The sequence below is a fragment of the Tepidimonas alkaliphilus genome (assembly GCF_007556595.1).
GTDB lineage: Bacteria > Pseudomonadota > Gammaproteobacteria > Burkholderiales > Burkholderiaceae_C > Tepidimonas > Tepidimonas alkaliphila.
In genome coordinates this window covers 1-109,762 of sequence record NZ_VJNB01000007.1, presented here as the reverse complement: position 1 = coordinate 109,762, position 109,762 = coordinate 1, and the positions used below count along the sequence as shown (strand labels likewise).

Here is a 109,762-nt window from a genome sequence, read left to right as displayed (position 1 = left end):
GTCAACGCCTCGATCGCCAACCAGGTGCTGGGCGTCAACCTCAACAACGCCCTGTTCGACCGCCAGGCTTACGTGGGCCTCATCACACCGGCGGGCGCCGTGCTGGCCGGACGCATGTACACCCCTGACTATGAGGTGTCGGCAGAGTTCGACGCCATGCAGACGCAGTCGCCACTGGCCGCCGGGCAGCTGGCCGCCATTCCGGCCGGCTTTGACATCCGCTACAGCAACGCGCTGCAGTATCGCGTTCAAACCGGCGGCGTCACCGCCGCGTTGATGTATGGCTTTGGCGAAACGGGCAGTTCTACCTCCAACCTGCGCTTTGCCGGCCTGATGGGCATCTATAAAGGCGATGGCTACGCGGTTGGACTGGGCTACAACACCCGCAACAACGAGCTGGGGCAAAAATCCCTGACCACCACCACCGTGGGCGGCTGGGTCAACGCGGGCCCCGGCAAGCTCAGCGCCGTGTATTCGCGCCACCGCGACGACCACCCAAGCAACCTGTCGTCGATCGCCGCCACACTGATCGCAGGCGGCGTGCCAGCGCCAGCGGCCACGCTGGTGCAAAACGCTTACGTGAACGCGCTGAAGCAGCGTTTCGACTTGTTCAACATCGGCTACCGGATCACCACCGGCCCGCACACCGTGACGGTGGCGTTCACGAACCGCAACGAAAAAACCAGCTACGACGCCGACGCCCGCTCCTATGGGCTGGCTTACACCTACGCGCTGTCGAAGCGCACCGACCTCAACGCCGTGCTGGCGCGTTTTGACAACCGCAAAAATGGGCAGGCCGCGCCCGGGGGCAACGGTTACCTGGGCGGCGTCACCCGGCAGGCAGGGGCCGACAGCACCGCGCTGGGCTTGAGCCTGCGGCACCGCTTCTGAGTCAACCCCCAAGCTCATTCGATCCCGCGCAGCCGCGCACCACGCGGCTGTTTTGGCTTGTGCGGCCTATAACCCGGCCTGGCACGGGAAGGAACATCGACGGCGTTGCGGCACCGCAACAAAAATGTCACCCAAACATGCTAGGCCGGGCAATCAGGCGTAAACTGCAATCTGTGCAGTTGACGCACTCCTCAGTCCCTCAAGGAGCACTCTGATGAAAAAATCGCTGATCGCGCTGGCGGTGGCTGGCGCCTGCAGCGCCGCCATGGCGCAATCGTCCGTGCAACTGTATGGTGTGGCCGACCTTTGGTTCGGTCAGATCACCGTCAAAGAAAACGGCGTTAAAGTTTATCCGGCCAGCCAAACCGGCCTGTTCGATGGCGGCTTCAGCAACAGCCGCTTCGGCTTTAAAGGCTCGGAAGACTTGGGCGGCGGCTTGAAAGCCAACTTCCAGCTGGAGCAAGGCTTTAACCTCGACGACGGCAAGCAAGCGCAAGCCGGCAAGATGTTCAGCCGCCAGGCTTGGGTGGGTCTGTCGGGCGGCTTCGGTGAAGTGCAGCTGGGCAAAGCCTACAGCGCGTTCGACGACGTGAGCGGGCTGGCGGCTTCGGTGTTCGACTCCGATCTGGCGCCGATCAACAACATCTTCGCCTCGACCTTCTTCTCCGACTCGTTCAACAACACGGTCAAATACATCACGCCGGCCATCGGCGGCTTCAGCGGCGCGGTCAGCTACAGCTTCGGCGAGGACAAGACCGCCACTACCAAGGCCAGCAAGCTGTGGTCGTTGAGCGGCAAATATGAGGAGGGTCCGTTGGCCGTTGGCTTGGGTTACGCCAAGAACGACACCGCCGGCGGCGACACGACGGCGACCCGTCTGGCCGGCTCCTATGACCTGGGCGCGGTGAAGTTGTTGGCGTCGTATGGCCAGCTCAAGGACAAGGCGCCCGGCACCACCAGCAAAACCAACGAATGGGAGCTGGGTGTGAACGTGCCGCTGGCCTCCAACCTGGCGCTGTCGGCTGGCTACGGCCGCACCACGCTGAAAGAAGACGGCATCAAAGTTGGCAAGGCCAACAGTTTTGGCGCGGCGCTGGCCTACAGCCTGTCGAAGCGCACCACGGTGTATGCTGGCGTGAACGCCACCAAGGCGGAAGATGTGCCGGTGACCGACAAGGTGAAGACCAACATCTACGCGGTGGGCCTGAAGCACACCTTCTGATTGCGGCGCTGAGCCGCTTCCCTCCAAGGGTTTGACAACATGCTTGCCGCCAACGCGGATGCGTTGGCGGCTTTTTGTTGATGCATCCGGTTGGAGCAGGCACAGTGAGACGGCGAAGCTTGTTGCTGGCGTTGAGCGCGGCGGCAGCCGATGGCCTTATCGGACTGCGGCAGACCGCTCACGCGGAGCAGACGCCGCACCTGCCCCCTGGGGTTGAGACGGCGCTGCAGCGCGCGCGTCTGCCGGCCACGGCGCTGGCGGCGGTGGTGGCCGACGCCGTGCCGGGCGGGGCGCTGCGGCTGGCGCACCGGGCGGAGGCGGAAACCAACCCGGCCTCGGTGATGAAGCTCGTCACCACCGCCGCGGCGCTGGACCTGCTGGGGCCGGCGTGGACCTGGCGCACGCGCATCTACACGACCGGCGCGCTGGAGCCGGGCGGCACGCTGCGCGGCGACCTGATCGTGCGCGGCGGCGGCGACCCCCGGCTGGTGGCGGAGCGGCTGTGGCTGTTGCTGCGGCGCGTGCGGGGGCTGGGCATCCGGCACGTGGCCGGCGACTTGGTGCTGGATCGCACCGCGTTTGCGCTGCCGCCGCACGATCCGGCCGCCTTCGACAGCGAGCCGCTGCGGCCCTACAACGTCGGGCCGGATGCGCTGCTGATCAATTTCGGCGCGCAGGTGCTGACGTTCACGCCAGATCCGGCGGCAGGCGTGGCGCGGGTGCAAGTGGAGCCGCCGCTGGCGGACGTGGCCTTCCCGGAGGCGGTGCCGCTGGCAGAAGGGCCGTGCGAGGACTGGCGCGCCGCGCTGCGCGCGGACTGGACGGATGCGCGCCAGCCGCGGCTCGCAGGGCGCTACCCCGCGGCGTGCGGGGAGCGCGCCTGGCCGCTGGCGTACCCGGAACCGACGGCCTTCGCCGGCCGGGCCATCGCCGGCACCTGGGCCGCGGTGGGCGGCACGCTAGGTGGCCGGGTGCGCGACGGCGCCACGCCAGCCAAGGCGCGGCTGCGGCTGACGTGGCCGTCGCCGCCGCTGGCGGAGGTGGTGCGCGACGTCAACAAGCTGAGCCAGAACGCCATGGCGCAGCACGTGCTGCTGGCGCTGGCGTGGGCCGGGCGCGACCCGGACGAGGCGCCGGCGACGTGGGAGGCAGCGCGCGCCGCGCTGCAGAGCTGGTGGCGGCAGCGGCTGGGGCCGGACGCGCCGGCGCCGCGCGTGGTCAACGGCGCGGGATTGAGCCGCGACGAGCGCGTCACGGCCGGAGCGCTGGCGCGGCTGCTGCAGTGGACGTGGTCGCAGCCGTGGGGGCCGGACTTCGCGGCGACGCTGCCGCGGCTGGGGGTGGACGGGACGCTGGCGCGCTGGGCCGATCGTGGCGTGGCCGCACACCTCAAAACCGGCAGCCTGGCGGATGTGCAAGCGTTGGCCGGCTACGTGCACCGACCGGACGGCACGCGGCGGGTGGTGGTGGCGGTGATCAACCACCCGCAAGCCCAGCAGGGGCGCGACGCGCTGCGCGCGTTGGTGACGTGGGCGGCGCAGGCGCCTTAGCGGATCGCCAGGATCTTCGTCGCAGCCTCAACGCTCGGGCGAACCCACCGTCAGCTCCACCTCGCCCACGCCGTCGATGCGGCCATGCAGCCGGTCGCCCGGCGCCACCGGGCCGACGCCTTCCGGCGTACCGGTGTAGATGACGTCGCCCGGCTGCAGATGGTAGAACTGCGACAGATCGGCGATCAGCTCCGGCACGCTCCAGATCAGGTCCGCAAGATCCGCGCGCTGACGCAGCGCGCCGTTGACCTCCAGCGTGATGGCGCCGCGATTCAGCGCCACGCCCGGCATCGGCGTCACCTCGCCGCACACCGCGCAGCCTTCGACGTCCTTGCCGAGGCACCACGGGTGGCCCTTGTCGCGCAGGCGCAGCTGCACGTCGCGCCGCGTCATGTCCAGCCCCGCGGCGTAGCCGTGGACGAGCTCGTGCGCGCGCTCCAGCGGCACCTGAAAGCCGCCGCGCCCCAGCACGACGACCAGCTCCATCTCGTGGTGGAAGTCGGCGGTGCCGGGCGGGTACGGCAGCGTGGCGCCGCCGGGCAGCAGGTGCACCGGTGACTTGGTGAAGTAGAACGGCCGCGCGCTGGCCTTGTCGACGGTGACGCCCATCTCGCGCGCATGGGCGTGGTAGTTGCGGCCGACGAAGAACAGCCGGTGCACCGGCAGGCGCACGGTGCTGCCGCGTTGGGGCAGCGAGGCGGGTTCGGGCGGGGTCCAGAGGTAGGTGGTCATGGAAGGTAGGATAGCAGGGAGTGAAGGAAGCTCCGGCAGGGACGCGGCGTCAGGCCGAGCCGTCGGCCAGGGCGTCGAGCTCGGGCCGTGCGGGGTCGGGGCGCACCTCATACAGCCCGAGCTTGCGGTGCAGCGGGCCCTCGTCGACGACGAACAGGAACGCCGGCTCGCGGGCCGAGCGGTTGCGCAGCACGGCCGGCGTGTAGCCGGGCACGACGCAGGTGTCGGCTTCCTCCAGCTCGAACGCCGCGGCGGCGAAGGCGGCGCCGGCGGGCGGCTCCACCTGCACGGTGGCGCCGCCCTCGATGACGTGCAGCACCTGCGCCGGCGAGCGCGCCGGCAGCGCCAGCGTCTGCCCCGGGCGCAGCATCAGCGCGTGAAAGCCGAGGATGGCCTGCGCGTCCGCGCCGGTGACCGGGTTGACGTAGGTGACCTGAGGCACCTGCAGCGCGGGCTGGTCGGCCGCGAGGCTGCGCAGCGCGGCGCGCACCTCCTGCCACGGGTAGCGCAGCAGCGGGTGGCGCGCGGCACGCCCACGCGGGGGGGTAAACAGCGGCTGCGGCGCCACGCCGGCGCGCACGTGCGCGCGCTCGCCGTGGTGGGGTTGGGTGGCCTGGCGCGCGCCGGCCTCGTGGTAGCTGGCCTCCAGCGCCACCACCAGCGGCAGGTCCAGCACGTCCAGCCACACCACCGGCTCGGTGCCGTCGTGGCCGTGCTCGTGCCACAGGCCGGTGGGCGTCAGGATCAGGTCGCCGCGCTGCATCGGGCAGCGCTCGCCGTCCACCGCGGTCCAGGCGCCCTCGCCGCGCACCACCATGCGCACCGCGTTGGGGGTGTGGCGGTGGCTCGGCGCCCATTCGCCCGGCAGCAGCAGCTGCATGCCAAGGTAGATCGCCGGGCTGGCCTGCAGCGCCTGCGGCCCGTGGCCGGGGTTGGCCAGCACCAGCACGCGGCGCTCGGCCTTCTCGATCGGCGTCAGGTCGCCGGTACGGCGCAGCAGCGGCTCGAGGTCGCGCCAGGCCCAGTGCGCGGGCCGGGTGCGCTGCGCCGGCCGCTGCGGCGGCAGCAGCGCGCGCAGGCTGGGCCACAGCGGCACCAGGTGGCGCGCCTGCAGCGCGGCCCGGTAGTCGGCGGGCAGTTCGTCCAGGGTTCCAAGGGTGTCCATGACGGAAGGCTCCTCGTGCGGGGGTGGGAGGTGGGTGGCGGCGGATGCCGGATGCACGGTGGGCGGGCAAGCGGTCAGGCGGAGCTGGCGAGGCAGCGCTCCACGGTCCAGCCGTACAGCCACTCCAGCGCGTCGTAGAAGCGCTCGGGGCTGCGGCCCTTCCAGAGCTCGTTGCGCACCAGCCGCTCCACGCCCTTGGCGTGGTAGAGGCGCCCCATCTCGCGGCTGGACAGCACGATGCGCGCGGTGCGCGCCACGCGCGAGCGCTGGTAGAGATCCAGCGCGCGGCCCCAGTCGCCGCCGTGCACGCGCAGCGCCTCGCCCAGCGTGACGGCGTCCTCCAGCGCCATGCAGGCGCCCTGCGCCATGTACTGCGTGGTGGGGTGGGCGGCGTCGCCCAGCAGCGTGACGCGGCCGAAGCTCCACTGCGCAATCGGCTCGCGGTCGGCGGTGGCCCAGCGCTTCCAGCTCTTGGGCAGGTCGATGAGCTGGCGCGGCCGCGGGTGGATGTCCTGGAAGTAGCTCTGCACCTCCTCGCGGCTGCCCTCGGTGACGCCCCACTCCTCGGGCTGGCGGCTGTGGAAGGTGACCACCACGTTGTACTGCGCGCCGCCGCGCAGCGGGTAGTGCACCAGGTGGCAGTTCGGGCCGGCCCACAGGCTGGCGGCGTTCCACTTGAGATCGTCCGGAAATTCGTGCGCGTCGACCACGGCGCGGTAGACGACGTGGCCGGTGACGCGCGCCGGATCGCCGACGTACTGCGCCCGCACCACCGAGCGCACGCCATCGGCGCCGATGAGCGCCTGGCCGCGCCAGCGCTGGCCGCTCTGGTCCTCCACCGTCACGCCGTCATCGTCCTGCTCCACGCACACGATGCGGGTGCCGGTGTGAAAGCGCACGCGCTCGCTGGCCTGCGCCCCCTCCAGCAGCGAGGTGTGCACGTCGACGCGGTGGATCACAGCGTAAGGGTTGCCGAAGCGGGCGCGGAACGCCGCGCCGGTGGGCACGCGCCCCACCAGCGCGGCGTCCAACGCGTCGTGCATCACCAGCTCGTCGATGTAAACAGCGCGGCGGCGCGCGGCCTCGCCGACGCCCAGCGCGTCCAGCGCCGCAAAGGCGTTGGGGCCGAGCTGGATGCCGGCGCCGATCTCGCCGATCTGCGCGGCCTGCTCGAACACCCGCACCTCGTAACCCTGGCGGGCCAGCGCCAGCGCGGCGGCCAAGCCGCCGATGCCGCCGCCGACCACCAGCACCGGCAGGGAAGTCGCGTATCGGTTCATGGGGGGCGCCTCCGGGGAAGGGCCGCGGCCGCGGGAACGGCGAGCGGGCATTTGATCAGCATACTAACGATCAGTGTAGCAACCTTGCCACGCCTGCCCATCCGGGTTTACCAGGAGTCGGTGGCGGCGACGCCGCGCTGCCGGGACAATCGCGCCATGGCCGCCGAAGCGCCGCACATCGACCTCAACGCCCAACCGGGCCACGCCATCCGCCGCCTGCACCAGATCGCGGTGGGCATCTTCCTGCAGGAGACCGCCGCGCACGGCATCACGCCGGTGCAGTACGCGGCGCTGCAGGCGGTGCACAACGAGCCGGGGCTGGACCAGCGCTCGCTGGCCGGACGCATCGCGCAGGACACCTCCACCACCGCCGGCGTGGTGGAGCGGCTGCAGGCGCGCGGCTGGCTGCGGCGCGAGCCGGACCCGGCCGACCGGCGCGTGCGGCGGCTGACGCTGACGGAGGCCGGCCGCGCGCTGCTGGCGCAGGTGGTGCCGGACATGCAGCGCGCGCAGGCGCGCATCCTGGCGCCACTGGATGCGGCGGAGCAGGTGCAGTTCATGGCCCTGCTGCAGCGGCTGGTGCAGCACAACAACGCGCACAGCCGCGCCCCGGCCGAGCCGCGCCGCCGCGGCGGTGCCGCCGCGCGGGTGCGACAATCGCGCCCATGAGCAACGCCGACGTCACCGAGCTGATGACCACCCTGGGCCGGCAGGCCCGCGCCGCCGCGCGCGAGATGGCGCGCGCCAGCACCGCGGCCCGCAACGCTGCCCTGCGCGCGCTGGCCGCGACCCTGCGCGCGCAGACCGACGCGCTGCTGCAGGCCAACGCGCTGGACGTGGCGCGCGCGCGCGAGGCGGGCCTGAACGACCCGATGGTGGACCGCCTGACGCTGACGCCGAAGGTGATCGAGACCTGCGCGCAGGGCTGCGAGCAGCTAGCCGCCATGCCCGACCTCATCGGCGAGATCATCGGCCTGCAGCAGCAGCCCAGCGGCATCCGCGTCGGCCAGATGCGCGTGCCGATCGGCGTCTTCGGCATGATCTACGAGAGCCGCCCCAACGTCACCATCGAGGCCGCGAGCCTCTCCATCAAGAGCGCCAACGCCTGCATCCTGCGCGGCGGCTCGGAGGCGCTGGAGAGCAACCGGGCGCTGGCGGCGCTGGTGCAGCAGGCGCTGCAGCAGGCCGGCCTGCCACGGGAGGCGGTGCAGCTCGTGCCGACCACCGACCGCGAGGCGGTGGGCCGCCTGATCGCGATGCCCGAGTACGTGGACGTCATCATCCCGCGCGGCGGCAAGGGCCTCATCGAGCGCATCAGCCGCGAGGCCAAGGTGCCGGTCATCAAGCACCTGGACGGCAACTGCCACACCTACGTGGACGACCCGTGCGATCTGGACATGGCGGTGCGCGTCACCGACAACGCCAAGACGCAGAAATACAGCCCCTGCAACGCCACCGAGAGCCTGCTGGTGGCGCGCGGGGTGGCGGCGGCCTTCCTGCCGCGCATCGGCGCGGTGTTCGCCGCCAAGGGGGTGGAGATGCGCTGCTGCCCCGAGGCCAAGGCGATTCTGAAGGACGTGCCGGGCGCGGTGCTGAAGGACGCCAGCGAGCAGGACTGGTTCGAGGAGTACCTGGCGCCGATCATCAGCGTCAAGGTGGTGGCCGGGCTGGACGAGGCGATCGACTGGATCAATCGCTACGGCAGCCACCACACCGACGCGATCCTCACCACCGACCACCGGCACGCGCAGCGCTTCTTGCGCGAAGTGGACTCCAGCAGCGTGATGGTCAACGCCAGCACGCGCTTCGCCGACGGTTTCGAGTACGGGCTGGGCGCCGAGATCGGCATCTCTACCGACAAGTTCCACGCCCGCGGCCCGGTCGGCGTGGCGGGGCTGACCTCGCTGAAGTACGTGGTGCTGGGCGAGGGCGAGGTGCGCGGCTAGCGTGGCAGCCGCCGCGAGCCTGTCACCTTCAAGCCCCTCAACGCCTCAAGGTCATTGCAAATCACTATCATTTGAATAAACTTTGGCGTTGTGTAGAGCAGGGCTGCAGCACTATGATCGTTTGCGTCTGCCATCGGGTTAGCGACCGCGAGTTTCAAGCGTTCGCCCGCCAAGGCCGGACGTTTGAGGCCTTGCAGCTCGAACGCGGGGTGGCCACCGGCTGCGGACGCTGCGAGCCCTGTGCCCGGGCCCTGTGGCAAACCCTCACCGACGCCCGGAACGGGCCGTCAGCCCCTTTGACAGTTTGCCCTGCGGACGCCGCAGCCTGCCTCGACGTCGCGCCGCTGTCCGCGTAGGCTCCCGCGGCTTTGCGGGGGGCTTGGGCCGCTGCGGCCCTGCCAGCGCAGCGCCTCTGCTATCATCAAAACGGCTGCAATCCATTTCGATTCCAAGCAGAGGCACTCATCATGCAAGGCACCCCGGAAGTCATGGCGGCGCTGCAAGCGCAACTGAAAAATGAGCTGACCGCCATCAACCAGTATTTTGTGCACTACCGCATGCTCGACCACTGGGGCTTGAAGCGGCTGGCCAAAAAAGAATACAGCGAATCGATCGGCGAAATGAAGCATGCCGACCGACTGATGGAGCGCATCTTCATGCTGGACGGCCTGCCCAATCTGCAAGATCTCGGCAAGCTCCACATTGGCGAAAACGTTCCCGAAATTCTGCAAGCCGACCTAACCTTGGAGCGCCAGGCGCAAAAAACGATCAAAGACGGCATCGCAACCTGCGAAAACGCGCGCGACTATGTCTCGCGCGACCTGCTCTTGCACATTCTGGAAGACACCGAAGAGCACATCGACTTTCTTGAAACCCAACTGGAGCTGATCGACAAGGTTGGCTTGCAAAATTACCTGCAGAGCTTGATGGACGAGCCGTCCTGAATGCCGGGTTGGGTGGCGCGATGGCCAAATATCGCGTGGTGGTGGGCCTTTCCGGCGGCGTGGACTCTGCGGTCAGCGCCTGGTTGCTCAAGCAGCAAGGCCACGAGGTGGTCGGCCTGTTCATGAAAAATTGGGAGGATGACGACGACAGCGAACATTGCACCAGCCGTCAGGACTGGCTGGACGCGGCCAGCGTGGCTGACGTCATCGGCATCGACATCGAACACGTCAATTTTGCTGCCGAATACAAAGACCGCGTGTTTGCGGAATTTCTACGCGAATACGAAGCCGGCCGCACCCCCAACCCTGACATCCTCTGCAACGCCGAAATTAAATTCAAGGCGTTTTTGGATCATGCCATGCGCCTGGGCGCGGAAAAAATCGCCACCGGGCACTATGCCCGGTTGCGCGCAGTTGACGCTTTACGAGGCCAACCGCTGCCCGAAGACAAAGCCCGGCAACTCCCAGCCGAGGCCGTGAGGTATCAGCTGCTCAAAGGCGTCGATCCGCTCAAAGACCAGAGCTATTTTCTCTATCGCCTCAACCAGGCGCAACTGGCGCGCGCCTGCTTTCCGGTTGGACACTTGCACAAAAGCGAGGTGCGCCGCCTGGCGGCTGAAATCGGCTTGCCCAATGCATGCAAGAAAGACTCCACCGGCATTTGCTTTATCGGCGAGCGACCGTTTCGCGCCTTTTTGCAACGCTACTTACACGGCCAACCTGGGCCGATCGTGGACGACCAAGGGCGCGAAATCGGACGCCATGTCGGCTTGAGCTTTTACACCCTAGGGCAGCGCCAAGGTCTAGGCATTGGCGGGGTGCGGGGCCATGATGGCGGCGCGCCCGGACGCCACGCTCCTTGGTTTGTTGCGCGCAAGGACCGCTCGCGCAACCTGCTGTGGGCGGTGCAGGGGCACGATCACCCCTGGCTGTGGTCGCGCTGGCTGCACAGCGAGCAAGCGCATTGGATCGCTGGAGCGCCGCCTGCCACAGGTCGTTACCAGGCCAAAACCCGTTACCGCCAAACCGAGGCCGCGTGCACGCTGACGTTTTCGCCCGAAGGCGCCAACAGCGAGCGCTTCAACCTGGCATTCGAGCAACCCCAATGGGCGGTCACGCCGGGCCAAAGCGCGGTGCTCTACGACGGCGAGGTGTGCCTGGGCGGCGGCGTCATCGTCAGCGCGGAAGCGACCGAGCGCCCGCTGCCGCCGTGGCCCGCAGCTGCCGCTGCACTTCGTCAAACGCGGCGAGCACGCCGGGCTCGGGTTGGCGATCAAGCCAGCTGACGATCAGGATGGCCAACGTGGCCAATGCAAAGCCTGGCACTATCTCGTAAAGGCCCCACCAGCCGCCTTGCTTCCAGACGACGACGGTAACCGCCCCCGCGACCATGCCAGCCAGCGCGCCGCGGGCCGTCATGCGGCGCCAGCGCAGCGACAGCAGCACCACCGGGCCAAACGCGGCGCCAAAGCCTGCCCACGCGTAACTGACCATGCCCAGCACGCGGCTGTTGGGGTCCGCGGCCAGCGCGATGGCCACCAGGGTCACCCCCAGCACGGTGGCGCGGCCAAACCATACCAGCTCCCGGTCGGACGCCGGGCGGCGCAGCAGGGGCTTGTAAAGATCCTGGGTCAAGGCGCTGGAGCACACCAACAGCTGGGCCGACAGCGTGCTCATGATGGCCGCCAGCACCGCCGCCAGCAGCATGCCCGCCAGCCACGGCGAAAACAACACCAGCGCCAGCTCGATGAACACCCGCTCCGGATTGGCCGCCACATCCGCGGCTAGGTCGGGATGAGCGCTGAAATAAGCCCGACCAAAGAAGCCGACCGCCACCGCCCCTGCCAGGCACAGCACCATCCACGTCATGCCGATGCGCCGCGCGCGGCCCATGGCCGACGCCGATTCCGCGGCCATGAAGCGCACCAAGATATGCGGCTGCCCAAAGTAACCCAGCCCCCAAGCGAGCAATGAGACGATGGCGATCGCATCCAGCTTGCCCAGAACATTCCAATGCTCAGGGTGGGTTTGCGCCACGGCAGCGACGCTCGCGGCAGGCCCGCCCAACGCCTCCATCACGATCACCGGCGCCAGCACCAGCGCGCCAAACATCAACGACGCTTGGATGGTGTCGGTCCAGCTCACCGCCAAAAAACCGCCAATCAGCACATAGGCCATGGTGCACAGCGCGCCGACCCACAGTGCCGTGGCATACGGCAGCCCAAACATGCTCTCAAACAATCGGGCGGCGGCCACCACCCCCGAAGCGGCATAAAGGGTAAAAAACAACAAAATCACGACCGCCGCAACCGAACGCAAGCCCGCGCCTTGACGCCCAAAGCGCTGCGCGAAATAGTCTGGCAGCGTCAGCGCGTTGCCCGCATGTTCTGAATACAAGCGCAAACGCGCTGCCACCCAGCGCCAGTTCAGATACGCGCCCGCCACCAGGCCCACAGCGATCCACGCCTCTGACAGGCCCGACAAGAAAATCGCGCCGGGCAACCCCATCAGCAGCCAGCCGCTCATGTCGGAAGCGCCCGCGGCCAGCGCGGTCACCCAGGCACCAAGTCGGCGTCCGCCCAGAATGTAGTCCGATAAGCTGCGCGTGGCGCGCCACCCCAGCCAGCCAACCAACAGCATGCCGCCCAGATACAGGCCAAACATGATCACGATCGGCGCTTCCACCCTCATCATCGTTGCGTGTCCTTTCGGGGAACCCCTGAATTCGGCTTGCGGCGCGCAAACAGCGCCCGCCAACGAGCGCGACGGATCGTAACGAGAACAAAACTGCTCGCCGCCTCCCTCCTAGGGTTATCCCGTATCCGCAACGCTTCTTTGCAAGGGGCATTCAAAAAACTAATGCGGCGCCTGTTCGATGAAACAGGCGCCGCATCAAACGCGGCCAAGGGCACAACGGTCAGCGGGGCCGGGCCGCTTCAGCTCCAGGCGCGCCGACCGCGGCTGTTACAAGCCAGCCACCGCCGCCACGCCGGTGGCCGGAAAGTCGGTGAACACGCCATCCACGCCCAGGCGCATGTAATACTGCATTTCGGCCTTCGGATCGCTAAAGCCATAGCCGCTGGCATCGTTGCGAAACGTCCAGGTGTGCACAAACAACCCTTGCGCATGCGCGGCCTCGATCACGCCCGTGCTGCCGACCACGCGACGGTCGTTGATGGTCACCTTGCCATCGCCGTTGCGGTCCACGCCATCCTGCACCGTGCGCACCAAATACGGCTTCCAAGGGCCGACGCCATCGGCGTAGGTTTTGATCAACGCCAGCCCCTCGGGCTTGAGCAGATCGGCAAAGGTGCGGGGGTCGCCTTTGACGACAAAGTCATACGGCTTGTGGTAAGGCGGAGCCAGCTTGATGCTGCCATCATCGTTGACGTCGTCCGCATCGATGAGCTGCACCAGCTTCATTTGCGTCTTGGTGCGCAGGTATTGCAGGTTGCCGACCTCAAACGACTGGATAAAGACCGGCGCCGATTGGCTGTTGCCGTAAGCAGCGTGCAGCACCGCCAACAATTTGTCTTCAAAGACATTGGCGCCAAAACCCGCCTCGCGCGCGTGGAACGTGGAGTGCTTCAACTCCGGGTAAACGCAAATGGTGCGACCGCGCCGCGCGCTTTCTTGCTTGGCCAGCGCCACCACCTCTTCGATGGTGGGGATGCTGTAGAGCCCGTTGAACTGCTGCGGGCGATTGGCCCGCGGCTGCTTGGCCCGCAGCGTCTTGATTTCGGCCAACGTGAAGTCGCTGGCGAAATAGGCCGTGATCAACTCGCCATCCACATTCATCGTGCGCTTGCGCGATGCGGGAAACTTCTCAGCCACATCGGTGGTGTCATCCAACATCGGCTCGTGACGGGCGATCAAATAGCCGTCTTTGGTCATCACCAAATCGGGCTCGATGCACTGCGCGCCTTGCTCAATGGCCCGCAGGTAGCTCTCCAACGTGTGTTCAGGCAATTCGCCCGACGCGCCGCGGTGCCCGATGACGATCGGCGGCATGCCGTCCAACGTGCGATACAGCGGTCCGTCGTCGCCTCCACATGCCGCCAACCCCCCTGCAGCCGCCAACGACAGCGCCATCCAGCGCAGACTTTTCTTGATGCTGTGCATCGATCCCTCCGTCATGATTCGTTGATTTGAGGCTCGCAAGCCCGTCAATGCTTGCAGGCTCTGAACGGTAACGAACCCGCATGACGCTGCAGTGACAGCCGCCCCAGGGGCGCTCTAACCGGTGGATCCGTGCGCGTGCGCCGCGCAGGCCGGCACAACGGGCACAGGGGTATCGCACGCCCGTGGCGAAGCGCTGCGTTGCACCTGCAGCGTCGTGTGATCGATGCCGAAGCGCTCGCGCAGCGCCGCGGCGGTGGCGTGCAAAAACGCATCGTCGCCTCCCCCATGGGGCATGATCAGGTGGGCGGTCAACGCCACCTCGCGCGCGCCCATGGCCCAGATGTGCAAATCCTGCACAGCCTGCACGCCCGGCTGGGCGGCCAAAAAGCTGCGCACCTGCGCCGCATCGACGTGCGCGGGCACGCCGTCGAAAAGCAAATGCAGCGATTCGGTCAACAGGCCCCAGGTTCCCGCCACGATGACCACGGCGATCACCAAGCTGACGGCGGGATCCACCCATGTCCACCCCTGCCACCACGTCAACGCGCCGGCCACGACCACCCCAGCGGAGACGAGCGCGTCTGCGGCCATGTGCCAGAACGCGCCGCGGTGGTTGAGGTCATGATGGCGGCTGCGCCAGAACAGCAGCGCGGTGCCGCCATTGATGAGGATGCCCAGCGCCGCCACCGCCATCACGGCCCCACCGGGCACAGGCTGCGGCGAGCCCAAGCGCTGCACCGCTTCCCAGGCCAACCAAGCCATCGCCGCAAGGAGCAGCAAGGCGTTGACCAAGGCCGCCACCACGCCAGCGCGCTTCCAACCATAAGTGTGGCGCGGGCTGGGCCGACGACGCGCGATCAGCGCTGCGGCCCAAGCCAGCAGCAGGCCAGCCAGGTCGCTGAGGTTGTGCCCGGCGTCGGCCAGCAGCGCCAGCGAGCCGACGTGCCAGCCCCAGCCTGCCTCCAGCGCCACAAAGCCGAGGTTCAGCCCAATGCCCCACGCAAAGGCCCGGTTGCCTTCAGCGTGCCCGTGGTGGTGGTGGTGCGGGTGCGCATGCATAGGCTTGATCCTAATCGGGTCGGGTCGCCGGCAGCGAGGCTGCGCCGCCTGCCCCCGCCGACGACAGGGACGCCGGCAGCGCCGACTCGCCCTCGGCTTCCTCGAGCAGCGCAGGTCGCAGCGCCTTGCTGGGCTGCACCCCCAGCTCACGCAGTTGCTCCGCTTGACGGATGAGGTTGCCCCGCCCAGTGGCCAGCTTGCCGCGCGCCGCATCGAAGGACGAGCGCGCTTGCTCCAGCCGCTCGCCGATCTTGAGAAAGTCCTCCACGAAGCTGCTGAGCTTGTCGTAAAACTCCGCCCCGCGGCGGGCAATTTCTTGGGCGTTGCGGCTTTGCGCCTCCTGCCGCCACAGATGCGCCACGGTGCGCAGCACAAACAGCAGGGTGGAGGGGCCCACCAGCAGCACGTTGCGCTCCCACGCCTCTTGCAGCAGCCCTGGCTCGTGGGCAAGCGCCAGCGTCAGCGCCGGCTCGATCGGCACAAACGCCAGCACAAAATCCAGTCCGGCCGCGCCGTGCAGCGCCTGATAGCGCTTGTCGGCCAGGGTGCGCAGGTGCGCGCGCAGCGCCGCCAGGTGCGCCTGCATGGCCTGGCGGCGCGACGCTTCGTCGTCGGCGGCGGTGTAGCGCTCATACGCGCGCAGCGACACCTTGGCATCCACCACCAAGCGGCGACCCTGTGGCAGCAAAATCACCACATCCGGCACCACGCGACGCCCATCCTCGGGGTGGGCCTGGGCGTCTTGGGTCAGGTATTCGGCGCCGCGGCGCAGGCCGCTCATCTCCAGCACACGCTCCAAGATGAGTTCACCCCAGTGACCCTGCGCCTTGACCGAGCCACGCAACGCCTGGGTCAGGTGGTGGGCCTCGTCGCTTAAGCGGCGATTGAGCTCCATGAGTTGTTGCACCTGCGCGCGCAGCGCCACGCGCTCTTTGTTTTCGTCTTGGTAGGCATGGCGCACTTGCTGCTCAAACTGCGCCAGCCGCTCGCGCAGCGGCTCCAACAGCGTCTGCAGCTGGGTCTGGCTGTGCTCGTCAAAGCGGCGCGCGCGCTCGTCCAGGATGTCCTGCGCCAGGTTGCGAAACTGCTCAGTCAGGTGCGCGCGGGCGTCCTGCAGCAGCTTAAGCTGCTCTTCGAACGCGGCGCTTTGCTCCTGCAGCCGGGCTTGCAGCGCGGCTTGCTGCGCCTGCAGCCGACGCAGCTCCTCCTGCGCGCGCGCCAGCTCCTGCTCCAGCGTCGGCACGCGCGCGGCGCGCTCTTGCAGCCGTGCGCCCTCGTCGCTGGCGCGATCCAGCGCCTCGCGGTGGCGCTCGGCGGCGGCGGCGGCTTCTTGCCAGCGCTGGCGCAGCTCGGCGGCCTGCGCCTCGGCGGCGCGCAGCCGCTCACCAAGCCGCGCCAGCTCCACCTCCGCCGCGGCGCGCGCCGCCTGCGTGGCGGCCTCGACCTCTCGCCGCGGCGCGCCGCGCGCCAGCGCCCAGGCCAACGCGGCGCCGAGCAGCACGCCCGCCAGCGCCGCAAGCCACGCTGTCATGACCCCATCGTTCATGGCGCCCCCACCAGGCTATGGCCCTAAGCCAAGGCGATGGCGGCGCGCATCGCCTGCGCTCCGTCAAAAAGGGATGTCGTCGTCCATGTCCTCAAAGCCGCTGGCCGCCGGAGCGGGGGTGGCGGCGGCGCGCGGCGCCGAGGCCGGACGGGCCGGGGCAGCGGCGCGCGGCACGGGGGCGGCGCCTTCTTCCAGCGGGGCGCTCGCACCGTCGCGGCTGCCGAGCAGCTGCAGCTCGGTGGCGATGATGTCCACCGTGTTGCGCTCGACGCCGTCCTGCCCGGTGTATTTGCCGTATTTCAGCCGGCCCTCGACGTAAACCGGACGTCCCTTGCGCAGGTATTCCCCGGCGATTTCGGCCAGCCGATCGTAGAAGGTGACGCGGTGCCATTGGGTGTCTTCAACCAGCTCGCCGGTGTTGCGATCCTTGCGCCGGCTGGAGGTGGCGATGCTGACGCTGGCCACCGGCTGGCCGGAGGGGAGGTAGCGGATCTCGGGGTCGCGGCCGCAGTTGCCGATCAGAATGACTTTGTTGACGGAAGCCATGGGAAGGAGTGCCTTTGCTGCCAGAGCGGGTTGCGGAATGTGTGACGACGATTGTGCACCACGCCGCCGCTGGCCGGCGCTCGCCCGGATAAGGGAAGCGCCACCGCGCCTGGGCGAGCCTTAGGCCGCCGGGGCCGCGCGCCCGCGGTGCCAGCGGCCGTCGCCGCGCGTCACCACGTCGTCATCCGGCAGCAGCGCATCGGGCGCCAACGCCGGCAGGGCCGCCACCCGCTCATAGAGCGGCGCAAAGTCAATCTCGGCCAGGCGCAGCAGATCCTCCAGCCGCTCGAACACGAAGTAGGTCTGCTGGAAATCGTCGATGCGGTAGCGCGTGCGCATGACGCGCTCGAGGCAGAAACCCACCCGGTTGGGGCTCGGCGACTCGAGGCAGAACACGCTTTCGGCCGCCGAGGAGACGATGCCGGCGCCCAGGATGCGCAACGCCCCGCCCTCGCGCACGAGGCCGAACTCGACGGTGTACCAGTAGACGCGGGCCAGCATGTCCAGCGCGCCCAGCCGCTGCGCGCGCAGGCCGCCGTGTCCGTAGGCCTGGATGAAGTCCGCCATGACCGGGTGCATCAGCATCGGCACATGGCCAAAGACGTCGTGAAAGACATCGGGCTCTTGCAGATAGTCCAACTGGTCGGCGCGCCGGATGAACCGCCCGGCCGGAAAACGCCGGTGGGCCAGGTGGTCGAAGAACACCTCCTCGGGCACCAGCCCCGGCACGGCCACCACCTGCCAGCCGGTGTGGCGCATCAGCACTTCGGACAAGCGCTCGAAGTCCGGGATGCGATCCGGCTCGATCGGCAGGCGGCGCAGCCCTTCGAGGAAGGCGGCGCAGGCGCGCCCTGGCAGCAGGGCCGCCTGGCGCCGGTACAGCTTCGCCCAAGTGGCGTGCTCCTCGGGCGTGTAGGACGCCCAGTCCTGCGGGATGGTCCAGTCCGGGCTGGCCGGGCGGCCGGCCTCGCCGGCGGCCCAGCCGTGCAGCGTGACGGCCTCGGCGGTCATGATGCAGGTCTCCTCGCTGCGCCCGTGCCGCGACGGGCGGGTGGACGGACGGCGGCGCGGCTCAGGCGGGCCGTCCGCCCAGCGCGGCGGCCGCGGCGTCGATGAAGCGCGCCAGCGCCAGGTCCCGCTCGGTGAGGCCACCGGCGTCGTGGGTGGTGAGCACGATTTCGACGCGGTTGAAGACGTTGCGCCACTCCGGGTGGTGGTCGGCCCGTTCGGCCTGCAGCGCCACGCGCGTCATGAAGGCAAACGCCGCGTTAAAGTCCGCAAAGCGCAGCGCGCGGCGGATGGCGTGGCGGGCCGGGTCGAACGTCCAGGCCGGCAGGGCGGCCAGCGCCTCCTGCAGCGCGGCGCCGTCGAGCTTCGGGGTCGGCATCGTGGGTTCTCCTGGCGGGGGGCGGGGAGGCGCCGGCGCTTCAGGCCGGCTGCGGCTGCGCCGCCGCAACTTTCAGCGTGCCGCGGCGGATCTGGTCGCGCTCCAGGCTTTCGAACAGGGCCTTGAAGTTGCCTTCGCCGAAGCCCTCGTCGTTCTTGCGCTGGATGAACTCGAAGAACACCGGCCCGAGCAGCGGCTGGCTGAAGATCTGCAGCAGCAGGCGCTTCTCACCCCCCGCGGTGGAGCCGTCGAGCAGGATGCCGCGCGCCTGCAGCTCGGCCACCGGCTCGCCATGGCCGGGCAGGCGCTCCTCCAGCATCGCGTAGTAGATGTCGTTGGGCGCGCTCATCAGCGGCACGCCGGCCATCTGCAGCGCGTCCACGCTGGCCAGCAGGTCGTCGGTCCGCAGCGCGATGTGCTGGATGCCCTCGCCGTTGAACTGCAGCAGGAATTCCTCGATCTGGCCGCCGCTGCCGCCCTCCTCGTTCAGCGGAATGCGGATCAGGCCGTCGGGGGCGGTCATCGCACGGCTCTTCAGGCCCGTGTACTCGCCCTGGATGTCGAAGTAGCGGATCTCGCGGAAGTTGAACAGGCGCTGGTACCACTGCGCCCAGTAGGCCATGCGGCCCCGATAGACGTTGTGCGTGAGGTGGTCGATGAGCTTGAAGCCGTGGCCGACCGGGTGGCGGCGCGCCGGATCCTCGTAGCCCGGCAGGAACTCGAAATCGATGTCGTAGATACTCTTGCCGTCCTCGTAGCGGTCGATCAGGTACAGCGGCGCGCCGCCGATGCCCTTGATCGCCGGCAGGCGCAGCTCCATCGGGCCGGCGGGGATGTCGATCGGCTGCGCGCCCAGCTCCAGCGCCCGATAGTAAGCCTTGTGCGCATCACGGACGCGAAACGCCAGCCCGCAGGCGCTGGGGCCGTGCTCCTGCGCGAAGTAGTAGGCCAAGCTGCGCGGCTCGCGGTTGACGATGAAGTTGATGTCGCCTTGGCGCCACAGGTCCACGTCTTTGGAGCGGTGGCGCGCGATGCGGGTAAAGCCCAGCTTTTCGAACAGCGGCTCCAGCACGCCGGGGGTGGGCGCGGCGAACTCGACGAACTCGAATCCGCACAGCCCCATCGGGTTGTCGAACAGGTCGGCCATGGCAGCGGCTCCTCGTGATCGCGATTGAACCCCTGCAGCGTATGCCCGCGGCGGCGCAATGGGCTTGCGTCGAAGGCGCGGACTTTCCCGTATTCATGCAATGATCTTGCGCGTTCAACCCCGAGGAGGCCCGCATGACCCCGCCCGAACCCTTGGATGCGGTGGATCGCCGCATATTGGCGCGGCTGCAGGAAGACGGCCGCATCAGCAACCAGGCGCTGGCCGAGGCGGTGCACCTGTCGCCGGCGCAGTGCAACCGGCGCCACCGCCGGCTGGAGGAGCGCGGCCTGATCCGCCGCTACGAGGCGCGGCTGGACGCCCAACGGCTGGGGCTGGGCGTGACGGCCTTCGTGCACGTGACGATGGAGCGCGGCCACATCCGCGAGGTCGAGCGCTTCCGCGCCCAGGTGCGCGCGATGCGCCAGGTGCAGGAGTGCTGGGCCGTCACCGGCGACTTCGACTACGTGCTGAAGGTGGTGGCGCGCGACCTCAAGGGGCTGTCGGACTTCCTGCTCGGCACGCTGGCGCAGCTGCCCGGCGTCAACGGGGTGCGCTCCAGCGTCTGCCTGGACGAGGTCAAGTGCACCAGCGCGCTGCCGCTGGACGGCTAGCCGCGCCCCACAAACGGCATCTGGGTGGCCATGACGGTGGCAAACAGCACGTTGGCTTGCAGCGGCAGCCGCGCCATCGTCATGAAGGTCTGCACCACGGCGTCCATGTCCATGCGCGGCTCCGGACGCACGCTGCCGTCGGCCTGCAGCACGCCGGCGGCCATGCGCTCGGTCATGTCGCTGGCCACGTTGCCGATGTCGAGCTGGCCGACCGCGATGTCGAACGCGCGGCCGTCCAGCGCCGCGGCCTTGGTCAGGCCGGTGATGGCGTGCTTGGTGGCGGTGTAGGCGATCGAGCCAGGCCGCGGCGCGTGCGCCGAGATCGAGCCGTTGTTGATGATGCGCCCGCCGCGCGGCTGCTGGGATTTCATCAGCGCAAACGCCGCGCGCAGGCAGTAAAACGCGCCGTGGAGGTTGGTCTGCACCGAGCGGTGCCAGTCTTCCAGCGCCACGTCCTCCGGCGCCGCCGTCGGCGTAAAAATGCCGGCGTTGTTGAACAGCAGGTCGAGCCGGCCGTGGGTGGCGCGGATGGCGTCGAACAGGCGCTGCACGTCCTGCGGGTCGCCGACGTCGGCGACGAACGCATGGGCGCGCGCCGCGGCGGGCTGGCCAGCCAGGCGCGCCGTCTCCTGCAACGCCGGCATGCGTCGCCCGGCCAGCCAAACAGTCCACCCTTCAGCCAGCAACGCCTGAGCGCAAGCCCGTCCAATGCCGCTGCCGGCGCCGGTGACCAGGGCGATGCGAGGTAGGAAATCGCGACCAGGAGCCATGCCTGCGATTGTGACGCCATCCGCGACCGCATCTCAGTCCCTGCTCTCGCGCCGCGCCTGGCCCACCCCGCCTACAATGGCCCCATGCTGCGCTACGCCACGATCCCGGTGACGGCGTTTGCCCAAAACTGCTCGCTCGTCTGGTGCGATGCCACCCTTGAAGCCGCCGTGATCGACCCGGGCGGCGACTTGGATGCCGTGCTGAGCCAAGTTGAGCGCCTAGGGCTTGCCCTGCGCCAGATTTGGCTGACCCACGCGCACATCGACCACGCCGGCGGCGCTGGCGAGCTGGCCAAGCGGCTGAACCTGCCGATCGTCGGCCCGCATCGCGGCGACCAGTTCTGGATCGACGGCCTGCCGCAGCAGAGCCGCCTGTTTGGCTTTCCGCCAGCCCAACCCTTCATGCCAACGCGCTGGCTGGAGGATGGCGACGAAGTCGCCGTAGGGCAGGAGCGGCTGCACGTGCGCCACTGCCCGGGCCACACGCCGGGCCACGTGGTGTTCCATGCGCCGCAGATCCGGCGCGCCTTCGTCGGCGACGTGCTGTTCGCCGGCAGCATCGGCCGCACCGACTTCCCCGGCGGCAACCACCAGCAGCTGATCGACAGCATCACGCAGCGCCTGTGGCCGATGGGCGACGACACCGTCTTCATCCCCGGCCACGGGCCGGAGAGCACCTTCGGCGAGGAGCGCCGCCACAACCCGTTCGTCGGCGGCACCTGATCAGCGCGCGATCCCCAGGAACAGCGCCAGGCAGCGCTCCACCTGCAGCATCGTGTCGGCTTCCAGCCGACCGAACGCCGGCCCGAGCTTGTCGCGCGGCAACGTCATCACCTTGTCGACCATGACCTGCGAGGTCTTGCGCAGGCCGTTGGCCGGCGACGGCTCGACGGTGATGCGCAGCAGCGGCTGCCTCCACCAGCGTGCCGGTGACGAGCAGCACGCAGACGCTCGGGTGGGTGTCGAACAGGTCGGACTGGATGACGAGCGCCGGGCGCGGCTTGCCGAAGTCGCCCGACAGCACCACCGTCACCAGATCGCCGCGGTGCGCCATCGCGCTCGCCCTGGGTCAGTTGATCCAGTCGTCCGCCCGGGCCAGGGCCTCGTCCATCCAGCGCGCCAGCTCCGCATCGCGCGCGTCGGCCTGCGCCACGCGCACGCTCTGCTACCGGCACATCTCGGCAAAGCCGGGCTGGCGCGTATCCGGCACCCAGAACTGCACCAGACGCAGGCCGCTGCGGCGCTTGCGCTCGCGGGCACGGGCAACACGGATGGCGGCGGAGGTGGACACGGGGCAGACTCCTCGTTGCACCATGTTGCAGCATAGCACCGGCCGCGGCCGTGGCGCAACGAGCCGCCGCTACCCCGCGCGGCGCGCCTGCTCGAAAAGCCCCTCCACCTTAGGGATGTTGGCCTCCAGCTCGCGGATGCGACTGGGGCCGCTCGGGTGGGTGGAGAGGAATTCCAGCCCCCGGCTGCCCGCCACGCGCATCATCTTTTGCCACAGCGACACGCTGGCGCGCGGATCGTAGGCGGCGCGCGCGGCCAGCTCCAACCCAACCAGGTCGGCCTCGGTCTCGTCTTCGCGGCTGAATTTGAGCGTCAGCAGCTGCGTGCCCAGGTCGGCCGCCAGCCGGCCGAGGTCGCCCAGCCCGAGCAGCTGCGCGCCGAGCGACAGGCCGAGGCCGGTGGCCTGCGTCTTGGCGATGCGCGAACGCGCGTGCTCGCGCAGCGCGTGCGCCATCTCGTGGCCCATGACCATCGCCGCCTCGTCGTCGCTCAAGCGCAACTCGTCGAGGATGCCGGTGAAGAAGGCGATCTTGCCGCCCGGCATGCAGAAGGCGTTGATCTGCTTGCTGCCGATCAGGTTGACCTCCCAGCGCCACTGGCGCGCGCGCTCGTTCCACGGCAGCGTATGCGGCACCAGCCGCTGGGCGATCGCGCGCAGCCGGCGCAGCTGCGGATGGTCGTCCGGCGCCAGCGCCCCTTGGGCCCGCGCTTGCGCCAGCACCTGCGCATACTGTTGCGCCGCCGCCGCCTCCAGCTGGGCGGCTGGCACCAAGCGCCGCAACGAAGAGGGCGGCCCCACCTCCACCTGCGCCGCCGCCGGCGACAGCGTCCACGCGGCGGCGGCCGCGCCGCTGGCGCGCAAAAACCCGCGCCGGCTGGCCCAAGGCCCCTTGAGCATGCACATCCAGCACATGCGCGCATGATAGGCACAATTGCCAACCGCGTGCGTGACGAAGCGTTGCGCCGCGCAACCGTCCGTCACCGCCCGATGCTCGCCCTCGACGACCCCGCCCCCCGCCCCGCCGCCGCGCGCGAGCCATGGTGGCGCCTGCTGCGCGACGCGCGCGTGCTGGTGATGCTGGCGCTGGGCTTTGCCGCCGGGCTGCCGCTGCTGCTGATCTTCTCGTCGCTGTCGCTGTGGCTCGGCGAGGCCGGCGTCGAGCGGCGCGCGGTGACGTTCTTCAGCTGGGCGGCGCTGGCCTACTCGTTCAAGTTCGTTTGGGCGCCGCTGGTGGACCGGCTGCCGCTGCCGGGGCTGACCGCGCGGCTGGGGCGGCGGCGCGGCTGGCTGCTGCTGGCGCAGCTGGGCGTCATCGGCGCCATCCTCGGCATGGCCGCCACCGATCCGGCCGCCGGCAGCGCGGCGCTGGTGCGCATGGCGGCGTTCGCGGTGCTGCTGGGGTTCGCCTCGGCCACGCAGGACATCGTCATCGATGCCTACCGCATCGAGCTGGCGCCGCCCGAGCGGCAGGGGCTGTTGGCGGCGGCCTACGTGGCCGGCTACCGGCTCGGCATGGTGGTCAGCGGCGCCGGCGTGCTGTTCCTGGCCGCGGCGTGGGGCTCGGCCAAGGGCGCCTACGCCTATGAGGCGTGGGCTGCGGCCTACGCGGCGGCGGCGGCGGCGATGCTGCTGGGCGTGCTGACGACGCTGCTGGCCCCGGAGCCGCCGGTGAGCGCCGCGGCCGGCGCCGCGCCAGCCGGCGGCCACGCGCGGCTGCTGGCGGTGTTCCTGCTGGCAGTGGCGGCGTTCGTGGCGGTGTTCTGGGGCGTCGGCGCGGGGTACACGCGGCTTGGCTGGAGCGGCCTGTCGGCCCTGCCGGCGCTGCTGCTGGAGGCGCTGCGCCTCAGCGCGGCGCTGGCGGCGGCGTTCGGCGTCGGCGCGCTGCTGGTGCGCGCGGGGCTCGCAAGCCGCGCGGCGGCGCGCGAGACGTGGGTCGAGCCGGTGCGCGCGTTCTTCGCGCGCCACGGCGTGCGCGACGCCGCGCTGCTGCTGGCGCTGATCGGCACCTACCGCATCGCCGACATCGTGCTCGGCGTGATCTCCAACGTCTTCTACCAAGACCTGGGCTTTGCCAAGCCGGACATCGCCGCCGCGGTCAAGACCTTCGGCGTCGTCGTCAGCATCGCCGGCGGCTTCGTCGGCGGGGTGCTGGCCACGCGGCTGGGCGTGCTGCGCGCGCTGGGCTGGGGAGCGCTGCTGGCGGCGCTGACCAACCTCGGTTTCGTCGCGCTGGCACTGGCCGGGCCGGTGCGCTGGGGGCTGTACGCGGTGGTGGCGGCGGACAACCTGGCGGCGGGGTTGGCCAGCGCGGCCTTCGTCGCGTTTCTCTCCAGCCTGACGCAGGTGCGCTTCACCGCCGCGCAATATGCGATCTTCAGCTCGCTGATGACGCTGCTGCCCAAGGCGCTGGGCGGCTACGCCGGCGCGCTGGTGGATGCGTTGGGCTACCCAGGCTTCTTTGTGCTGACGACACTGCTGGGCCTGCCGGCGCTGGCGCTGGTGGCGTGGGTGGGGCGGCGCTGGGGCCGATCAGGCGAACACCCGTAACTCCCCCAAACAGGGGATAGGCAGCCGACCGCGTTAAGCCGACAATCGGCATCGAGCGCTGTCACACGCTACCCGCCCCTCGGCTTCCGCGCCAGCGGAATCGAGGGGGGCTCTGGCAAGCCATGGCGACAGGCTCGATCCCAACGACGTCCTGATGGATTCGGCCACCCAGGCTTCCCTGCGGTGGTCTTTTTTTGGCGTTGGCCCTGGGCCCGCCCTACGCTTAGGGCCGACACGGCCAAGGCGAGGCCCAAGGCCATCAAGATGCAGGCGCCGCCTCGCCCCGCGGCAACGGGCGCGGGCGTCCCTGGTCGTCGATGGCCACGTAGGTCAGCGTGGCCTCGGTGACCTTGACGCATTCGTAGTGAGCCCGCTGGCGCTCGGCCCACACTTCCACTTGCACCGTCACCGATGTGTTGCCCACGCGCTCGATGTGGGCGTAAAAGCTCAGCAAATCGCCGACCTTGACCGGCTGCTTGAACACAAACTGGTTGACCGCCACCGTGGCAAAGCGCCCGCCAAACTGGCGCACCGGCAGCACCGAGCCGGCCAGATCGACTTGCGCCATGACCCAACCGCCAAAAATATCGCCGTTGGCGTTGACATCGGCGGGCATCGGGATGACGCGCAGCACCAGGGCGCGATCCTGCGGCAGCGCGCCCGTCGGGGCGGGCGGTAGCATTGAGGACTTCGTTTCCATTCGCGTGATTGTCGTCGATGAGGCGTGAACGAACGATGCCGTGGCCGGCAGCCGCAGCGCCCGCCTCTGCCGCGCCGGATCGGGGCGAGGATGCGCGCACGCTGCGCCGGCTGCTGCCGTACCTGTGGCGCTGGCGTGGCCGGGTGGCGCTGGCGCTGGCGCTGATGGTGGCGGCCAAGCTGGCCACCGTGGGCGTGCCGCTGCTGCTCAAGGCCCTGGTCGATGCGCTGACGCCGCTGCTGGGCCTCGGCACGCAGGGCACGGCGCTGGTGCTGGCGCCGGCCGCGCTGGTGGTGGCCTACGGGCTGTTGCGCTGGTGCAGCGCGCTGCTGGCCGAGCTGCGCGAGCTGGTGATGCTGCGTGCCACCGAGGGCGCCACGCGGGCGCTGGCGCTGCGCGTGTTCGAGCATCTGCACGGGCTGGGGCTGCGCTTTCACCTGGAGCGCCAGACCGGGGGGCTGACGCGCGACCTGGAGCGCGGCACGCGCGCGCTGCAGTCGCTGGTGTCGTATGCGCTCTACAGCGTGGCGCCGACGCTGATCGAGGTGGCGCTGGTGCTGGCGCTGCTGGCGTGGCGCTTCGACCTCGGCTACGCCGCCATCACCGCCGCGGCGCTGGGGCTGTATGTGCTGTTCACGGTGCGCATGACGCAGTGGCGCACGGTAATCCGGCGCCAGATGAACGAGCTGGAGTCGGCCAGCAGCGCGCGCGCGGTCGATGCCTTGCTGAACTACGAGACCGTCAAATACTTCAACAACGAGGCGTGGGAGGCGCGCCGCTACGACGACAGCCTGCAGCGGCTGGCGCGCGCCCGCGCGCGCACGCAACTGTCGCTGTCGCTGCTCAACGCCGGCCAGCAGCTCATCATCGCCGCGGCGCTGGTGGCGCTGCTGTGGCGCGCCACGCACGGCGTGCTGCGCGGCGAGCTGACGCTGGGCGACCTGGTGATGATCAACGCCTTCCTCATCCAGCTCTACCTGCCGCTGAACTTCCTGGGGGTGCTGTACCGCGAGATCCGCCAGAGCCTGACCGACCTCGGGCGCCTGTTCGCGCTGCTGGATCGCGCGCCGGAGGTCACCGACGCGCCGGATGCCCGACCGCTGCAACTGCGCCACGCACCCGAGGTGCGCTTCGAGGACGTGCGCTTCGGCTACGAGCCGGCGCGCCCGATTCTGCACGGGGTCGATCTGGTGATTCCGCCGGGGCGCACGGTGGCGGTGGTGGGGGCGTCGGGGGCCGGCAAATCCACGCTGGCGCGGCTGCTGTTTCGTTTCTACGACGTCGACGGCGGCCGCATCACGGTCGATGGCCACGACATCCGCACGCTGACGCAGGACAGCCTGCGCCGCGCCATCGGCATCGTGCCGCAGGACACCGTGCTGTTCAACGACACCCTCGAGGTCAACATCCGCTACGGGCGGCCCGACGCCAGCTTCGACGAGGTGCGCGAGGCGGCGCGCGCCGCGCACATCCTGGACTTCATCGAAAGCCTGCCGCAGGGCTGGCAGACGGTGGTCGGCGAGCGGGGGCTCAAGCTCTCCGGCGGCGAAAAGCAGCGCGTCGCGATCGCCCGCACGCTGCTGAAGAACCCGCCGATCCTGGTGCTGGACGAGGCCACCTCGGCGCTGGATTCGGCCAGCGAGCGCGCCATCCAGGCCGAGCTGCGGCGCCTGAGCGAGCGGCGCACGACGCTGGTGATCGCGCACCGGCTCTCCACCGTGGTGGAGGCGCACGAGATCGTCGTGCTCGACGGCGGGCGCGTGGTGGAGCGCGGCACGCACGCCGAGCTGCTGGCGCGCGGCGGCGCCTACGCGCGGCTGTGGGCGCTGCAGCACCGCGCGCACAACGGCGCCTGAGGCCGCCGGACGACCCCGACGGAGCACGGCATGGAAACCAAGTGGCTGGAGGACTTCGTGGCACTGGCCCAGACCGGCAGCTTCAGCCGCGCGGCGCAGCTGCGCCACGTGACGCAGCCGGCGTTCTCGCGCCGCATCCAGGCGCTGGAGGCCTGGGCCGGCGTCGATCTGGTGGATCGCAGCTCGTACCCGACGCGGCTGACCGAGGCCGGCCGCACGCTGCACGCGCAGGCGTTGGAAATGCTGCAGCAGCTGCACACCACGCGCGCGCTGCTGCGCCAGCACCGCAGCGCGGCCCACGACACGGTGGAACTGGCGGTGCCGCATACGTTGGCGTTTACGTTCGTGCCGATGTGGCTGTCGCAGCTGCGCGCCCGCCTGGGCAAAATCAAGACGCGGCTGGTGGCGCTCAATGTGCACGACGCCGTGTTGCGCTTCGCCGAAGGCGGCTGCGACCTGCTGCTGGCTTATCGCCACCCCAGCCAACCCTTGGAACTGGATGCCGAACGCGTCGAAATGCTGCCGCTGGGCCGCGAGGTGGTGGCGCCGTTTTGCCGCCCCGGCCCGGACGGCCAACCGCAGATGCGCCTGCCCGGCTCGGCGCGCGCGCCGGTGCCTTACCTGGCTTATGCGCCAGGGGCGTATCTGGCGCGGGTGGTGGAGTGGCTGCTGCGCCAGGCGCGGCAACCGGCGCACCTGGAGCGGGTGTATGAAACCGACATGGCCGAAAGCCTCAAGGCCATGGCCATCGAAGGTCACGGCGTGGCGTTTTTGCCGATCAGCGCCGTGCAGCCCGCCTTGGCCGATGGCCGGCTGGTGGCCGCCGGCTCAGCGCCGCTGTGGCACGCCGAGCTGGACATTCACCTCTACCGCGCGCGCCACCGTCCCCTCAAACCCGCGGCGCAGCAGCTGTGGGAGAGCGTGGCGCGCGGCGCAGGCCCGCTGGCGCCACCTAACGTTACCGATGCGGCCTCGGCAACCGCAGCCGGTAGTAAGATCGGCCCACTTCCTTAACCTCCGAGAAAGGATCGCAGCATGAAAACGTCTGTGCTGGCGCTGGCCCTGGCGGCTTTGGCGGCCACCGCTGCCCAAGCCGACACCCTGGCCAAGATCAAGTCCACCGGCTCGGTCACCATGGGGGTGCGCGAATCGTCGGGCGTGCTGTCCTACACGCTGGGCGATGGCAAATACACCGGCTACCATGTGGAAATCTGCCAGCGGGTGCTGGCCGACATCCAAAAGCAGCTCGGCCTGGCCAAGCTGGACATCAAATACCAGCCAGTGACCTCGCAGAACCGCATCCCGCTGGTGCAAAACGGCACGGTCGATATCGAGTGCGGCTCCACCACCAACAACCAGGCGCGCCAGCGTGACGTGGCTTTTGCCGTCACCACCTTCATCGAAGAGGTGCGCATCGCGGTCAAGGCCAACTCGGGCATCAACTCGATCAAGGACTTGAACGGCAAGACGGTGGCCACCACCACCGGCACCACCTCGGTGCAGACGCTGCGCCGCCACGAGCGCGCCGGCGGCGTGGACTTCAAGGAGGTGTTCGGCAAGGATCACGCCGACAGCTTCCTGCTGCTGGAGTCGGGCCGCGCCGACGCCTTCGTGATGGACGGCTCGCTGCTGGCCGGGCTGATCGCGCGCTCCAAGAACCCGGCCGACTTCAAGATCGTTGGCGAGGTGCTCAGCGTCGAGCCGATCGCCATCATGTTCCGCAAGGACGACCCGGCGTTCAAGAAGGCGGTGGACGACTCCATCATCGCGATGATGAAGTCCGGGGAACTCGCCAAGATCTACGATAAGTGGTTCATGCAGCCGACCCCGCCCAACGGCGTGCGCATGAACATGCCGATGAGCGAGGCGCTCAAGGCCGCCATCGCCAACCCGAACGACCGCCCGATGGAGGCGTACCAGGCCAAGTGACGGCCTGAGACGCCGCCGCGACGCACGACCCCGGGCGCCTTCAGCGGCGCGCCGGGGGTTGTTTTTTGGCTTCGCCGGAGTTGATCATGCAATGGGACTGGCAAGTCTTCTGTGAGGACACCCTCACGCGCGAGGTGCAGCCGCGCTGCTTCGGCCAGGGCGGCGACATCACGTACCTGGAGTGGATGCTGTCGGCGTGGGGCTGGACGGTATCGGTGTCGGTGTTGGCGCTGCTGCTGGCGCTGCTGGTCGGCAGCGCCGTCGGCACGCTGCGCACGCTGCCCACAAGCCCGTGGCTCGTGCGGCTGGGCAACGCGTGGGTGGAGCTGTTCCGCAACATTCCGCTGCTGGTGCAGATCTTCCTCTGGTACCACGTGATCCCGGCGCTGGTGCCGCCGCTCAAAGGCGTCTCAGGGTTCGTGCTGGTGGTGGTGGCGCTGGGCCTGTTCACCTCGGCGCGCATTGCCGAGCAGGTCAAGAGCGGCATCCTGTCGCTGCCGCGCGGGCAGCGCCACGCGGCGCTGGCGCTGGGCTTGACGCAGGCGCAGGCGTATCGCTACGTGCTGCTGCCAATGGCGTTTCGCATCATCATCCCGCCGCTGACCAGCGAGGCAATGAACGTGTTCAAAAACTCGTCAGTGGCGTTTGCGGTGTCGGTGGCGGAGCTGACGATGTTCGCCATGCAGGCGCAGGAGGAGACCGCGCGCGGCATCGAGATCTATCTCGCGGTCACCGCGCTGTACGTGGTGTCGGCGTTCGCGATCAACCGGCTGATGGCCTTCATCGAGCGGCGCGTGCGCGTGCCGGGCTTCATCGCCGCCGGCGGCGCGGGGGGGCACTGACCATGCTGGCCAACCTCGACTGGTCGTTCTACCGCTGGGACGTCATCGGCCCGTTTGTCTGGAAGGGGCTGCAGTTCAGCGTGATGCTGACGGTGGTGGCCACGCTCGGCGGCATCGCGCTGGGCACGCTGCTGGCGCTGATGCGCCTGTCGGGCCGGCCGTGGCTGGCGCTGCCGGCCACCGTCTATGTCAACGGCATGCGCAGCATCCCGCTGGTGATGGTGATCCTGTGGTTCTTCCTGCTGGTGCCGTTGATCATCGGCCGGCCGATCGGCGCGGAGCTGTCGGCGGTGATCACCTTCATCGCGTTCGAGGCCGCCTACTTCAGCGAGATCGTGCGCGCCGGCATCCAGTCGATCCCGCGCGGGCAGGTTTACGCCGGCCAGGCGCTGGGCCTGACCTATGGGCAGAACATGCGCTTCGTCATCCTGCCGCAGGCGTTTCGCAACATGCTGCCGGTGTTCCTGACGCAGACCATCATCTTGTTCCAGGACACCTCGCTGGTCTATGCGATTGGCGCCTATGACCTGCTGAAGGGCTTCGAGATCGCCGGCAAGAACCATGGCCGCCCGATCGAGGCGTACCTGGCCGCCGCGGTGGTCTATTTCGTCATCTGCTACACGCTGTCGGCGCTGGTCAAGCGCCTGCACGCGCGCATCGCCATCATCCGTTGAACCCCCATCCGGGGCCACGCGCGGCCCGGCGCCCCGCCCCAGGCCGCACGCCGCCCCACCGCACACCGAAGGAGTCGTCATGGAACGACCGATGATCGAACTGAAGAACGTGTCGAAGTGGTACGGCGCCGTGCAGGTGCTCCACGACTGCTCCACCGCGATCCGCAAGGGCGAGGTGGTGGTGGTTTGCGGGCCGTCGGGCTCCGGCAAATCGACGCTGATCAAGACCATCAACGCGCTGGAGCCGATCCAGAAGGGCGAGATCTGGGTCAACGGCCAGCCGGTGCACGACCCCAAGACCAACCTGCCCAGGCTGCGCAGCCAGGTCGGCATGGTGTTCCAGCACTTCGAGCTGTTTCCGCACCTGACGGTGACCGAAAACCTCACGCTCGCCCAGGTCAAGGTGCTGGGCCGCAACCCGGAGGACGCCAAGAAGCACGGCCTGAAGTATCTGGAGCGCGTCGGCCTGATCGCGCACAAGGACAAGTATCCGGGGCAGCTCTCCGGCGGTCAGCAGCAGCGCGTGGCGATCGCGCGCGCGCTGTCGATGGATCCGATCGTGATGCTGTTCGACGAGCCGACCTCGGCGCTGGACCCGGAGATGGTCGGCGAGGTGCTGGACGTGATGATCGGCCTGGCGCAGGAAGGCATGACGATGATGGTGGTCACGCACGAGATGGGCTTTGCGCGCAAGGTCAGCGACCGCGTCATCTTCATGGACGTCGGCGGCAAGATCCTGGAGGACTGCCCGAAGGAGGCGTTCTTCGGCAACCCCGAGGCGCGCCAGCCGCGCACCAAGGACTTCCTCAACAAGATCCTGTCGCACTGACCGGGCGCGCAGGCGGGCCGCGGCCAGTGGCGCGCCGGGGCTGCTCGCCACCGCTCGCGCAAACGGCGCGTCCCCGGCCCGCCGGGAGCGGGCCGGGAGCGGTGACGCACGGCCCCGATAAAACCCAAAGGGCTCCCCGTAGGGAGCCCTTTGCACATCGGCGCTCGAGGCGGCGCGTGGCGCCGCCCGAAGACCCGTCACATCGCCGCCGGCACCGGCGCGTTCATGGCGCGCTTCTCCAGCGTCCACTGGTGCAGCGAGCCGTCGTAGTTGCGCGCCTGCTGGTTGCCGAGGATCTCGTAGGCGATGAACCACGGCAGCGAGGAGTCGTTGCCGCTGTTGCAGTAGGTGATCAGCGGCTTGGACGGATCGACGCCAAGGGACTGAAACACCGCGCGGTAGGTCTCGGGCTTGAGCAGCCGGATCGCGCCGCCGCGGGTGACAAACAGCGTCTCCAGCGGCACGTTGCGCGCGCCCGGAATGTGGCCGTAGGCATAGACGTAATCACGCTTGAAGACGCCCAAGTACATCGATGTGGCGCGGGTGTCCACAAGCTGCACGTCCTTCTTCTCCATCGCCGCGGCCACGTCCGGCGAGTCGGCCACGAGGCTGGCGAAGCGGTCGGCGGTGGCCTTCCAGGTGGTGGTCAGCGGCGCCGGGGCGTCCTTGCTCCACGGGCGGCCCTCCAGCAGCCAGGCCACCATGCCGCCGTCCAGCAGCGCCACCGGCGTGTCGGCGTAGGCCTTGAACAGGATGTGCAGCCGCGCCGCGTCGTTGAAGTCGGAGATCTTCTGCCCCTCCGGCACCAGCACGATCGGCTTGTCGGCCAGCACCCCCACCGCCTGCACCACCTTCTCGAAGGTGGCGCGGTCCGGCATCATGTAGCTGACCTTGTTGCCGGCGATCTCGCGCTGGGTGCGCAGCTCCTTGGCCAGGAACAGGCGCGAGCCGGGGATGTGGCCGCCGAACTCGTCCAGCACCTTCTTGCCGTCCTTGGTGGTCTCGAACTCCGGCTCGCGCGTGAAGCTCTTGGCGTCGTTGCGGATCTCGATCACCTGGACCTTGTCGAGGTTGTCGGCCAGCCACTGCGTGCTGACCACCGGGCCGGGCAGCACGCCCTGGGCCCAGGCGCTGGCGGCCAGCGCGGCCGCGCCCAGCGCCACTGCGATGCGTCGAAGGGTTTTCATCGTCGTCTCTCCTTGGGGGCAAACAATCGGTCAGGCCAGGCCCAGCCGCCGCAGGCGCGGCGCCAGCGCCGCATCCGTGGTGCTGAGCACCTCGAGCGCGCGGTCTTCCCACACCTGCTCCGCCGGTCGCCGCCGCAGGTGAGGTTCCAGCGCCGCGTCGCGCGCGCGCAGCAGCGCGGCGAGCTCGTCGGCGAACAGCTGCACCATCGCGGTCAGCCAGCGCGCCAGCGGCGCCAGCCGCCCGCCGCGTGCGGCCACGCGAAACGCCGGCAGGCGCGCGATCAGCTCCGCCGCCGGTGCCCAGCGCCCCGCCGTGACCCAGCGGTTGGTGGTGAACCAGCGCAGCGGCTGGCCGCGCGCATCCAAGGCCAGCGCCGCCACGTGCACGTGCGCACCGGGCTCGGGCCCGTCCCAGAACAGGTGGAAGTGGCCGTGTTCCGGTGGGGCGTCCGAGCCCCAGCGCTGCGCGCCGCCATGCGCGTGGTAGTAGAAGCGCGTGCCGTGCGCCGCATCGACGACGTCGCGCGCCGGGTAGTGGCGCAGCTCCTCGAAGCGGCGCGCGCCGGCCAGCGCCGCCTGCGCCAGCGACACGCCGCGCTGCGCGTAGGTGAGCGGCACGCGCAACGCCACCTCGGCCCAGCCAGACAGGTCGGCCAATTCGGTCGCGGAAGTGGCGGCGGGGCACATGGGGCGTTCAGCGTGCCGGCGCGCGCTCGGGCACAGCGGCCGAGGGCGCAGCCGGACAGGCGATCAGCGCTTCGGCGCGCACGGGTTGGCCGGGGCGCAGGGGTTGTCGCCCTCGGTGCGCTTTTTCTTTTTCTTCTTGTCGGCGCCGGGGGCGCACGGGTTACCCGGCGCGCACGGATTGCCGGCGGCGCTGGCGGCCGGCTTGCCGTCGGCCTTGGGCGCCTGCTGCGCCATCGCGGCCGGGGCCACGAGGCTGGAGGCGACCAGCAGCGCGGTCAGGGTTTGGGTCAGGGGTTGCTTGCGGGTCTTCATGGTCTTGCGGTTGTCGGTGACGTCAAACGTGGGGGTGGGAGCGCCGGGCCGCGCAGAGGGAGCGGGCGGCCGCGGCGCAGGGGAAAGGGGAACAGACGAATTCAGCCGGCCTGGCGCACCTGCGTGGCGGTGCCGCAGCCCTGCGCGCCGCAGCCGCAGCCGGCCTCGCCGAGCACGGCCTCCTGCGCGTCGATCGGGCCGCCGTGGCGCTGCTCGAACCAGCGGCCCAGGTAATACACGCCGACCAGGGCCGCGGCCATCGCGCCGATGATCCACCACGGCGAGATGCCCCATGCGTCGTGCAGCGTGTCGCCCGATTCGACCTCGGCCATGGCCATCAGCGTCTCGATCGTGGGGCCATATAAACCAGCAAAAGCGAACGTGCCGACGATCAGCCCGACGAAGAACACCAGCGCGTCCAGCCGGCCCGAGGCCACCCCGACCACCGAGGTGCCGGGGCAGTAGCCGCCGATCGCAAAGCCGGCGCCGACCAGCACGCCGCCGATGGCCGACGCCATCATCAACGAGGTCGGCACGAACACCGCGTCCAGATCCAGCACGCCGGCCATGCCGAGCAGCTGCAGCCCGACGGCGGCCACCACGATGGCGGTGAACATCACCTTCAGCACCGACCAGTCGCGCAGCGTGAACTGGCCAGTCAGCTTGCACGGGCTGCCGAAGCCGGCGTTTTCCAGAATGAAGCCGAACGCCACGCCAACCAGCAGCGCCGACCAGACGGTTTCCTGCAGCGGGAACATGGCTTCAGACCCCCTTGACGAGACGGCTGACGATCAGCCCAGTGACGAAGAACGCGCCGAGGAAGACGAACGCCGCGATCGACAGCGTGGCCGCGCCGGACAGGCCCAGCCCGCTGGTGCAGCCGGCCGCGATGCGTGCGCCGAAGCCGGCCAGCAGCCCGCCGATCAGCGCGGCGGCGATGCGCTTGCCGGTGCCGACGCGCGTGGCGCCGTCCAGCTGCACGCGCAGCCGCCCGGCGAGGAACGCCGCCAGCAGCGCGCCGGCGAACACGCCGATCACCTGCCAGGTGATCCAGCCGTCCAGGATGTCGGGCCGCGCCATCGCGCCGAGGTAGGCGTTGGCCTGGATGGCCTCGGGCGCGGCCTGCAGGCCGAGCCAGGCGCTCAGCCGCGTGGTGAAGCCGGTGGCGCCCAGCCCGTGCCCGGTCAGCACGAAGGTGGCCAGCAGCGTGACGCCCAGCGCCACGCCCGCCAGCCACGGGTTCCAAAACGGTTTGGGTGCGGTCATGATGGATGTCCTGATGAATCTCAATGAACCCTACCGTGCACAGTATAGACAGTGGCAGCAGCCTGCGCAATGGGCCAAGCTAGCCCCCCCGGGCTTGGACGGCCCGCGGCGGACGCAGCGCCCTTTAGACGCACTCGACCGTGCCGCCGTAGTGCGCCAGCGTGGCGTCGTGCGTCAGCAGGCGCATCGGCTCCACCCGTGCCTGCGCCACCAGCAGGCGGTCGAACGGGTCGGCATGCAGCGGCGGCAGGTCGGCCACCGCGACGGCGTGCTCCGGCGACACCGGCAGGAAGCGGTAGCCGGCCGCCTCGAAGTAGCGCAGCGCCTCGACGCCGGAGACCGGCATGTCGCCGCGCGCCAGCGCGTGCTTGATCGTGATCTCCCACAGCGTCGCGGCGCTGATCCAGATGGTGGCGCGCGGCGACTCGATCAGCTCGCGCGCCCGGGCCGACAGGCGCGGGCTGTCGGTGAGGGCCCACAGCGCCACGTGGGTGTCGAGCAGCAGGTTCACGCCCCGCCCCCGAGGAACAGGCGCGCGACCTCGTCGTTGTGCGCGTCGATGTCGTCCGGCACGGCAAAGCGCCCCTTGGCCACGCCGATGCGCCGCCCCGCCGGCGCCGCCTCCAGCGGCACCAGCCGCGCCGCCGGACGGCCATTGCGCGCGATGACGATCTCGCGCTCGCGCCCTTCTTCCAGCGCTTGCACCAGGCGCGACAGCGAGGACTTGGCCTGCAGCATGTTGACGGCGGTCATGCGGGACTCCTTGGTCACGGCATTGGTCTTGATTTGGCTTAGTCTGGTCTGGTTAGATCGATTTGTCAACCCAGTCCTCCTCCGGCTGGCGGCCCCGGGCGCCGCCGCTCAAGGCGCCTCTGTGAGGCGGATCCCGCTCTGCGACAATCCGGCCCGATGAGCCACGCTGCCGACACCCTGACCCTGATCCGTCCCGACGACTGGCACGTGCACCTGCGCGACGGCGCGGCCCTGGCCACCACGGTGCCGCACACGGCAGCGCAGTTCGCGCGCGCGATCGTCATGCCCAACCTCAAGCCGCCGGTGACCACCGCGGCGCAGGCGGCGGCCTACCGCGAGCGCATCCTGGCGGCACGCCCCCCGGGCGTAGCGTTTGAGCCGCTGATGACGCTGTACCTGACCGACCACCTGCCGCCGCAAGAGATCGAGCGCGCGCGCGAGGCCGGCGTGGTGGCGGTCAAGCTCTACCCGGCGGGCGCCACCACCCACAGCGATGCGGGCGTCACCGACATCCGCCGCACCTACCGGACGCTGGAGGCGATGCAGCGTGCGGGGCTGTTGCTGTTGATCCATGGGGAGGTTACCGACAGCGAGATCGACATCTTCGACCGCGAGGCGGTGTTCATCGAGCGGGTGCTGGATCCGCTGCGGCGCGACTTCCCGGGCCTGAAGATGGTGCTGGAGCACATCACCACCAAAGAGGCGGCGCAATATGTCGCCGAGGCCGGGCCGAACCTCGCGGCGACGATCACCGCGCACCACCTGCTCTACAACCGCAACGCGCTGCTGGCGGGCGGTATCCGGCCGCACCACTACTGCCTGCCGGTGCTCAAGCGCGAGGCGCACCGCCAGGCGCTGGTGGCGGCGGCCACCAGCGGCCATCCGCGCTTCTTCCTCGGCACCGACAGCGCGCCGCACGCGGCGCAGCTGAAGGAACACGCCTGCGGCTGCGCCGGCTGCTACACCGCGCCGGCGGCGCTGGAGCTGTATGCCGAAGCGTTCGAAGCCGCCGGCGCGCTGGATCGGCTGGAGGGCTTCGCCAGCCTGCACGGGCCGGACTTCTACGGCCTGCCGCGCAACACCGAGCGCGTGACGCTCAAACGCGAGGCGTGGACGGTGCCCGAGCGCTACCGCTTTGGCGACGCGGAAGTCAAGCCGCTGCGCGCCGGCGAGACGCTGCGCTGGCGGCTGCAGCCCGCTGCCGCGACCTGAGGCGGGCGTGCGCATGGCGCCGCCGCACCGGGTACGATGCAGGCCATGTCAGCCCGCCACGCAGCCGGGTTAGCACGGAAACAGCCATGCGGATTCTGACCTGGAACGTGCAATGGTTTCGCGGCCTGGATGGCCGCGTGGACGTGGACCGCGTGCTGCGCCATGCGCTGGACTGGGGCGAACAGCCGCACGTCATCGGCCTGCAGGAGGTGGCGCAGCACTACCCCGGGCTGGAGGGCGCAGGCGAAGCCGACCAGGTCGAGCAGGTGCGCGCGGCGCTGCCCGGCTACGAAGTGTTCTTTGCCGCCGCGATCGACGAATGGCGCCCTGGCCGCCCGACCCGGCAGCGCTTCGGCAACCTGATCGCCACGCGGCTGCCGGTGCTGCGCGTGCAGCCGCTGGCGCTGCCGTACCCGGCCGATCCGGCGGCGCCATCGATGCCGCGCGTGCTGGCGGCGCTCACCGTGCAGGCGCCGTGGGGGGCGCTGCGCGTCGGCGCCACGCACCTGGCCTACTACAGCGCGGCGCAGCGGCTGGCGCAAGCGCGCGCGCTTGTGGCCTGGCAGCGCGAGGCCGCGGCGGTGGCCGCGCAGCCGCCGGCGGTGGGCGAGGAGCCGCCCGACACGCCGTTCCAGCCGCGCCCGCACGCCGCCGAGGCGGTGCTGATGGGCGACTTCAACGCCCCGCCGCACGATGCCGCCTACCGCGAGCTGACCGCCGCCGCGGGCGGCGCGCCGGCTTTCCTCGACGCCTGGACGCTGGCGCACCCCGGCACGCCGCAGCCGCCGACGTTTCGCGTGCACGAGTCGGGCGCGCAGCCGGTCACCTGCGACTATCTGTTTGTCACCCCGGGGCTGGCCGCGCGCGTGCGGCGGGTGTCACTCGATTCTGCTACGCTGCTGTCCGATCATCAGCCTTTGCTGATGGAACTTGACGACGCGATCGGGGTCTGAACGGGCCGGCAGCGGCGAAGCGCAGGCTCTCTTGCCCCTTGAGGCTGCCTTGGCTCGCCCCCCACGTCTGGATCGTCGCACGATCGCTTTCTGACCGACTCGCGGAGCACCCATGAAACGCATTCTGTTGCTGGTTCTGACCAACCTCGCCGTGATGGCGGTGTTGTTGATCACCACCCGCATCCTGGGCGTCGATCGCTTCCTGACCGCCAACGGACTGGATACGGTGGCGCTGGCGGCGTTTTCGCTGATCATCGGCTTTGGCGGCGCGTTCATCTCGCTGCTGATGAGCAAGCCGATGGCCAAGTGGAGCACCGGCATGGTCATCATCGACCAGCCGCGCACCCCCGACGAAGCCTGGCTGCTGGCCACCGTGCGCAAGCTGGCCGACAAGGCCGGCATCGGCATGCCCGAAGTTGGCATCTACGAGGGCGAGCCCAACGCGTTTGCCACCGGCGCGTTCAAAAACGACGCGCTGGTGGGCGTCTCCACGGGCCTGTTGGCGAACATGACGCGCGAGGAGGTGGAGGCGGTGCTGGCGCACGAGGTGGCGCATATCGCCAACGGCGACATGGTGACAATGACCCTGATTCAGGGGGTCATGAACACCTTCGTCGTCTTCTTGAGCCGCGTGATCGGCTATGTCGTGGACAGCTTCCTGCGCCGCGGCGACAGCGAACAGTCCGGCCCTGGCATCGGCTACCTGGTCACCAGCATCGTAATGGAGGTGATCCTGGGTTTCCTGGCCGCCATCATCGTGGCCTGGTTCAGCCGCCAGCGCGAGTTCCGCGCCGACGCGGGCGCGGCCATGCTGATGGGGCGCAAGCAGCCGATGATCAACGCGCTGGCGCGCCTGGGCGGGCTGGAGCCGGGCGCGCTGCCGCAGGGCATGCAGGCGCTGGGCATCACCGGCAGCCTGGGCAAGCTGTTCGCCACCCACCCGCCGATCGAGGAGCGCATCGCTGCGCTGCAGGCGCTGTGACCGCGGGCTGACGGCGTCCGCGTCAGCCGTAAGCCAGCGCCAGGCGCGCGGCGCGGTCGGGCGGCGGGGTTGGCGAGGCCCGCCGGAATGGTTACACTGGCACCACCATGCGCGTCGTGCTCGACACCTCGGTGCTGGTGGCCGCCGCCCGCTCCCGCCGTGGAGCCAGCCACCGGATCGTGGCCGCGCTGCCGCACCCAAGGTTTCAGATCGCGCTGTCGGTGGCGCTGTACACCGAATGGCAGGCGGTGCTGACGCGGCCCGAGCACCGGCCGTCGGGCCTCGGCGTGGAGGATGTGCTGGATTACCTGCGTTATCTGGCGTCGATCGCCCACCTGCAGGACGTGCACTACCTCTGGCACCCTTTCCTGCGCGATCCCGACGACGACATGGTGCTCGAGTGCGCGGCGGCCTCCGGCAGCCGCTACCTCATCACCCACAACGTCGCGGATTTCCGCGGCGCTGAGACGCTGGGCGCGCAGGCCGTCACGCCCGCGTGGTTCTGGACCGAAGGGCTGGGAGCCGAACCATGACCGCCTTGACCGTGCGCCTTCCGACCTCGCTGCATCAGCGCATCCGCGAACTGGCCGCCCGCGACGGCATTTCCGTCAACCAGTTCATCGCCAGCGCCGCCGCCGAAAAGCTGGCCAGCGTGCTGACCGTGGACTACCTGCGCCGGGAGGCATCCGGCGCCACGCGCACGGCGTTCGAGCGCTACCTGCAGGCGGTGCCGGACGCCGAGCCTGCGTTGGACACCGACCGGTTGCCCGCACCCACCGCAGGCAGCGACCCTCAGCCGTAAGCCAGCGCCAGGCGCGCGGCGCGGTCGGGCGGCGGCGGCTCGGCGCCGAGCAGGTGGCAGCCCAGCGCCTCGGCCACGCGCGTGCCGTCGATGGCCGCCGACAGGATGCCGCCGGCGTAGCCGGCGCCTTCGCCGGCGGGGTAAAGGCCGGCCAGTTGCGGGTGCTGGCAGTCCGGCCCGCGCGGGATGCGCAGCGGCGAGGAGGTGCGCGTCTCCACCCCGGTCAGCACCGCATCCGGCAGGTCGAAGCCGCGCAGCTGGCGTGCCAGCTGCGGGATGGCCTCGCGCATCGCCCGCACCGCCCACGGCGGCAGCACCGCGGCGAGGTCGACCGGTTTGACGCCGGGCTTGTACGACGGCACGACGTCGCCGAGCGCGCTGCCGGCCCGGCCGGCCAGGAAGTCGGCGACGCGCTGCGCCGGGGCGTCGTAATCGCGCCCGCCGGCCTCGAAGGCGGCGGACTCCAGCGTGCGCTGCAGCACCACGCCCGCCAGCGGATGCACGCGCCCCTCGCGCGCCAGCCGCGCCGCCTCGCGCGCGTAGCGCTCGCCGGCCTCTGCGCCGAAGGCGGCGCGCCAGGCCGCGGCGTCGGCCACCGCGTAATCGGAGGGCGCCACGCCGACCACCAGGCCGGCGTTGGCGTTGCGCTCGGCGCGCGAATACTGGCTCATGCCGTTGGTGACGACGCGCCCGGGCTCGCTGGTGGCGGCCACCACCGTGCCGCCCGGGCACATGCAGAAGCTGTAGACGCCGCGGCCGTTGGCGGCGTGGTGCACCAGCTTGTAGGCCGCCGCGCCCAGCAGCGGGTGGCCGGCGTGGCGGCCCCAGCGCGCGCGGTCGATCAGGCTCTGCGGGTGCTCGATGCGCACGCCCACCGAGAACGGCTTGGCCTCCAGCGCCACGCCGGCGGCGTGCAGCGCCTCGAAGGTGTCGCGCGCGCTGTGGCCCAGCGCCAGCACGACGTGCGTGGCCGGCACTTCGTGCAGCGCGCCGCTGACGAGATCACGCACGCGCAGCGCGCGCAGCCGCCGCGCACCGTGCTCGCCCTCCTCGACCTCGAAGCCCTCGACGCGCTGCTCGAAGCGGACCTCGCCACCGAGCGCCTCGATGCGCGCGCGCAGGCCCTGCACCACCTTGACGAGCTTGAAGGTGCCGATGTGCGGGTGCGCCTCGTAGAGGATCTCGGGCGGTGCGCCGCAGTCGACGAACGCCTGCAGCACGCGCCGGCCCAGGTGGCGCGGATCCTTGACCTGGCTGTAGAGCTTGCCGTCGGAGAACAGCCCGGCGCCGCCTTCGCCGAACTGGACGTTGGACTCGGGGTTGAGCACGCGGCGGCGCCACAGGCCCCAAGTGTCCTGCGTGCGGCGGCGCACCGGGCGGCCGCGCTCCAGCACAATCGGGCGCAGGCCCATTTCGGCCAGCGTCAGCGCGGCAAAGATGCCGCAGGGCCCGAAGCCGACCACCACCGGCCGCGCGCCACCGGGCGGCATCCAGCCGGCCGGGGCCAGCGCCGGCGGCCGCCAGGTCATGTCCGGCGTCGGCTGCACGTGCGGATGGCCGGCCAGACGCTGCAGCAGCGCCGCCTCGGCGCCGGGGTCGGCCAGCGCGATGTCCACGATATAGACCGCGCGTACCTGGGCGCCGCGCGCATCGAAGGCGCGCTTGTGCACCTGCAGCCGCGCGATCGCCGCCGGGGACAGCCCCAGCACCTGCGCGGCCAGCGCGCGCAGCGCGTCCTGCGGATGCGGCGGCGGGGCGCGGTCGGCCTCGGTTTCGGGGCCGGCGTCGGCGGCGCGCCGCGCCGGCAGCGGCAGCGCCTCCAGGGGCAGCTTCAGTTCGCTGAGGCGGATCATGGTCGTGCTCGGGGCCCGTAGCGATCGGGCAGAAAGGGCAAGCCAGCATGATAGCCCGGCGCCGGGCCCGCGAGGGCGCGCGCCCACGTCCGACGCGAGGCTGCGCGATAATCGCCCCCGGTGAAGCCCGCCCGACCGTCGCCGGCGCAAGGCCCGCAAGGGCGCGCTGGAGGAACGTCCGGACTGCACAGGGCAGCGTAGGAGGTAACGCCTCTCCACCGCGAGGTGCGGATCAGAGCCACAGAGACGAGCCGGTTCAGACCGGGGTGAAACGCGGCAATCTCTACGCGCAGCAACACCAAGTAGGCCAGCCTGGGGGCAACCCCTGCCCGTGGCCCGCGGGCCGTGCTGGCGGGTCGGTGGCATTGAGCCGTCCGGGTGACCGGCGGCCCAGAGGAATGACGGTCACGCGCAGCCTGTCGGCGGCGCGCACAGAATCCGGCGTACCGGCGGACTTCACCTTTTTCTTCGTGCTGGGGTCGAGTCGGAAACGGGATGCCCGGTCGCGGCCCCGCAGCCTTCTGGACCTCGCCTGTTAGCCCGCGCGGCGCATCAACGCCTCATAACGCGCCGGATCAAGCCGCTTGACGTGCGCCAGCAGCGAGCGCGCGGCCACGGGCCAAAGGGCGGGCGCAACATCCGCATAAGCGTGGCGCACCAAGGTCTCCAAATCGCCCTCGGGACTCGCCGACAGGGCGGCGGCAACTTGAGCCTCGCGCCGCAGTCGGTGCGCGATCAGCCGCTCGATGGCGCCCTGCGCGTCATCCAAGACGTCGCCGTGGGCCGGCGCGATGCGGCGCACGCCCGCGTCGCCACACAACGCCTGAAGACGCTGCAGCGAGCGCAGGTAGGCATCCATATCCCCGTCCGGCGGGTCGATGACGGTGGTGCTGCCGCTGAGGATGTGGTCGCCGCTGAACAGCCAGCCGTCTTCCTCGAGCAACAGGCAAAGGTGGTTGGCCGCGTGGCCCGGGGTGTGCACGACGCGCAGCGTGACCTGCACCACGCCGTCGCGGTCTGTCAGTGTCAGGCGCTCGCCGTCGGCCAAAGGCCGCTCGGGCGTCCAGCGGCTGTGCGGTCGCGCGGTGGGCGCGCTGGCCAGCCCCAGCACCGGTGCGGGAGGGCCGCCGGCGGCCTTCAGCTGGGCTTGGAGGGGGTAAGCCCCCGGGGCATGATCCGGGTGCGAGTGCGTGCACACAATAGCGCGCACGTCGCCGCCCGTCAACCGCATCAGCCGGCCCAAGTGCGCCGCATCGTCGGGCCCCGGATCGACCACGATATAACCCGTCTCGGGTTGGCCGATCAGGTAGGTGTTGGTGCCCGGGCCGGTCATGCGGCCAGGGTTTGGCGCGGTCAAGCGCTGCACGCGCGGCCCCAACGGCACCGCAATGTCATAGCGCCAGCCGTGCGCTGGCCCCGCGAAACCGGTTGCCGCAAAACCACCCATGCACGGGATTGTGACAGAAGTGACCGTTTGTTGCGGCCCGGCCGCCGGGCCTGGGCATAAGCCAACGGGTGCGGCAGAATGCACAATCGCAAGCGTCCCACTTCGCCTTCAAGGAGCGTTCGCATGCACCGTCGGCACCCTTGGCACTGTGCGTGGCTGTTGGCTGGCGCTGCCGCCTTGGCCTTGGGCGGCTGCGCCCACATGAGCGAGGAGCAAAAATCCGGCACCGCCAAAGGCGCGATGATTGGCGCTGCCGCGGGCGCGGTGCTGGGGGCCGTGACGGATGGCGGCAAGGGCGCGGTGCGCGGGGCGGCGATTGGCGCGGCCGCTGGCGCCGCCGGCGGCTACATCTGGTCCAGCCGCATGGAACAGCAAAAACGCGAGATGGAGCAGGCCACTGCCGGCACCGGCGTGGCGGTGACGCAGACCGCCGACAACCGCCTCAAGCTCGAGATCCCGAGCGACATCTCGTTCGACGTCGGCCGCGCCGACATCAAGCCGAACTTCCGCAGCGTGCTGGACACCTTCGCCGACGGGCTCAAGCGCAACCCGGCCGCGCGCGTGACCATCATCGGCCACACCGACAGCACCGGCAGCGACGCGGTCAACAACCCGCTGTCGGTCAACCGCGCCGCCGCCGTGCGCGACTATCTGGTCAGCCGCGGCGTCGGCATCGAGCGCATCGCCATCGACGGGCGCGGCTCGCGCGAACCGATCGCCAGCAACGCCACGCCGGAGGGGCGCGCGAAGAACCGCCGCGTGGAAATCTTCGTGGCCGAGCAGGCGAGCTGATGCGGCTGCGCTTTACCAAAATGCACGGCGCGGGCAACGACTTCGTCGTGCTGGACGAAACCCGCCAGCGCTATGGCCTGACCCCCGCGCAGTACCAGTGGCTGGCCGACCGCCACTTCGGCGTCGGTGCCGACCAGATCCTGACGGTGCGCCCGGCTCCAACGCCGGACGTGGACTTCGAATACGTCATCCACAACGCCGACGGCGGCGAGGTGGAAAACTGCGGCAACGGCGCGCGCTGCTTCGTGCGCTACGTGCACGACGCGGGCCTGACGCACAAGCGCCGCGTGCGCGTGGCCACGCGCGCCGGCGTGCTGACGCTGGAGTTGCGCGACGACGGGCGCGTCACTGTCGACATGGGCGCGCCGGTGTTCGAGCCCGCCGCGGTGCCGTTCGACCCGGCGGGGCTGCAGCCCGAGCCGCTGGGCGACTGGCAGCGCTGGCCGCTGCCGCTGCCCGGCGTGGCCGAGGCGCCGCGCGTGGCGGTGCTGTCAATGGGCAACCCGCACGCCGTGCTGCGCGTGGACGACGTGGAGGCCGCGCCGGTGGCCGCCTGGGGGCCGCTCATCGAGCGCCATGCGCGCTTTCCGCGCCGCGTCAACGCCGGCTTCCTGCAGGTGGTGGACCGCGGCCACGCGCGCCTGCGCGTGCACGAGCGCGGCGCCGGCGAGACGCTGGCCTGCGGCACCGGCGCCTGTGCCGCTGTGGTGGCCGGCATCCGCCTGGGCTGGTTCGATGAGGCGGTGGACGTCGAGCTGCGCGGCGGGCGGCTGACGATCGAGTGGCCACGCGGGCGCGACGGCCTGGACGCGCCCGTGCGCATGACCGGCCCGGCCGAGCCGGTGTTCACCGGCGAGGTCGAGGTGCCGCAAGACCCTTGGGCCGACTCCCGTTGAGCCCTTCGGTTGCGTCACAATCGCAGTTGCCTTTGCCCTGCAGGAGTCGCCCCCTTGAGCACCGCTGAAGGCTTGCAACCGCTGACCGAAGATGACATTGCGCAGTATTTGCTGCATCGGCCTGATTTTTTCGAGCGCCACGCCGACCTGCTGGCTGCGGTTCAGCTCACCAGCCCGCTGACCGGACGCGCCATCAGCCTGCTGGAGCGCCAGGTGGAAATCCTGCGCGAGCGGCTGCGCCAGTTGGAGCTGCGCACCGCCGAGATGATCCGCCACGGCCAGGACAACATGGCGCTGCTGCAGCGGCTGCACCAATGGACGTGCGCGCTGCTGGCCACGGAAGACCCCAGCGCCCTGCCTGAGCGCCTGACCGCCGAGCTGGCGCGCCAGTTCAGCGTGCCGCAAGTGGCGCTGCGGCTGTGGGACGTGCAGGCTGCGCCTGGAGCGCCGTGGGCCGTGCCGGTGGACGAGGAGACGCGCGCCTTCGTGCAGTCGCTGCCGCGCCCATTCGTCGGGGTCAACCCGGGCGTGCAACCGCTGCAGTGGTTGAGCGATCCGGCCGCCGCCGCTTCGGTGGCGCTGGTGCCGCTGCGCCCCGCGGCGCACGAGCCTGCGTTCGGCTTGCTGGTGCTGGCCAGCGATGACCCCCAACGCTTCGAGGCCAACGCCGGCACCGACTTGTTGCAGCGCCTGGGCGAGCTGGCGGCGGCGGCGTTGGGGCGGCTTCGCAGCCCGCGGACATCGTCGCCCGAACCTGCCACGCCAAACGCATGACCGCCCCCAAGCCCGCCTTGGTAGCCGACGACGCCGACTGGGTGCCGCGTTACCTGCAGCACCTGGCGGTGCAGCGGCGCTTAAGCCCACGCACGCTGGCGCTGTATGCCGCGCACCTCCAAGTGTTGCAACAACATGCCGCAGCAGAGGGGCTCACGCTGGCGCAAGTGCATCCGGCGCACGTGCGGCGCTGGCTGGCGCAGCTGCACGCCGCTGGCCGCCAGCCGCGCGGACTGGCCTTGATGCTGTCGAGCTGGCGCGGCTTCTACCGTTGGGTGGGGAGGCAAGGCTGGATGGACGCGCACCCGGTCACTGGCGTGCGCGCGCCCAAGGCGTCGCGGGCGCTGCCCAAAGCGCTGTCGGTGGAGCAGGCGTTGCAGCTCGTCCAGTCGGCCAGCGGCGAGCCGCAGGATGAGCCGCTGCGCCTGCGCGATCGGGCCATGGCCGAACTGCTCTACAGCAGCGGCTTGCGCTTGGGCGAGCTGCTAGGGCTGGACATCCACCCCAGCCCCAGCGCGCGCGGCTGGGTCGATTTGGACAGCGCCGAAGTGCACGTGTGCGGCAAAGGCGGCAAATGGCGCTCGGTGCCGGTGGGGGTGGCGGCCCAGGCCGCGCTGCGCGACTGGCTGCAGGCGCGCGCGGCCTGGCTCGGCGCGGCGGCGTCGCAACCCGCGCTGTTTGTCGGCGCGCGCGGCGCGCGGCTGACCCCCCAAGTGGCGCGGCGGGCCCTGGCCGCCCTGGCGCGTCAGGCCGGACTCGCCATCCACGTCCACCCGCACATGCTGCGCCACAGCTGCGCCAGCCATGTGCTGCAATCCAGCGGCGATTTGCGCGGGGTGCAAGAGCTGCTCGGGCACGCCAGCATCGCCAGCACGCAGCTTTACACGCGCTTGGATTTTCAACACTTAAGCCGCGTCTATGAGGCGGCTCACCCGCGCGCGCAGCATCGCGCCAGCAGCCCAGCCCCGCAGCCGCCAGCAGCCGCTTGCGGGAAACCCCGCGCTGGTCAGGGGCAGCCAAACAGCTGACAATTGTCAAAGCATGATCCGCCAGCGCGGATCTGTCCGTTTGACGTGCAAGGAGCGAAAGGAGACCGCATCGTGCTCAAACTATGGCGCTGCTGGATGATGTGGCTGGCATCCCTGACGCTGACAATGACCGCGCAGGCTGCCGAGCCGATCAAAGTGGTGTACCACTTGAGCGAAGGCATTCCGCAAGCCACGCGGGCCATCGGCAACATCCGCAACCATCTGAATGCCGACCCCTCCGCCAAAATCGTGGTCGTGGCGCACGGGCTGGGCATCGATTTCTTGCTGGAAGGCGCGACCAACCAGCAAGATCAGCCGTTTGCCGGCGCGATCGCCGAGCTGGCCAACCGCGGCGTAGAGTTCCGCGTCTGCAACAACACGCTGGTGGCGCGCCGCATCGATGCCAACAAGCTCGTGCCGGAAGCCAAGGTCGTGCCGTCGGGCGTGGCCGAAGTGGCCAAGCTGCAAGCGCGCGAAGGCTTTGTGTATCTGCGGCCCTGAGAGCCAGCATGCGGGGTGGGACAATCCGCCCCCATGAAGACGATCCGATTGAAGGCGGGCAAAGAACGCTCGCTGCTGCGCCGCCACCCGTGGGTGTTCGACACCGCGATGGAAAGCGGGCGTGCTGACTTGGGCGAGACGGTGCGGGTGGAGGCGGTTGACGGCCGCTTCCTTGCGTGGGGGGCGTATGCGCCAGCGTCGCGCATCCGGGTGCGGGCGTGGAGTTTCGAAGAAGCCGAGCGCATCGACGCTGCGTTCTTCGAGCGGCGGCTGCGCGCGGCGCTGGATCTGCGCGCGCGGCTGGCGATCGACAGCGACGGCGTGCGCTTGGTTCACGGTGAATCCGACGGCCTGCCGGGGCTGATCGTGGATCGCTATGCCGACACCCTGGTGGCCCAGTTTGGGGCCAGCGGCGTGGAGCGGCACAAAGATCGGCTGGCGGATTTGCTCATCCAACTCACCGGCTGCGCCCGTCTTTACGAGCGCTCCGACAGCGGCGTGCGCCAGCTCGAGGGGCTGCCCCCGGTGACCGGCTGGCTGCGCGGCGGCGGCCCCACCGAGGTGACGATCCGCGAGCACGGCTGGCGGCTGACGCTGGATGTGGCCACCGGCCACAAGACCGGCTACTACCTCGACCAGCGCGACAGCCGCCGCGCCTGCGCCGAACTGGTGCGCCGCTTCGGCTGCGCCGAGGTGCTCAACGCCTACTGCTACACCGGTGGCTTCACGCTGGCGGCGCTCAGCGGCGGCGCGCGCCACGTCGTCTCGGTCGATTCGAGCGCCCCGGCGCTGCAGCGCGCGCGGGCGCACGTGGCGCTCAACGGCCTGGATGAGGCGCGCTGCACGTGGCTGGACGCCGACGTCAACGCCACGCTGCGCGCCTTTGTTGCCGAGGGGCGACGCTTCGACTTGATCGTGCTCGACCCGCCCAAGCTCGCCCCCAGCGCCGCGCACCTGGAGCGCGCCGCGCGCGCCTACAAGGACGTCAACCGGCTGGCGTTCAAGCTGCTGCCGCCCGGCGGGTTGCTGCTGACCTACTCGTGCTCCGGCGCCGTCGGCGTGGAGCTGTTCCAGAAGATCGTCGCCAGCGCGGCGCACGAAGCCGGGGTGGAGGCGGCGATCCTGGCGCGCCACGGCGGCGCGCCGGACCATCCGGTGGGGCTGGCCTTCCCGGAAGGCGAGTACCTCAAGGGCCTGGTGGTGGTGCGGCGCTGACGGCCTTGCCCTTAAACGCCCGGCTGCAGCGTCACCGTCACCTCGCGCGTCTGCTCGCCGCGGCGCACGCTCAGCCGCACGGTGTCGCCAACGCGGAAGTCGTCCAGCCGCGCCAGCAGCGGGCCGACGCCGCTGACGGGCTTGCCCTCCACTGCCACGATCACGTCGCCCGGCACCAGGCCCTCGGGCGTCATGCGCACGCCCTGCAGCCCGGCCTGCTCCGCCGCGCCGCGCGGCTGCACGCGCAGCACATAGACCCCCTCCACGCCAGTGGCGGCGGCCAGTCGCTGATTGAGCGTCTCGTCCACCTCGATGCCCAGCGCCGGGCGCACGTAGCGCCCGTGCTGGATCAGCTGCGGCACCACGCGCGCCACCGTGTCCACCGGCACCGCAAAGCCGATGCCGGCCGAGGCGCCCGACGGGCTGTAGATCGCGGTGTTGATGCCGATCAGCCGACCAGCCGAATCGAGCAGCGGCCCGCCGGAGTTGCCGGGGTTGATCGCCGCGTCGGTCTGGATCAGGTGCTCGATCGGCGGCTTGCCGGGACCGCCGTCGAGCGTCCTGTCCAGCGCCGAGACGATGCCAGTGGTCAGCGTCCAGTCCAGCCCGAACGGGTTGCCGATCGCAAACACCTTCTGCCCGACCTTCAGGTCGTGGCTGGTGCCCACCGGCACCGGCGGCGGGCGCTTGAAGCCCACCCCGATGCGCAGCACCGCAATGTCGTGCGCCGGCGAGGCCCCCACCAGCGCGGCGCGGTAGTCGCGCCCGTCCGCGAGCCGCACGGTGGCCGACGACGCCCCCTCGATGACGTGGTAGTTGGTGACGACGTGGCCGGCGTCGTCCCAGATGAAGCCGGAGCCGGTGCCGCGCGGCACCTCCCAGACGTTGCGCGTCCAGGCATCGCGCACCACCTGCGCGGTGGAGATGAAGACGACCGAGTCGCGCGCCTTCTCGAACAGCTCGATGGTGGCGCGTTCGTCGGCGGCCAGGTCGCCGCGCGGCGTGACGGTGCGCTCGGCCGCTGGCGCGGGCGCGGCGGGCGTCCAACGCTGAGCCAGCCCAGGCAGCAAGCGCCACCACGCCATCAGCAGCGCCACCAGCAGCGCCAGCCACAGCAACCGGCGCACCACTGGATCGCCGCGCGGCGCGGCGGGCCGGCTTCCGTGGGGGCTAGCGTCCTGCATCGCCATGCGCATGCTCCTCTTTGGCGGCGCGGGCCGCGGCCTGTTGCGCCTCCAGCGCCCGCTGGTCGCGCTCGCGCATCAGCCAGTAGACGATGCCCAGCGCCAGCGCCGCGCCTGACAACGCCGCCACTTTGGCTGGCGACGTTTGCGGATCCAGGATCACGAACTTGCGCGACAGCGCAATCAGCGCGATCAGCACCACCGTCTTGACCTGCACGATGCTGTCGTGGCCCATGACGACGCGCACGATGGAGTGCTTGAACTCCATCGCGATCAGCAGCGTCATGATCATGCCAAACACGGTCTGGAACACCGTGTGGTCGAGCGGGTTGAACGCATCCAGCACCAGCAGCGTGAAGACGACGCGGATCAGCTGCACCAGCGACGTCACGATGATGACCGCGATCACCGCCGACAAAATGATCGCCACCACCTGCTCAAAGCGCTCATACAGCGTCATCATCGGCCAGCGCTCGCGCAGCGACAGACCGGCGGGCGCGCGCGACTGGGCGAGGTCGGGGTGGGACACGGCTCCTCCTACGCAATCCGAACAGGCCGGCGCCGTAGAAAGGGCGCCGCTTGCCGCGGGAGTCTAGCAAAGCTGTCGCCCACCCTGGGACGGCAGACCGACGTTGGCCTTGCCGTAACACGAAGATGTCAGAGGACTGGCCGTGGATGCCGACCCGCGCTTCGCTGCACCCTCACCGAGGATAATCGCCGTCATGGACACAGCCGCGACCCCGATCCTGCGCCCCGGCCTGCAGCGCTGGCTGGCGCTGGACACGAGCGCCTCGGCGCTGAGCGTGGCCGTCGGCGCGGCCGGGGTCGCCGAGCCGCTCGCGTGGCACGAAGGCGAGGGCGGCGCGCAGGCGTCGGCGACGCTGCTGCCCTCGATCATGGCGCTGCTGCAGCGCGTCGGCTGGCGGTTGGCGGAGCTGGACGGCATCGTCTTCGGCCACGGGCCGGGCTCGTTCACCGGGCTGCGCACCGCCTGCGCGGTGGTGCAGGGGCTGGCCGCCGGGGCACGGCCTGGCGGGGTGCCGGTGCTGCCGCTGGGCACCCTGCTGGCGGTGGCGGAGGCCGCGCGCGCGCGCCACGCGCCGGCCGCCGTGCAGCTCACCGTGCACGCGGCGCTGGACGCGCGCATGGACGAGGTCTACGTGGCCCGCTACGCTTGGGACGCCGCGCTCGGTTGGCGCGAACTGGACGGCCCGCACCTGCGCCGCCCCGAGGATCTGCCGCAAGAGTGCGGCGCGCTGCACGCCGGCAACGTCGCCGGCGTCTATGGCGAGCGGCTACCCCCAGCGTGGCGCACCGAGGCCGGTGGCGCGACGCTGCCGTGCGCGCGCGCCTTGCTGCGCCTGGCGGCTGCGGGTGTGGCGGCTGGGCGCTGCGTCGGCGCGCACGGCGCGCAGCCGCTCTACGTGCGCGACAAGGTGGCGTTGACGGTGGACGAGCAAGTGGCGCTGCGCGCCAGCCGCGTCGCCAGTTGACAAGGCGGACGATGAACCCTTTGGTGGACGACACCCAGCCAGCGGTTTCCGCTGACGCGGCGCTGCTGTGGCGTCCGATGACCGCCGCCGACCTGGACGCGGTGGCCGAGGTGGCCAAAACCGCACACCCGCACCCGTGGAGCCGGCGCCATTACGAGGATTCGCTGGCCGCCGGGCACTGGGCGCGCGTGCTGGCGCGCCGCCCGGATCCGCGCCACGACCCGCCGCACTGGGTGCACGCGCCGGCCACGCCGGAGGGCGACTGGCTGCTCGGCTTCCTGGTGGCGATGCCGGGGGTGGAGGAAGGGCATTTGCTCGACGTCACGGTGGCGCCGGTGCACCAGCGCCACGGCTGGGGCGGCTGGATGCTGCGGGCGCTGGCGGACTGGGGCCGCGCGCAGGGTTTTGCCCAGCTGTGGCTGGAGGTGCGGCGCAGCAACGCCGCCGCGCGCGCGCTCTACGCCCGCTGCGGCTGGGTGGAAGCCGGCGTGCGCAAGGATTACTATCCCGACACGGCGCAGCGCCGCGAGGACGCCATCGTCATGCGGCTTGACCTGCGCCCCGCGCCTGACGCCACCGCCACGCCCCGATGAACCTGCCGCGCGCCCTGCCCTGGCTCGACGAGCGCCGCTCGGCCCTGCTGGCCGAGATCGGCGTGCCCGCGTGGTGGCAGCCGCGCGCGCTGCTGCCGCGTCCGCCGGGGGCGGACGGTGGCGCGCCGGCGATCGGGGCGACGGCCCGCCGTGGCCCGCCCCCCCGCGCGCAGGAGACTGAGTCCGCAGACGCCATGGCCGCGGTGCGCAGCGGGCCCGCCTCGAGGGCGGGATCGCCGACCGGATGGGCCGTCCCCGTCCAGGCGGAGCCCACCGCCGCCACCAGCCCGGTGCCGCCGCAGCCCCCTCTGGGTGACCCGGCGCCGCCGCCCGATCCCGCGCCCCACGCCGACATCGCCACGCTCGACTGGCCGGCGCTGGAAGCGGCGATCCACGCCTGCCAGCGCTGCGGGCTGGCCGCGTGCCGCCAGCGCGCGGTGCCGGGTGTCGGCGACCGCCGGCCGACCTGGCTGATCGTCGGCGAGGCCCCGGGCGAGGAGGAAGACCGCCAGGGCGAGCCGTTCGTCGGCCGCGCCGGGCGGCTGCTGGATCGGATGCTGGCGGCGCTGGACCTGCAGCGCGGCCACGGCGTTTACATCGCCAACGTGCTCAAATGCCGCCCGCCGCGCAACCGCAACCCGGAGCCGGAGGAAATCGCGCGCTGCGCGCCCTATCTGCTGCGCCAGATCGCGCTGCTGCAGCCGCGCCTCGTGCTGGCGCTGGGACGCTTTGCGGCGCAGACGCTGCTGGCCGAAGGCGGCTGCCTGCCGCCGGCTGAAGCCGCGCGTGCGCCGCTGGGCCGGCTGCGCGGGCGCGTGTTCCAGGCGCGCCTCGGGGAGCTCACGCTGCCGGTGGTGGTGTCCTACCACCCGGCCTACCTGCTGCGCAACCCGGTGGACAAGGGCAAGGCGTGGGCCGACCTGTGTCTGGCGGCGGAAACGTTGGCCGACGTCTCATCATCTCTGAAATAGGCCACCGACGACACCAACGCCTGCGAGGTCTGGCCCAGCTGCGCCGCTGAAACGCTGAGTTTGTGCACCCGGTCGGCGGTCTGCGTGATGCTGGCTTCCATGGCGCGAATCGCCGCTTGCACTTCTTGCAAACTGCGACGTTGGTCGGCGCTGGCGGCATCGACTTCATGGACCATGGCGTTGACGCGACCAATCGCCTGCACGATTTCTTGCATGGTGGCGCCGGCTTTGGCCACCAGCTCGGAGCCAGCCGTCACACGCTCGGCGCTGGCGCCGATCAAGCGCTTGATTTCATGCGCCGCTTGCGAGCTGCGCTGCGCCAGCGCACGGACTTCGCCGGCCACCACCGCAAAGCCCCGCCCCTGTTCACCCGCCCGGGCCGCCTCCACCGAGGCGTTGAGCGCGAGAATGTTGGTTTGGAAGGCAATGCCCTCGATCACCGCGATGATTTCTTTGATGCGCTGCGAGGAGGCGTGGATTTCCTCCATCGTTTTCACCACATCCCCCACCACCTCTCCGCCGCGTTGCGCCACCGAAGCGGCGTCATGGGCCAGCGCCGTCGCCTGCCGGGCGTGATCAAAGTTTTGCTGCACTTTGAGCGCCAGCTGCTCGGAAGCTTTGGAGGTGGCCTGCAGCGAAACGGACAGATCTTGCATCAAGCCGGCGATGGCGGCGTTGTCATCGGCCACGTGCTGGCTGGATTGCTCCACGCTCTGCGCGCCTTGACGCACTTCGCTGACCACCTGGCGCAGCCGCTCTCGCATGTCTTCCATGGCCTGCACCAGCGGGCCAAATTCATCTTGCAGCCAACGGCTTTGAGACCGCGACAGGTCGCCGCCGCGCACCTGCTCGGCCACCGTCTTGGTCATACGGATGCGCTGTTGCAGCAAGCGTTCGATGTAAAAGACCGCCAAAAAAAGCAGCACGGCGCACATCACCACGAGCAGCAAAATGGCCCGCAGCGTGCGATCGACATGGGCGTTCATCTCGGCAATATCGGTCACCAGGCGCTTGCGCTGGTAATCCACGGTCTCCGCCAAAGCCGACAGCACCTGATTGCGCGCGGGTATGGTGTGATCCACCAAATAAGCAAAGGCCGATTCGCGCTGTCCTTGCAAAATCAACTGCAGATTTTCATGACCGACGCGCCAAAAGTTTTCAAATGCTGGCGGCAACTTGGCAAACAAAGCCTTGCCTTGAGGAGTAAACAGCGAGGCTTCGTAAGCGCGCAAGGTCTCTTCGATCAAGCGGCGCTTGGCTTGGATGTCCTCCACCGCTTCCTGGCGCTCGCGCTCGTTGCGCGCCAGCATGGCGTGGCGCAATTGCAGCGAAATGCGGGTAACGTTGAGCTCCATCGCCGCGGCCTGCGCCAGCTGCTGAACCCGAACCTGCTCGGTGCGCCGGGCCAGGTCTTTGACGTGCGTAAGACTCGTCCACGCATACGCCGCCAACAACGCCAAGCCGACCGAAACGATCAACGCAACCGCAAGAAGGCGCTGGCTGATGCTGATGCGGGATAAAAAAGCGAATTTAGAAGGGGGGGGGGGGGGGGGGGTAATCATATTTTTTCCGCGCAGCGGCCTCCTTGATGATGACGACCCGATGATCGCCACAAGCTTACAAGATCCCGTGGTCCCTACGATTTCAGTCCCCCCGCTGCGCGCTCGACGGTTGAGCGCAAGACTGCGCTGTCAAGCGTTGACCGCGCGTCAGATCCGCCCCTCCTGCACCGCGTGGCAGGCCACGCGCACGCCGCCGATCGTCTGCAGCGCCGGCCGCTCGGCCTTGCAGCGCGCATCCGCATGCGGACAGCGCGGGTGGAAGGCGCAGCCGCCGGGCGGGTTGAGCGGGTTGGGCACCTCGCCCTGCACCGGGGTGCGCGCCTGGCCTATCGCATGCAGCTTGGGGATCGCTTCCAACAGCATGCGGGTGTAGGGATGGCGCGGCTGCGCGAACAGCGTGCGCTTGTCCGCGAGTTCCACCAGCCGCCCCAGGTACATCACGCCGACCTGGTCGCTGACATGGCGCACCACGGCCAGGTTGTGGCTGATGAACAGGTAGGTCAGCCCGTGCTGGCGCTGCAGGTCCTTCATCAGGTTGAGCACCTGCGCCTGCACCGACACATCCAGCGCCGAGGTCGGCTCGTCGCACACCAGGAACTGCGGCTGCGTGGCCAGCGCGCGCGCGATCGAGATGCGCTGGCGCTGCCCGCCGGAGAACTGGTGCGGGTACTTGGTCATATCGTGGGGGCTCAGGCCCACCGCGCGCAGCAGCTCGGCCACGCGCTCGCGCAGCGCGGCGCGGTCGCGTACCAGCCCGTGCTCGCGCAGCGGCTCGGCGACGATGTCCTGCACGCGCCAGCGCGGGTTCAGGCTGGCGTAGGGGTCCTGGAAGATCATCTGCATGCGCCGCCGCAGCGCGCGCGCCTGGCGCGTGGCCAGCGTGGCGTGCACGTCCTGCCCGTCGAAGCGCACTTGCCCGCGCGTCGGCGCATACAGCCCCACCAGCAGCCGCGCCACCGTGCTCTTGCCGCAGCCGGACTCGCCCACCAGCGCCAGCGTCTGGCCGCGCGCGATCTCGAAGCTGACGCCATCGACCGCGTGCAGCAGCTGGCGCGGCTTGCGCTCCAACACGCGGTTGAGCCACGGCGCCGACACGTCGAACGTGCGCGCCAGGTCGTGCACCGCCACCAGCGGGACGGCGCTCGTCTCGGTCACGGGGGCGATCATCGGGCGGTCTCCAGGGCGGCCGCGGTGGCGGCCGGCTCGTGCAGCCAGCAGGCGGCGCGGGTGGCGCCGGCCGGCATCAGCGGGGGGCGCGCGTCGTGGCAGCGCAGCATCGCCTGCGGGCAGCGCGGGTGAAACGCGCAGCCGTGCGGAATCTCCGACAACCGCGGCATCGCGCCGTCGATCTGGTGCAGCCGCTCACGCTCGGTCTCCATGTCGGGGATGCAGCGCATCAGCCCGGCGGTGTAGGGGTGCGCGGGGCGGTGGATGACCTCGTGCACCGGGCCGATCTCGGCCACGCGGCCCGCATAGAGCACCGCGACGCGGTCGCAGGTCTCGGCGATCACGCCCATGTCGTGCGTGATCAGCATCACCGCGGCGCCGCGCTCGCGGCAGATGCGCTTCAGCAGTGTGATGATCTGCGCCTGGATCGAGACGTCCAGCGCCGTGGTCGGCTCGTCGGCCACCACCAGCTGCGGCTCGGCCGCCAGCGCCAGCGCGATGACAACGCGCTGGCGCATGCCGCCGGAGAACTGGTGCGGGTAGTGGTCGATGCGCTCCTCCGCGGCCGGGATGCCGGTGTCCTTCAGCAGCTCGATGGCGCGGCGGCGCGCCTCGGCGGCGGAGACGTCTAGGTGCGTCTGGATGGTCTCGGTCAACTGCCGCCCGATGGTGTAGAGCGGGTTCAGCGACGTCAGCGGATCCTGGAAGATCGCCCCGATGCGCCGGCCGCGGATGCGCCGCATCTCGTGCGGCGGCAAATCGTCGATGCGCCGGCCCTGCAGCCGGATCTGGCCGCCGGCGATGCGCCCTGGCGGCTCCAGCAGGCCGATGATGGCCGCGCCGGTGAGCGACTTGCCGGCGCCCGACTCGCCCACCACGCCCAGGATTTCGCCCGGCGCGATGTCGAACGAGACGCCGTCCAGCGCGCGCAACACGCCGCGGCGGGTCGGAAATTCCACCACCAGGTCCTGCACCTCGAGCAGCTTGTCCATCGTCCTCCCTCCTTTTTCAGCGCAGGCGCGGGTTGAGCGCATCGCGCAGCCAGTCGCCCAGCAGGTTGACCGACAGCGCGATCAGCACCAGCATCAGTCCGGGGAAGATGGTGATCCACCACTCGCCGGAGAACAGGTAGTCGTTGCCGATGCGCACCAGGGTGCCCAGCGACGGCGCGGTGGGCGGCGCGCCGACCCCGAGGAACGACAGCGTCGCCTCGGTGATGATGGCGGTGGCGACATGGATGGTGGCCAGCACCAGCACGGGACCCAGCACATTGGGCAGCACGTGACGCAGCATGATGCGCCACGGCGCCACGCCGATGACGCGCGCGGCCTGCACGTACTCCTTCTGCCGCTCCACCAGCGTGGAGCCGCGCACCGTGCGCGCGTACTGCACCCAGCCGGTCAGCGTGATGGAGGTGATCAGCACGCCGAACGCCAGCGTCTCGTGCGCGTTCGGAAACAGCGCCTTGCCGACGCCGGCGATCAGCAGCGCGATCAGGATGGCCGGAAACGACAGCATCACGTCGCACAGCCGCATCAGCAGCGCATCCAGCCAGCCGCCGACGAAGCCGGCCAGCAGCCCCAGCGCCACGCCGACCGCCACCGACAGCGCCACCGACACCAGCCCGACGAACAGCGAGATGCGCGCGCCGTAGATCAGCGCCGACAGGATGTCGCGCCCCTGGTCGTCGGTGCCAAGCGGGTAGCGCCACGTGCCCTCCGGGTACCACACCGGCGGCAGGCGCGCATCAGCCAGATCGAGGCTGGCCAGGTCGAACGGGTTGTGCGGCGCCACCCACGGCGCCAGCAGCGCGGCCAGGCCGCACACCAGCGCGATCGCCGCCGCCAGCATCGCGGTGGGTGAACGGCGAAAGCTGTAGCCGATGTCGCTGTCCCACCAGCGCATCCAGATTCCACGCATAGCCAGGACTCCTTTGGTGATGAGCGCGCCGTGCGGTGCGGGCATGGCGCGTGCGCCCGCGTTCAGTGACCGCCGGCGCGCTCCACGCGCAGGCGCGGATCGACCGCGAAGTACAGCAGGTCGACGATCAGGTTGATGACGACGAAGATCAGCGCGATCAGGCACAGGTAGGCCGCCATCACCGGAATGTCGGCGAAGGTCACCGCCTGGATGAACAGCAGCCCCATGCCGGGCCACTGGAACACCGTCTCGGTGATGATCGCGAACGCGATCAGGCCGCCCAGCTGCAGCCCGGTAATGGTGATGACCGGCACCAGCGTGTTCTTCAGCGCATGGCCGAAGTGGATCGCGCGGTCGGTGAGTCCGCGCGCGCGCGCGAACTTGATGTAGTCGGTGCGCAGCACCTCCAGCATCTCCGCGCGCACCAGCCGCATGATCAGCGCGAGCTGAAACATCGCCAGCGTCAGCGCCGGCAGCACCAAGTGGCGCCAGCCGCCCGGGGCCAGCAGGCCGCTCGAGAACCAGCCCAGCTGCACCACCTCGCCGCGGCCGAAGCTGGGCAGCCAGCCCAGCTGCACCGCGAACACCAGGATCAGCACGATGCCGATCAGGAACGTCGGCAGCGACACCCCCAGCAGCGACAGCGTCATGAACAGCTGCGCCAGCCAGGTGCCGCGCTTGAGCGCCGCGTACACCCCCATCGGGATGCCGACCACCAAGGCCAGCGCCGCGGCCACCAGCGCCAGCTCCAGCGTCGCCGGCAGCCGCTCGGCGATCAGCTGCGCCACCGGAGCGCCCTGGCGCAGGCTGACGCCGAAGTTGCCCTGCAGCGCCTGACCGACGAAGTGCGCGAACTGCACGACAAAGGGCTGGTCCAGCCCCAGCTCGGCGCGCACGCGCGCCACTTCCTCAGGCGTGGCGTCCTGCCCCAGGATCTGCAGCACGGGGTCGCCCACGTACTGGAACAGCATGAAGGCCACGAACGCCACGGCCAGCATCACCAACGCCGCCTGCATGAGGCGGCGCACGATAAAAGCCACCATCGGTGGACTCCCCTTGCAACGTCCATCGCCCAGCGGCAAGCCACCCGCTCCTGCCCCTTGGCATTGGGGTGGATGGCCGCGCTGCCGTTTTGCTTGACCTCGAAAACGGAACCGCAGCCCCTAAGACGAGGCGACGCGCCGGTGTCTTCTTAATTGACTCTGAGCACCCGCCAATCGATGCGGTTGTCGGCGCGGTGCACGACCTCAACGTTCTTTTTCATCGCCCAGGGGATCACTTGGTTGTGCAACGGAATGTGCACCACCTCGTCGTTGTGCAGCTGCAACGCCTCGGTCAACAAGCGCGGGCGGATGTAGGGGTCGGTCTCGGTCTTGGCGCGGTCGATCAGCGCGTCCATCTTGGGGTTGCTGTAGCGCCCGGCGTTGTAGTTACCGTCGCCGCCCTGGCCCGGCGTGCGCGCCAGCGACTGCAGGCTGTAGAGCGCGTCGAACGTCGGCACGCCCCAGCCGAGCATGTAGATGCTGGCCTCATAGCGCTGAATCATCGGGAAATACGTGGTCAGCGGCAGCGTGCGCAGCTTGGCCTTGACGCCAATCTTGGCCCACATCGCCGTGATCGCCTGGCAGATTTGCTCGTCGTTGATGTAGCGGTTGTTCGGGCAGGCAAAATCGACCTCAAAGCCGTCTTTATAGCCGGCTTCGGCCAGCAGGCGCCGGGCCGCCTCCACGTCATAGGGCAGCCGCTTGTGCACCGCTTCGCTCCAGCCCGCGACCTGCGGCGCCACCAGCGCGCCGGTGGGCTGGCTCAGGCCGCGCATCGTGACACGGTGGATGGTGTCGATATCGATGGCTTGATAAAGCGCCTTGCGCACGCGCAGATCCTTCAGCGGATTCTTGCCCTTGACGTTGCTGCCCGGCAGCTCGTCGCGGAACTGATCCATGCCGAGGAAAATGGTGCGGTTTTCCACCCCATCGATGACCTTGAGGTTGGGGTTGTTGCGCAGACGCGGCAGATCTTGCGGCGTGGGATCCAGAACGAAATCGACTTCGCCCGACAACAGCGCGGCCATGCGGGTGGCATCGGCCTTGATCGGGGTATAGATGATTTCGGTGACGTTGGTGTCGGGCTTGCCCCAGTAGTCGGGGTTGCGCTCCAGCACCAAACGCTGATCCGGCACCCACTGCTTGAGGCGAAACGGCCCGGTGCCGTTGGCGTTGCGGTGGGCAAAGTTTTCGTCGTTGGACTTCATGTCTTTAGGCTCGACGGAGCGGTTTTTCTCCGCCCACGCCTTGTTCATGATGCGCAGCTCAGTCAGCTGATTGAGCAGAACCGGGTTGGGGCCCTTCAGCACGATGTCCACCGTGTGGTCGTCCACTTTGACGGCGCGCTCGATGCCCTGCGTGAAAATGGCAAAGTTGGACGTCTTGGCCATCGCCCGCTGGATCGAAAACACCACATCGTCAGCGGTCAGCGGCGCGCCGTCGTGGAACTTGACCCCCTTGCGCAGCGTGAAGCGGATCTGCGTCGGGCTGATCTCGCGCCAGCTCTGCGCCAGCAGCGGCTCGACCTTGAAGGTCTTGCTGTTGTAATAAACCAGTGATTCGTAAACCGCGGCATGGATGCCGTTGGACAGCGCATTGTTCTGCGAGTGGATGTCCCACGAGGGAATCTCGCCGGCGCTGGCCCAGCGGAAGGCCTTGGCCCAAGCCCCCGAAGCCCCCAGCGCGAACGCCGCTGCCATCACCATCAACGTGCGTTGCAAGTTCATCCGTCTCACCTGTTGAAAAAGTTGCAAAGCCGTGACTATGCCGCAACGCGGTCGCCGCGTGCAGCCGCTTGCGCGCCTTTTTTCGGGAAAACCCTAAATGCCGGGCGCGCCGGTTGTCGCCGCAGCGACAGCTCCAGCGCTCCGCAGCGCCGGCCTCACGCCTCTTGCGCTGATGGCTCGCCCAAGCTGACGCCAATCTGCCGCGCGGCGCGCAGCAGCGGATGATCCAGCGGCACCTGGCGGTTGCCGTGCGCGGCGTCGGCCAGCGCGACGCTGCTCAGGCGCCCCTGCTGCAGCGTGACCATGCGGCCCCAGGCGCCCGCCATGACCAGCTGCGCGGCCTCGTTGCCATACTGTGTGGCCAGCACACGGTCGAACGGGGTCGGGCTGCCGCCGCGCTGCACGTGGCCGAGCACGGTGGCGCGCACCTCCACCGGCACGCGCGGCTGCAGCGCCGCGGCCAGCACGTGCGCCACCCCGCCCAGGCGCAGCGGCTCGGGGCGGTCGGCGTGCATGGCCTGCACGGTCGGCTCGCCGCCGGCGGGCCTGGCGCCCTCGCCGATGCACACCAGCGTGTGGCGCCGGCGCTGCGCGCGCGCCCGGCACACCGCCGCCACGGCTTCGACGTCGAACGCGATCTCCGGCAGCAGGATGACGTCGGCCGCGCCGGCCAGCCCCGCCTCCAGCGCGATCCAGCCAGCCCAGCGGCCCATGGTCTCGACGATCATGACGCGGCCGTGGCTCTCGGCGGTGGTCTGCAGCCGCTCGATCGCCTCGGTGACGGTGGCCACCGCGGTGTCGAAGCCGAAGCTGCGCTCGCAGCCCGGGATGTCGTTGTCGATCGTCTTGGGCACGCCGACGACGCGCAGGCCGCGCTGCGCCAGCCCGTGCGCCAGCGCCATCGTGCCGTCGCCGCCGATCACCACCAGCCCCTCCAGCCCCAGCGCCTGCGCGTGGCGCAGCACGCGCGCGGCGGTGGCCTCGTCCTGCAGCGGGTTGGCGCGGTTGCTGGTGCCCAGGATCGTGCCGCCGCGCATCAGGATGCCGCTGACCGCCTCCCACGGCAGCGGGCGCACGCGGGGGCTGGCCTCCATCAGGCCGGCAAAGCCGTCCTCGATGCCCAGCACCTCGGCGCCGCACTGGCGCATCAGCGACTTGGCCACGGCACGGATGACGGCGTTGAGGCCGGGGCAGTCGCCCCCGCCGGTGAGGATGCCGATGCGTCGGGTCATGGATGCTTGCTCCGGAGATTGATTGAAAAGTGCGCACGCCTCCTGCGGGCTGTGGGGTCACGCCCCAGGCAGCGGCGGCAGCGGCTGCGCACGCGGCCACAGCGCCCACAGCTGCAGCGGTTGCTTCAGCCCCGCCGCCAGCGGGTAGGCCGGCTCGCCCCAGCCAGCGAAGAAGTCCGCGCGCGCCGCACCGACGATGGCCGCGCCGGTGTCCTGCGCCAGCACGAGGCGCTGCAGGCGCGCCACCGGCCCGCTGGAGACCAGCCACAGCGGCGTGCCATACGGCACAGCCTCGCGATCCACCGCCACCGAGCGCCCCGGGGTGAGGGCCACGCCTTGCGCGCCGCGCGGTCCGGCCTGCGCCGCCAGCGCATCCAGCGACTCCTCGCGGAAGAACACCACGCGCGGGTTGGTCCACAGCAGCTCGTCGAGCCGCTCGGGGTTGGCCGCAGCCCAGGCGCGCAGCGCCTCCCAGGTGCCTTCGCGGATTTCGCCGCGCTGCAACAGTGTGCGCATCACGCTCTGGTAGGGGTGGCCGTTGTGGGCGGCAAACGCCAGCCGCACCAGCCGCACCTGGCCATCCGGTTCGGTGATGCGCAACCGGCCCGAACCCTGGATGTGCAGCAGCAGCGCATCGAGCGGATCGGCCAGCCACGCCAGCACGTGCGGCGCCAGCAGCGCCTGCACCTGCGGGTCGGCGTCGATCTGGCGCCGGGTGCGCCACGGCTGGCCGGCGGCGGCGGCCAGCGCCGGCGGCGGCGCATACAGCGGCACGCGGTGCACGGCGTCGCGCTGGCGCCGCGCCGGCAGCTCTGGCTCGTAGTAGCCGGTGAGCAGCCCGGCAGGCACGCTGCCGTCCAGCGCCAGCACGCGATACGGCTGCCAGTGGCGCATGACCCAGACGTAGCGCGCCTCGGCGTCGGCCAGCGTCAGGCGCCGAATCTGTGGGCACAGCGCCCCCCACGGCGCAGCCGGTCGCTCGCAGCTGCGCAGCCAGGCATTCCAGACGTCGTGCAGCGGGTCGCGGCCCCAGCCGGGCAGGTCGCGGTAGCGCACTGGCTGCCACAGCGCCTGCGCGCGCAGCAGCGGCGGCGGCAACGGCGCGGCGTCGGCCCATGCCCAGATGGGGTGCTGCGGCGCCAGCACAGGGGCCAGCTGCGTATCATCCGGCATGCCCGCCGCCGCTTCCGCCGACGCCAATGGCAACGGCGGCCACGCCGGCGGGACGGCGGGAACTGGCGCCGCCGCCGAAGACTCCGCTGCAACAGGCTCGATGGCGGGCTGAGTCACCGGCGCCGGGGTGCTGCAGGCCGCAAGCGCCAGAATGGCCGCCGCGGTCGCAGTCCTTCCGAGGGGTTGGGCGTGTGCGGAGATCCCAAGCATCATGACGCTGTTGTTGCTTGAAGCGCTGGGCGCGCTGCTGCTGTTTGTCTTGATCGTATGGTGGACGATGTTTGCGGGCCGCAAGCGCGGCGAGCCGCCTTCGGACAACCTCAGCCAGCCCTCGTCCCAACAGGACGATCCCCCGCGTTAAGAGAGCTGCGGCGCCCCCAGCAGCAGCCGTCGGTGCTGCAACGCCGGCAGCCGCTGGCGCACCTCTTGCAACCGCGCGCGGCTGAGCTCGGCCACCACCACGCCTGGGCCGCGAGACTGTTGGGCCAGCACCTCGCCCCAGGGATCGACCACCATGCTTTGGCCCCAAGTCTGGCGACCATTGGGGTGCTCGCCCCCCTGTCCGCTGGCGATGACGTAAGCCTGGTTTTCGATTGCGCGCGCGCGCAGCAGCACCTCCCAGTGCGCTTGGCCGGTCACGTAAGTAAAGGCTGCCGGCACCACCAGCACATCCGCCGCGAGCAGACGGTAGAGCTCCGCAAAGCGCAAGTCGTAGCAGACGCTTAAACCGACGCGCCAGACGTGGCCAGCGCGATCGCGCAGCGCGAACGTCACCGGCTGCTCGCCGGCTTTGAGCACCGCGGCTTCATCGTAGCCCCGTTGGCCATCGTGAAAGCGAAACAGATGAATCTTGTCATAACGCGCCACACAACGGCCTTGCGGGTCATAGACCAGCGAGGCGTTGGCCACTCGCTGCGGGTCATCGGTGGCCAGCGGCACCGTGCCGCCCACGATCCACAGACCGAGGGTCTGCGCCTGCTGCGCCAAGAACGCTTGCATGGGGCCGTGCCCCCACGCTTCGGCCAGTTGCAGCTTGTCGGTTTCGCGCCAACCCATGAAGCCAAAATACTCCGGCAGCACCGCCAGCTCGGCGCCGGCGCGCTGGGCTTGTTGCAACAGGCCGCGCGCCTGCTCCAAATTGGCTTGCAGATCGGGGCCAGAGACCATTTGCACAGCAGCAACGTTCATGGGGTTCGCTCCGAAATCGGCAACGACGTCTCAGGCGCGGGCCGTGGCAGCCGCTCCACGTGCGGATCGTCCCACGGCCCGCTGATGCGGTAAGTTTGGGTGGCGGCGGCCTGCAACGGCTGGCGCAACACCAGCTGGGCCAAAAAGGTGCCCAGCCCTGTGGCGGGGTTGACCAACGCCGCCAGCAGCGAGGCCGTGCCAGCATTGAGCTCGGGCACGATCACGGCGGTGAGGTCGGCGGTCTCGCGCACCAGGTCGGCGCTGCCCTCCATCAGCACGGCGGCGTTGACGCCGCGCATTTGCAAATCGCGTGTGCTGGCCACCCCCCGCGCCAACTGCACGTGCCCGCGCACGCGATCGAACGCAAACCCTTCGCTGAACACGTCGCGGAAATCCAGCGCCAAGCGCCGCGGCAGCGATTGCAGGCTGAGCACGCCGAGCAATTTGGCCAGGCCGGGATCGGCTTTGAGAAATTGGCCGCGCTGCAGCTCCAGCTCCAGCTCGCCGGCCAGCGTCGGGGTGTGCAACGACAGCGGGGAGCCCAGCCAATCCAACTGGCCCTGCAGCCGACCGCGACCGCCACGCAACGCCCCAGCCCAGCCCAGGCGCTGCAGCAGCGCCCCGGCGTCGTCGATCTCCAGCCGCAATTGCAGGGTGGTGCGCCGGGCGCTGACGGCTTGGTTCGGCCCCGTCAGCGCCGCCGTCGGCGCCCAGTGGCCATGCGCGCTCAGGCGCGCCTCTGGCAGCGTCAGTTGCAGCGTCTCCAGCCGCCATGGGCGCGCGCCGCCGCCCGCTTCGGCATCTTGATTGACAGCCCGCAGCTCCAGCCGTCCCAAGGCGCGCCCGCCCAGCTCCAAATCGTCCACCACCAAATCGATGGCGGGCAACGCGCGGGGCTGTGCGGCCAACCGCTCGACCTCGACATCGGCTCCCGGGGGCAAGCGCAAGCGCGCCAACCGGGCGGTCACGCGCGACTGGGCGGCATCCCACTCCACGCGACCCTCCAGCTGGGGCGCGGCCACCGTCAGACGCCAAAGCTCGCCCTGGCGGGCGCCCGACAAGCCCAGCGCCTCGAAGGTGCGCCCAGCCCAGCGCAGCTGATCCACTCGAACGTCGTAGCGGGTTGGCAGGTAAGACGCCGCGTCGGAGGCGGTCAGCTCCGCCCCGCCCCCGCCGGCAATACGGGCCTGCCAAGCATCGGCATCCAGCGTCGGCAACCGCAGCACCGCCAGCACGCCATCGTCGGGCCATGCCGGCCCATCCGTTCCAAGACCAAGACGCCCTCGGCGCACCAGCACGCGCCCGGCGCGGTGTTCGCGCTCGTATTCGGCCCGCAGCCCAGCGCCTGGCAAGGTCTCGCCCTGCAGGCGCAGCTGCAGGCGATCGCGCGGCGCACCGTCGCGCGCAGCAGGCAAAGGCTGCACCGTCACACGCAGAGGCCAAGGGGCGCTGGCCGGCTTGGTCAGCGGCGCCGGCAGGTTCAGCGCCAGACCGCGCAGGTCGCTGTCCACCGTCAGATCGAGGTCGCCGCCCTGCACCTGCAACGCCACCGTGTAGCGCGCCTCGCCCTGCGCCGCCGCGCCCAGCCAGCGCGCCCAGGCCCAATCGGGGCTGGCCGCCAGGCCCGCGGCGGTGGCGACCCCCTGGCCTTGAAAGCGCACCTGGCCTTCATCCCCCGGTTGCAGACCGCCGCTGAAGCGCAGCTCGCCGCCCAGCAACCGGGCGCTGGCTTGCGCGACGCGAAAGCCTTGCTCGGTGAAGTCCAGCGTGCCGCGTAGCTCGCGCAGGGTGGGCGCATTCGTATGCAACCGCAGGTCGTTGCCCGCCAGACGCACCTGCCCGCGCACGCGCGTGTCTTCGACATGATCCAGCGGCATGGCCAGCTCCAACGCCACCTCCACCGCCCCGCTGGCCTGCGCGGCGTCCAGCGCGCCGCCGGTGTAGCCGCGCACCGGCGACTGGGCGACGAAGCGCAGCGCCTCGACCGCTGGCCCGCGCACCACCCCCTGCACCTGAAGCCGCGGGGCAGCGGCCAGCAAGTCCGGAATCTGCGCCTGCGCCGACGCCACGCGCAACGAGGGCAGACCCGCCACCCCGCCGCGGGCGTCGCGCACCTCCAGCCGCGTGCCATCGATGCGCAGCTCGGCCTGCAGGCCCTGCAGCATTGGCCAGGACGGCTGTCCAGCTGGCAGCAGGTCACGCGGCGCGTAGTCCAGCGTCACATCGTGCAAGCGCGCCCGCACGGCAAAGGTTCCCTGCTGCGGCTGGGCAAACGGAAAATGCGCCAGATCCCCTTGCACTTGGAAGCGCACGTCGCTGGCGCGCCCCGAGCGGATCGCCGCCTTGAGGTAGGCGCGGGTGTCGGGACCCACGGCCAGCGGCAGGTAACGCACGACGCGCGAACCCTCGACGCGGCTCAGACGCACATCCAGATCCAGCACGCCGGGGCCGTGGGATGTCGGCGCGCTTGGCGCGGGCCGCGCTGCGCGCCAGCGCAAGCGCCCTTGCCCTTGCAGGTCGGCGTTGGCCAGGCGCAGCTCGGTCACCTCGACTTCGGGGCCATGGCCATCCAACCGCCAGCGCACCTGCGCGGTCAACTCCTCCAGCGGCAGGCGCGGTTCTTCCAGACCGCCGGGCAAAATGACCGCGCCGCGCCGCAGGGCCACGCTGGCGCGCCCCCCCCGCTCGTCCAGCTCAACATCGGCGTCCATCCCCTCGACGCCCGGGCGTCCCCATCGGCCCGGCTCGGCGGGGGCCTCGCCTGCAGCCAGCGCCAGCCGGTGCACGCGGGCACGCCCCGACCAACGCGCAGGCTGGCCGGGCTGGGGCGGCGCTTGCCAGTGCAACTCCAGCCCTTGGGCCAGGCCACGCGGGCGCAGCGCCTCCAACCAGCGGCTGGCGGCGCCCAGCGGCAGCACCCGGCCCAGGCGCTGCAACACGTCCAGATCGAGCCGGTCGGCGCGCACGCTCCAGGCTCGCCAGTCGCCTTGGTCATCCAGCGTGTAGCTCAATTCGACATCGCCGCGCGGCCAGTCTGCGCCGTCCGCCGCGCGCAGCGCCAGCCCTTGCGTGCGCCACTGCACGCGCGGCCCGTCGCGCCGCGCCTCGATGCGGCCATGCGCATGCGCCAGCGCCAGCGGCTCGCGCGCTGCACCACTCCAGCGCACCTGCACACCCTCGACGCGCACATCGGCGATCAGCGCTTCCCAGTGACCGGCGCGCAGCTCGCCCCAGGCGCGCAGCGCCCCGCGTCCTTGCAAGGACCGCAGCCCCCAAGGGGTTAGATCCACCGCCTGGGCCCACGGCGCCGCCTCCAGCTGCGGCGCCTCCAAATACCACGGCCCCGACCAGCGCCGCCAGTCGCCGCGCTCCAATTGCCACGGCGGCTGGGTGAAGCGCGCGCGCCAGCTCAGCCGCTGGCCCCACCCAGGCGGCGGAGTGGCGTCCAGGCGCAGTTCATGCCGCCAACCTGAATTTCGCGCCAACGCCAGCACATCGTGCAGCACCAGCGGCGGGGCGTGCGGGCGCTGCTCGTCGATCCACTCGATGCGCGCGCCGCGCAACACCACCTCGCGCTGCGCCAACAGCCAGTCGGCCAGCGAGCGCTGGCTCGCATCGGCGCTGAGCTCGATGCCGGCCACCAGGATGCGCCCGTCGGCCCGGCGCCTGACCTGCACATCCAAGCCGTCGATCACCAACTGCTCCAGCCCCAACGTTAGCAGCGCGCGCGGCGACAGCACCACCTGCGCCTGGGGCACGTGCAGCGCTTCGCGTCCCTGCGCGTCGTGCAGGCGCAGGCCGTGCAGGATCAAGTGTGGGGTCAAGCCGCCGCCGGCCACTTCCAGCCGCTGCAAGCTGGTGCGCACCCCCAGCGCGCGTGTGGCTGCCGCCTCCAACGCGATCCGCCAGGCGTCGGCGCGCGGCACAATCCACCACTGCAAGGCCGCCCAGGCCAGCAGCAGCGCCAACCACCAGGCCAGCGCCAGCCCCCACAGCGCGGTGCAGGCCGCGGCCCACAGGCGCCACGGCCATGGCGGGGATGGAGGAACCTGGGTTGGAGTCACGCCACATTATGATCACGAGCGCCAGCGCCGGTTCGGCCAGCGCCGAGCACAGCCGTTTCGTGCAACGGGTGCGGCGCCGCTACGCCGACGAGCGGGCACTGCTGCCGCCCGGGATGCCCGACGCGACCACGCTGCGCGCCACGCTGGCTGCGCTGCGCCAGCGCGGCCACGAACGCAGCGCGGCGCTGCGCATTTTGCGCCATCTGACGCTGGAACGGTTGGCGGTGCTGGACTGCGAACAGGCAGCGGAGCTTGCCGCGATCACCGGCGCGGTCACGGCGCTGGCCGAAGTGGTGCTGGACGAAGCCGCGCAGCAAGCGCGCACCGAGCTCGACGCCCTGCACGGCCCGCCGTTGGCTGAGGATTCGCCCCCTGGCGAGGGCGCGCCAGCGCCGCTGCCCGATGGCCGCCGCCCGTGCGGGTGGTGGGTGGTCGGCATGGGCAAGCTGGGCGCGCGCGAGCTCAACGTCTCCAGCGACATCGATCTGGTCTATGTGTATGAAAGCGACGGCGAGACCGCCGGCAACGCCGAGGGTCGCCAACGCATCAGCAACCACGAATACTTTGCCAAGCTGGTGCGGCGCATGCAAGCGCTCATCAGCGACATCACCGAACACGGCCAGTGTTTCCGGGTCGATTTGGCGCTGCGGCCCAACGGCAACTCCGGCCCGCCGGCGGTGTCGCTGGGCGCGCTGGAAGATTATTTCCAGGCGCACGGGCGCGAATGGGAACGCTTTGCATGGCTCAAGAGCCGCGTCGTCGCCCCAGCCGACAGCGCGCGGCGGGATGGCAGCGGCGCTTGGCTGCGCCCGGTGGTGCTGCCGTTTGTGTTTCGCCGTTATCTCGATTACGCCGTGTTCGAAGCGCTGCGCCGTCTGCATCGGCAGATCCGTGACCACGCCGCCAAGCGGGCGGCGGGTCACCCGGAGCGGGCTTACGACGTCAAACTGTCGCGCGGCGGCATCCGCGAAATCGAGTTTATCGTGCAGCTGCTGCAGGTGGTGCGCGGCGGGCGCTTTCCGGAGCTGCGCACGCGCCCGACGCTGCAGGCGCTGCAGCGGCTGCAGCGCGCCGGCCTGATGCCGGCCGACAAAGCACGCCAGCTGGCTGAGGCTTACACGTTTCTGCGTCGGGTGGAACACCGCATCCAGTATCTGGACGACCAGCAAACGCATGTGCTGCCCACGCGCGACGACGACCTGGCCTGGATCGCCGCGACGATGGGCTTTGCTGATATCCCCACTTTTTTAAGCACGCTGGATGCCCACCGCGAGGTGGTGGCGCAGGAGTTCGACACCCTGCTGGGCGGCGACGGCCACGGCCCTGGCTGCAACGGCAAAGGCTGCCCTGGCCACGGGCGCGCCGGCGGCGAAGACCTCGGCGCCCTGCTGCCGCATTGCCCGCCCGCGCTGGCCGAGCGCCTGCGCCCTTGGCTCGACCACCCGCGCGTGCAGGCGCTGCGCGACGAAGCGCGCACGCGCCTGGTGCGGCTGCTGGAGCGCACGCTGGCCTGGGTGGACGAAGGGCGGGCGAGCGAAACCGCGGCGGTGCGGCTGGCGGACTGGCTGGAGCCGCTGCTGCGCCGCGAGAGCTACCTGGCGCTGCTGCAGGAGCGCCCCGCCGTGCATGAGCGGCTGCTGCGCGTGCTGGGCGCGGCGCGCTGGCCGGCGCGCTACCTGATGCGCCACCCGGGCGTCATCGACGAGCTGGCCAGCGCCGAACTCTACGAGACACGCTTCGACGCCGCCACCTTCGTCGCCGAGCTGGAAGCGCGCCGTTGGGCGCTGCACAAGACCGGCGAGGACGACGACGAAGCGCTGCTGGACCTGCTGCGCCGCGCCCACCACGCCGAGGTGTTCCGCACGCTGGCGCGCGACGTCGAGGGGCTGCTGACGGTGGAGCAGGTCGCCGACGAGCTCAGCGCCCTGGCGGATGCGGTGCTGGACGTCACCGGCCGCTGGTGCTGGCAGCGCTTGAAGCAGCGTCACCGGGACGAGCCGCGCCACGCCATCATCGGCTACGGCAAGCTCGGCGGCAAGGAGCTCGGCTACGGCAGCGACCTCGACATCGTCTTCGTCTACGACGACGACGACGAGCGCGCCCCCGAGGCCTACGCCGCCTTCGTGCGCAAGCTGATCAACTGGCTCACCGTCAAGACCGGCGAGGGCGACCTGTTCGAGATCGACACCGCGCTGCGGCCCAACGGCAACTCCGGACTGCTGGTCACCACCTTCCAGGCCTACGCCGACTACCAGCAGAACCGCGGCAGCAACACCGCCTGGACCTGGGAGCACCAGGCGATGACGCGCGCGCGCTTCGTGGTCGGCAGCCCCGAACTGCGCGAGCGCTTCGACGCTGTGCGCGAAGCCGTCATCACCGCCCCGCGCGACCCCACGGCGCTGGCGGCCGAGATCCGCGCGATGCGCCAGCGCCTCTACGACGCGCACCCGGTGCGCGCCGGCCGCTTCGACCTCAAGCACAGCCCCGGCGGCATGATCGACGTGGAGTTTGCCGTGCAGTACCTGGTGCTGGCGCACAGCGCGGCGCACCCGCCGCTGCGCGCCAACGCCGGCAACATCGCGCTGCTGCAGCGCGCCGAGGCCGCCGGCCTGCTGCCCGCCGGCGTCGGTCAAGCCGCCGCCGACGCCTACCGGCAACTGCGCCAGCGGCAGCACCGCGCGCGGCTTGATGAGGCATCCACCCAGATCGACCCCGCCGACGTGCAGGCCGAAGCGGCTGCGGTGCGCCGCCTGTGGCAGGCGGTGCTGGGCTGATGGCATGCTCGATCGACGCTGCGGTCATGGCCCCAGTGCCAGGCGGGTTACCGCTGGGCGCCCCCGTCGCCTCGGCAAGGCCAAACTACGATGACGGCGCAGAGATGATGAATGCGGTCTTGCGAGGCGATGCATGCGGGCGACGGCACTGGGGTTGACTTGGATGGGTTGGATGATGATCCTGACACCCTCACCCGGGGCGGCGCAGGCAGCCCCCCTGCCGGGCGCGTCGGCAGCCGCAACGGACTGCCCGCCCATCTTGCAGCACACCTTTCCGCGTTTGCAGGACGAAAAGCCGCAAAACCTGTGTCAATACGCAGGCCGAGTGGTGCTGGTGGTCAACACCGCCAGCTATTGCGGGTTTACTCAGCAATACAAGGGCTTGGAAGAGCTCTACCGCCGCTACCGCGAGCGCGGGCTGGTGGTGTTGGGCTTTCCGTCCAATGACTTCGGCCAGCAAGAACCTGGCACCAACCGGCAGATCGCCGAGTTTTGCGAAAACACCTTTGGCGTTCAGTTCCCGATGTTCGCCAAAAGTCATGTGCGCGGCTCTGAGGCCAACCCGTTGTTCAAGCAACTGGCCGAGCGCACCGGCACCACGCCGAAGTGGAATTTTTACAAATACTTGATCAGCCGCGACGGTCGCACGGTGCTGGCGTACAGCAGCATCACCGCGCCCGACAGCGCCACGCTGCGGCGCGATCTGGAGCGACTGCTGACGGCGCCATCCCCGTAAAAGCGTCAGGGGATCAACGGCGTCCTTCAAGCCTTGTTCAGCGCTCTCGGCTGGGCGGCGCTGTCAGCCACGCGCCGGCTGCTTGCGGCAGCATCCGCAGCGCCTGGGCGTCGCTCCACTCGATGCGACGCGCGCCGTTGTAGCGTTGCGCCCAGTAGCGCTCGTTCATGTCACTGACCTTGACGTGGTCGCCTTTGCGCGGCGCGTGCACGAACTTGCCATCGCCCAGATAGACGCCCACATGGCTGAAGGCCCGGCGCATGGTGTTGAAAAAGACCAAATCGCCCGGGCGCAACTCGTCGCGTGAAATGGGCGTGGCGCTTTGCGCTTGCTCCACCGCCCGGCGCGGCAGCGCCAAGCCAAGCGCTTGTCCGTACACATAGCGCACAAAGCCGCTGCAGTCAAAGCCAACCTGGGGCGAGTTGCCGCCTTTGCGATACGGAACCCCCACCAGGCTGAGGGCGGTGTCGAGCAATTGGCTGGCCACCGCCCCGGTTTCGCTGCCCATGGTTTGCAGCCGTTGCATCCAAACAGCGGGCGCGGTCTCGGCGCTGGACGCCCCCAGCACCGCCGCTTCGCTGTCCTCCCCTTGGGGCGCCGCCTGCACGCTGCACGCCAGGGCGACCCATGCGATCATCCACCATCGACGCATGGGCTCGGATCGTAACAGAAGACGCCGCCCGTTCAAACCTGGGCGCGGGCGCAGCCCGCCGCCACCCCCAACGCCAGACGCGTCAGCGCCTGCCACGGATCCGCAGGCCAATCCGGATGCGCCAAGCCTTTGATGACCCCGTCCACCTCGTGCGCCTGCACCACCCACCCCCCGGTCTGCACGCTGCTGAGGCGGGGCAGCACGCGCTCCACGCGCCGCTCGCGCGGCCCCCATAGGCGCTCGTGGCGCAGCACCAGCGGCAGCGGCTGCCCGGCCTCCAGCGCCAGCCGCGCGCGATGCAGCAAGCGCAGCTCCTCGGCCAGCGCCCAGTGCACCGGCACCGGCGCCACGCCCTCGCCGCGCAGGCCCTCCAGCATGCGCTGCGCGCGCGCCAGCGCGCCGTCCAGCACCGCCTCCGGCAGCCGGAACGGATCGAAGCGCGCCACATCCAGCACCGCCGCGCGCACCTGCTCGAACGACAGCTCGCCGGCCGGGTACAGCAGGCCGAGCTTGGCGATCTCCTGGTGCGCCGCCAGCAGGTTGCCCTCCACCCGCTCGGCGATGAAGGCCAGCGTGCGCAGCCCCTCCTCGCCGGCGGCCACGTGCTGGCCCTGCGCCTGCAGCCGCTGCGCGATCCAGCCCGGCAGCTGCGCGCGCTCCACCGGCTCCACCCGCACCGCCACGCCGTGCTCGGCCAGCGCCGCGAACCACGCGCTCTTGAGCGCCGCCCCATCCAGCCGCGGCAGCACCACCAGCGTCACCGTGTCGGGGCTGGCGGCGGCCTGCGGCGCCAGCCGCTGCAGCGCCTCGGCGCCGTCCTTGCCCGGTTTGCCCGAAGGGATGCGGATTTCCACCAGCCGCCGCTGCGCGAACAGGCTCCGCTCCGCGCCGGCGGCCAGGATCGCGCTCCAGTCCGCCTGCGCCGCGTTCACGGTGAAGACAGTGCGTTCGCTGCAGCCGGCGGCGCGCGCGGCGGCGCGGATCGCATCGCACGCCTCCTGCGTCAGCAGCGCTTCGTCCCCGTTCACCACGTAGAGGGATCGCAGCCCACGCTGCAGCTGGGCCGGCAATTCGGTGGGGCTGACCTGCATGAAGCGGCATTCTAGGCAGCGTAAGATTCCGCCGCCTTGACGTTGCGTCTTGCTCGGGAATCGCCATCCATGGAATCTTCTGTTGCCGTTACCCTGATCGGCGCGCCCACAGACGTGGGGGCGGGCGCGCGCGGGGCGTCGATGGGTCCGGAAGCGCTGCGCGTGGCGGGGCTGGCCGAAGCCCTGCGCGCGCTCGGGCTCGACGTGATCGATCGCGGCAACCTGCACGGCCCGGCCAACCCCTGGCAGCCGGCGCACGGCGGCTACCGCCACCTGCCGGAGGTGGCGGCGTGGAACCGCGCGGTGCACGATGCCGTGCGCGCCGAGCTGCGCGCCGGCCGCGTGCCGATCCTGCTCGGCGGCGACCACAGCCTGGCGATCGGCTCCATCGGCGCCGTGGCGCGGCACTGTCGCGAGCAGGGCCGCAAGCTGCGCGTGCTGTGGCTGGACGCCCACGCCGACTTCAACACCTGCGCGATCACCCCCAGCGGCAACCTGCACGGCATGCCGGTGGCGGTGCTGTGCGGCTTCGGTCCGCCGGAGCTGGTCGAGCTCGGCGGCTCAGGCGCCGCACTGCGCCCCACCGAGGTACGCCAGATCGGCATCCGCAGCGTCGATGCCGGCGAGAAGCGCTTCGTGCACGCGCAGCGGCTGGAGGTGTATGACATGCGCTACATCGACGAGATGGGCATGCGCGCCACCATGGAGCAGGCGCTGGCCGGCCTGGACGAACAGACCCATCTGCACGTCAGCTTCGACGTGGACTTTCTTGACCCTGAGATCGCCCCTGGCGTCGGCACCACCGTGCCCGGCGGCCCAACCTACCGCGAGGCGCAGCTGTGCATGGAGATGATCGCCGACACCGGACGGCTGGCCAGCCTTGATATCGTCGAGCTCAACCCGGCGCTGGACGAGCGCAACCGCACCGCGCGCGTGGCGGTGGAGCTGGTGGAAAGCCTGTTCGGCAAGAGCACGTTGATGCGCGAGCACCAGGTACGCCGGCGCGGTTAGCGAAAGGGGTGCGCCGAAGCGCGCCGGCGCGCCAAACAAAATTGCTATAATGGGAATCCCCGGTTTTCGGAGACTTCACACGTGGACAGTTCGAGTTGTCGGTTAACTCGGTCTGCGTGAGGTTGGTCGGTCTTCGGTGCATCGCATCGGCTGGCTGCCTCATGCAGGCAGCTGGCGATGACGCAACTTGGTTTGACACCAAGTCGTGGTTAGCCTGATACCTTGGCCTCTCAGAACTGGAGGCCAAAATTTGCTTGGCTAACAGCGCGCGTTCGCATTCTCCAGCACTCGCTCTGTCCAGGCTGGATGGTTCGAGGATTGCCCGCTCGGGCAGCCTTCGGCTTGACCTTTGACCACGACAAGGAGCGCGCCATGGATCCAGATCCTGAACCTGAGCCTGAGCCTGAGCCGGCCTGTGCGCCGGATCGCCCGATGCCTGTTCGATTCTTGACATCAACCGGGCCAGCCCTGGCCCACGGCGGCGTTCGCTCCTGCGCGACGTTACGGCGTCGCAAGCCGTAGCGCGCAGCGTGCTCCCGTGGGCTGGCTTGCGGCCCACCTCCAACGTTGAGGGAGCACGCCATGACCGAACTGAAGTCCACCGCCATCACCCGCGAAGACCTGTTGTTTGCGGTGCGCACGCTGACGCGCTCGCGCGACGCCGTCGGCTTTGCGCACCTGGTCAAGCGCACCCATCCGTCCGACCTTGTCGAAGCGCTGGAAAGCGCCTCGATCGAGGACACGGTGGCGCTGCTGTTGCTGCTGGCCGCGCCGCAGCGCGCCGAGCTGTTTGCGCACTTCCCGCCGGCGCGGCAGGACGAGCTGCTGCGCGCCATGCCGCGCGAGGCCGTGGTGCAGCTCTTCGAGCACATGCCCTCAGATGACCGCGCCGATCTGTTCAACCGCTTGGGCGAAGAAGCGCGCCAGAAGCTGCTGCCGGCGCTGGCCAAGGTCGAGCGCGACGACATCCTGAAGCTGGCTTCCTACCCCGAAGGCACGGTCGGCTCGGTGACGACCTCGGACTACGTCTATGTCGCCCCAGAGATGACAGTGGCCGAAGCGCTGGCGCACGTGCGCGCCACCGCGCCGGACAAGGAGACCATCTACGTCATCTATGTGCTCGACCAGCACTTCCGTCTGCGCGGCACGGTGTCGCTGCGCGACCTGCTGCTGGCCGACGACAAGGCCACCGTCGCCGAGGTGATGCGGCGCGACCCGGTGTTTGCGCGCGCCACCTGGCCACGTCTGAAGGCCGCCGAGCTGATCCGTCGCTACGGCCTGCTGGCGCTGCCGGTGGTCAACGGCGGCGACAAGATGATCGGCATCGTCACCGTCGATGACGCGATGGAGATCGAAAAGCGCGAAGACGCCTCGCAACTGGCGCGCTTCGGCGGCACGGCGGCGCTGACCTCCGCGGGCTCGGTCGATCTGGATATCCTGAACACGCCGTTCAAGCGGATGTTCGGCGTGCGGGTGTTCTGGCTGGTCGTCCTGACCTTCTTCGGCATCCTGACCAGCACCTTCGTCGCCGAGCAGGAGGAGCTGTTGTCGCAGGTCATCGTGCTGGCGGCCTTCATCGCGCCGATCGTGGACATGGGCGGCAACACCGGCAGCCAGTCGGCCACGCTGGTCATCCGGGCCATGGCGCTGGGCGAGGTCAAGCTGAAGTGGCGTGACCTTTGGCGCGTGATCCGGCGCGAGCTGCCAGTGGCGGCGGCGCTGGGGGTGGTCATCGCGCTGCTGGAGGCGGTGCTGGCCTACTTCAGCAAAGGCGTCGGCCCGGACGTGCTGCTGGTGGTCGGGCTGGCGATGCTGACCTGCACGGCGCTGGGCGGCATCATCGGGGCGCTGCTGCCGTTTGCGGCACGGCGCATCGGCACGGACCCGGCCACGCTGTCGTCGCCGCTGATCACCTCGGTCATGGACTTGGTGGGGGTGTTCATCTACTTTGGCATCGCCTACGTGGTCATGGGCGATACGCTGCGGCAAGCCGCCGGAGCGTGAGGCGCGACGCCCAGCGGGCCGATGACGTGTCACGCGATCGCCATCGTGCGGTCGTAAATTTCACGATTTGCCCGGGCGGTTGACCGCTGGCCCCGCCCGGGCTTTTGGAGCCGACCATGCTGATGCTGCACCACCTCGACGGCGCTGCCGCGCTCAACACCTTGGCCAGCTTGACATTGGCGTTTGTGCTCGGCGGCTTGATCGGGCTGGAGCGGCAATACCGACAGCGCACCGCCGGGCTGCGCACCAACGTGCTGGTGGCGCTTGGCGCCGCGCTGTTCGTCGATATCGCCATGCGCTTTCACGCGCTCTACGGCGGCACCCCAAGCCCCTTGCACGTGGTGGCGTATGTCGTCTCGGGGGTCGGGTTCCTCGGCGCCGGCGTCATCATGCGCGAGGAGGGCAACATCCGCGGCATCAACACCGCCGCCACGCTGTGGGGCTCGGCAGCCATCGGCGTGGCTTGCGGTGCGGGCTTGCTGCTGGAGGCGGCGCTGGGCACGCTGTTCGTGCTGGCCGCCAACACCCTTCTGCGCCCGGTGGTCAACGCCATCAACCGCCAGCCGCTGGACGTGGAGTCGGTGGAAGTCACCAACACCGTGTATGTGATCGCCGACAAAGAGCGTCAAAAGGAAGTGTTGACGGTGCTGGAGGCGGAGCTGGAGCGCTACCGCTACCCCGTGCGCGAGCTCGACATCCATGCCTTTGGCGACGAGGATGTGGAAATCGAAGCGACCTTGACCGCCACCAGCGTCGATGCCGACGAGCTCGACGCGTTGGTGCGCCGCATCGCGGCGCTGCCGGCGGTGCGGCAAGCGTTTTGGAGCCCCAGCACCGCCGAGTGAGCCGCATACCTGCGCCTCGGCGGCCAAGCAGGCGGCGTCAAGCCGCCGGCGGCAGCGCTGGAGGCGTGGTTTGGGGTTGGGCAGGAGGCACCGCCAGCTGCGCCGCCGCCGGGGCCCCGTGATCGACGCGAAAACGCGCCACCGCCGCGGCCAACTCGGCGGCCTGTTGTTTCAGCGCCGTGGCCGCAGCGGCGCCTTCTTCCACCAACGCTGCATTCTGCTGCGTGCTTTGGTCCAGCGAGGACACCGCCGCGCCAATCTGCTCGATGCCGCTGCGCTGCTCTTCCACCGCGGCGGCGATGTCGCGCATCATGGTCGTCAAGCCCTGGATGGCCTGCACGACGCGTTGAATTTCTTCGCCCGCCTGGTTGACCATCGCCGAGCCTTCGCGCACTTCCGCCACCGACGACTCGATCAGCGCTTTGATCTCGCGCGCTGCCTGCGCGCTGCGCTGGGCCAGCGCGCGCACCTCGCCGGCCACCACCGCAAACCCGCGGCCCGCTTCGCCGGCGCGCGCCGCCTCCACCGCGGCGTTGAGCGCCAGAATGTTGGTCTGAAAGGCAATGCCGTCGATGACGTTGACGATGTCGCCCACCTTTTGCGACGTGGCCGAGATGTTGGCCATGCGCGTGGTGACCTCGGCCATGACGTGCCCGCCGCGCTGCGCCGCTGCTGAGACCTCGTCGGCGCGCTGGCTGGCCTGCCGTGCATGCTGGGCCGTCTGCGCCACGGTGGCGTTCATCTGCTCCATGGTGGCCGCGGTCTGCTGCAGGCTGGAAGCCGCTGCCTCGGTGCGCGAAGAAAGATCAAGGTTGCCGGCCGAGATTTCTTCCGCCGCTGTGTGCACCTGGGCGCTGGCCTGGCGAATGTCGATCAGCACCGCCTGCAACTTGGCCACAAAGGTGTTGAAGTGCTCGCTGATGCGCGCCACTTCGGTGACGCCGTCGGTGGGCAGGCGCCGCGTCAGGTCGCTGTCGCCCGAGGCCACCTCCAGCAACGCGCGGTCAAGGCGACGCAGCGACGCCAGCGAGTGGTGCACCAACCAGCCCACCAGCAAGGCGCTGACCACGCCGACCAGCACCGCGCCAATCAGCGAGTTGAGCTCCAGCGCGCGCATGGCGGCCATCGCCTCGCTCTCGTGCAGCGCGATCACCAGCCGCCAATCGGTGCCCGCAATCGGCTGCCCCACCAGCAACCAGTCGGTGCCCTGCCAGCGCACGCGTTGGCTGCCCTGATCCAGCGCTGCCAGCGCTTCGGCGCTGAGCGCCTCGCTGAAACGGGCCGTCGGCTGCAAGATCAGCTGCGCATCCGGATGGGCCACAAAGCGGCCATCTTTCGTCACGATAAAAGCCAAGCTGGACGGCGTGGGCTTGATGGCGTCGATGTTGGCCTGCACCACGTCCATGAAAATATCGCCGGCCACCACGCCGCGCACCTGTCCGCCTTCGCGCAGCGCCGCCGCCACGGTGATGACCAGCTTCTTCGTGCCGGCATCGACGTAGGGCTCTGTCAACGCGACGCCGGGGGTCGCCACCGCCGCTTGATACCAAGGCCGGGCGGTGGGGTCGTAGGTAGGCGGCAGATTTTGCGGTGACGAGAACAAGTAGCGCTTGTCAGCCCAGCCGATGTAAGTGGTGTCAAAGCCAGCGGCCTTGACCATCATTTGCAGCACCGGCAGCGGGTCGTCCGCCGCCACGGCGGGCAGCATGGCTTGCACCGCGCGGCGCGCCCCTTGCACCCATTCGGCCACCGCCGTGGCGCGCGCCAGCGCCAGCGCGCGTCCGTCCTGCTCCACGGTCTGCGCCAGCGAGCGCTGCGCGATCACGATGTTGATGGTGGAAACGATGGCCACGCTGACCACCGTCAACGCGGTGGTCAGCAGCATCAAGCGGCCCCGCAGCGATTGGCCCCACGCCATGATGGACTCCTGAATGCTTAGCTTTGAAAGGATTGATACGCTGATGGAAGTCTAACCGCGCATCGTGACAGCGGTTCAAAAAACGCCCCACCGGGGCCGCGCCGCGGGTTCAAAGGCCCTGCACGCGGCTTAAGCGCACCAGCAGCTGGCGCACGATCGCCGTGCGCATGTCGTCGAACAGCAGCGCCTCCTCGGCTTCCTTGCCGAGCACCACGGTCTCGGCGAAGCTCTGCTCGCGCTCCTGCTGCAGCTCGGTTGGCTCGATCAGCTCGCGCCCGTCCGGCGTGCGCAGCGCGAAGCGCACGCGCCGGCGCAGCAGCAGCTCGCGCACCTGGCCGGCGGTGGTGGTGCCGACCACCACGCGCTCGCGCTGGTCCTGCAGGATCTCCAGCACCACGTCCGGCACCGGCGCGACGGCTCCGGCGGGGGCGGCCGCGCGGCGCGGCTGCAGCACCTGCACGCCGCTGGCTTGCAGCTGCGCGCGCAGCGCCGCAGCGACATCGCCGTCCAGCACGCCCTGCAGCCGCAGCGAGCGAAACGCGAACGCCAGCCCCTGCCCGCGCAGCCGGAAGCCGCAGCCGGCCAGCGCCGCGCCTGCCGTGGCGGCAGCCAAGAGCGCGCGGCGCGGCAGGCCCATCTCGTCACACCACCACGTTGACCAGGCGCCCCGGCACCACGATCACCTTCTTCGGCGTGCGGCCCTCGCCGAAGCGCGCCACCTCCGGCGCCTGGCGCGCCAGCGCCTCGATCGCGGCGGCATCGGCCTTGGCCGGCACGGTCAGGCTGCCGCGCACCTTGCCGTTGATCTGCAGCACCAGCTGCAGCTCATCGCGGCGCAGCGCCGCTTCGTCCGGCTGCGGCCACGGCGCATCCAGCAGGTCGCCGAGCGCCCCGGCGTAGCCGAGCCGCTGCCACAGCACCCAGGTGAGGTGCGGCGTGGCCGGGTACAGGCAGCGCAGCAGGATGCCGAAGCCCTCGATCAGCGCCACGCCGCCGCCGGGCTCGTCCGCCGGGTCGAACGCCTCCAGCGCGTTGAGCATCTTCATGCAGCCCGACACCACGGTGTTGTACTGCATGCGCTGGTAGTCGTAGTCCACCTGCTTGAGCACGCTGTGGATCTCGTGGCGCAGCGCCTTGGCGCGCGGGCCGAACGCCACCTCGGCCAGCGACCCCGCGCCCTGTACCGCCTGCTGTGCGGCGCTGAAGTCCATCGCCGCCAGCCGCTGGCCGAACGCCCAGACGCGCTTCAGGAAGCGGTGGCTGCCCTCCACCGCGGCGTCGTTCCACTCCAGCGTGGCCTCCGGCGGCGCGGTGAACATGGTGTAGAGCCGCGCGGTGTCGGCGCCATACTTCTCGATCAGATCCTGCGGATCGACGCCGTTGTTCTTCGACTTGGACATCGTGCCGACGCCCTCGTAGTCGATTGGCGTGCCGGCCGGCAGCACGCCGTCGGCGCTGGGCACGTCGCGCTTCAAGCGCGCGCCGACGATGCGCCCGCCCTCGTCGAGGACGTTTTCCACGTCGTGCGGCCAGAAGTATTCCTTGCCGCCCTTGGCGGTGCGGCGGCTGTAGATGTGGTTGAGCACCATGCCCTGCGTCAGCAGGCGCTGGAACGGCTCGTCCACCTGCACCAGCCCCAGGTCACGCATCACCTTGGTCCAGAAGCGCGCATACAGCAGGTGCAGGATCGCGTGCTCGATGCCGCCGATGTATTGATCCATCGGCATCCAGTGACGCGTGCCCGCGCCGACCATCGCGTCGTCCAGGTGCGGGTCGCAGTAGCGCATGAAGTACCAGGACGAATCGACGAAGGTGTCCATGGTGTCGGTCTCGCGCCGCGCCGGCTTGCCGCACTTCGGGCAATCGACCTTCAGGAACGCTTCGCACCTGGCCAGCGGGTTGCCGCTGCCGTCGGGGATGAGATCTTCCGGCAGCACCACCGGCAGGTCCTCGTACGGCACCGGCACGGGGCCGCAGTCGTCGCAGTGGATGATCGGGATCGGCGTGCCCCAGTAGCGCTGGCGGCTGATGCCCCAGTCGCGCAGGCGGTAAGTGACCTTCTTCTCGCCCAGGCCCTGGGCGGCCAGCAACTCGGCCACCTTGTCCACGGCGGCCTGGTAGGGCAAGCCATTGAGCGGGCCGGAGTTGACGCAGCGGCCGCGCTGCTTGTCGGCGTACCACTCGGCCCAGGCGTCGGCGGAAAACGTCTCCCCCTCCACCGCGATGACCGGCTTGATCGGCAAACCATACTTCTTGGCGAAGGCGAAGTCGCGCTCGTCGTGCGCCGGCACGCCCATCACCGCGCCGTCGCCGTAGCCCATCAGCACGTAGTTGCCGACCCACACCGGCACCGCCTCGCCGGTGAGCGGGTGCGTGACCACGAGGCCCGTCGGCATGCCCTCCTTTTCCTTCAGCGCCAGCTCGGCCTCGGTGGTACCGCCGAGCTTGCAGCGCTCGATGAAGGCCGCAAGCGCCGGGTTGCCGCACGCCGCGTGCGCCGCCAGTGGGTGCTCCGGCGCCACGGCGCAGAAGGTCACGCCCATGATGGTGTCGGCGCGGGTGGTGAACACCCACAGACGACCGTCCTGGATCAGATGGCCGCGCTCGTCGCGGATGTCGTGCGGGAAGGCAAAGCGCACGCCCTCGCTCTTGCCGATCCAGTTTTCCTGCATCAGCCGCACGCGCTCGGGCCAGCCGGCCAGAAAGTTCGGATCGTCCGGGTCGGCCACCGCCGACAGCAGCTCCTCGGCGTACTTCGTGATCGCCAGGTAGTAGCCGGGAATCTCGCGCTTTTCCACCAGCGCGCCGGTGCGCCAGCCGCGCCCGTCGATGACCTGCTCGTTGGCCAGCACGGTCTGATCGACCGGGTCCCAGTTGACCACCTGCGTCTTGCGGTAGGCGATGCCCTTTTCCAGCATCTTCAGGAACAGCCACTGGTTCCACTTGTAGTAGTCGGGGCGGCAGGTGGCGATCTCGCGGCTCCAGTCGATGGCCAGGCCCAGGGCCTGCATCTGCCGCTTCATGTAGGCGATGTTGTCGTAGGTCCACTTCGCCGGCGGCACGCCGTTTTTGATGGCGGCGTTTTCCGCCGGCAGGCCAAAGGCATCCCAGCCCATCGGCATCAGGACGTTGTAGCCCTTCATGCGCAGCTGGCGCGCCATCATGTCGTTGAGGGTGTAGTTGCGCACGTGCCCCATGTGCAGCTTGCCGCTGGGGTACGGCAGCATCGAGCAAGCGTAGAACTTGGGCTTGGCAGGATCCTCAACGACGCGGTAGGCGTCGCGCGCCGCCCAAGCGGCTTGGGCTTGCGCCTCGATGTCGCGGGGGGAATAGGCGTCTTGCATGGCCGACAGCAGAAAAACGCAAGGCCGCAGCGCGTGCACGCCCGTGGCGCGCAGGCGGCAGCGGCCAAGCCGCAGGTTGCATCAGTCGAAACGATTGTATCGAGGCCGCGGGCTCTTGCGCAGCCGAGCCGGCGGGAAGCGTCAACCCAGCACTTCGGCCAAAAACTCGCGCATCGCCACCCACGAGCGCGCGTCCGCCCGCGCGCTATAAACGGTGCCAAAGCCCGGATCGTTGGCCTCCGGGTTGGTAAAGGCGTGCATGGTGCCGCCGTAGGCGTGCAGCTGCCAGTCGGCGCCGGCCTCGGTCATCTCCCTGGCGAACGCCAGCACCGCCTCGGGCGTGGCCATCGGGTCGTCCCAGCCGTGCAGCGCCAGCACCTTGGCCGTGATGCGCCGCCCCGCGGTGTTGCCGGGCGGTGTGAACAAGCCGTGGAAGCTGACCACGCCGCGCAGCGGCAGCCCGCAGCGCGCCATGTCGAGCACGCTCAAGCCTCCGAAGCAAAAGCCGATCGCCGCCAGCCGCTCGCGGTCCACTTCCGGCTGCGCCGCCAGCGTTTGCAGCGCCGCGCCCAGGCGCGCCTGCAGCAGCGCTCGATCCTGCACCAGCGGCGTCATCAAGGCAGCGTTTTCCTCTTTGCTGCGGCCCCGCTTGCCTTTGCCATAAACGTCCATCGCGAAGCCAACGTAGCCGAGCCCAGCCAGCGCGCGCGCCTTGCCGTCCTCGAACGGGCCGCGCCCGGCCCACGCATGCGCCACCGCCACCGCGGGCCGCGGCGCGCTGAAAGCGTCGTCCCACGCCAGCAGCCCCTCGAAGGTAACGCCGTCGTGCATGTACTCGATGGTGCGGGTCTGGATCGTCATCGTGCTTGCCTCCTCGTCACAGGGTTGATCCGGGCCAGCGCGGGGCATTTCAGCGCAGTCCGAGCACGTCGAACATGTCATACAGCCCGCTTGCGCGCCCCGCCAGGAAGCGCACCGCGCGCAGGCTGCCCTGCGCGTAGGTGGCGCGGCTGCTGGATTTGTGCGTGATCTCGATGCGCTCGCCGCTGCCGAGGAACATCACCGTGTGGTCGCCGATCACGTCGCCGCCGCGCACGGTGGCAAAGCCGATGGCGCCGGCGGGCCGCTCGCCGGTGTGGCCGACGCGCTGGTAAACCGCGCAGTCCTGCAGACGCCGGCCCTGCGCCGCGGCGATCACCTCACCCATTTTCAGCGCCGTGCCGCTGGGCGCATCCACCTTGTGGCGGTGATGCGCCTCGACGATTTCGACGTCGTAGCCGTCGCGCAGCGCCTGCGCCGCCAGCTCCAGCAGCTTGAGCGTCACGTTGACGCCGACGCTCATGTTGGGCGCCAGCACCACCGGAATGCGCTCGGCGGCGCGCGCGATCGCGGCCTTCTGCGCCTCGTCGAAGCCGGTGGTGCCGATCACCATCGCCACGCCGTGGCGCACGCACGCCTCCAGGTGCGTCATGGTGCCCTGCGGGCGCGTGAAGTCGATCAGAAAGCGGCTGCGCTGAAGCGCCGCGTCGAGGTCGGCGCTGATGGCCACGCCGCTTGAGCGCCCGGCAAACGCCGCCGCGTCCTGCCCCAGCGCGGGGCTGTCGGCGCGGTCCAGCGCGGCGCTAAGCCGGCAGTCGTCGGCGGCCAGCACCGCCTCGATCAGCATGCGACCCATGCGGCCGCTGGCGCCGGCCACGGCCACGGGGTAGGGCGGAACAACGGGAGAGGTCATGCGCGGCAAAACGAACCTTGGAGAGACAAGCGTGAGCGGCTCCACCGTCGCCTCAGCCTTGCGGGCAGGGGCGATCCTAGCGCGCCTCCAGCGGCGGATAGGCGTCCGCGGGCGCCGGCGGCTCTGCAGCGGGAGACGCGGACGCGGCGGCAGCGCGGCCTTCGGCGGCGCGCAGCTGCGCCTCGCTGGCCTCCAGCGCGGGCGGCGGGCCCGAGGGACGGCGAACCTGCAGCTCGGCGACAAACTCGCGCTCGCTGGGCAGCTCGCCGTCGGCCTGCACGCGCGCCAGCCGCTCGCCGTCGAAAAACACCGACACCACGCGGCGCTGCGGCGGCTGCCCCTGGCGCTGGAAGGTGAACACATAATCCCAGCGGTCGGCATGGAAGATGCTGGCCACCAGCGGCGTGCCGAGAATGGCCTGCACCTGCGCGCGCGGCATACCGGGCTGCAGCGCCTCCACTTGCTCGCGCACCACCACATTGCCTTGCTGGATGTCCATGCGATAAGGCGTCAGCGCCCCGCCCAGCGTCGCCAGGCGTTGCGCAGTCTGCGACCAGGAGGCGCAACCCGCCACGCCTGCCGCCAGGCACGCCCACGCGGCCCAGCGGGCTGTGCGGGCCAGGGAAAGATGCGTGGGTCGAAGGCGCTTCATATCGGACATCGGCTTGCCATGCGCACGGCATTGGCGTGCGGTTATATCATCGGGCTTGTCGCATTGTAGTGGCGCGCCACGACCTTATGCAGGCTGGGGCGCCGCCTTGGAACCCCTGCCGATGTCGCGTCTTGACGAGCTCAAAAGCACCGGACTCAAAGCCACGCTGCCGCGGCTGAAGATCCTGGAGATCTTCCAGTCCGGCCGCCAGCGCCATATGACCGCCGAAGATGTGTTCAAGGCGCTGCTGGAGGAACAAGCCGACATCGGGCTGGCCACCGTCTATCGCGTGCTGACGCAGTTTGAGCAGGCCGGCATCTTGGTGCGCAGCAATTTTGAGTCCGGCAAGGCCGTCTATGAACTCAACGAGGGGCAGCACCACGACCACTTGGTCTGCCTGGACTGCGGGCGCGTCGAAGAGTTTTACGACGCCGAGATCGAGCGGCGCCAACAGGCCATCGCGCAAGAGCGCGGCTTTCGCTTGCAAGAGCACGCGCTGTCGCTCTACGCCCATTGCACGCGCGAAGACTGCCCTCACCGCAGCCGCCCCCCGCGCCGCAGCGCCTGACCTGAACCTCAAGCAAGGCTAGCCGTCGTCGCGCAGCATGGCGGCGCGCTGGCGTTGCACGAACTCCTGGTAGGTGTCGATGCCGCGCAGCTGCAGCACGGTGTTGCGCACCGCCGCCTCCACCAGCACCGCCATGTTGCGCCCGGCCACCACGGGGATAACGGTTTTGCGGATCGCCACCCCGAGCACGTCCTGGTGCAGCGGCTCGCCCGGCAGCCGTTCGTAGTCGCGCTCCAACGTGGCCAGCCGCACCAGGTGCACGATCAAGCGCAGCCGCATTTTGCGCCGCACCGCCGTCTCGCCGAAGATGGCCTTGATGTCCAGCAGGCCGATGCCGCGCACCTCCAGCAGGTTCTGCAGCAGCTCCGGGCAGCGGCCCTCGATCGTGGTCTGGTTGACGCGGTAGAGATCCACCGCGTCGTCGGCCACCAGCCCGTGCCCGCGCGAGATCAGCTCCAGTCCCAGCTCGCTCTTGCCCAGCCCCGACTCGCCGGTGATCAGCACCCCCAGCCCGAGGATGTCCATGAACACCCCGTGCATCGTCGTGCGTTCGGCAAAGTGGCGCGACAGGTAGGCGCGCAGCACATCGATCACAAACGCCGCTGAGGCCGCGGTGGCAAACAGCGGGATGTGCGCGCGCTCGCACATCGCCACCAGCTCCTGCGGCGGCGGCTGGCCGTCGGCCACCACCAGCAGCGGCGGCTCCAGCGTCACGATGCGCGCCACGCGCCGGCGGCAGTCCTCGTCGGTGGCGTTGTGCAGGTAGGCCACCTCGCGCGCGCCCAGCACCTGGGCGCGATAGGGGTGGATGTAGTTCAGGTAGCCGACCAGGTCGGCGCCGGAGCGCGCCTCGGCCACCGCCTTGTCGTCGAAGCGGCGCTCGCTGGCGCTTTGCCCCGCGACCCACTCCCATTTCAAGGTCTCGCGGTGGCGCTCAAACAGCACGTCGGCGCTGATGGCGCGCGGCTTCATCGGCAGGGCTCAAAGCGCGGCGCAGCGCGCCGCTCAAGCGGCGGCGTGCGCCGACTGCCAGCCGGCGATCAACCCGTGCAACGTGGCGGGGTTGTCGGCAGCCTTCATCTGCTCGCGCAATTGCGCGTCGCTGAGCAGCTCGGCGATCTCTGACAGGATTTCCAAGTGCTTCTGCGTAGCCGCCTCCGGCACCAGCAGGAAGATCAGCAGGCTGACCGGCTGCTCATCGGGAGCGTCAAAGCCGATGGGTTGCGCCAAGCGAAACACCGCCGCCATCGGCTGCTTCAGGCCCTTGATGCGCCCGTGCGGGATGGCCACCCCATGGCCAAGCCCGGTGGAACCCAGCCGCTCGCGCGCAAACAGGCTGTCGGTGATGAGGGCGCGGTTGAGCCCGTGCAGCGATTCAAACAGCAAACCGGCTTCCTCAAAGGCGCGCTTCTTGCTCGTGGCGTCCACAGCCACGAGCACATGCTCCGGAGGCAGGATGGCGGACAGTCGATTCATGGATGAAGACCCCCTTCGGGACTGCGGATGATACGCCGCCGCGTTGTGTTTTGCCCACACCCCCAACAACAAACCGCCTGCAAAGGCAGGCGGTTTGTTGCAGCGCAGCAACAGCGGCGCAGGGGCGCCCCTTTAGCCGAGTTCGCGCTTCAGTGGCAAGTGGTGGTGCTCTTGGACTTTGTCTTTGTAGCGCAGCACCTGGCGGTCGAGCTTGTCGGCCAGCTCGTCCACCGCCGCATAGAGGTCGGCGTGCGTGCTTTCGGCGTAAATCTCCTTGCCTTTGACGTGGATGTTGCACTCGGCCTTCTGGCGGTGATCCTTGTCCTTGATGTTGTCCACCGACAACAGGACGCGGATGTCCACCACCTGATCAAAATGGCGCGCGATACGGCCCAGCTTGGTGGTGACGTATTGACGCAGCGCTGGCGTGACCTCCAGGTGGTGTCCGCTGATGGTCAGGTTCATGACAGGCCTCCTTGCGTAGCTGACACAGACCCAGCCGCCGACGGGCCGGGCCCCGATGCGGATCCAAGTCAAGCGATACCTCGCCTCGGATTCGCACCCCTACTATGCCGCGATGAAACCGCGGTGACAAGCCTGCGGCGCCATCAAGCGCGGCATGCGACCCGCAGGGCTTCGGTGCCATAATGCGCGCGGCATCGTTGATGCCAAACGGTTGAATGGAGCACATCCGTGGACAGCAGCCCGAGTCGCGGGCCCGCGTGGGTGGCTTGATGCGCCGCGCCGTTGCCCCCTGATGACGACCCCATGCAGGTGACGGTGGCCGCGCCAGGCCCTTCCGCGCGGGCCAGCGCCATGCCAGCCATCGATTCGTCACCGTCTGCTTTGGTCGTCGCCTGGGGTTCCCCATGCTCAACGTCTTTACGCTCGTCAACGGCCGTCTCGTTCAAGAAGACATCGAGTCGCCCGAGGATTTGGCGCGCTGCGCGCCGATCTGGGTTGACATGGAGTCGCCGACGCCGGAGGAACGGCGCTGGGTGCGCCAGCACTTCGGCCTGTCGATCCCCGAGGATGCGATGGACGAGGACATCGAGGAGTCGGCGCGCTTCTTCGAGGAGGACAACGGCGAGTTGCACGTGCGCTCGGACTTCCTGATCGACGACGAGGACGACCCGCGCCACGTGCGCGTGGCCTTCATCCTCAACGACCGCAACCCGGAGCTGAAAAGCCACGGCGTGCTGTTCTCGATCCACGACGAAGACCTGCCGGTGTTTCGCCTGCTGCGGCTGCGCGCACGGCGTATGCCGGGCCTGATCGACGACGCCAAGGACGTGCTGCTGGCGCTCTACGACACCGACGTCGAATACTGCGCCGACATCCTGGAGGGCGTGCACGACGAGCTGGAAACCATCAGCGCGCAGGTGCTGTCGGGCCAGCTCACCGACGACACCGCGCAGCAGGTGCTGTCGGCCATCGCGCGCCACGAGGATCTGTCGGGCCGCATCCGGCGCGACATGATGGACACGCGCCGCGCCATCAGCTTCCTGATGCGCATGCGGCTGCTGTCAGCCGAGCAGTTCGAGGACGCGCGCCAGATCCTGCGCGACATCGACTCGCTGGAGGGGCACACCTCGTTCCTGTTCGACAAGATCAACTTCCTGATGGACGCCACCATCGGCTTCATCAACATCAACCAGAACAAGATCATCAAGATCTTCTCGGTGGCCAGCGTGGCGCTGCTGCCGCCGACGCTGATCGCCAGCATCTACGGCATGAACTTCCAGTTCATGCCGGAACTGGAGTGGAAGTGGGGCTATCCGTTCGCGCTGGCGCTGATGGTGGCCAGTGCGCTCGGGCCGATGTGGTACTTCCGCCGCCGCGGCTGGCTGCGTTGAAGCGACACGCCGCGGGCTGGCGGCGGCAGCACCGCGCCTCAGAGCAGGTTGAGCGCCTTGCGCACGATGCGCGCGCTGTAGTGGCGCGCCACGTCGCGCATGAACGCCTGGAAGTCCACGTGCGCCTCGTCGTCGGCGCGGTCCGACAGTGTGCGCACCGCCGCAAACGGCGTGCCGTAGTCGGCGCACACCTGCGCCACCGCGGCGCTTTCCATGTCCACCGCCAGGGCATCCGGCAGGTCGCGCCGCAGCGCCTCGGACTCCGCCACGCTGGTGATGAAGCGGTCGCCGCTGACGATCAGGCCTTGGTGCACCGTCGGGCGGTGCAGGCCGAAGGCGCGCAGCGTCTGCTCGCTGACAAGCTTGGGCAGCCACGTCACCGCGTCGCGCGCCGCCTCCGTCAGCACCTGCACCAGCACCGCGTCCGCAGGGTAGCGGCTGATGCCGGCGCCCGGCACCTCCCAGCGCGGAAACAGCGGCGCGGCGCTCAGGTCGTGCTGCAGGTAGTGCGTGCCGACCACCACGTCGCCGACCTGCACGCCCGGCGCCAGTCCGCCGGCCACGCCGGTGAACAGCACATACTGCGGGTTGAAGCGCTCGTGCAGCACGGCGGCAGTGGCAGCGCCGGCCACCTTGCCGATGCCGCACAGCACCGCCACCACCTCATGCCCCTGCAGGTGGCCCTGCCAGAAGGTGCGCCCGGCGGCCTGCACCTTGCGCTCATCGGGCATCAGGCGCAGGATTTCGGACAGTTCTTCATCGACGGCGCTGATGACGGCGATGCGGGCCATGGCGGAGCTTCAGGCGGTGGGGGTGGCGGGGGGTTGCGGCGTACCCCGCAATTCTCGCCGCAAAATCTTGCCCACCGGCGTCTTCGGCAGCTCGGTGCGGAACTCGATCACCTTGGGCCGTTTGTAGCCGGTCAGGTTGGCGGCGCAATACTCGCGGATGTGCGCCTCGGTCAGCGCCGGATCCTTGCGCACCACCACCAGCTTGACCGCCTCGCCGGAGTGCTCGTCCGGAATGCCCACCGCCGCGCACTCCAGCACCCCTTCCATCTGCGCCACGACGTCTTCGATTTCGTTCGGATAAACGTTGAAGCCCGACACCAGGATCATGTCCTTCTTGCGGTCGACGATCTTGAAGTAGCCGCGCTCGTCCATCACGCCGATGTCGCCGGTGCGGAAGAAGCCATCGGCGGTCATCACGCGCGCAGTCTCCTCCGGACGCTGCCAATAGCCGGCCATGACCTGCGGGCCGCGGATGGCGATCTCGCCCGGCGTGCCCACCGGCACCTCGCGCCCCTCGTCGTCGATGCACTTCATCTCGGTGCTGGGAATCGGCACGCCAATGGTGCCGCTGAAGGTCTTGGCTGTGACGGGGTTGCACGCCGCCGAGGGGCTGGTCTCGCTCAGGCCGTAGCCCTCGCAGATCGGGCAGCCGGTGCGCTCCAGCCAGCGCTTGGCCACCGCCGCCTGCACCGCCATGCCGCCGCCCAGCGCCACGCGCAGGTTGCGCCAGTTGACGGTGTCGAACTCCGGATGGTTCAGCAGCGCGTTGAACAGCGTGTTGACCGCCGGGAAAGTGTGGAAGGTGTGCTGGCGCAGCTCCTTGAGCACCGCCGGCAGGTCGCGCGGGTTGGGGATCAGGATCGTCTTGCCGCCGGTGCGCATGCCCAGCATCATGTTCACCGTGAAAGCGAAGATGTGGTAGAGCGGCAGCGCGCACACCGCGGTGGGCTGCTCGCTGGCTGGAATGGTGCGCCGCGCCGGCGCCTCCCATGCCTCGGACTGCAGCACGTTGGCGATCAGGTTGCGGTGCAGCAGCACCGCGCCTTTGCTGACGCCGGTGGTCCCCCCGGTGTATTGCAGCACCGCGATGTCGTTGGGGCCGATGTTGGGCCGGTGGTAGGCGCTGCGGCGACCTTGGGCCAGAGCCGCGTTGAAGCGCACCGCCTGCGGCAGCTCAAACGGCGGCACCAGCTTCTTGACGTGGCGCACCACGGCGTTGACCACCGCGCCCTTGAGGCCCAGCAGGTCGCCCATCGCGGCCAGGATCACGTGCTGCACCGGCGTGTTCGGCAAGCACTGCTGCAGCGTATGCGCGAAGTTCTCGATGATGACGATGGCGCGCGCGCCGCTGTCCTTGAGCTGATGCTCCAGCTCGCGCGCGGTGTAGAGCGGGTTGACGTTGACCAACACGTAGCCGGCGCGCAGGATGGCCGCCACCGCCACCGGATACTGGATGCAGTTGGGCATCATCACCGCCACGCGCTCGCCGCGCGGCAGCCCCAAGCCCTGCAGATACGCCGCCAGCGCGCGCGACAGCTCGTCCACCTGCGCGTACGTCCACTCCTTGCCGAGGAAGCTGTAGGCCGGGCGCTGAGCGTATTTGGCAAAGCTTTCCTCCATCAGCGCCACCAGCGATGGGTAGAGGCTGGCGTCGATCTCGGCGGGCACCCCTTCAGGGTAGGCGGCCAGCCAGGGTTTGTCAGCGCTGCTCACCGCGCGGGGCGGCTGCGGTTGGGTCACGCTCATGGGGTCTCCTGCTGCAAAAAAGGGCGGACTCAGCCAGAGGCATCGACGCTGGCGCGCACGCCAGCGCTCGCTGCGCGGCCATTATCGGCCAGCCGCAGACCATCGGAACGCCCGATTAGGGAAAACACGAACGTTCGTTCGTTATTATGGCTACGCGGCGACCTTGCGACTCAGTCCACCAGCCACTGAGCCGGCTCGTCGCTGGCCACCACTTGCTGCGCCCAGGCGCGCAGCTTGCGCGTGTCGCTGCGCAGCACCTGCTGCTTGACCGGCAAAATTTGCGTCGGGTGCATCGAGAAGCTGCGCAACCCCAGCCCGAGCAGCAGCCGCGTCAGCGTGACGTCGCCAGCCATTTCGCCGCAAATGCTGACGGGCTTGCCGGCTTCCTGCGCCGCCGCGATCGTGTCGGCCACCAGCCGCAGCACCGCCGGGTGCAGGGGGTCGTAGAGGTGCGCCACCGACTCGTCCACGCGGTCGATGGCCAGCGCATATTGGATCAGGTCGTTGGTGCCGATCGACAAAAAATCGAAGTGACGCAAAAACAACCGCACCGCCAACGCTGCCGCGGGCACTTCGATCATCGCACCGACGCGCACCGGGCCATACACTTCGCCGCGGCGGTCGAGCTGCTCGCGCGCCTTGGCCAGCATGGCGTGCACCTGGCGCACCTCGCTGAGGTGCGCCACCATCGGAATCAGCACGTTGACCTTGCCGTGCGCAGCCGCGCGCAGGATGGCGCGCAGCTGCGTCAGGAACATCGCGGGCTCGGCCAGGCTCCAGCGGATCGCGCGCAGGCCCAGCGCAGGGTTGAGGTGGTCGTCGCGCCGGTGCGCCTCCAGCGGCTTGTCGGCGCCGACGTCCACCGTGCGGATCGTCACCGGCAAGCCGTGCATGCCCTCCACCGCGCGGCGGTAGGCTTCGTATTGCTCATCTTCATCCGGCAGTTGGCCGCCGCGGCCCATGAACAAAAATTCGGTGCGAAACAGCCCCACGCCAACCGCCCCCACCGACAACGCTGGCAGGGTGTCTTCCGGCAGCTCGATGTTGGCCAGCAGCTCCACACGCTGGCCGTCCAGCGTCACCGCCGGGGTGTTCTTGATGCGCGCGAGCTTCTCGCGCTCGATCTCGCCCTGGCGCTGCTTGTAGCCGTATTCGGCCAGCATCATCGGCGAGGGATCGACGATCACCACCCCGGCCTCGCCGTCGATGATGACCAGGTCGTCTTGCCGCACCAGCTGGCTGGCGTTGCGCACGCCGACCACCGCCGGAATCTCCAGGCTGCGCGCCACGATGGCGGTGTGGCTGGTGCGCCCGCCGACATCGGTCACAAAGCCGGCAAACACCCCGTGCTTGAAATGCAGCATGTCCGCCGGCGACAGGTCGTGCGCCACCAGCACCAGCGGCTCGCCCCGGCCCTGGGGCGCCGGCGCCGCCGCCACCGGCGAGGGCGCCCCGCGCAGCGCACGCAGCAGCCGCTCCACCACCTGCTCCAGATCGGCGCGGCGCTCGCGCAGGTACGGGTCCTCCATGTCGTCGAACTGGCGCGCCACCACTTCCAGCTGGGCCGTCAGCGCCCACTCGGCGTTGTAGCGTCGCTCGGTGACCCAGTGCTTGACGCCGTCTTGCAGCTGCTCGTCTTGCAGCAGCATCAGGTGCACCTCCAGCAGCGCGGCCAGCTCGGCGTGCGCCCCCACCGTGTCGTGCGCCAGCCCCTGGCGCAGGCGCTCGATTTCTTCCACCACGCAGTCACGCGCCCGCCGCAGGCGGGCCAGTTCGTCGTCCACCTGCTGCGGCGCGATGAAGTAGTGCGCCACATCAACGCGGCTGGCTGCCGCTAGCACGGCGCGCCCGATGGCCACGCCGCGAGAGACGGCCTGGCCGTGCAGCGTCAGCGTCATTGCCCCTCCCCAAACTTGTCGTTGATGAGCGCCAGCAGCGCCTCCATGGCTTGCTGCTCATCGGGGCCGTCGCACTCGATGTCCACGGTGGCGCCTTGCCCCGCGGCCAGCATCATCACCCCCATGATGCTCTTGGCGTTGATGCGACGGCCATGGCGGCTCATCCAGACCTCGCACGCAAAGCTGCTGGCCAACTTGGTCAGCTTGGCCGCGGCGCGGGCGTGCAGCCCCAACTGATTCTGGATCGTGGCTTGACGCTGGATCATGGATCGTGTGCAGGAGAGGGCGGCACCAGCCCGGGCGGGCATGGTGTCGCGGGTTTCAGCGGCATCACCCCCTGAGCGCCGCCGGCGGTGGCGCGCGCCGCCAGACTGGCGATCGGCTCATGCCGGTAAGTGAAGGCGCGCAACAACATCGGCAGGTTGACGCCGGTGACCACGAAGGTGTGCACGCCGTCACCCAACTGGGCAGCGACGTTGCATGGCGTGGCCCCGATCAAATCGGTCAACACCAGCATGTCGCCGCCACCGCGGGCGGCCAGCCGCGCGCGCGCCTGCGCCAACGTCACTTCAGGCGGCTGATCCGGCGGCACGTCCAGCGCATCGATGACGCATTGCGCCTCGGGAAAGACATGCAGCACGCACTGCCGCAGCGCGGAGGCCAGCGGCGCGTGCGCGATGACCAAGATGCCGTTCACGATGCCCTGCATTATGGGACAGCGCCGCGCCAGACCAAGGCGCCGAAGAAGGTCTCGCGCGCCAGCGGCGTCGGCGCGCGCTCCGGCGGGGCATAGGCCGCCGCCTGCACGATCCAGCCCTCGCGCGCGCTCCAGTGCAGCTCGGCCATCACCGCACGGCCATCCGGCGCGCGGCCCGGCCCGCGCAGGCAGCGCTGCAGCGTGGCGCCGCGACCGACGCATGGCACCTCGGCCCAGCCGGGGGGCAGCGCAGCTGCGCCTTCGGCCTGGGCCAACCCCAACGTCGCCCACGAGGCGCGCTGCCAAGCGGTCAAGGCTGCCTCTGCGGAAGCGGCTGCGGGCAGGGCTGCCTCCGCCACCGCCCACGTCACACCATCGGCAGCGCAGCTGGCCATGCGCAACGTCACGGGCGCAGCCTGCGGCCCCAGCAGTGGCACGGCGCGCTCGGCGCGCTCGGGCTTGCAGGGCAGCAGCGCCGGCACTGCAGCGGTCAACCCGGCCTCGCGCCAATCCAACGCGGCGCTGCAGCCGGCCAAGATCACGCCCATCGCGAAGGATAAGACGCTGCGCCATGCACGCCGGGCCACTGCGTAGCACAATGCCATGGTTTCGCATCCTAACCTGAAGCGCGTCGATTTCTCGATCATGGCCAGCACTGCCCCGCTCGACGATCAGCTGCCCGTTCCGTCGTCACTGCCGCAAGCGGCGCAGGCCGCTGCGGCGCGCGGCGAGCCGCTGGTGGTGATGGTGACGTTGCGCGGCTGCGCATTTTGCGACGTGGTGCGTCGCCATCATTTGTTGCCGATGCTGCGCCGCGGCGAGGTGCAGGCGGTGCAAATCGATATGCTGGACCGCAGCACGCCGCTGGAAACCTTCGGCGCTCGGCGCACCACCGGCTATGAGCAGGCGCGCGCATGGCGCGTGACGGTGGCCCCCACCTTGCTGTTTCTCGACGCCCAAGGGCGAGAGCTGGCCGAACGCATGGAAGGCATGGGATTGGCTGACTTTTACGGGCCCTACTTGGAAGAGCGGCTGCAGCAGGCGCGCCAACGGCTGGCCCGCCGTTCTTGAGCCTGCAGCTGGCCTCGACCCCGTGATTCAGCGGGCATCATCGCCCAAGCGGGCCGCGCACACCCGCGCGCGACCCAACCGCTTGGCCTCGTAGAGCTGGGCATCGGCCAGCCCGAGCAGCTGCGCTGGCTGTCCGTCGGAAAAACCCGCGCCTTCGCGCGCCGCCACGCCAAAACTGGCGGTCAGCACCCCCGAGGGCGAGCCATAGCGGTGCGGGATGGCCAGCGCCAGCACCGCTTGCAGCAGACGGCGGGCCAGCCGCTCGGCATCGGCCAGCGCCGTATCGGGCAACAGGCAAGCGAACTCCTCGCCGCCGTAGCGGGCCACCAGGTCGGTGCCACGGCGCACGTGCTCCCTCAGACACGCCGCGACGCGGCGCAGCGCGTCGTCCCCGGCTTGGTGGCCGTAGTGGTCGTTGTAGGCTTTGAAATGATCGACATCCACCAAGATGAGGCTCAGTGCGCTGCCGTGACGCTGCGCGCGCGCCCACTCCACCGCCAAGCGCTCGTCGAATTGGCGCCGGTTGGCCACGCCGGTCAGGCCATCGACGAAGGCCAGCGCGCGCAGCAAATCGGACTGAAACTTCAGCGTCAGGTGCGTGCGCACGCGCGCGCGCACCACGCTGGGGTTGATCGGCTTGGGGATGAAATCGACCGCGCCAGCCTCCAAGCACTGCGTCTCGATGCCGTCGTCGCTGTGCGCGGTGACGAAGATGACCGGGATGTCGGCGGTGTCGCGCTCGGCGCGCAGCGCGCGCAACACCGCAAAGCCATCCAGCCCGGGCATGACCACATCCAGCAAGATCAGGTCGGGGCGCTGCTCGTGCGCCACTTTGAGGGCTTGCTCGCCGCTGGTGGCCATGAACAGCTGGTGTTCAGCCGCCAGCGTGCGGTAGAGCACCTGCAGGTGCACCGGCTGATCGTCCACCAGCAGCAGGCGCGGCTTGCGCACCGGCCAATCAGGGGGCGCAGCCTCAGGCAGCGCCATGGCCAGCCCCTTCTTGCTTGGCCTGCAGCAGGGTCTGCACCGCCGCCCGCGCGGCCTCGAAGTCCATCGCCTCCATCGCGCGGTGCAGCGCGGCCCAGCGCTCGTCCTGCGCCACCGCGGGCTCGGCCAGCAGCGCATCGTGCACCTCCAGCGCCTCCATGTCGCTGGCGGCCAGCAAGGCGTCCAAACGCTGCAGCGTTTCGCGCCAGCGCGCCGGGTCGGCCTGCTGGGCGGCCCCCTCATCCAGCGGCGTGTCGGCCGCCACGAGGCCGCGGGTCTGCAGCTCGGCCAGCACCCGCTGCAGCGCGCGCTCGGTCTGGGCAAGCTCCTCCACGAGCGGGGCCCACCACGGCGGCAACGGCGCGCGCGGGGCCGTCGGGTCGGCCAGCACCGCCTTGACGGCGCGCTCGGCCTCGGCGGCGCGCTCGGCCAGCCGCACCGCGCCCACCGTGCCAGCCGCGCCTTTCAGCGTGTGCAGCAAGGCCGCCAGCCGCTCATCCGCCCCGGCGTCCAGCTGCGCCTGCAGCTGCGCCTGGGTGTGCGCCAGCCCCTGCACGAACGCGCGCACGATGCGTGCATACAGCGCCGGGTCGTCGCCCAGGCGGGCCAGCGCCGCCGGCACATCGATGCGCTCGGCCTCAGGCCACGGTGCGCTCGCGGCGGCGTCAGCGTGGGTGGGGCTGGGGGCGGGCGGCTCGGCCTCGGCGCCGGCAGCTTGCGGACGCACCGCGTGCGGCGCCCAGCGCAGCAGCACGCGCACCAGCTGGTCGATGGCGAACGGCTTGCCAATATGATCGTTCATGCCCGCAGCCAGACACGCCTCGCGGTCGCTGGCCATGGCGTTGGCGGTCATCGCCACAATCGGCAGCTCGGTCAGCCCCAGGCGCTGGCGGATCGCTTGCGTGGCCTGCAAGCCGTCCATCACCGGCATTTGCATGTCCATCAGCACCACGTCCCAGCCGTCTGGGTGGGCCTTGAGCCGATCCAGTGCCTGCTGGCCGTGCTCCGCCAGCGTCACTTGCGCCCCTTCGCGCTGCAGCAAATCGCGCGCGACCTGCTGGTTGATGGCGTTGTCTTCAACCACCAGGATGCGCATGCCGGCCAGACGGCGTGCGTGGGCAGCCGGGGCTGCCGCGGGGGCTTGCCCCTGCGCCGCCGCGCGCGCGGCGCGCACCGCCTCCAGCAGCATCGAGGCGGTCACGGGCTTGACGAGAAAGCCATCCAGCGCCGCCTGGCGTTCTTGCGGCATCTGCGCCAGTACGTCGCGGCCGCTGGCGGTCACCATCACGATCGCGGCGCGTCGCTCCTGCGGCACATCCTGGCGCAGCGCCATGGCCAGCGCCAACCCGTCCATGCCCGGCAGCGACCAATCGACAAACACCGCATCAAACGGCTGTTCTGCCGCGTGCACCTGTTGCAACGCGGCCTGCGCATCGGGCACCGCGGTGCAGCTCCAGCCGAGCTGGCGCACCGCCGCGCACAGCAGCTCGCGCGCCAGCGGATGGTCGTCCACCACCAGGCAGCGCAGCGCGGTCAGCTCCCGCGGGATGGCCTCGGCCGCCAGCGCCGCCGGCACGTCGCGCGCCACCGGCAGCTCGACCTCGAAGGCAAAGGTGCTGCCCTGCCCGGGCGTGCTGTCCACCGTGATGGCGCCGCCCATCAGCTGCACCAGCCGCTGGCTGATGGCCAGCCCGAGCCCCGTGCCGCCGAAGCGCCGCGTGGTGGAGCTCTCCGCCTGCGTGAAGGCGCTGAACAGCCGCGCCTGCGCCTCGGGGGCTATGCCGATGCCGGTGTCGATGACCGCAAGTCTTAACCGCACGCGCTCGGTGCCGTCCGGCTCGACGTGACGCTCGAGCAGCCGCGCCTGCAGCGTGACGCTGCCTTCGGCGGTGAACTTGATGGCGTTGCCGGTCAGGTTGATGAGCACCTGCTGCAGCCGCATGGCATCCCCCACCAGCACGCGCGGGATGGCGGGGTCGAGGTCAAACAGCAGCTCCAGCCGCTTGCCCTTCAAGCTCGCGGCCATGATGGTGGCCAGATCGCGCCAGAGCCGATCGACGGCAAACGGCTCGGGGTCGAGCTCGAGCTTGCCGGCCTCGATCTTGGAGAAATCCAGGATGTCGTTGATGATGCCCAGCAAGGACTTGGCCGCCGACTCGGCTTTTTCCGCGTAGTCGCGCTGGCGCGCATCCAGCGCGGTGCCCAGCAGCAGCTGCAGCATGCCCAGCACCGCGTTCATCGGCGTGCGGATCTCGTGGCTCATGTTGGCCACGAACTGGCTCTTGGCGCGGCTGGCTTCTTCGGCAGCGCGACGGGCGTTTTCCAATTCGGTCACGTCGTAGCGCAAGCCCACGTGCAAGCCCGCCGGCGTGCGGCGCTCGACGATGCGCAGCGCCTGTCCGTTGGGGCGGCGCACGACACGGTCGGTGCAGCCCGCGCGAAAGTCGGCCAGCCGGCGCTGCAGCCAGTCTTCGGGCGCTTGCCCCTCCAGATGAATGGCGTCGCGCTCCACCGCCGTGCGGATGAAAGTCTCAAACGTCACGCCCGGCTGCAAGATGTCGGCCAGGTGCGCGTGCAGCTGGTAGAAGCGCTCGTTGGCCCACACCAGTCGCTCCTGCGCGTCGAACACCGACAGCGCTGCGCCGACCGCATCCAGCGCGCTGATCAGCAGCTGACGGTTTTCTTCGGCCTCCGCGCGGGCGCGCTCCAGCTCGGTGACATCGATGCGCAGCCCCACCGTGTAGCCGTCCGGCAAGCGGCGCTCGATGACGCGCAGCCGCCGACCTCCGGCCTGAACTTGGATGAAATCGGCTTCGGGCTGGCGGTGCAGCGCCAGGCGCTCGGCCACCCACGCCTCCAGCCGGCCCGCCGCGGCGGGGTATTCGCCGCGTTCGGCGGCGTAGCGGATGATCTCCTCGAACGTGCGGCCCGGCTCCACGAACGCCTGCGTGGTGGGGTGCAGCTCGCGGTAGCGCTCGTTGCAAAACACCAGCCGGTCGTGCTCATCGTAAAGCACAAAGCCTTCGGCCATGGCCTCGATGGCGGTGCGCAGCAGCCGCTCGGCGCGCGCAGCGCTTTCCTCAGCGGTCTTGACGTCGGTGATGTCGAGGTTGGTGCCATAGATGCGCACGGCGCGGCCGTCGGCGTCGCGCTCAAACGCCTGGCCGCGCGTGCGCACCCACAGCCAGCGCCCGTCCACGTGGCGCATGCGCAGCGTGTATTCAAACGCTTCGCTCAAGCCCTCCACATGCGCCTGCAAGCCCAGCATCACCCCGGGCCAATCGTCGGGGTGCACGTGCTCGGCCCAGGTGGCCATGCCCAGCCGCAGCGGGCCGGGCTCGGCGCGGCCCAGCATGCGCAGCCAGCGCTCATCCACCTCGGCCTCGCCGGTGGCTGGATCCAGCACCCAGGTGCCGGCGCCGGTGGCGCGCAGGATGTTGTCCAGCCGCTGCTGCTGCGTGCGCAGCGCGGCCTCGGCCTGCTTGCGCGGCGTGATGTCAAAACGGATCGACAGGTAGCGCTCGATGCAGCCGCGGTGGTCGAACAGCGGCGCCACGATGCTGTCTACCCAATACAGCCGCCCATCCTTGGCGCGGTTGCAGATTTCGCCGCGCCAGGCGTGGCCCAACGTGATCGTGCCCCAGAACTCGGCCCAAAACGCCGCGTCATGCACCCCCGACTTGATCAGGTTGTGCGGCGCGCCGATCAGCTCCTCGCGCGTGTAGCCGCTGATGGCGCAAAACGCCTCGTTGACATCGACGATGGTGCCATCCGGCGCGGTTTGGCTCACGATGGCGTGCTGGCGCACGGTGTTCATCAAGGTTTCGGCTTCGGCCAGCGCCACTTGCAGACGCTCTTGCGTGCGCACGCGCTCGGTGATGTCGATTTCCACCGCCAGAAAACCGTTGCACTCCCCGGCCTCGTCATGCAGCGGCACCAGCTCGATCGAGACCCAGTAGTCGCGCCCGTCTTTGCTGCGGTTGAGGATATCGACCTGACAGCCCGCCCCCCGGCGCACGGCGTCGCGCAGCGTCGCCACCGCCTGCGGGTCGGTCTGCGGGGTTTGCAGCAGCCGGCCCGGAATCTGGCCGAGCATTTCCTCGCGGCGGTAGCCGGTCAGGCGCTCGCAGGCGTCGTTGATCCAGGTCACGCGCCCGCTGCGGTCGGCAAACACGATCGCGTTGTGGGTGTGGCGCGCCACCAGCGACAGCCGCGCCACGTCCGACTCCAGCACGCGCAGGCGCTCGCGCTCGGCCTGACGCAAGCGAAACGCCGCCAGCGTGGCCCAACCGGCCAGCAACGCAATCGGCAACGACCCCGCCACCACGATGGTGGCCGCCACCGGTCGCCACTGGCGCTCCAGCGTTGGGGTGCTGCGCACCCACAGCTCGTAGCGACGCTGGCCCAGCTCGATGGTGCGCTTCGCCACCGCCCAGGCGGCGCCGCGGCCTTGGGCCGCCGGCATGCCGGCGTCGTGGTGCGGCCCGTCGAGCAACTCCACCCCGCGATCGCCGGGGCCCAGATCCGCGGGCAACGGCTGCCCGGGCGGCACCCGCGCGGCGCGGCGCGAAGCCGCTGGATCCATCCAGTGCCACTCGTAAAGCGCCCCCGTCAGCCCGGCCTCAAACGCCAGCTCGGGGGCCGGCACGCCCATCACCACAAAACCAGTGAGCTCCGCCGCGCGCTGCGCCGCGCCCGCCGGCGTCCAGCCGCTGCGGTAAGTTGGCAGCACGAACAGCAACCCCAGCTCTTCGCGCTCGGTGTTGGCCAAGCGCAGCGGCGCGGTCACCGTGAGGTTGCCGCTGGCGGCGGCCTGCTGCATCGCCTCCCAGCGGATGGGGTCGGAGCTGAGCTCCAGCCCCACCAGATGCTCCAAGCCCGACGGCTCAATCCAGTCGATCACGAACGCCTCGCGCGGCTGCGCCGTGTGGGGCAGCGGACGCAGCGGTCGAAAGTGCACATCGACCGACAAGCCGCGCTGGCGCGCCTGCCGCAGCCACGCCTCCAGCTGCTCGGCCGGCACCCGGCGCACCCACGCCAAGCCACTGGTGGCGGGGTAGCGCTCTTGCAGCTCCAGCGGGGCGATGAAGGCGCGCGCTTGCTGCCAGTCCACCTGCGGCTGCGTGTGCAGCCAGGCGCGCACGCTCAACAGCAAGCTCTCATAGCGGTCAAACGCCGTCAGCAGCCGCCGCTGGGCGTTGTCCAGCTGGCGCTCCAGATGCGCCTGCAGCTCCTGTTGCGCGCGCTGGTGCAACCAACTCGCCAGCGCCAGCCCCGCGATCAGCACCGTCAGGGCCGCCAGCAGCGCCGCCCACCCCGGGGCGGCTGGGCTGCGCAACCCTGCCTGCCGCCAACGTAACAGCCCATGCAGCCGCGCCATCGGCCCGCCCCCGCGCTAGCCCAGCACGCGCTGGATCTCCGCCGCCAGGCGCTCGGGCTCCAGCGGCTTGGCCACGTAGCCATCGGCGCCGGCCTCCAGCAGACGACGGCGATCTTCCGGCAGGTCGTAGGCGGTCACCATGATGACCGGCGTGCGCCGAGCGCCAAGCGCGGCTTCACGGGCGCGCCATGCGCGCAGCGCCTCCACCCCGTCCATGCCGGGCATGGTGACGTCCATCAGCACCAAATCGAACGTTTGCGCCTGCAGCGCCTCCAACACCTTGTGGCCGTCGCTGACCAGCATGCCGCTGTGGCCCATTTCGCGCAGAATGCGGGTGGCCAGCCGCAGGTTCAGGGGGTTGTCATCGGCCACCAGCACTCGCAGCGGCCGCCGTGCGGAGGATCGGGTCGTCATGATGGGGCCCATCCTAACCGCAAATGACGCTGTCATCCCATCCGAGGATTTCTGGATTTGCCCTTATGCACGTTCGCTTACGCCCTTGGTTGCTCGCAGCCCCTTGGTGGGCCGCTTGGGCCGGCGCGCTGACTGGCTGCGCCGGCGCCGAGCGCGCCCCCGCTTCAACCTTTCACTTGCTCGATGGCCGCACGCTCACCATGGCCGAGCTGCAAGGCAAGGTGCTGTTGGTCAATTTTTGGGCCACCACATGCGCCAGCTGCGTCAAAGAAATGCCGCAACTGGTGCAGACGCATCAGCGTTTTGCCGCGCGCGGGTTTGAGACTGTGGCGGTGGCCATGAGCTACGACCCGCCTGAGTGGGTCGCCAACTTCACGCGCACGCGCCAGCTGCCATTTCAGGTGGCGCTGGATCGCGACGGCGAGCTGGCGCGCGCTTGGGGCGACGTCAAGCTCACGCCCACCACGTTCATCGTCGATCGGCAGGGCCGCATCGTCAAGCGCTACGTGGGCCCGCCCGACTTCGATGCGCTGGCCAGCCTGCTGGACAAGCTGCTCGGCTAGCCAGGCGCCGCGCCGACCTGCTTACTCCCGGTAAGCGTCGTGGCACGCCTTGCAGGTGGCCGCCGCCTCGCCGAAGGTTTTCTTCACCGCGTCGAGGTTGCCGGTGCGCGCAGCGGCTTGCAGCTCGGCCACGGCTTTCATCATCTTGTCGGCGCCGGCGCGCACCTTGTCCATTTCCATCCACGCCTCGGGCTTGGTGCGGCTTTTGATTTTTTCGGTGTCGGGGGTAAAGCCCGCCCACGGCAGCGCCGCCATGCTCGCCACCACCGCAGCGCTGTCCTGCGCCACTTTGGCGTCGAACGGCACGCGCCCCTGCACCATGGCGCCAATGCGGCTAAAGTGCGCCCCCATCACGGTGAACGCCGCCTGCCGGTATTTGACCGCGTCCTCGGGCTTTTGAAACAGCGGCTGCGCGTGCACGCCCACGGCGGCCAGCGTGGCCACCGCCAAGGTCGTCAAGGATCGAATCAGCATGGGAACTTCCTCCTGCAGCAGTTGCACCCAAAGGGCGAGACATCGGTGAATGCCCCGCACAGTGTATGCTGAGCGCGTGGAACGTGCAGCGGTTCCCCGCGGCTTTCGATGGAGATCCAACAATCATGACCCAAGCTCAGACTGAGGCCGTGCGGGTGTGGGATCTGCCCACACGGCTGTTTCACTGGCTGCTGGCAGCCTCGGTGGCGGGGCTTGTCATCACCGGCAACCTTGGCGGCAACTGGATGACGTGGCATCAGCGCCTGGGCTACGCCGTGTTGGCTCTGCTACTATTCCGTTTGTTCTGGGGGCTGTGGGGCGGGCGCTGGTCGCGTTTTGGCAGTTTTCTCTACAGCCCCGCCACCCTTTGGGCTTACCTGCGCGGGCGCGCTCCAGCGGAGGTGAGCATCGGCCACTCGCCGCTGGGAGCGCTGTCGGTGTGGGCGCTGTTGCTCGCCTTGGCCGTGCAAGTGGGTACCGGGCTGATCAGCGACGACGAGATCGCATTCGTCGGGCCGCTGGCCCGCTATGTCGAATCGAGCACGGCGTATGCCGCGACCGCCTGGCACAAGAGCACCGGCAAACTGATCGTGCTGGCGCTGGTCGGCCTGCACGTGGCCGCCATTGGGGTCTATCACTGGCGGGGCCAGGCGCTGCTGCCGCCAATGCTGCACGGCGACAAGCGGCTGCCTGTCGGCACGCCCGCCAGCGCCGACGGCGCGCGCGAGCGCTGGCGCGCCGTGGCGCTGGCGCTACTGAGCGCGATGCTCACCTGGGCCATCGTGCAAGCCGAGCTTTGGCTGGGCTAAAGGGCTCTTGGCTGGCGGCGCCGGCGGCCCGTATCATCCGGCCCATGAACCCATCCCCCAGACCGGCGACCCGCCCCCCCGAGCAGGCCGTCACCCCCGAGCTGGAATGGCTCACAATTGACGCGCAGGCCGCGCGCGCCGATGTGGAGGCGGCGCGGGCGCTGTTGCGCGAATACCAGGACGACATCGGCATCGATTTGGGTTTTCAGGGGTTTGCCGCCGAGCTGGATGACCCCGCCGGCGCCTACCCGCCGCCGCTGGCCGCGCTCGTGCTGGTGCGCGTGGACGGCGAGCCGGCAGGCTGCTGCGCGCTGCGGCCGTTGTTTGAAAGCGACCACGGCAACGCCTGCGAGATGAAGCGGCTGTTTGTGCGCCGCCCGTTTCGCGGGTTCGGGTTGGGGCGCCAGCTGGCCGAGCACATCATCGCCCTGGCGCGCCAGGCCGGCTACGACTGCATGCTGCTGGATACGCTGCGCGACATGGAAGCCGCCCGAGCGCTGTATCAGGAGCTGGGCTTCGAAGAGGTCGCGCCGTATTACCACAACCCGCTGCCCGGCGCGCACTACCTCAAGCTGGAACTGTGATCAGCCGACTTGCGCCGACCACGAGCGCAGCTGAGCCAGCAAGGTGTCGGCATCGCTGACTTCCAACGCCCCGGCTCCTTCGACGTTGAGGACGCGCACGATGCCATCCTGCACCAGCATGGAGTAGCGGTTGCTGCGCAGCCCCAAACCTCGAGCGGTTAAATCCAACGTCAACCCCGTGGCGCGCGCAAACTCGGCGCTGCCATCGGCGAGCATGCGGATCTTGCCGTTGGCTCCCTGCTCGCGGCCCCAGGCGTGCATGACGAAGGCGTCGTTGACGCTGACGCACCAGATCTCCTTGACGCCTGCGGCGCGCAGCTCATCGTAACGCTGCAGGTAACCAGGCAAGTGCCGGGTCGAACATGTGGGCGTGAAAGCCCCCGGCACCGCAAACAGCGCCACGAGCTTGCCCGCGGCCGCCTCGCGCACGCGCACCGGCTGGGGGCCCAGCGCGCAGCCGGGCGTGCTGGCCTCGCAATACTCCATCAACACCACATCGGGCAAGCGGTCGCCGACTTGGATCATGGCGAACTCCTGCAACAAAAAACGGCCGACATTGTCGGCCGTTTCGGCTTATCCCTGCCCGCAAGCCAGGTTTTTCCTGGCCCGCGGGGCACGGCGTCAGACTTCCGAGGCTTTTTGCACCAGCCGCGTCGCGATCCAGTTTTTGGTCTTGGACAGCGGACGGCTTTCGGTGATTTCGACGATGTCGCCGAGCTTGTATTCGCCGTTTTCGTCGTGCGCGTGGTATTTGCTCGATTTGATGACGATTTTGTCGTAGAGCGGATGCTTGACCCGCCGCTCCACCAGCACGGTGATGGTCTTGGCGCGCTTGTCGCTGACCACCTTGCCGATCAGGGTGCGCTTGATCTTGCCTTGCGTCATGGTGGTCGCTCCTTATTGCCCGGCGGCCAGCTTTTCAGCCAGAATCGTCTTGGCCCGCGCGACGGCGCGGCGTGTCTGCCGCAGCGCCGCCGTATTGGTCAGCTGTTGCGTGGCTTTCTGCATCCGCAGGTTGAAGTGGGCGCGCTGCAGCGAACGAATTTCGGCCTGCAACGCCTGCACGTCTTTTTGGCGCAGTTCAGCGGCTTTCATGGACGATCCTCCTCACTGGCCCAACATGCGCGTGACAAACGTGGTGGGCATTGGCAGCTTGGCCGCCGCCAGCGCAAAGGCTTCGCGCGCGAGCTGCTCCGGCACGCCCATGATTTCGTAGAGCACTTTGCCGGGCTGGATTTCGGCGACGTAATATTCAACGTTGCCCTTGCCGTTGCCCATGCGGACTTCAGCCGGTTTCTGGGTGATGGGCTTATCCGGAAAGACGCGAATCCAGATCCGCCCGCCACGCTTGACGTGGCGGCTGATGGCGCGGCGCGCGGCCTCGATTTGGCGCGCGGTCAGGCGACCGCGCCCCACCGCCTTCAGACCGTAATCGCCGAACACCACCGTGGTGCCGCTGGTGGCCACGCCGGTGTTGCGGCCTTTGTGCTCTTTGCGGAATTTGCGACGAGCAGGTTGCAACATGATCAAACTCCTTGGCCGTCCGCCGCTGCAGAGGCGGGTGCGTTGGCTTGAACGCGCTTAACGGCAGGCTGCGCGGTGGCCTCGGCGGGCTTGTCAGAGCCATCAGCCGGTGCAGCATGGGCGCCACCGCGGCGGGCCGCGCCCCGAGCCGTGCGCGCGCCGTCACGGCGCGCGCCGCGGCTGCGACGCTCTTCATCAGCCGGGCGCGGCGTGCTGTCCAGCGACGGCACATCGTTGCGGCCCAGCGTGTCTCCTTTGTAAACCCAGACTTTCACCCCGATGGTGCCGTAAGTGGTCTTGGCCACCGAGGCGCCGTAATCGATGTCGGCGCGCAGCGTGTGCAGCGGCACGCGGCCTTCGCGATACCACTCGGTGCGCGCGATCTCGATGCCATTCAAGCGGCCCGACGACATGATCTTGACGCCTTGCGCGCCCAGGCGCATGGCGTTTTGCATCGCGCGCTTCATCGCGCGGCGAAACATAATGCGCTTCTCAAGCTGCTGGGTGATCGAGTCGGCGATCAGTTGCGCGTCAACCTCAGGCTTGCGGATTTCCTCGATGTTGACGGCCACCGGCACGCCCAGCATCTGCGCCAGATCTTTTTTCAGGCGCTCGATGTCCTCGCCTTTCTTGCCAATCACCACCCCCGGACGGGCCGAGTAAATGGTGATGCGGGCGTTTTTGGCCGGACGCTCGATCACGATGCGCGACACCGCCGCGTTTTTGAGTTTTTCGCGCAGGTAGGCGCGAACCTTGATGTCGTCGGCCAGCATGCCCGCGAATTCGCGGTTGTTGGCGTACCAGCGGCTGGCCCAGTTGCGGGTCACCGACAGGCGAAAGCCCGTAGGATGGATTTTTTGCCCCATGGTCTTCCTTTCCTTGTCAGTTCCCCACGGTCACGTAAATGTGGCAGGTCGGCTTGCTGATGCGGTTGCCGCGACCCTTGGCACGCGCGGTGAAGCGCTTGAGCGTGGCGCCCTGCTCGACGTGAATGGTCTTGACCTTCAGCTCGTCGATGTCGGCGCCTTCGTTGTGTTCGGCGTTGGCGATGGCGGACAGCAGCGCCTTGCGGATGATGCCGGCAGCCTTCTTCGGCGTGAAGGCCAGGATGTTGAGCGCCTGGTCCACCTTCTTGCCGCGAATCAGGTCGGCCACCAGCCGGCCCTTTTGAGCCGACAGGCGCACGCCGCGAACGATACAGCGGGTTTCCATGGATCTCTTTCCTTACTTCTTGGCCTTCTTGTCGCCGGGGTGGCCTTTGAAGGTGCGCGTCAGCGAAAACTCGCCGAGCTTGTGGCCCACCATTTGCTCGGTGATGTAAACCGGCACATGCTGACGCCCGTTGTGCACCGCAATCGTCAGCCCAATGAACTCGGGCAGGATCGTGGAGCGCCGCGACCAGGTCTTGATCGGCTTTTTGTCCTTGCTGGCCAGGGCTTTTTCGACCTTGGCCATCAGATGATGATCGACGAACGGGCCTTTTTTCAGTGAACGCGACATGGCTCAACCCTTTACTTCTTGCGGCGCGACACGATCATGTTCTGCGTGCGGCGATTGCGGCGGGTGCGGTAGCCCTTGGTCAGGTTGCCCCACGGATCGCGCGGCGGCTGACCGGTGCCGGTGCGGCCCTCGCCACCGCCGTGCGGGTGGTCGATCGGGTTCATTGCCACGCCGCGCACGGTTGGGCGAATGCCCATGTGGCGCTTGACGCCGGCCTTGCCGATTTGGCGCAGGCTGTGCTCGGGGTTGGAAACTTCGCCGATGGTGGCGCGGCAGTCCACGTGCACCTTGCGCACTTCGCCGGAGCGCAATCGCACTTGCGCATAGACACCCTCGCGCGCCAGCAGCACCGCCGAGGTGCCAGCCGAGCGCACCAGCTGCGCGCCTTTGCCAGGCTTGAGCTCGATGCAGTGGATCGTGGAGCCCACCGGGATGTTGCGGATCGGCAGCGTGTTGCCCACCCGGATCGGCGACTCCGGCCCGCTGACGATGGTCTGGCCAACCTCCAGCCCGCGCGGAGCGATGATGTAGCGGCGCTCGCCATCAGCGTAGCACACCAGCGCGATGTGCGCGCTGCGGTTCGGATCGTATTCGAGTCGCTCGACCTTGGCCGGGATGTTGTCCTTGTCGCGGCGGAAGTCGATGATACGGTAGTGATGCTTGGCGCCGCCGCCTTGGTGGCGCACCGTGATGTGGCCGTGGTTGTTGCGGCCCGAATGCTTCTTCAGCGGCTCCAGCAGGGGCGCGTAACCAGGGCCCTTGTGGAGGTTTTCGCGCGTGACCTTCACCATGCCGCGACGGCCTGGCGAGGTCGGCTTCATCTTGATGACTGCCATGGTGATCAGGCCCCTTCAGCGCCAAATTGGATTTCCTGGCCCTCGGCCAGCGTCACGTAGGCTTTGCGCACATGGTCGCGACGCCCCGTGATCTTGCCGAAGCGCTTGACCTTGCCTTTTTGGTTCAGGACGTTGACATCCTTGACCTTGACGTTGAACAGCAGCTCCACCGCCGCCTTGATTTCGGGCTTTTCGGCGTCGCGCAGCACCTTGAACAGATAGGTGTTGGTGGCCTCGCCGACGCGCGTGGCTTTTTCCGAGATGATCGGCGCCACCAGCACCTGCATCAGGCGACCTTCGTCGAATTTCCGCTGGCTCATGCGAACATCTCCTTGATCTTGTCCAGCGCGCCCTTGGTGACCAGCACCTTCTTGAAGTGCACCAGCGACACCGGATCGGCGTGGCGCGGCTCCACCACCCGCACATTGGGCAGGTTGCGCGACGCCAGGTAGAGGTTTTCGTCAATCTCGTCGGCGATGATCAGCGCCGAGCTCAGGTTCATGGCCTTGAGCTTGCTGGCCAGCAGCTTGGTCTTGGGCGCCTCGACCTTGATCGAATCCACCACCGACAGCCGGCCCTCGCGCACCAGCTGCGAAAAGATCGAAGCCATGCCGGCGCGGTACATCTTTTTGTTGAGCTTGTGCGAGAAATTCTCGTCCGGGCTGCTCGGGAAGATCTTGCCGCCGCCGCGCCACAGCGGCGAGGAGTTCATCCCCGCACGGGCGTTGCCGGTGCCTTTTTGACGGAAGGGCTTGCGGGTGGTGTGCTTGACGGCGCCGCGGTCTTTTTGCGCGCGCGTGCCTTGGCGGGCGTTGGCCTGGTAGGCCACCACCAGCTGGTGCACCAACGCCTCGTTGAATTCGCGCCCGAAAACGGTTTCAGGCACCTCGACGGTGGCGGTGGCCTGACCTTGTTCGTTGAGGAGTTCGACTTGCATGCGCATCGCTCCTTACTTGGCGGCCTTGACGGCCGGACGCACGGTCACGAAGCCACCCTTGGCGCCGGGCACCGCACCTTTGATCAACAGCAGCTGACGCTCGGCGTCCACCCGCACGATGTCGAGGTTTTGCACGGTCACCGTCTCGTGACCCATGTGGCCGGTCATGCGCTTGCCAGGAAAGACGCGGCCCGGATCCTGCGCCATCGAAATGGAACCCGGCACATTGTGCGAGCGGCTGTTGCCGTGCGAGGCGCGCTGCGAGCCGAAGTTGTGCCGCTTGATGGTGCCCGCGAAACCTTTACCGATGCTGGTGCCTTGCACATCCACTTTTTGACCGGGCTGGAACAGCTCGCCCACCTGCAGCACCGCGCCCGGCGCGTAGCGCGCCGCCACCTCCGGCGTCACGCGAAATTCGCGCAAGATTTCACCCGCTTCCACGCCCGCTTTGGCGTAGTGCCCGGCCATCGGCTTGGTCACGCGCGAGGCGCGCCGCTTGCCATAAGCCACCTGCAAGGCGTCGTAGCCATCGGTGGCCTGCACCTTCACTTGGACCACACGGTTGTTGGAGACATCCACCACCGTGACAGGCACCATGTCGCCTTCTTCGGTGAACAGGCGCATCATGCCCACCTTGCGGCCCAACAACCCCAAAGAGTTGCTCAGACTCATCGTTATCTCCACGTCCCGACTGCAATTGGCCGGGCCTGATGGGTCAGGCGCCTGACCTGGACAACCTGCCAAGCCAGACGCACCCTGGTTGCAAAAAGCCTTCGCAAAAAAGCGAAGCCCTCAATTGTAGATTGAGGGCTTTCGCGTGTCAAGCACCAGCAGCTGCAGCGCCGCTTACTGGAGCTTGATCTCGACGTCCACGCCGGCCGGCAAGTCCAACTTCATCAGCGCATCGACCGTCTTGTCGGTCGGATCGACGATGTCCATCAAGCGCTGGTGCGTGCGGATCTCAAACTGGTCGCGGCTGGTCTTGTTAACGTGCGGCGAGCGCAGGATGTCGAAGCGCTTCAAACGTGTCGGCAGCGGCACAGGGCCGCGCACGATGGCGCCGGTGCGCTTGGCGGTATCGACGATCTGCGCCGCCGAAGCATCGATCAGCTTGTAGTCAAACGCCTTGAGGCGAATGCGGATTTTTTGTTTGGTCATGGTGCGCCGCGCCTCACTCGATGATCTTGGTGACGACGCCGGCACCCACGGTGCGACCGCCTTCGCGGATGGCAAAGCGCAAGCCTTCCTCCATCGCAATCGGCGCAATCAGCTTGACCGTCAGCGTCACGTTGTCGCCCGGCATCACCATCTCTTTGTCCTTGGGCAGCT

Annotated in this window: 111 protein-coding genes, 1 other RNA gene and 3 pseudogenes (1 of these 115 cut by a window edge); 44 read left to right on the top strand and 71 right to left on the bottom strand. The window is 69.5% G+C overall.

The genetic code is table 11. The annotated features are described in order from the left end of the window. The 3 genes from Talka_RS07945 to dacB form a co-directional block, all read left to right on the top strand. Nucleotides 1–891 carry the 3' portion of a porin gene (locus Talka_RS07945; RefSeq protein ID WP_143890582.1) on the top strand. Its footprint begins 372 nt before the window's first position, so only the last 891 of its 1,263 coding nucleotides appear in the window; its start codon lies beyond the left edge, outside the window; the stop codon is at nt 889–891. A 214-nt stretch (nt 892–1,105) separates the two neighbouring features. After that, nucleotides 1,106–2,113, top strand: coding sequence for a porin (locus Talka_RS07940; RefSeq protein ID WP_143890581.1), 1,008 nt, complete (start codon nt 1,106–1,108; stop codon nt 2,111–2,113). 104 nt (nt 2,114–2,217) lie between these two features. Beyond that, on the top strand, nt 2,218–3,663 hold the full coding sequence (gene dacB, locus Talka_RS07935; RefSeq protein WP_185970098.1) for a D-alanyl-D-alanine carboxypeptidase/D-alanyl-D-alanine endopeptidase: 1,446 nt from the start codon (nt 2,218–2,220) through the stop codon (nt 3,661–3,663). Nucleotides 3,664–3,690: 27 nt separating this feature from the next. Here the strand turns inward: dacB and Talka_RS07930 are convergent, their stop codons facing one another. The 3 genes from Talka_RS07930 to Talka_RS07920 form a co-directional block, all read right to left on the bottom strand. Further along, nucleotides 3,691–4,395 carry a fumarylacetoacetate hydrolase family protein gene (locus tag Talka_RS07930; RefSeq protein WP_143890579.1) on the bottom strand — a complete coding sequence of 235 codons (705 nt, stop codon included), beginning with the start codon at nt 4,393–4,395 and terminating at the stop codon, nt 3,691–3,693. Between the two features lie 49 nt (nt 4,396–4,444). Beyond that, complete coding sequence (locus Talka_RS07925; protein WP_143890578.1) at nt 4,445–5,560, bottom strand: cupin domain-containing protein; 1,116 nt, start codon at nt 5,558–5,560, stop codon at nt 4,445–4,447. Between the two features lie 74 nt (nt 5,561–5,634). Then, the gene (locus tag Talka_RS07920) at nt 5,635–6,840 is read right to left on the bottom strand and encodes a 3-hydroxybenzoate 6-monooxygenase (RefSeq protein WP_143890577.1); all 1,206 of its coding nucleotides are present in this window, start codon (nt 6,838–6,840) and stop codon (nt 5,635–5,637) included. A gap of 84 nt (nt 6,841–6,924) precedes the next feature. Between Talka_RS07920 and Talka_RS07915 the strand changes: the two genes are divergently transcribed. The 5 genes and pseudogenes from Talka_RS07915 to mnmA all read left to right on the top strand — a co-directional run bounded on the left by Talka_RS07915 (nt 6,925) and on the right by mnmA (nt 11,016). After that, complete coding sequence (locus Talka_RS07915; RefSeq protein WP_342781057.1) at nt 6,925–7,509, top strand: MarR family winged helix-turn-helix transcriptional regulator; 585 nt, start codon at nt 6,925–6,927, stop codon at nt 7,507–7,509. Continuing rightward, nucleotides 7,506–8,786 (top strand): glutamate-5-semialdehyde dehydrogenase, encoded by a 1,281-nt coding sequence (locus tag Talka_RS07910; RefSeq protein WP_143890576.1) that lies wholly within the window; start codon nt 7,506–7,508, stop codon nt 8,784–8,786. The genes Talka_RS07915 and Talka_RS07910 overlap by 4 nt, the downstream gene beginning before the upstream one ends. Before the next feature lie 113 nt (nt 8,787–8,899). After that, nucleotides 8,900–9,034, top strand: a pseudogene (locus Talka_RS12100) ((2Fe-2S)-binding protein); the annotation flags it as partial. A 219-nt stretch (nt 9,035–9,253) separates the two neighbouring features. After that, on the top strand, nt 9,254–9,730 hold the full coding sequence (gene bfr / locus Talka_RS07900) for a bacterioferritin (RefSeq protein ID WP_143890574.1): 477 nt from the start codon (nt 9,254–9,256) through the stop codon (nt 9,728–9,730). A gap of 20 nt (nt 9,731–9,750) precedes the next feature. Continuing rightward, entirely contained in the window at nt 9,751–11,016 is a 1,266-nt protein-coding gene (gene mnmA, locus Talka_RS07895; protein WP_143890573.1) for a tRNA 2-thiouridine(34) synthase MnmA, read from the top strand. On the opposite strand, the gene putP is transcribed toward mnmA, so the two are convergent. The 8 genes from putP to hppD all read right to left on the bottom strand — a co-directional run bounded on the left by putP (nt 10,907) and on the right by hppD (nt 19,537). Beyond that, nucleotides 10,907–12,421, bottom strand: a complete 1,515-nt coding sequence (gene putP, locus Talka_RS07890; protein ID WP_143890608.1) for a sodium/proline symporter PutP — start codon at nt 12,419–12,421, stop codon at nt 10,907–10,909. The two genes, mnmA and putP, sit on opposite strands and share 110 nt — an antisense overlap. Before the next feature lie 273 nt (nt 12,422–12,694). After that, the gene (locus Talka_RS07885) at nt 12,695–13,852 is read right to left on the bottom strand and encodes a glycerophosphodiester phosphodiesterase (protein WP_143890572.1); all 1,158 of its coding nucleotides are present in this window, start codon (nt 13,850–13,852) and stop codon (nt 12,695–12,697) included. Nucleotides 13,853–13,966: 114 nt separating this feature from the next. Further along, entirely contained in the window at nt 13,967–14,911 is a 945-nt protein-coding gene (locus tag Talka_RS07880) for a cation diffusion facilitator family transporter (protein ID WP_143890571.1), read from the bottom strand. Between the two features lie 10 nt (nt 14,912–14,921). Continuing rightward, the gene (locus tag Talka_RS07875; RefSeq protein WP_221933871.1) at nt 14,922–16,442 is read right to left on the bottom strand and encodes a DNA recombination protein RmuC; all 1,521 of its coding nucleotides are present in this window, start codon (nt 16,440–16,442) and stop codon (nt 14,922–14,924) included. 78 nt (nt 16,443–16,520) lie between these two features. Then, nucleotides 16,521–17,003: a single-stranded DNA-binding protein gene (locus Talka_RS07870; RefSeq protein WP_143890569.1), complete on the bottom strand. Its 483-nt coding sequence runs from the start codon at nt 17,001–17,003 to the stop codon at nt 16,521–16,523. Between the two features lie 120 nt (nt 17,004–17,123). Beyond that, entirely contained in the window at nt 17,124–18,014 is an 891-nt protein-coding gene (phhA, locus tag Talka_RS07865) for a phenylalanine 4-monooxygenase (RefSeq protein WP_143890568.1), read from the bottom strand. A 61-nt stretch (nt 18,015–18,075) separates the two neighbouring features. Continuing rightward, complete coding sequence (locus Talka_RS07860; RefSeq protein WP_143890567.1) at nt 18,076–18,390, bottom strand: 4a-hydroxytetrahydrobiopterin dehydratase; 315 nt, start codon at nt 18,388–18,390, stop codon at nt 18,076–18,078. A 40-nt stretch (nt 18,391–18,430) separates the two neighbouring features. Continuing rightward, nucleotides 18,431–19,537: a 4-hydroxyphenylpyruvate dioxygenase gene (hppD, locus tag Talka_RS07855; protein WP_143890566.1), complete on the bottom strand. Its 1,107-nt coding sequence runs from the start codon at nt 19,535–19,537 to the stop codon at nt 18,431–18,433. Nucleotides 19,538–19,671: 134 nt separating this feature from the next. On the opposite strand from hppD, the gene Talka_RS07850 reads away from it, so the two are divergent. Next, nucleotides 19,672–20,148 carry an Lrp/AsnC family transcriptional regulator gene (locus tag Talka_RS07850; protein ID WP_143890565.1) on the top strand — a complete coding sequence of 159 codons (477 nt, stop codon included), beginning with the start codon at nt 19,672–19,674 and terminating at the stop codon, nt 20,146–20,148. Here Talka_RS07850 and Talka_RS07845 read toward each other — a convergent pair. Further along, nucleotides 20,145–20,918: an SDR family oxidoreductase gene (locus tag Talka_RS07845; protein ID WP_143890564.1), complete on the bottom strand. Its 774-nt coding sequence runs from the start codon at nt 20,916–20,918 to the stop codon at nt 20,145–20,147. The two genes, Talka_RS07850 and Talka_RS07845, sit on opposite strands and share 4 nt — an antisense overlap. Nucleotides 20,919–21,002: 84 nt before the next feature. On the opposite strand from Talka_RS07845, the gene Talka_RS07840 reads away from it, so the two are divergent. After that, complete coding sequence (locus Talka_RS07840; protein ID WP_143890563.1) at nt 21,003–21,641, top strand: MBL fold metallo-hydrolase; 639 nt, start codon at nt 21,003–21,005, stop codon at nt 21,639–21,641. On the opposite strand, the pseudogene Talka_RS07835 reads toward Talka_RS07840, so the two are convergent. The 3 genes and pseudogenes from Talka_RS07835 to Talka_RS07825 all read right to left on the bottom strand — a co-directional run bounded on the left by Talka_RS07835 (nt 21,642) and on the right by Talka_RS07825 (nt 23,112). Continuing rightward, nucleotides 21,642–21,972 (bottom strand): annotated as a pseudogene (locus Talka_RS07835) (type II toxin-antitoxin system PemK/MazF family toxin). It abuts the gene before it with no gap. A 111-nt stretch (nt 21,973–22,083) separates the two neighbouring features. After that, on the bottom strand, nt 22,084–22,209 hold the full coding sequence (locus Talka_RS11995) for an antitoxin MazE-like protein (protein WP_246100621.1): 126 nt from the start codon (nt 22,207–22,209) through the stop codon (nt 22,084–22,086). A 69-nt stretch (nt 22,210–22,278) separates the two neighbouring features. Next, a complete protein-coding gene (locus Talka_RS07825; RefSeq protein WP_425472654.1) occupies nt 22,279–23,112 on the bottom strand; it encodes a M48 family metallopeptidase in 834 nt (277 codons plus the stop codon). Between the two features lie 84 nt (nt 23,113–23,196). Here Talka_RS07825 and Talka_RS07820 point away from each other — a divergent pair, with 84 nt between their 5' ends. After that, on the top strand, nt 23,197–24,756 hold the full coding sequence (locus Talka_RS07820) for an AmpG family muropeptide MFS transporter (protein WP_185970101.1): 1,560 nt from the start codon (nt 23,197–23,199) through the stop codon (nt 24,754–24,756). A gap of 259 nt (nt 24,757–25,015) precedes the next feature. Here the strand turns inward: Talka_RS07820 and Talka_RS07815 are convergent, their stop codons facing one another. Further along, nucleotides 25,016–25,438, bottom strand: coding sequence for an acyl-CoA thioesterase (locus Talka_RS07815; RefSeq protein ID WP_246100619.1), 423 nt, complete (start codon nt 25,436–25,438; stop codon nt 25,016–25,018). Nucleotides 25,439–25,473: 35 nt separating this feature from the next. Between Talka_RS07815 and Talka_RS07810 the strand changes: the two genes are divergently transcribed. The 6 genes from Talka_RS07810 to Talka_RS07785 all read left to right on the top strand — a co-directional run bounded on the left by Talka_RS07810 (nt 25,474) and on the right by Talka_RS07785 (nt 31,586). Beyond that, on the top strand, nt 25,474–27,312 hold the full coding sequence (locus Talka_RS07810) for an ABCB family ABC transporter ATP-binding protein/permease (RefSeq protein WP_143890560.1): 1,839 nt from the start codon (nt 25,474–25,476) through the stop codon (nt 27,310–27,312). Between the two features lie 30 nt (nt 27,313–27,342). After that, complete coding sequence (locus tag Talka_RS07805; protein ID WP_143890559.1) at nt 27,343–28,326, top strand: LysR family transcriptional regulator; 984 nt, start codon at nt 27,343–27,345, stop codon at nt 28,324–28,326. Between the two features lie 21 nt (nt 28,327–28,347). After that, a complete protein-coding gene (locus tag Talka_RS07800) occupies nt 28,348–29,241 on the top strand; it encodes an amino acid ABC transporter substrate-binding protein (protein ID WP_143890558.1) in 894 nt (297 codons plus the stop codon). A gap of 86 nt (nt 29,242–29,327) precedes the next feature. Beyond that, the gene (locus Talka_RS07795) at nt 29,328–30,083 is read left to right on the top strand and encodes an amino acid ABC transporter permease (RefSeq protein ID WP_143890557.1); all 756 of its coding nucleotides are present in this window, start codon (nt 29,328–29,330) and stop codon (nt 30,081–30,083) included. Between the two features lie 2 nt (nt 30,084–30,085). Beyond that, a complete protein-coding gene (locus Talka_RS07790; protein ID WP_143890556.1) occupies nt 30,086–30,757 on the top strand; it encodes an amino acid ABC transporter permease in 672 nt (223 codons plus the stop codon). A 91-nt stretch (nt 30,758–30,848) separates the two neighbouring features. Further along, nucleotides 30,849–31,586, top strand: coding sequence for an amino acid ABC transporter ATP-binding protein (locus Talka_RS07785; RefSeq protein WP_143890606.1), 738 nt, complete (start codon nt 30,849–30,851; stop codon nt 31,584–31,586). Nucleotides 31,587–31,783: 197 nt separating this feature from the next. Here Talka_RS07785 and Talka_RS07780 read toward each other — a convergent pair whose 3' ends face one another. The 7 genes from Talka_RS07780 to Talka_RS07750 form a co-directional block, all read right to left on the bottom strand. Further along, nucleotides 31,784–32,773: a sulfurtransferase gene (locus Talka_RS07780; protein WP_143890555.1), complete on the bottom strand. Its 990-nt coding sequence runs from the start codon at nt 32,771–32,773 to the stop codon at nt 31,784–31,786. Nucleotides 32,774–32,803: 30 nt separating this feature from the next. After that, entirely contained in the window at nt 32,804–33,460 is a 657-nt protein-coding gene (locus tag Talka_RS07775) for a DUF6969 family protein (RefSeq protein ID WP_143890554.1), read from the bottom strand. 63 nt (nt 33,461–33,523) lie between these two features. After that, the gene (locus tag Talka_RS07770) at nt 33,524–33,772 is read right to left on the bottom strand and encodes a hypothetical protein (RefSeq protein WP_143890553.1); all 249 of its coding nucleotides are present in this window, start codon (nt 33,770–33,772) and stop codon (nt 33,524–33,526) included. Between the two features lie 101 nt (nt 33,773–33,873). Then, entirely contained in the window at nt 33,874–34,530 is a 657-nt protein-coding gene (locus Talka_RS07765; protein WP_143890552.1) for a DUF6691 family protein, read from the bottom strand. Between the two features lie 4 nt (nt 34,531–34,534). Next, on the bottom strand, nt 34,535–35,038 hold the full coding sequence (locus Talka_RS07760) for a YeeE/YedE thiosulfate transporter family protein (RefSeq protein WP_143890551.1): 504 nt from the start codon (nt 35,036–35,038) through the stop codon (nt 34,535–34,537). 124 nt (nt 35,039–35,162) lie between these two features. Next, nucleotides 35,163–35,549 (bottom strand): type II toxin-antitoxin system VapC family toxin, encoded by a 387-nt coding sequence (locus Talka_RS07755; protein WP_185970097.1) that lies wholly within the window; start codon nt 35,547–35,549, stop codon nt 35,163–35,165. Beyond that, nucleotides 35,546–35,791, bottom strand: a complete 246-nt coding sequence (locus tag Talka_RS07750) for a type II toxin-antitoxin system Phd/YefM family antitoxin (RefSeq protein ID WP_143890550.1) — start codon at nt 35,789–35,791, stop codon at nt 35,546–35,548. Before Talka_RS07750 ends, Talka_RS07755 begins: the two co-directional genes overlap by 4 nt. A gap of 156 nt (nt 35,792–35,947) precedes the next feature. Here Talka_RS07750 and pyrC point away from each other — a divergent pair, with 156 nt between their 5' ends. The 5 genes from pyrC to Talka_RS07725 all read left to right on the top strand — a co-directional run bounded on the left by pyrC (nt 35,948) and on the right by Talka_RS07725 (nt 39,740). Continuing rightward, nucleotides 35,948–37,003 (top strand): dihydroorotase, encoded by a 1,056-nt coding sequence (gene pyrC, locus Talka_RS07745; RefSeq protein WP_143890549.1) that lies wholly within the window; start codon nt 35,948–35,950, stop codon nt 37,001–37,003. An 86-nt stretch (nt 37,004–37,089) separates the two neighbouring features. After that, a complete protein-coding gene (locus tag Talka_RS07740; RefSeq protein WP_143890548.1) occupies nt 37,090–37,956 on the top strand; it encodes an endonuclease/exonuclease/phosphatase family protein in 867 nt (288 codons plus the stop codon). 112 nt (nt 37,957–38,068) lie between these two features. Then, on the top strand, nt 38,069–38,938 hold the full coding sequence (htpX, locus tag Talka_RS07735; protein ID WP_143890547.1) for a protease HtpX: 870 nt from the start codon (nt 38,069–38,071) through the stop codon (nt 38,936–38,938). A gap of 107 nt (nt 38,939–39,045) precedes the next feature. After that, nucleotides 39,046–39,471: a putative toxin-antitoxin system toxin component, PIN family gene (locus Talka_RS07730; protein ID WP_143890546.1), complete on the top strand. Its 426-nt coding sequence runs from the start codon at nt 39,046–39,048 to the stop codon at nt 39,469–39,471. Next, on the top strand, nt 39,468–39,740 hold the full coding sequence (locus Talka_RS07725; RefSeq protein ID WP_143890545.1) for a toxin-antitoxin system HicB family antitoxin: 273 nt from the start codon (nt 39,468–39,470) through the stop codon (nt 39,738–39,740). The genes Talka_RS07730 and Talka_RS07725 overlap by 4 nt, the downstream gene beginning before the upstream one ends. Here Talka_RS07725 and Talka_RS07720 read toward each other — a convergent pair. Next, complete coding sequence (locus Talka_RS07720) at nt 39,731–41,593, bottom strand: NAD(P)/FAD-dependent oxidoreductase (protein WP_143890544.1); 1,863 nt, start codon at nt 41,591–41,593, stop codon at nt 39,731–39,733. The genes Talka_RS07725 and Talka_RS07720 overlap by 10 nt on opposite strands. A gap of 122 nt (nt 41,594–41,715) precedes the next feature. Here Talka_RS07720 and rnpB point away from each other — a divergent pair. Then, an RNA gene (rnpB, locus tag Talka_RS07715) (RNase P RNA component class A) lies at nt 41,716–42,055 on the top strand. 73 nt (nt 42,056–42,128) lie between these two features. Here rnpB and Talka_RS07710 read toward each other — a convergent pair. Further along, a pseudogene (locus tag Talka_RS07710) lies at nt 42,129–42,995 on the bottom strand (MBL fold metallo-hydrolase); the annotation flags it as partial. Nucleotides 42,996–43,163: 168 nt separating this feature from the next. Between Talka_RS07710 and Talka_RS07705 the strand changes: the two are divergent. From Talka_RS07705 to Talka_RS07680, 6 genes are all read left to right on the top strand, one after another. Then, nucleotides 43,164–43,832: a YiaD family glycine zipper/OmpA-like lipoprotein gene (locus Talka_RS07705; protein ID WP_143890542.1), complete on the top strand. Its 669-nt coding sequence runs from the start codon at nt 43,164–43,166 to the stop codon at nt 43,830–43,832. Next, the gene (gene dapF, locus Talka_RS07700) at nt 43,832–44,728 is read left to right on the top strand and encodes a diaminopimelate epimerase (protein WP_143890541.1); all 897 of its coding nucleotides are present in this window, start codon (nt 43,832–43,834) and stop codon (nt 44,726–44,728) included. Before Talka_RS07705 ends, dapF begins: the two co-directional genes overlap by 1 nt. Before the next feature lie 54 nt (nt 44,729–44,782). Beyond that, complete coding sequence (locus Talka_RS07695) at nt 44,783–45,502, top strand: DUF484 family protein (protein ID WP_143890540.1); 720 nt, start codon at nt 44,783–44,785, stop codon at nt 45,500–45,502. Then, nucleotides 45,499–46,530, top strand: a complete 1,032-nt coding sequence (locus Talka_RS07690) for a tyrosine-type recombinase/integrase (protein WP_143890539.1) — start codon at nt 45,499–45,501, stop codon at nt 46,528–46,530. Before Talka_RS07695 ends, Talka_RS07690 begins: the two co-directional genes overlap by 4 nt. Before the next feature lie 96 nt (nt 46,531–46,626). Continuing rightward, a complete protein-coding gene (locus Talka_RS07685; RefSeq protein ID WP_185970100.1) occupies nt 46,627–47,031 on the top strand; it encodes a DsrE family protein in 405 nt (134 codons plus the stop codon). A gap of 33 nt (nt 47,032–47,064) precedes the next feature. Continuing rightward, the gene (locus Talka_RS07680; RefSeq protein WP_143890538.1) at nt 47,065–48,246 is read left to right on the top strand and encodes a class I SAM-dependent rRNA methyltransferase; all 1,182 of its coding nucleotides are present in this window, start codon (nt 47,065–47,067) and stop codon (nt 48,244–48,246) included. Between the two features lie 11 nt (nt 48,247–48,257). Here Talka_RS07680 and Talka_RS07675 read toward each other — a convergent pair whose 3' ends face one another. Beyond that, the gene (locus tag Talka_RS07675; protein WP_143890537.1) at nt 48,258–49,436 is read right to left on the bottom strand and encodes a S1C family serine protease; all 1,179 of its coding nucleotides are present in this window, start codon (nt 49,434–49,436) and stop codon (nt 48,258–48,260) included. Continuing rightward, a complete protein-coding gene (locus Talka_RS07670; protein WP_143890603.1) occupies nt 49,417–49,893 on the bottom strand; it encodes a phosphate-starvation-inducible PsiE family protein in 477 nt (158 codons plus the stop codon). The genes Talka_RS07675 and Talka_RS07670 overlap by 20 nt, the downstream gene beginning before the upstream one ends. 259 nt (nt 49,894–50,152) lie before the next feature. On the opposite strand from Talka_RS07670, the gene tsaB reads away from it, so the two are divergent. Genes tsaB through Talka_RS07655 form a run of 3 tightly spaced genes read left to right on the top strand, consistent with a single transcriptional unit; the run spans nt 50,153 to nt 52,487 of the window. Next, nucleotides 50,153–50,923, top strand: coding sequence for a tRNA (adenosine(37)-N6)-threonylcarbamoyltransferase complex dimerization subunit type 1 TsaB (gene tsaB / locus Talka_RS07665; RefSeq protein ID WP_143890536.1), 771 nt, complete (start codon nt 50,153–50,155; stop codon nt 50,921–50,923). Between the two features lie 11 nt (nt 50,924–50,934). Beyond that, nucleotides 50,935–51,516 carry a GNAT family N-acetyltransferase gene (locus Talka_RS07660; protein WP_143890535.1) on the top strand — a complete coding sequence of 194 codons (582 nt, stop codon included), beginning with the start codon at nt 50,935–50,937 and terminating at the stop codon, nt 51,514–51,516. Continuing rightward, on the top strand, nt 51,513–52,487 hold the full coding sequence (locus tag Talka_RS07655) for a uracil-DNA glycosylase (RefSeq protein WP_143890534.1): 975 nt from the start codon (nt 51,513–51,515) through the stop codon (nt 52,485–52,487). Before Talka_RS07660 ends, Talka_RS07655 begins: the two co-directional genes overlap by 4 nt. Here the strand turns inward: Talka_RS07655 and Talka_RS07650 are convergent. From Talka_RS07650 to Talka_RS07615, 8 genes are all read right to left on the bottom strand, one after another. Beyond that, complete coding sequence (locus Talka_RS07650; RefSeq protein ID WP_143890533.1) at nt 52,391–54,049, bottom strand: methyl-accepting chemotaxis protein; 1,659 nt, start codon at nt 54,047–54,049, stop codon at nt 52,391–52,393. The genes Talka_RS07655 and Talka_RS07650 overlap by 97 nt on opposite strands. 147 nt (nt 54,050–54,196) lie before the next feature. Next, complete coding sequence (locus tag Talka_RS07645; RefSeq protein WP_143890532.1) at nt 54,197–55,216, bottom strand: ABC transporter ATP-binding protein; 1,020 nt, start codon at nt 55,214–55,216, stop codon at nt 54,197–54,199. Next, nucleotides 55,213–56,208: an ABC transporter ATP-binding protein gene (locus tag Talka_RS07640; RefSeq protein WP_143890531.1), complete on the bottom strand. Its 996-nt coding sequence runs from the start codon at nt 56,206–56,208 to the stop codon at nt 55,213–55,215. The genes Talka_RS07645 and Talka_RS07640 overlap by 4 nt, the downstream gene beginning before the upstream one ends. A 16-nt stretch (nt 56,209–56,224) precedes the next feature. Then, nucleotides 56,225–57,136 carry an ABC transporter permease gene (locus Talka_RS07635; RefSeq protein WP_143890530.1) on the bottom strand — a complete coding sequence of 304 codons (912 nt, stop codon included), beginning with the start codon at nt 57,134–57,136 and terminating at the stop codon, nt 56,225–56,227. A 62-nt stretch (nt 57,137–57,198) separates the two neighbouring features. Then, nucleotides 57,199–58,179, bottom strand: coding sequence for an ABC transporter permease (locus Talka_RS07630; protein ID WP_143890529.1), 981 nt, complete (start codon nt 58,177–58,179; stop codon nt 57,199–57,201). A 149-nt stretch (nt 58,180–58,328) separates the two neighbouring features. Next, nucleotides 58,329–59,906, bottom strand: coding sequence for an ABC transporter substrate-binding protein (locus tag Talka_RS07625; protein WP_143890528.1), 1,578 nt, complete (start codon nt 59,904–59,906; stop codon nt 58,329–58,331). A gap of 155 nt (nt 59,907–60,061) precedes the next feature. Continuing rightward, entirely contained in the window at nt 60,062–61,138 is a 1,077-nt protein-coding gene (locus Talka_RS07620) for a 6-phosphofructokinase (RefSeq protein ID WP_143890527.1), read from the bottom strand. A 57-nt stretch (nt 61,139–61,195) separates the two neighbouring features. Next, nucleotides 61,196–62,311, bottom strand: a complete 1,116-nt coding sequence (locus Talka_RS07615) for an MltA domain-containing protein (protein ID WP_342781054.1) — start codon at nt 62,309–62,311, stop codon at nt 61,196–61,198. 211 nt (nt 62,312–62,522) lie between these two features. Between Talka_RS07615 and Talka_RS11925 the strand changes: the two genes are divergently transcribed. Next, nucleotides 62,523–62,672 (top strand): hypothetical protein, encoded by a 150-nt coding sequence (locus Talka_RS11925; RefSeq protein WP_185970094.1) that lies wholly within the window; start codon nt 62,523–62,525, stop codon nt 62,670–62,672. Here the strand turns inward: Talka_RS11925 and Talka_RS07610 are convergent. Together Talka_RS07610 and Talka_RS07605 are read right to left on the bottom strand one after the other, a co-directional pair. Then, nucleotides 62,669–63,499 (bottom strand): carbon-nitrogen hydrolase family protein, encoded by an 831-nt coding sequence (locus Talka_RS07610; protein WP_143890526.1) that lies wholly within the window; start codon nt 63,497–63,499, stop codon nt 62,669–62,671. The two genes, Talka_RS11925 and Talka_RS07610, sit on opposite strands and share 4 nt — an antisense overlap. Beyond that, nucleotides 63,496–67,563 (bottom strand): YhdP family protein, encoded by a 4,068-nt coding sequence (locus tag Talka_RS07605; RefSeq protein WP_143890525.1) that lies wholly within the window; start codon nt 67,561–67,563, stop codon nt 63,496–63,498. The genes Talka_RS07610 and Talka_RS07605 overlap by 4 nt, the downstream gene beginning before the upstream one ends. An 8-nt stretch (nt 67,564–67,571) precedes the next feature. On the opposite strand from Talka_RS07605, the gene glnE reads away from it, so the two are divergent. Then, a complete protein-coding gene (gene glnE / locus Talka_RS07600) occupies nt 67,572–70,337 on the top strand; it encodes a bifunctional [glutamate--ammonia ligase]-adenylyl-L-tyrosine phosphorylase/[glutamate--ammonia-ligase] adenylyltransferase (RefSeq protein ID WP_143890524.1) in 2,766 nt (921 codons plus the stop codon). A gap of 172 nt (nt 70,338–70,509) precedes the next feature. Further along, entirely contained in the window at nt 70,510–71,073 is a 564-nt protein-coding gene (locus Talka_RS07595) for a glutathione peroxidase (RefSeq protein ID WP_342781053.1), read from the top strand. A gap of 37 nt (nt 71,074–71,110) precedes the next feature. On the opposite strand, the gene Talka_RS07590 is transcribed toward Talka_RS07595, so the two are convergent. Both Talka_RS07590 and holA read right to left on the bottom strand, forming a co-directional pair. Further along, entirely contained in the window at nt 71,111–71,725 is a 615-nt protein-coding gene (locus tag Talka_RS07590) for a C40 family peptidase (protein WP_143890522.1), read from the bottom strand. A gap of 32 nt (nt 71,726–71,757) precedes the next feature. Beyond that, nucleotides 71,758–72,816: a DNA polymerase III subunit delta gene (gene holA, locus Talka_RS07585; protein WP_143890521.1), complete on the bottom strand. Its 1,059-nt coding sequence runs from the start codon at nt 72,814–72,816 to the stop codon at nt 71,758–71,760. A gap of 69 nt (nt 72,817–72,885) precedes the next feature. Between holA and rocF the strand changes: the two genes are divergently transcribed. The 3 genes from rocF to Talka_RS07570 all read left to right on the top strand — a co-directional run bounded on the left by rocF (nt 72,886) and on the right by Talka_RS07570 (nt 76,676). Further along, complete coding sequence (gene rocF / locus Talka_RS07580) at nt 72,886–73,827, top strand: arginase (protein ID WP_143890520.1); 942 nt, start codon at nt 72,886–72,888, stop codon at nt 73,825–73,827. Between the two features lie 582 nt (nt 73,828–74,409). Then, a complete protein-coding gene (gene mgtE / locus Talka_RS07575; RefSeq protein WP_221933869.1) occupies nt 74,410–75,831 on the top strand; it encodes a magnesium transporter in 1,422 nt (473 codons plus the stop codon). 116 nt (nt 75,832–75,947) lie between these two features. After that, on the top strand, nt 75,948–76,676 hold the full coding sequence (locus Talka_RS07570) for an MgtC/SapB family protein (protein ID WP_143890519.1): 729 nt from the start codon (nt 75,948–75,950) through the stop codon (nt 76,674–76,676). A gap of 37 nt (nt 76,677–76,713) precedes the next feature. On the opposite strand, the gene Talka_RS07565 is transcribed toward Talka_RS07570, so the two are convergent. The 6 genes from Talka_RS07565 to Talka_RS07540 all read right to left on the bottom strand — a co-directional run bounded on the left by Talka_RS07565 (nt 76,714) and on the right by Talka_RS07540 (nt 84,322). Next, on the bottom strand, nt 76,714–78,594 hold the full coding sequence (locus Talka_RS07565) for a methyl-accepting chemotaxis protein (RefSeq protein WP_143890518.1): 1,881 nt from the start codon (nt 78,592–78,594) through the stop codon (nt 76,714–76,716). 109 nt (nt 78,595–78,703) lie between these two features. Next, nucleotides 78,704–79,231, bottom strand: a complete 528-nt coding sequence (locus Talka_RS07560; protein ID WP_143890517.1) for an LPS-assembly lipoprotein LptE — start codon at nt 79,229–79,231, stop codon at nt 78,704–78,706. A gap of 4 nt (nt 79,232–79,235) precedes the next feature. Then, a complete protein-coding gene (gene leuS / locus Talka_RS07555; protein ID WP_143890516.1) occupies nt 79,236–81,938 on the bottom strand; it encodes a leucine--tRNA ligase in 2,703 nt (900 codons plus the stop codon). A gap of 141 nt (nt 81,939–82,079) precedes the next feature. Beyond that, nucleotides 82,080–82,799, bottom strand: a complete 720-nt coding sequence (locus Talka_RS07550; RefSeq protein WP_143890515.1) for a dienelactone hydrolase family protein — start codon at nt 82,797–82,799, stop codon at nt 82,080–82,082. 49 nt (nt 82,800–82,848) lie between these two features. Next, on the bottom strand, nt 82,849–83,670 hold the full coding sequence (gene dapB / locus Talka_RS07545) for a 4-hydroxy-tetrahydrodipicolinate reductase (protein ID WP_143890514.1): 822 nt from the start codon (nt 83,668–83,670) through the stop codon (nt 82,849–82,851). 76 nt (nt 83,671–83,746) lie between these two features. Continuing rightward, on the bottom strand, nt 83,747–84,322 hold the full coding sequence (locus Talka_RS07540) for an outer membrane protein assembly factor BamE (RefSeq protein WP_143890513.1): 576 nt from the start codon (nt 84,320–84,322) through the stop codon (nt 83,747–83,749). A 121-nt stretch (nt 84,323–84,443) separates the two neighbouring features. On the opposite strand from Talka_RS07540, the gene fur reads away from it, so the two are divergent. Continuing rightward, the gene (gene fur, locus Talka_RS07535; RefSeq protein WP_143890512.1) at nt 84,444–84,890 is read left to right on the top strand and encodes a ferric iron uptake transcriptional regulator; all 447 of its coding nucleotides are present in this window, start codon (nt 84,444–84,446) and stop codon (nt 84,888–84,890) included. An 18-nt stretch (nt 84,891–84,908) separates the two neighbouring features. Here the strand turns inward: fur and hprK are convergent, their stop codons facing one another. The 3 genes from hprK to hpf form a co-directional block, all read right to left on the bottom strand. Further along, nucleotides 84,909–85,862: an HPr(Ser) kinase/phosphatase gene (gene hprK, locus Talka_RS07530; RefSeq protein ID WP_143890511.1), complete on the bottom strand. Its 954-nt coding sequence runs from the start codon at nt 85,860–85,862 to the stop codon at nt 84,909–84,911. 33 nt (nt 85,863–85,895) lie between these two features. After that, complete coding sequence (locus Talka_RS07525) at nt 85,896–86,366, bottom strand: PTS sugar transporter subunit IIA (RefSeq protein WP_143890510.1); 471 nt, start codon at nt 86,364–86,366, stop codon at nt 85,896–85,898. 132 nt (nt 86,367–86,498) lie between these two features. After that, nucleotides 86,499–86,831, bottom strand: a complete 333-nt coding sequence (gene hpf, locus Talka_RS07520; RefSeq protein ID WP_143890509.1) for a ribosome hibernation-promoting factor, HPF/YfiA family — start codon at nt 86,829–86,831, stop codon at nt 86,499–86,501. A gap of 404 nt (nt 86,832–87,235) precedes the next feature. Here hpf and corA point away from each other — a divergent pair, with 404 nt between their 5' ends. Beyond that, entirely contained in the window at nt 87,236–88,222 is a 987-nt protein-coding gene (gene corA, locus Talka_RS07515) for a magnesium/cobalt transporter CorA (RefSeq protein ID WP_143890508.1), read from the top strand. A gap of 38 nt (nt 88,223–88,260) precedes the next feature. Here corA and Talka_RS07510 read toward each other — a convergent pair whose 3' ends face one another. The 6 genes from Talka_RS07510 to Talka_RS07485 form a co-directional block, all read right to left on the bottom strand. After that, entirely contained in the window at nt 88,261–89,013 is a 753-nt protein-coding gene (locus tag Talka_RS07510; RefSeq protein WP_143890507.1) for a 5'-methylthioadenosine/adenosylhomocysteine nucleosidase, read from the bottom strand. A 9-nt stretch (nt 89,014–89,022) separates the two neighbouring features. After that, nucleotides 89,023–90,759, bottom strand: coding sequence for a long-chain-fatty-acid--CoA ligase (locus Talka_RS07505; protein WP_143890506.1), 1,737 nt, complete (start codon nt 90,757–90,759; stop codon nt 89,023–89,025). Nucleotides 90,760–90,929: 170 nt separating this feature from the next. Then, nucleotides 90,930–92,657, bottom strand: a complete 1,728-nt coding sequence (gene ptsP, locus Talka_RS07500; protein ID WP_143890505.1) for a phosphoenolpyruvate--protein phosphotransferase — start codon at nt 92,655–92,657, stop codon at nt 90,930–90,932. Continuing rightward, on the bottom strand, nt 92,654–92,923 hold the full coding sequence (locus tag Talka_RS07495) for an HPr family phosphocarrier protein (RefSeq protein ID WP_143890504.1): 270 nt from the start codon (nt 92,921–92,923) through the stop codon (nt 92,654–92,656). The genes ptsP and Talka_RS07495 overlap by 4 nt, the downstream gene beginning before the upstream one ends. Beyond that, on the bottom strand, nt 92,920–93,366 hold the full coding sequence (locus Talka_RS07490; protein ID WP_425472648.1) for a PTS sugar transporter subunit IIA: 447 nt from the start codon (nt 93,364–93,366) through the stop codon (nt 92,920–92,922). The genes Talka_RS07495 and Talka_RS07490 overlap by 4 nt, the downstream gene beginning before the upstream one ends. Beyond that, nucleotides 93,366–93,959: a hypothetical protein gene (locus tag Talka_RS07485; RefSeq protein WP_143890502.1), complete on the bottom strand. Its 594-nt coding sequence runs from the start codon at nt 93,957–93,959 to the stop codon at nt 93,366–93,368. Before Talka_RS07485 ends, Talka_RS07490 begins: the two co-directional genes overlap by 1 nt. Here Talka_RS07485 and Talka_RS07480 point away from each other — a divergent pair. Then, nucleotides 93,958–94,425: a thioredoxin fold domain-containing protein gene (locus Talka_RS07480; protein WP_246100618.1), complete on the top strand. Its 468-nt coding sequence runs from the start codon at nt 93,958–93,960 to the stop codon at nt 94,423–94,425. The genes Talka_RS07485 and Talka_RS07480 overlap by 2 nt on opposite strands. A 27-nt stretch (nt 94,426–94,452) precedes the next feature. Here Talka_RS07480 and Talka_RS07475 read toward each other — a convergent pair whose 3' ends face one another. From Talka_RS07475 to Talka_RS07465, 3 genes are read right to left on the bottom strand one after another with little or no spacing between them, the layout of a single operon-like run. Next, a complete protein-coding gene (locus tag Talka_RS07475) occupies nt 94,453–95,412 on the bottom strand; it encodes a diguanylate cyclase (protein ID WP_143890501.1) in 960 nt (319 codons plus the stop codon). Continuing rightward, a complete protein-coding gene (locus Talka_RS07470; RefSeq protein WP_143890500.1) occupies nt 95,399–100,792 on the bottom strand; it encodes a PAS domain S-box protein in 5,394 nt (1,797 codons plus the stop codon). The genes Talka_RS07475 and Talka_RS07470 overlap by 14 nt, the downstream gene beginning before the upstream one ends. A 15-nt stretch (nt 100,793–100,807) precedes the next feature. After that, complete coding sequence (locus Talka_RS07465) at nt 100,808–101,206, bottom strand: response regulator (protein WP_185970093.1); 399 nt, start codon at nt 101,204–101,206, stop codon at nt 100,808–100,810. A gap of 65 nt (nt 101,207–101,271) precedes the next feature. Here Talka_RS07465 and Talka_RS07460 point away from each other — a divergent pair, with 65 nt between their 5' ends. Next, nucleotides 101,272–101,769, top strand: a complete 498-nt coding sequence (locus Talka_RS07460) for a TlpA family protein disulfide reductase (protein ID WP_143890498.1) — start codon at nt 101,272–101,274, stop codon at nt 101,767–101,769. Between the two features lie 21 nt (nt 101,770–101,790). On the opposite strand, the gene Talka_RS07455 is transcribed toward Talka_RS07460, so the two are convergent. Next, on the bottom strand, nt 101,791–102,243 hold the full coding sequence (locus tag Talka_RS07455; protein WP_143890497.1) for a c-type cytochrome: 453 nt from the start codon (nt 102,241–102,243) through the stop codon (nt 101,791–101,793). Between the two features lie 125 nt (nt 102,244–102,368). Here Talka_RS07455 and Talka_RS07450 point away from each other — a divergent pair, with 125 nt between their 5' ends. Both Talka_RS07450 and Talka_RS07445 read left to right on the top strand, forming a co-directional pair. Further along, nucleotides 102,369–103,052, top strand: a complete 684-nt coding sequence (locus Talka_RS07450) for a cytochrome b/b6 domain-containing protein (protein WP_143890496.1) — start codon at nt 102,369–102,371, stop codon at nt 103,050–103,052. A gap of 44 nt (nt 103,053–103,096) precedes the next feature. After that, entirely contained in the window at nt 103,097–103,636 is a 540-nt protein-coding gene (locus Talka_RS07445; protein ID WP_143890495.1) for a GNAT family N-acetyltransferase, read from the top strand. Here the strand turns inward: Talka_RS07445 and Talka_RS07440 are convergent, their stop codons facing one another. The 13 genes from Talka_RS07440 to Talka_RS07380 all read right to left on the bottom strand — a co-directional run. Next, entirely contained in the window at nt 103,637–104,161 is a 525-nt protein-coding gene (locus Talka_RS07440; RefSeq protein ID WP_143890494.1) for a peroxiredoxin, read from the bottom strand. Nucleotides 104,162–104,257: 96 nt separating this feature from the next. After that, nucleotides 104,258–104,521, bottom strand: a complete 264-nt coding sequence (gene rpsQ / locus Talka_RS07435) for a 30S ribosomal protein S17 (protein WP_143890493.1) — start codon at nt 104,519–104,521, stop codon at nt 104,258–104,260. A gap of 12 nt (nt 104,522–104,533) precedes the next feature. Further along, nucleotides 104,534–104,731, bottom strand: a complete 198-nt coding sequence (gene rpmC / locus Talka_RS07430) for a 50S ribosomal protein L29 (RefSeq protein WP_143890492.1) — start codon at nt 104,729–104,731, stop codon at nt 104,534–104,536. A 12-nt stretch (nt 104,732–104,743) separates the two neighbouring features. Next, entirely contained in the window at nt 104,744–105,160 is a 417-nt protein-coding gene (rplP, locus tag Talka_RS07425) for a 50S ribosomal protein L16 (protein WP_143890491.1), read from the bottom strand. A gap of 2 nt (nt 105,161–105,162) precedes the next feature. Continuing rightward, complete coding sequence (gene rpsC, locus Talka_RS07420; protein WP_143890490.1) at nt 105,163–106,026, bottom strand: 30S ribosomal protein S3; 864 nt, start codon at nt 106,024–106,026, stop codon at nt 105,163–105,165. Between the two features lie 16 nt (nt 106,027–106,042). Continuing rightward, nucleotides 106,043–106,372, bottom strand: a complete 330-nt coding sequence (rplV, locus tag Talka_RS07415; protein WP_143890489.1) for a 50S ribosomal protein L22 — start codon at nt 106,370–106,372, stop codon at nt 106,043–106,045. 12 nt (nt 106,373–106,384) lie between these two features. After that, nucleotides 106,385–106,660 (bottom strand): 30S ribosomal protein S19, encoded by a 276-nt coding sequence (gene rpsS, locus Talka_RS07410; protein ID WP_143890488.1) that lies wholly within the window; start codon nt 106,658–106,660, stop codon nt 106,385–106,387. 11 nt (nt 106,661–106,671) lie between these two features. Continuing rightward, the gene (gene rplB, locus Talka_RS07405) at nt 106,672–107,496 is read right to left on the bottom strand and encodes a 50S ribosomal protein L2 (protein ID WP_143890487.1); all 825 of its coding nucleotides are present in this window, start codon (nt 107,494–107,496) and stop codon (nt 106,672–106,674) included. Between the two features lie 5 nt (nt 107,497–107,501). After that, on the bottom strand, nt 107,502–107,816 hold the full coding sequence (gene rplW, locus Talka_RS07400; protein ID WP_143890486.1) for a 50S ribosomal protein L23: 315 nt from the start codon (nt 107,814–107,816) through the stop codon (nt 107,502–107,504). Next, on the bottom strand, nt 107,813–108,433 hold the full coding sequence (gene rplD / locus Talka_RS07395) for a 50S ribosomal protein L4 (RefSeq protein ID WP_143890485.1): 621 nt from the start codon (nt 108,431–108,433) through the stop codon (nt 107,813–107,815). The genes rplW and rplD overlap by 4 nt, the downstream gene beginning before the upstream one ends. A 12-nt stretch (nt 108,434–108,445) precedes the next feature. Continuing rightward, nucleotides 108,446–109,105 (bottom strand): 50S ribosomal protein L3, encoded by a 660-nt coding sequence (gene rplC / locus Talka_RS07390; RefSeq protein ID WP_143890484.1) that lies wholly within the window; start codon nt 109,103–109,105, stop codon nt 108,446–108,448. A 174-nt stretch (nt 109,106–109,279) separates the two neighbouring features. Further along, nucleotides 109,280–109,591 (bottom strand): 30S ribosomal protein S10, encoded by a 312-nt coding sequence (gene rpsJ, locus Talka_RS07385; protein WP_143890483.1) that lies wholly within the window; start codon nt 109,589–109,591, stop codon nt 109,280–109,282. A 13-nt stretch (nt 109,592–109,604) separates the two neighbouring features. Next, the coding region (locus Talka_RS07380; RefSeq protein WP_484421947.1) for an EF-Tu C-terminal domain-related protein at nt 109,605–109,762 on the bottom strand (158 nt) is incomplete at its 5' end.

Excerpts from the sequence above, each read along its gene's own strand:
- Talka_RS07790 (WP_143890556.1), top strand. The coding sequence starts at position 30,086 with ATGCTGGCCAACCTCGACTGGTCGTTCTACCGCTGGGACGTCATCGGC.
- corA (WP_143890508.1), top strand. The coding sequence starts at position 87,236 with ATGCTCAACGTCTTTACGCTCGTCAACGGCCGTCTCGTTCAAGAAGAC.
- ptsP (WP_143890505.1), bottom strand. The coding sequence starts at position 92,657 with ATGACGCTGACGCTGCACGGCCAGGCCGTCTCTCGCGGCGTGGCCATC.
- Talka_RS07670 (WP_143890603.1), bottom strand. The coding sequence starts at position 49,893 with ATGATGACGCTGTATGAGCGCTTTGAGCAGGTGGTGGCGATCATTTTG.
- rplC (WP_143890484.1), bottom strand. The coding sequence starts at position 109,105 with ATGAGTCTGAGCAACTCTTTGGGGTTGTTGGGCCGCAAGGTGGGCATG.
- Talka_RS07680 (WP_143890538.1), top strand. The coding sequence starts at position 47,065 with ATGAAGACGATCCGATTGAAGGCGGGCAAAGAACGCTCGCTGCTGCGC.
- Talka_RS07925 (WP_143890578.1), bottom strand. The coding sequence starts at position 5,560 with ATGGACACCCTTGGAACCCTGGACGAACTGCCCGCCGACTACCGGGCC.
- Talka_RS07885 (WP_143890572.1), bottom strand. The coding sequence starts at position 13,852 with ATGCACAGCATCAAGAAAAGTCTGCGCTGGATGGCGCTGTCGTTGGCG.
- Talka_RS07840 (WP_143890563.1), top strand. The coding sequence starts at position 21,003 with ATGCTGCGCTACGCCACGATCCCGGTGACGGCGTTTGCCCAAAACTGC.
- Talka_RS07845 (WP_143890564.1), bottom strand. The coding sequence starts at position 20,918 with ATGGCTCCTGGTCGCGATTTCCTACCTCGCATCGCCCTGGTCACCGGC.
- Talka_RS07510 (WP_143890507.1), bottom strand. The coding sequence starts at position 89,013 with ATGGCCCGCATCGCCGTCATCAGCGCCGTCGATGAAGAACTGTCCGAA.
- pyrC (WP_143890549.1), top strand. The coding sequence starts at position 35,948 with ATGAGCCACGCTGCCGACACCCTGACCCTGATCCGTCCCGACGACTGG.
- Talka_RS07565 (WP_143890518.1), bottom strand. The coding sequence starts at position 78,594 with ATGGCGTGGGGCCAATCGCTGCGGGGCCGCTTGATGCTGCTGACCACC.
- hppD (WP_143890566.1), bottom strand. The coding sequence starts at position 19,537 with ATGGCCGACCTGTTCGACAACCCGATGGGGCTGTGCGGATTCGAGTTC.
- Talka_RS07490 (WP_425472648.1), bottom strand. The coding sequence starts at position 93,366 with ATGCAGGGCATCGTGAACGGCATCTTGGTCATCGCGCACGCGCCGCTG.
- Talka_RS07815 (WP_246100619.1), bottom strand. The coding sequence starts at position 25,438 with ATGCTACCGCCCGCCCCGACGGGCGCGCTGCCGCAGGATCGCGCCCTG.
- Talka_RS07870 (WP_143890569.1), bottom strand. The coding sequence starts at position 17,003 with ATGGCTTCCGTCAACAAAGTCATTCTGATCGGCAACTGCGGCCGCGAC.
- tsaB (WP_143890536.1), top strand. The coding sequence starts at position 50,153 with ATGGACACAGCCGCGACCCCGATCCTGCGCCCCGGCCTGCAGCGCTGG.
- Talka_RS07495 (WP_143890504.1), bottom strand. The coding sequence starts at position 92,923 with ATGATCCAGCGTCAAGCCACGATCCAGAATCAGTTGGGGCTGCACGCC.
- Talka_RS07460 (WP_143890498.1), top strand. The coding sequence starts at position 101,272 with ATGCACGTTCGCTTACGCCCTTGGTTGCTCGCAGCCCCTTGGTGGGCC.
- Talka_RS07470 (WP_143890500.1), bottom strand. The coding sequence starts at position 100,792 with ATGGCGCGGCTGCATGGGCTGTTACGTTGGCGGCAGGCAGGGTTGCGC.
- rplD (WP_143890485.1), bottom strand. The coding sequence starts at position 108,433 with ATGCAAGTCGAACTCCTCAACGAACAAGGTCAGGCCACCGCCACCGTC.
- Talka_RS07920 (WP_143890577.1), bottom strand. The coding sequence starts at position 6,840 with ATGAACCGATACGCGACTTCCCTGCCGGTGCTGGTGGTCGGCGGCGGC.
- dapF (WP_143890541.1), top strand. The coding sequence starts at position 43,832 with ATGCGGCTGCGCTTTACCAAAATGCACGGCGCGGGCAACGACTTCGTC.
- Talka_RS07780 (WP_143890555.1), bottom strand. The coding sequence starts at position 32,773 with ATGAAAACCCTTCGACGCATCGCAGTGGCGCTGGGCGCGGCCGCGCTG.
- Talka_RS07465 (WP_185970093.1), bottom strand. The coding sequence starts at position 101,206 with ATGACGACCCGATCCTCCGCACGGCGGCCGCTGCGAGTGCTGGTGGCC.
- Talka_RS07560 (WP_143890517.1), bottom strand. The coding sequence starts at position 79,231 with ATGGGCCTGCCGCGCCGCGCGCTCTTGGCTGCCGCCACGGCAGGCGCG.
- rplW (WP_143890486.1), bottom strand. The coding sequence starts at position 107,816 with ATGAGCCAGCGGAAATTCGACGAAGGTCGCCTGATGCAGGTGCTGGTG.
- rplV (WP_143890489.1), bottom strand. The coding sequence starts at position 106,372 with ATGGAAACCCGCTGTATCGTTCGCGGCGTGCGCCTGTCGGCTCAAAAG.
- Talka_RS07685 (WP_185970100.1), top strand. The coding sequence starts at position 46,627 with ATGATGTGGCTGGCATCCCTGACGCTGACAATGACCGCGCAGGCTGCC.
- Talka_RS07720 (WP_143890544.1), bottom strand. The coding sequence starts at position 41,593 with ATGATCCGCCTCAGCGAACTGAAGCTGCCCCTGGAGGCGCTGCCGCTG.
- Talka_RS07760 (WP_143890551.1), bottom strand. The coding sequence starts at position 35,038 with ATGACCGCACCCAAACCGTTTTGGAACCCGTGGCTGGCGGGCGTGGCG.
- Talka_RS07880 (WP_143890571.1), bottom strand. The coding sequence starts at position 14,911 with ATGCATGCGCACCCGCACCACCACCACCACGGGCACGCTGAAGGCAAC.
- Talka_RS07910 (WP_143890576.1), top strand. The coding sequence starts at position 7,506 with ATGAGCAACGCCGACGTCACCGAGCTGATGACCACCCTGGGCCGGCAG.
- mgtE (WP_221933869.1), top strand. The coding sequence starts at position 74,410 with ATGACCGAACTGAAGTCCACCGCCATCACCCGCGAAGACCTGTTGTTT.
- Talka_RS07675 (WP_143890537.1), bottom strand. The coding sequence starts at position 49,436 with ATGGCGATGCAGGACGCTAGCCCCCACGGAAGCCGGCCCGCCGCGCCG.
- Talka_RS07440 (WP_143890494.1), bottom strand. The coding sequence starts at position 104,161 with ATGATCCAAGTCGGCGACCGCTTGCCCGATGTGGTGTTGATGGAGTAT.
- Talka_RS07455 (WP_143890497.1), bottom strand. The coding sequence starts at position 102,243 with ATGCTGATTCGATCCTTGACGACCTTGGCGGTGGCCACGCTGGCCGCC.
- Talka_RS07850 (WP_143890565.1), top strand. The coding sequence starts at position 19,672 with ATGACCCCGCCCGAACCCTTGGATGCGGTGGATCGCCGCATATTGGCG.
- Talka_RS07860 (WP_143890567.1), bottom strand. The coding sequence starts at position 18,390 with ATGCCGACCCCGAAGCTCGACGGCGCCGCGCTGCAGGAGGCGCTGGCC.
- Talka_RS07630 (WP_143890529.1), bottom strand. The coding sequence starts at position 58,179 with ATGGTGGCTTTTATCGTGCGCCGCCTCATGCAGGCGGCGTTGGTGATG.
- Talka_RS07730 (WP_143890546.1), top strand. The coding sequence starts at position 39,046 with ATGCGCGTCGTGCTCGACACCTCGGTGCTGGTGGCCGCCGCCCGCTCC.
- phhA (WP_143890568.1), bottom strand. The coding sequence starts at position 18,014 with ATGACCGCCGAGGCCGTCACGCTGCACGGCTGGGCCGCCGGCGAGGCC.
- Talka_RS07725 (WP_143890545.1), top strand. The coding sequence starts at position 39,468 with ATGACCGCCTTGACCGTGCGCCTTCCGACCTCGCTGCATCAGCGCATC.
- Talka_RS07785 (WP_143890606.1), top strand. The coding sequence starts at position 30,849 with ATGATCGAACTGAAGAACGTGTCGAAGTGGTACGGCGCCGTGCAGGTG.
- Talka_RS07775 (WP_143890554.1), bottom strand. The coding sequence starts at position 33,460 with ATGTGCCCCGCCGCCACTTCCGCGACCGAATTGGCCGACCTGTCTGGC.
- Talka_RS07625 (WP_143890528.1), bottom strand. The coding sequence starts at position 59,906 with ATGAACTTGCAACGCACGTTGATGGTGATGGCAGCGGCGTTCGCGCTG.
- Talka_RS07590 (WP_143890522.1), bottom strand. The coding sequence starts at position 71,725 with ATGCGTCGATGGTGGATGATCGCATGGGTCGCCCTGGCGTGCAGCGTG.
- Talka_RS07765 (WP_143890552.1), bottom strand. The coding sequence starts at position 34,530 with ATGTTCCCGCTGCAGGAAACCGTCTGGTCGGCGCTGCTGGTTGGCGTG.
- Talka_RS07650 (WP_143890533.1), bottom strand. The coding sequence starts at position 54,049 with ATGATTACCCCCCCCCCCCCCCCCCCTTCTAAATTCGCTTTTTTATCC.
- Talka_RS07595 (WP_342781053.1), top strand. The coding sequence starts at position 70,510 with ATGATGATCCTGACACCCTCACCCGGGGCGGCGCAGGCAGCCCCCCTG.
- Talka_RS07740 (WP_143890548.1), top strand. The coding sequence starts at position 37,090 with ATGCGGATTCTGACCTGGAACGTGCAATGGTTTCGCGGCCTGGATGGC.
- Talka_RS11925 (WP_185970094.1), top strand. The coding sequence starts at position 62,523 with ATGACGCTGTTGTTGCTTGAAGCGCTGGGCGCGCTGCTGCTGTTTGTC.
- Talka_RS07450 (WP_143890496.1), top strand. The coding sequence starts at position 102,369 with ATGACCCAAGCTCAGACTGAGGCCGTGCGGGTGTGGGATCTGCCCACA.
- Talka_RS07570 (WP_143890519.1), top strand. The coding sequence starts at position 75,948 with ATGCTGATGCTGCACCACCTCGACGGCGCTGCCGCGCTCAACACCTTG.
- Talka_RS07635 (WP_143890530.1), bottom strand. The coding sequence starts at position 57,136 with ATGCGTGGAATCTGGATGCGCTGGTGGGACAGCGACATCGGCTACAGC.
- Talka_RS07475 (WP_143890501.1), bottom strand. The coding sequence starts at position 95,412 with ATGGCGCTGCCTGAGGCTGCGCCCCCTGATTGGCCGGTGCGCAAGCCG.
- Talka_RS07620 (WP_143890527.1), bottom strand. The coding sequence starts at position 61,138 with ATGACCCGACGCATCGGCATCCTCACCGGCGGGGGCGACTGCCCCGGC.
- bfr (WP_143890574.1), top strand. The coding sequence starts at position 9,254 with ATGCAAGGCACCCCGGAAGTCATGGCGGCGCTGCAAGCGCAACTGAAA.
- rpsS (WP_143890488.1), bottom strand. The coding sequence starts at position 106,660 with ATGTCGCGTTCACTGAAAAAAGGCCCGTTCGTCGATCATCATCTGATG.
- Talka_RS07480 (WP_246100618.1), top strand. The coding sequence starts at position 93,958 with ATGGTTTCGCATCCTAACCTGAAGCGCGTCGATTTCTCGATCATGGCC.
- fur (WP_143890512.1), top strand. The coding sequence starts at position 84,444 with ATGTCGCGTCTTGACGAGCTCAAAAGCACCGGACTCAAAGCCACGCTG.
- Talka_RS07820 (WP_185970101.1), top strand. The coding sequence starts at position 23,197 with ATGCTCGCCCTCGACGACCCCGCCCCCCGCCCCGCCGCCGCGCGCGAG.
- mnmA (WP_143890573.1), top strand. The coding sequence starts at position 9,751 with ATGGCCAAATATCGCGTGGTGGTGGGCCTTTCCGGCGGCGTGGACTCT.
- leuS (WP_143890516.1), bottom strand. The coding sequence starts at position 81,938 with ATGCAAGACGCCTATTCCCCCCGCGACATCGAGGCGCAAGCCCAAGCC.
- Talka_RS07805 (WP_143890559.1), top strand. The coding sequence starts at position 27,343 with ATGGAAACCAAGTGGCTGGAGGACTTCGTGGCACTGGCCCAGACCGGC.
- Talka_RS07750 (WP_143890550.1), bottom strand. The coding sequence starts at position 35,791 with ATGACCGCCGTCAACATGCTGCAGGCCAAGTCCTCGCTGTCGCGCCTG.
- rocF (WP_143890520.1), top strand. The coding sequence starts at position 72,886 with ATGGAATCTTCTGTTGCCGTTACCCTGATCGGCGCGCCCACAGACGTG.
- Talka_RS07705 (WP_143890542.1), top strand. The coding sequence starts at position 43,164 with ATGCACCGTCGGCACCCTTGGCACTGTGCGTGGCTGTTGGCTGGCGCT.
- Talka_RS07875 (WP_221933871.1), bottom strand. The coding sequence starts at position 16,442 with ATGACAGCGTGGCTTGCGGCGCTGGCGGGCGTGCTGCTCGGCGCCGCG.
- rplB (WP_143890487.1), bottom strand. The coding sequence starts at position 107,496 with ATGGCAGTCATCAAGATGAAGCCGACCTCGCCAGGCCGTCGCGGCATG.
- Talka_RS07615 (WP_342781054.1), bottom strand. The coding sequence starts at position 62,311 with ATGCCGGATGATACGCAGCTGGCCCCTGTGCTGGCGCCGCAGCACCCC.
- glnE (WP_143890524.1), top strand. The coding sequence starts at position 67,572 with ATGATCACGAGCGCCAGCGCCGGTTCGGCCAGCGCCGAGCACAGCCGT.
- htpX (WP_143890547.1), top strand. The coding sequence starts at position 38,069 with ATGAAACGCATTCTGTTGCTGGTTCTGACCAACCTCGCCGTGATGGCG.
- rpsC (WP_143890490.1), bottom strand. The coding sequence starts at position 106,026 with ATGGGGCAAAAAATCCATCCTACGGGCTTTCGCCTGTCGGTGACCCGC.
- Talka_RS07445 (WP_143890495.1), top strand. The coding sequence starts at position 103,097 with ATGAACCCATCCCCCAGACCGGCGACCCGCCCCCCCGAGCAGGCCGTC.
- Talka_RS07940 (WP_143890581.1), top strand. The coding sequence starts at position 1,106 with ATGAAAAAATCGCTGATCGCGCTGGCGGTGGCTGGCGCCTGCAGCGCC.
- Talka_RS07525 (WP_143890510.1), bottom strand. The coding sequence starts at position 86,366 with ATGAATCGACTGTCCGCCATCCTGCCTCCGGAGCATGTGCTCGTGGCT.
- Talka_RS07550 (WP_143890515.1), bottom strand. The coding sequence starts at position 82,799 with ATGACGATCCAGACCCGCACCATCGAGTACATGCACGACGGCGTTACC.
- Talka_RS07655 (WP_143890534.1), top strand. The coding sequence starts at position 51,513 with ATGAACCTGCCGCGCGCCCTGCCCTGGCTCGACGAGCGCCGCTCGGCC.
- Talka_RS07610 (WP_143890526.1), bottom strand. The coding sequence starts at position 63,499 with ATGAACGTTGCTGCTGTGCAAATGGTCTCTGGCCCCGATCTGCAAGCC.
- Talka_RS07505 (WP_143890506.1), bottom strand. The coding sequence starts at position 90,759 with ATGAGCGTGACCCAACCGCAGCCGCCCCGCGCGGTGAGCAGCGCTGAC.
- Talka_RS07640 (WP_143890531.1), bottom strand. The coding sequence starts at position 56,208 with ATGGACAAGCTGCTCGAGGTGCAGGACCTGGTGGTGGAATTTCCGACC.
- hprK (WP_143890511.1), bottom strand. The coding sequence starts at position 85,862 with ATGAAGCCGCGCGCCATCAGCGCCGACGTGCTGTTTGAGCGCCACCGC.
- Talka_RS07660 (WP_143890535.1), top strand. The coding sequence starts at position 50,935 with ATGAACCCTTTGGTGGACGACACCCAGCCAGCGGTTTCCGCTGACGCG.
- Talka_RS07800 (WP_143890558.1), top strand. The coding sequence starts at position 28,348 with ATGAAAACGTCTGTGCTGGCGCTGGCCCTGGCGGCTTTGGCGGCCACC.
- Talka_RS07795 (WP_143890557.1), top strand. The coding sequence starts at position 29,328 with ATGCAATGGGACTGGCAAGTCTTCTGTGAGGACACCCTCACGCGCGAG.
- Talka_RS07770 (WP_143890553.1), bottom strand. The coding sequence starts at position 33,772 with ATGAAGACCCGCAAGCAACCCCTGACCCAAACCCTGACCGCGCTGCTG.
- Talka_RS07810 (WP_143890560.1), top strand. The coding sequence starts at position 25,474 with ATGAGGCGTGAACGAACGATGCCGTGGCCGGCAGCCGCAGCGCCCGCC.
- hpf (WP_143890509.1), bottom strand. The coding sequence starts at position 86,831 with ATGAACCTGACCATCAGCGGACACCACCTGGAGGTCACGCCAGCGCTG.
- putP (WP_143890608.1), bottom strand. The coding sequence starts at position 12,421 with ATGAGGGTGGAAGCGCCGATCGTGATCATGTTTGGCCTGTATCTGGGC.
- holA (WP_143890521.1), bottom strand. The coding sequence starts at position 72,816 with ATGCAGGTCAGCCCCACCGAATTGCCGGCCCAGCTGCAGCGTGGGCTG.
- Talka_RS07485 (WP_143890502.1), bottom strand. The coding sequence starts at position 93,959 with ATGGCATTGTGCTACGCAGTGGCCCGGCGTGCATGGCGCAGCGTCTTA.
- Talka_RS07930 (WP_143890579.1), bottom strand. The coding sequence starts at position 4,395 with ATGACCACCTACCTCTGGACCCCGCCCGAACCCGCCTCGCTGCCCCAA.
- Talka_RS07690 (WP_143890539.1), top strand. The coding sequence starts at position 45,499 with ATGACCGCCCCCAAGCCCGCCTTGGTAGCCGACGACGCCGACTGGGTG.
- rpmC (WP_143890492.1), bottom strand. The coding sequence starts at position 104,731 with ATGAAAGCCGCTGAACTGCGCCAAAAAGACGTGCAGGCGTTGCAGGCC.
- rpsJ (WP_143890483.1), bottom strand. The coding sequence starts at position 109,591 with ATGACCAAACAAAAAATCCGCATTCGCCTCAAGGCGTTTGACTACAAG.
- rplP (WP_143890491.1), bottom strand. The coding sequence starts at position 105,160 with ATGTTGCAACCTGCTCGTCGCAAATTCCGCAAAGAGCACAAAGGCCGC.
- rpsQ (WP_143890493.1), bottom strand. The coding sequence starts at position 104,521 with ATGACGCAAGGCAAGATCAAGCGCACCCTGATCGGCAAGGTGGTCAGC.
- Talka_RS07645 (WP_143890532.1), bottom strand. The coding sequence starts at position 55,216 with ATGATCGCCCCCGTGACCGAGACGAGCGCCGTCCCGCTGGTGGCGGTG.
- Talka_RS07825 (WP_425472654.1), bottom strand. The coding sequence starts at position 23,112 with ATGTGCATGCTCAAGGGGCCTTGGGCCAGCCGGCGCGGGTTTTTGCGC.
- Talka_RS07540 (WP_143890513.1), bottom strand. The coding sequence starts at position 84,322 with ATGAAGCGCCTTCGACCCACGCATCTTTCCCTGGCCCGCACAGCCCGC.
- dapB (WP_143890514.1), bottom strand. The coding sequence starts at position 83,670 with ATGACCTCTCCCGTTGTTCCGCCCTACCCCGTGGCCGTGGCCGGCGCC.